Here is a 112,592-nt window from a genome sequence, read left to right on the forward strand (position 1 = left end):
CGGGCGGGCGGCCGGCGCTTTTCTCCAGAACTCCGCGGAGTCAGGGGAAAAGGCTGTACCGGGGACGGGAAATCTGCAAGTGTTCGGTTACCTTCTTGTCCTGTCCCGTCCGCTTCACCCAGCTGAAGGAACGAGATGAGCCGCACTCTCTCCCTCCACGACGCCGGCCTCGCCCTGGCCGATCCGAGCGCCTACGCCGACGAGGGGCGGCTGCACGCCGCCCTGTCGCTGCTGCGCCGGGAGGCGCCCGTGCACCGGGTCGAGGCGCCGGGGTACAACCCGTTCTGGGCGATCACCCGGCACGCCGACATCATGGAGATCGAGCGGGACAACAAGCTGTTCCTCAGCGCGCCGCGCACGCTGCTGTCCACGGCGGAGATGGACCTCCTCCAGGCGCAGCAGCGGGAGCAGGGCATGGAGCTGCGCACGCTCGTCCACATGGACGACCCGCAGCACCGGGTGGTCCGGGCCATCGGGGCCGACTGGTTCCGGCCCAAGGCGATGCGGGCGATGCAGGCGCGGATCGACGAGCTGGCCCGCCAGTACGTCGACCGGATGGCCGAGCTGGGCGGCGAGTGCGACTTCGTGCAGCAGATCGCCGTGCACTACCCGCTGTACGTCATCCTGTCGCTGCTCGGGCTGCCCGAGTCGGACTTCCCCCGCATGCTGCGGCTCACCCAGGAGCTGTTCGGCAGCCAGGACGAGGAGCTGCGCCGCGGCGAGAGCCCCCAGGAGCAGATGAACACGCTCTTCGAGTTCTTCGACTACTTCAACGCGCTGACCGCGGCCCGCCGTGCGAACCCGACCGACGACCTGGCCTCGGCCATAGCCAACGCCGTCGTCGACGGCGGGCCGCTGTCGGACGTCGACACCGCCTCCTACTACGTGATCGTCGCGACGGCCGGGCACGACACCACCAGCGCCACGATCTCCGGCGGCCTGCACGCGCTCATCGAGAACCCCGACCAGCTCTGGCGGCTGAAGGACGATCCGGCCCTGCTCCCCCTGGCCACCGACGAGATGATCCGCTGGGTCACCCCCGTCAAGGAGTTCATGCGCACGGCCGCCGCCGACACCGAGATCCGCGGCGTGCCCGTCGCGAAGGGCGAGTCGGTACTGCTGTCGTACCCGTCGGCCAACCGCGACGAGGAGGTCTTCGACGACCCGTTCCGCTTCGACGTGGGCCGCGATCCCAACCGCCACCTGGCCTTCGGCTTCGGCGTGCACTACTGCCTGGGCGCCGCGCTGGCCCGCATGGAGATCCAGGCCCTGTACCGCGAGCTCCTGCCCCGCCTGCGCTCGGTCGAGCTCGCGGGCGTCCCCCGGCGGACCGCCACGACGTTCGTCGGCGGCCTCAAGCACCTGCCCGTCCGCTACGTCCTGGAGTAGGGGCGACCCGGCCGCCGGGAAAAATCCCGGCAGGACGTCACCCCTCCCTGCGATCATGGGGAAATGGCCGCAAAAGCCAATAACCACCCCATGGTCTCGGCGGGAGACTTCGAGACCCACCTGACCGTCCGCTGCGGCGGGCCGGAGATCGAGGACCTGGCGCGGTGGGCCGCCGCCCGAGGCCTGAAGTTCGGCCACATCGTGCTCGCCCGGGGCCGCGTCGCCTCGCAGCCGATGCTGACGGTACGCGGCTCCGGCACCCTCTCCGGCGTGCTGGCGGACGCGGCCCGGACGGCCAAGGCCCTGGCGGCGGACGGCTTCGAGGTCACGCGGACGAAGGTGGAGGCCGCCCCCTGGAACGAAGGCGTCCCCGCCGACGACGGGGAGGCGCTGGCGTGGGGGCCCGGCCGTTACTTCGAACACCACCTGAAGCTGCTGCTGGAGCCCGCAGCCGACCTCGCCGAACTCACGGCGCTGGTCGTCCCGTACGCCGCACACCTGTCGCGCAACGCCCGTCGGCTGCGCGACGACGGCTTGGCCGAGCGGTTCGTGACGCAGCGCTGCCGTCTGGTGGGCGCCCCCGCGGCCGAACGGCGCCTCGCCGCGCTGACCGCGGTGCTGGAGGAGAACCGCTACCGGATCGCCGAGGTGGAACGGGAGTTCGTGGTCTTCGACGATGACGGGTCGCTGGACGACGGCTGGATCGAGGAAGGGGAGCCGGAAGCATGACGAACGAGTGGCGCAGATTCCGCTGGGGGCCGTGGCCCGCGGACAGCCGGGTCCCCGGGACGCCCCCGGACGAGGCGACCCGCGCCGAGATGGAGCTGCCCAGGACGTTGCGGCCGGTCCCCGGCGAGGACGTGCTGCAGCGTCCGGTGTTCGACCCGGCTCTGAAGCACTACGCCCGCGCGATGAAGGCGGGCGACCCGGCGTTCGCCCACCGCGACGCGGCCGTCCGCTGGTACGCGGCCCGCGACGCCGCCTTCGGCCACGTCCTCGAAGCGGTCGCGGAGTCCGAGTGGGCCGACCACCTGGTGCTGCGCGGCAGCGTCCTGCTGGCCTCCTGGTTCGGCGCCGGGGCACGCCCTCCGGGCGACCTGGACTTCGTGGTCGTGCCCCGCAACTGGAAGCTGGAGGACGAGCGCACCGACCGCATGCTCGCCGACCTGGCACGGCTCGCCGAGCGGGTCTCGCGGAGCGGTGCCGGGGACGTGCTGCTGTCGGCAGACGAAGCGGTCAGCGACGAGATCTGGACCTACGACCGGGTGCCGGGCAGACGGCTGGTCCTGCCCTGGCGGGCCGAAGGAGTGCCCGCGGGCTCCGTCCAGCTCGACTTCGTCTTCGGCGAGCGGCTCGCCGAACCGCCGTCCCCCACCCTCCTGCACCGGTCCGAAGGAGAGCCCCTGACGCTGCTGGCGGCGACTCCGGAGCAGTCCCTGGCCTGGAAGGTCCTCTGGCTGGTCGAGGACATGTATCCCAGGGCCAAGGACCTGTACGACGCGATGCTGCTGGCCGAGGCGGTCACGGTGGACGCCCGGCTGCTCCACCGGACGTTCACCGCCGCCGACGACCGCTACGCGACGCACCCTCCGAGTTTCCAGGACCTGCTGGAAGCCGTCCGGTACATCGACTGGGAGGAGTTCTCCGCCGAGTACCCCGAAGCTCCACCCGTCGCCGATCCCGGCGCGGAGCGGCTGCTCGACGCCCTGCTCCCGGCCTTCGCCGAACCCCTCGAACCGGCGGAGGCGCAGTACGAGCGTCGCATGTCGGTGCTCGAACGGTACGTCGAGAACGCTCGGCGGGTGCTGGCCGAGCAGGGGCGGGAGGCGTTCCACCGGGACCTGGCGGCCGGCAGGCTCCGGATCACCGATGCCGCGCTGGTCGCCAACGAGGTGCTGGAACGCCCCGTGCACGACCTCGAGACGACCGCCTGGGAACTGCTCGACAGTCCCGAGTGGCCCCGCCGCCAGGCCGACCTCTACCGGCGCCATCCCCGGTGGCTGGAGGCCGATCTGGCCCGCCTGAGCGGGGTCACAGGGCGGCCGGAGCGATCCTGATCTTGTCGAGGTGGGTCTGGAGGAAGGCCGGGTCGAAGGGGACGATCGCGGACTCGTATTGGCGGCCGAGGGTGCGCAGGAGCTCCATCCACTCCCAGCTGGCGGAGATCTCGGTGTCGATGGGGCGGACCTTGTCGCCCAGGGCGGGGCCCGCCTTGTGGCGGAGGACGAGGTTGCGCCACTGGCCGATGAAGCGGCGGAACTCCTCCAGCAGCGTCCCGGTCTCCGCGACGAGTCCGGCGACGCCGCGCAGGGCGGCGTTGACCCGCTGGACCTGCTCGGACATCTCCACGATGACGGCCTCGGCGGCGTCGCACAGCAGCGGCACCGCGCCGAGGGACTCCGGCGGCGCGTCGCCGTCGAAGACCTCGGCGGCGAACGCGGCGGCCATGTCGTTGTAGAGGCTCGCCAGCGAGATCTGGAACCGCAGGTGCGCGATGTCGGACTTCAGCCGGCCGAACTCCGTCTGCAGACGTTCCAGAGCGGTGACCGACCTGGTCATCGGCTTGGCCATGACGCGGGCGACGTTCGCCAGCACCGGCGCGGAGTCCTCGACGAGCTCCGACGCCTGCTGGGCGGCGGTCACCGAGGCGTGCAGCCGGTGCGCGATGTCGAGAACCCTGGTGGAGGTGGAGGCGAGCTCGTCGCCGAGCTTCTGGTAGCCCGCCAGGCGCCCGACGAGCTCGTCGAGCACCCCGTCCAGCGCGCCCGTCCCGGCCAGCACCTCCGCGATGGAGCCCCGGGCGCCCGGCCGGTCGTAGACCATGGACACCACCTGGCTCCTCGCGGCGACCTCCTCGGGCAGCGCGTGGAGCATGAACTCCCGGTAGGAGGAGTACCCCCGCTTCCACAGGGACGCCTCGATCTCGGCGGCGCCGAGCAGGGCGGCCTCGTGGCGGCTCATCCCGTTCTCGTGGATCGCGGCCCGCTCGACGCGCAGCGCGTGCGCGTACACCCGCTGGATGAGCTCGAACAGCGGGCTGTGCGGAGCCGTGCGGATCGAGACGTAACCGTCGTGCAGCGGGCCGATCGCGGCGAACACCCAGTAGGAGCCGCCGTCCTTGGTGCGGTTCTTGATGTAGGCGCCCACCGGTCGTCCGGCGTTGAGCCCGTCCCAGACCAGCCGGAACAGCCCGGCCGGCATCTCGGGGTGGCGCACCGTGTTGTGCGGCGCCCCGACCAGTTCCTCCAGCGGGTAGCCGGAGACCCTGACGAACACGGAGTTGCCCTGCCGGATCACACCGCGCCGGTCCGTGGTGGAGAAGAACATCTCCTCCGCGTTCATCGTCCTCAGGTCCCCCATGGCCTGTCCCTTTCCCCGAGGCCGCGAGCGCGGCGAGATCTTACTGAGTGCACCCTAAGCCAGGATCTTTCCATGACCTTTTCGGGGGCGAAGGGAGAACGGGTCAGCGGGCGGGAGAGGCCTGCATGTCGAAATTGATCTGGGAGCCGTCGACGGAGGTGACGGTGACCTGGACGTCCCGCTGGGTGAAGTCGTTGCCGGTCATGGTGCAGGTGATCGTGGCACCGACCTCGCCGGGCAGGTCGCCGGGGCAGCTGACGCCCAGCGCGCCGCCGACCATCTGGCCGCCGATCTTGTCGCTGATCTGCTGCTCGACGTCGGCGGCGGCCACGGAGGCGGAGCAGGCGGTGAGGGCGGCCAGCAGGGCGGCGCCCAGCAGGGCGAGGGCCGTCGGCTTGCGCATGGCGGTTCCTTCGGGTCCGTGAGTGATGCCTCGACGATCCCCGGGCGGTTGTCCCCCCGCCCAGTGGCCGCGGTCCTGTTCGGTAGGGGATGTCCGGTTACTGTGGCCGGGACAGCGCCGCGGCCTCGGCCGGGGCGAGGCGACCGCCGCGTTCCAGCTCCTCGGCGAAGGCGGTCTCGCCGAGGGCGGCGCGGCAGGCCGAGGTGACGCGTTCGAGGTCGTCCCGCTCGATGGGCGAGGGCGGCAGCGCGTCGGCCTTGCGCGCGCGGGACACCGCGCCCAGCACCGCCGCGGCGTCCCGGTGGCGTCCCGCCGCGGCCAGCGCGCAGGCCACGCCCTCCAGGGCGCCGGTCCTGTCGCGGACCGCGGCCAGGCGTTCGGCGTCGTCGAAGGCCGCCAGGTGCAGGGCCAGGGCCTGCTCGGGCCGGCCGCGCAGCTCGGCGACGAAACCCGACTCCAGGAGGAGCATCGGCCGCTGCGGGGGAGGGGTGCCGTCCGGGGCGGGCGTGGCACGGGACAGGAGCGCGTCCAGGTGCTCCTCGGCGGTGTCCAGGTCGCCGTCGCGGCGGGAGGCGTAGGCCAGGACGGTCCGGGCGAACGTGACGCCCGCGTCGGAGCCCTGCTCGCGGGCGAGCCGCAACGCCTCCGTCGCGTACTCCACAGCCTGTGGACGGTCGCCCGAGAGCACGGCGAGCCAGCCGAGCCAGGACAGCTGCCCGGCGACCTCCGGCCACAGGCCCAGCTCCTCGGCCAGGCGCAGCCCGTCGCGGTGCAGCCGCGCGGCGCGGGCCAGGTCGCCGGTCAGCTCGGCCAGCCCCGCCAGCCACTGCGTGGCGTTCAGCCGCCCCCAGCGGTCGCCGATCCGGTCGAACAGCGCGGCGCTGCGGGTGGCGTCGGCCTTCAGCGCGTCCTGGTCGCTCCGGAGATGGGCGATCTTGGCGCGGGCCATGAGGACGGCCGCCTCGCCCCACAGGTCGCCGTCCCTCCGGAAGCCCGCGAGCAGGCGCTCCAGCAGCTCCTCCGTCCCGGCGGGGTCGGTGTGGCCGAGGCAGGCGAACGCCTGGAACCAGCCGGCGCGGGAAGGGGCGTCCACCGGCTCGACGCTCTCGCCCAGGAGCCGGACGAAACCGTTCCGCCAGGCCGTCGCCTCGACGACCAGGGGCGAGTCGGCCTCGGCGGCGGCCAGGGCCGATTCCAGGGATCGCCGGGCCTCGCCGAGACGGCCGCGCAGGAACCAGTACCAGGCGAGGGCGCAGGCCAGACGGAGCCGCTCCGGTCCCGGCGCGCCCTCCAGGGCCGCCCGCAGGTTGGCGGCCTCGGCGTCGAGCAGGATCAGCCAGCGGCGCTGCTCGGGGCCGCACAGCTCGGCGCGTTCGACGAAGGCGAGGTAGTAGGCGCGGTGGCGCAACCGGATCGGCTCGGTCTCCCCCGCTTCCGCCAGCTTGTCCGCGCAGTAGGCGGCGACGGACTCCAGCAGGCCGTACCGGGGACCCTCGGACGTCTCGGACAGCACGACGAGCGAGCGGTCCACCAGGCGGGCGAGCAGCTCCGGCACGTCCAGACCGGGCTCGGCGCACACATCCTCGGCGGCCTCGGGCGTCCAGCCGTCGGCGGAGGCGGACAGGCGGCGCAGCACGGTCCGCTCGGGGGCGGTCAGCAGCTCCCAGCTCCAGTCGATCATGGCCAGGAGGGTGCGCTGCCGGGGAGGCGCGCCGCGGTAGCCGGTGGACAACAACCGGAACCTGTCGTCCAGCCGGGACACGACACCGCGCAGGCCGAGCGTGCGGACCCTGGTCGCGGCCAGCTCCAGCGCCAGCGGGATGCCGTCCAGCCGGCGGCACAGCAGCGCGACGGCCTCGGCGTTCTCCCCGTCGAGCGTGAAACCGGGAGAAGAGGCGGCCGCGCGGGCGGCGAACAGCCGGACGGCACCGGAACCGCGCACCTCCTCGGGAGCGGCGTCGCGCTGGGGGACCTCCAGGGGAGGGACGTTCCAGACGTGCTCGCCGTCCAGGGCCAGGGGCTCCCGGCTGGTCGCCAGGACGCGCAGGCCGGGGGCGCCGCGCAGGAGCTCGTCCACCAGGTCCGCGGCGGCCTCGACGACGTGCTCGCAGTTGTCCAGGACGAGCAGCAGCTCGCGCGGTCCCAGGAGGGAGACGGGGTCGGCCGGTTCGCTCTCCCGCACGTCCAGAGCGGCCAGCACGGTGTCGGCGACCGCCTCGGGGCCCGTCCCGGCCAGCTCGACGAGCCGCACGCCGTCCCGGAAACCGCCCATGACACGGGCGGCGGTCTCCAGGCCGAGCCGGGTCTTGCCGACGCCGCCCGGACCGGTGAGCGTCACCAGCCGTCCGGCGTCCAGGAGGGAGCACAGCTCGGCGACGGCCCCGTCCCGGCCGATCAGCTCCGTGCGCGCGGCGGGGAGGTTGGAGGCGCGGGGAGCGGGCGCGGCAAGGGACGGGTCCTGCCGCAGGACCGCCCGGTGCAGGTCCGTCAGGACCGTCCCGGGATCGAGGCCGAGCTCGTCGGCGAGGAGTTTGCGCGACTCCTCATAGGAGGCCAGGGCCTCGCTCTGCCTGCCCGAGGCGTACAGGGCGCGCATGTGCGCGGCGCGCAGGCGCTCGCGCAGCGGATGCGCCGCCAGCAGCGCGCCGAGCTCGCCGACCAGCGCGGTGTGCTCGCCCAGCGCCAGACGGGCCTCGGCGGCGTCCTCCCACGCGGTGAGGCGCTGTTCTTCCAGCCGTGCGGCCGCGGCCTGGGCGAACGGCTCGTCGGCGAAGTCGGCGAACGCGCGGCCGCGCCACAACGCCAGGGCGTCGGCCAGGAGGGCGGCCTTCTCCGCGGAGGTCCCGGCTTCCGCGGCCCCGGCCAGGAGGCGCTGGAAGCGCAGGACGTCCAGGGCGCCATCGTCCAGGGCCAGGCGGTAGCCGCCGGGCTGGAAGACGACGAGGCCGCGTGCGCCCGGCTCAGCGTCCTCCAGCGCCCGCCGCAGCTGCGAGACCTTCGCCGACAGCGCGCCGGCCGGGTTGCGGCGCGGCGGGTCGTCGCCCCACAGGTCGTCGATGAGCCGGTCGGCGGAGACGCTGCGGCCCTCGTGGAGCAGCAGCACGGCCAGCAGCGCCCGCACCTTGAGGCCGGGCACGGGGACGGGCCCGCCATCGGCGGTCCACACCGCGAGCGGACCGAGAACCCCGAAACGCATGCGCCACATCGTAGGGCGGAACCGGCCGTGAGGAAGCCGTCCGGACCGCGCCCACCGCGCCGCCCGGCGTGCGTGCGGCGCCCTGCCCGGCGCCCCGGTTCAGGGCCGCCCCGTCCCGCCCAGCCGGATGCCGTAGGAGAGCTCGCCGCCCCGGACGCCGGTGATCGTCACCTTCACGGGGTAGACGACGCCGTGCGGGGCCGTCACCTCGCACGACTGCGCGGTCCCGGCCTTTCCCGACAGGTCTCCGGCGCAGCTCACGCCGAGGACCTGCAGGCCTTCGCGGGTGTACTTGTCCTTGATCTCCTGCTCCAGCACGGCCTTCTCCACCGAGGGCGCCCCCGGGGAGGAGCATCCGGCGGCCAGGCCCGTGCCGAGCAGCGCTCGCAGCAGTCCGCGTATCCCCATTCCCCGAGGGTGGCGCCACGGCCGTCCCGTCACCCAGAGGCACAGGTCCCGGATAACGTCGAGGTATGCGGCTTCATGTGGGATGTGCGATGTGGACGCATACATCGTGGCAGGGGAGATTTCTGTCGTCGCGGCTTCCGGCAGGGGAGCGGCTGCGGTCGTATGCGAGCTGGTGCAACACGGTGGAGGGGAACACGACGTTCTACGCCACGCCGAGCAGGAGCACCGTGGAGTCGTGGGCGCGGCAGACGTACCCCGACTTCCGGTTCGTCCTGAAACTGCCCAAGCCGGTCACGCACGAGCGGCGGCTCACCGGCGTCGAGCAGGACCTCGACCCCTTCCTGGAGGTGATCGAGCCGCTCGGGCCGCGGGTCCACGCCCTGTGGGTGCAGCTGCCCGGCTCGTTCGGGCCGCTCGACCTGGCGCTGCTGTCGGGGTTCATGCGGAGGCTGCCGCGTTCCTACCGGTACGCCGTGGAGGTCCGGCACCGGGCGTTCTTCGAGGACGAGCGCTCCGCGCGGCTCCTGGAGAAGGTGCTCGCGGAGACGGGCGCCGAATGGGTGCCGTTCGACACCGCGTTCTTCTTCCGGAGCCCGCCCACCACGGACGCCGAACGCGAAGGCTGGGCGCGCAAGCCCCGCATGCCGCGCCGCGTCCGCGCCCTGACGGACCGCCCGATCGTCCGCTACCTGGGCCGGGACGACGCCGAGGCCACCGCCCGCAGCTGGCGTCCCTGGGTCGACACGGTCGCCGCCTGGCTCGAGGAGGGCCGCTCGCCCACCTTCTTCCTGCACACCCCCGACAACAGGGAGGCCCCCGCCCTGGCCCGGCGCTTCCACGACGACGTCCGAGCCCTCCTGCCGGAACTGGAACCCCTCCCCGAACCGATCGTCGACGACGAACCCCTCACCCTCTTCTGAACCCGAGCACACCGAGGCCGGACCGGGGCGCGTGGCGGCCGGGCGGGGCGGCGGCCCGGGTCAGAGGCCCGCTTCGCGGGCGCGGATGATGGCCTGGGCGCGGTCGGAGACACGGAGCTTGGCCAGGACGTTCGAGACGTGGTTGCGGACCGTCTTGGCGCTGAGACCGAGGCGGGCGGCGATCTGCGGGTTGCTCAGGTGGCGGGCGAGCAGGGACAGGACCTCCTTCTCCCGTTCGGTGAGCTCGGGGAAGGGGTCCGCGGGAACCCTGCCCATCCGGCCGAAGTAGTCGGCCAGGCGGGCGGCCACGACCGGACCGAAGATCGCCTCGCCCTCGGCGACCGCGTGGAGCGAACGCAGGATCTCGCCCCGCCGCGCGCCCTTGAGGACATAGCCGCGGGCGCCCGCGCGGATCGCGGCGAGCACCGAGTCGTCGTCGTCCGACATGCTCAGCACCAGCACCCGCACATGCGGATGCGTCCTGGCGATCCGGGCGGTGGCCTCGATGCCGCCCATCCCCGGCATGGCCAGGTCCATCAGGACGACGTCCGGCTGCGCGCCGGGAAGCAGCGCGAGCGCCTGCTCACCGCTGGCCGCCTCGTCCACGACCTCCACGTCGGCCGCCGACGCCAGCAGCGCCCGCAACCCGCTGCGGAACGACTCGTGGTCGTCGACGATCAGCACCCGCAACATCAGGCCCCCAACGGAAGAACCGCACGCACCGTGGTGCCCCGGCCCGGCACGGACTCCACTGTGAACACCCCGCCCAGCTCCACGGCACGCTCCCGCATCGACTCCAGCCCCACCCCGCCGGACGCGCTTCCGCCGAGGCCCGTCACGGCCTTCCCGGCGAACCCGGGCCCGGCGACCGGCTCCGCGCCACCGGTCACCGTCCCTCCGCGGTCCGGCCGGGCTCCCGTGGCGGACCCGCCGTCGAGGCCGACGGGCGGCTTCCGTACCGGCCGCGGCCCTTCGTCGCCGTCCCTGCCGGACGGGATTTCGGCGGAGTCCGTGAGCACGCCGGCGGGGGCGCCGCGGCCGTTGTCGGAGACCTGGACGGTGAGGGCGCCGGCGTCGGTGGACAGGACGAGGAGGCAGTCCTCGGCGTGGGCATGGCGCCATACGTTGGTGACGGCCTCGGTGGCGATGCGGTAGGCGGCGACCTCGGCGGCGGCGCCCAGCGGGGGCAGGGCGTCCGGGCGGGCCAGCCGGATGCGCGGGCCGCCGGGAGGGCGGCCGTCCACGAAGGCCTGGAGGGCGCCGCCCAGGCCGAGGGTGTCGAGGGCGGGCGGGCGCAGGCCGTCGACGAGCCGGCGGACCTCGCCGATCGCGGTCTCCGTTCCCGTCACGATCTCCTCCAGCAGCGTCCTGGCGCGTTCGGGGTCGCCGTCCAACAACTCCTGGACGGCTTCGGCGCGCATGGTGAGCGAGGCCAGCGTAGGGCCGAGCCCGTCGTGCAGCTCACGGCGGAGCCTGCGGCGCTCCTCCTCCCTGGCCGTGACCAGTTCCTCCCGGGACTGCTGGAGGTGCACGGCCACCGCGATCTGCCCGGCGAGATCCTGCAGCAGCCTGAGGTCGGCCGCGCCGAGCTCGCGCTCCCCCGGCCGGGGAGAGAGGAGCAGCCGGCCGACCGTCCTGCCGTTGTGCGCGAGGGGCAGCGAGACGGGATCCCCGCTCGGCTTCCCGTGCGCCACCACCACCCCCGTGGCGGAGACCTCCACCGCCACGTACGGCAGGCGCAGCGCCTCGGCCACCGCCCGTGCCGCACCGGCCGTGGCCTCCGGCCCCTCCAGATGCCTTCCCAACCTCGTGAGCACAGCGTACGGCTCGCCGCGCTGCCCGTACATCAGCCTGTGGACGACCTGCTGGACCCGCTCGCGGAGCGGAGCGAAGACCAGCGCGATGACCCCGGTGGCCAGCAGGGAGACGGGCAGCCCCGCCTCGAACAGCGCGCCGAGGCGGTTGACGACCAGCACGTACCCGCCGACGACGCACGCCGTCAGGGTGGCGTAGACGAGCGTCCGGCTGATCAGGAGGTCGATGTCGAACAACCCGTGGCGCAGGATCGCGATCGCGATCGCCACCGGGATCAGCAGCATGGCCGCCACACCGAGGACCTCGCCCGGCAGGCTCCCCACCGGCCACATGTCCGGCCGCCCGTCCGTCAGGCCGATCACCAGCCGCCCGACGACCCCGGCCGCGGACAGGCCCGCCGCGTAGGCGAGCCACTTGAACGGCCGTGCCGCCTCCCCCTCGGCCCGCCGCGCCCGGGCGACCACCACGGCCACCCCGGCGAAGAACAACACGCTGATCAGCAGGTCGAACGCGATCTCCACGGTCCCGGCGACGCCCGCGAAACCCGCCACTCCGTAAGGGTTGGGGACTCCGCCGGCGACCTGCCCGTTCACCCCGGGCCGCAAAGCCGAGACCGCGCCCGTCACGATCCCGGCCCCCACGGCCGCGACGACCACCGGCCGCCACCGCGGCCCCGGCAGCCGCCCGTCCGGGAAGTACAGCGGAAGCAGGATCAGCGCCAGGTTCGCCGGCACCCACAACCAGGTCTGCGGCCATCCCGCGGGCCCGGCCAGAGGCCCTTCCCCCCGGATGGCGTACCCTCCGCACGCGTCCATCGCCGCGAACGAGAACGCGCTCACCAGCAGCAGCCGCCCCACCGCGTTCCCCGGCCGCCGGTGGGAGATCAGCCCCCCGACCACCGCGCAGGCCGCCACGTGGATCAGATGCCCGAGTTCACGGACCTCCGTTCCGTTGGCCAGCCCCAGCCCCGCGGCCGCCCCGATCAGGACGACCGTGACCCCGCCCCACACCGGCCCCCAGAACGCCCTCAGCATCCCCATCCCTCCCAAGGCCGCCGCCACTCTAACCAGCCGTCCGTCCCGCCCGCCCGGGACGATGTCCCGGACCCGCGCGCCGCGGCACTTCGGCCGGGCGGCCGAAGTGCCGGTGGGCGCGGACGTGATCAGGCCGTCGGGCCGTCCTCCGGGGTGCGGCGGCGAGGGAGGAACAGGGCGGGGACGAGGGCGGCCGCCAGGAGGGCGGCGACCCAGAGGTAGGTGGCCTGGAAGGCGTCGGCGAGGACGGGGGCCGCCGAGGCGGGGAGGGAGAACGCCTGGTCGAGGTCGTGGACGCGGGGGAACCGGTCGGCGACGGCGTCGGTCAGGCGGGCCGAGATGAGCGCGGTCCCCGTCGCGACGGACACCTGCTGGACGATCATCAGGCCGGTGCTGGCGGCGGGCGCCTCGTCGTGGGAGAGGCCCCGGGTGCCCGCGGCCGTGGCGGGCATGAGCGCCATGCCGATCCCGACGCCCATGACGGCCATCGATGCCATGAGCCGCCAGTAGGGGGTGTCGGCGGTGGCCTGGAGCAGGAACAGCAGGACTCCGGCGGGCGCGATGAGGGTGCCGAGGGCGACGATCCGGCCGGGCGGGACCCGGTCGACGAGCCGGGTCGCCACCTGCATGGTGATGCCGGTGGCCAGGACCTGCGGGATGCCGAGCATGCCGGTCGTCGCGGCGTCCTCGCCGCGGACGATCTGGTAGTAGAGCGGGAGCACCGACATCGACCCGAAGTACGCGGCCGCGGCGAACGTCAGGGTGCCGGCCGAGGCGGCGAGGCGGGGGCGGCGGAACAGCCGGAGCTGGATGAGCGGCTCGTCGGCGGTGAGCGCCCGGACCACGAACGCCGCGCCCAGGACCGCGCCCAGGACGGTGAACACCGCGCCGCCGCCGGTCAGCCCGTAGATCAGCGAGGCGAGCGCGGGTGAGAGCAGCGCCAGGCCGAGCACGTCCAGGGGGCGGCGGGACCGGGCCGGGTCGGCGGGCAGCAGCCGGGCGGCCAGCAGCCCGCCGGCCAGCCCGACCGGGATGTTCACCAGGAAGATCCAGCGCCAGGACGCCTCGTCGACCAGGAAGCCGCCCAGGACCGGGCCGATCAGCGGGCCGATCAGCGGCGGGATGCCGAGCATGCTCATCAGGCGGCCGTTCGCGCCGCTCCCCGCGGCGCGCAGCACGATCGTCATGCCGACCGGCATCAGCAGGCCCCCGCCGAACCCCTGCAGCACCCGGAAGGCGACCAGCGACCACACGTCCCACGCCAGCCCGCACAGGACCGAGCCGAGCACGAACAGGCCGATCGCGGTGAGGTAGAGCCGCTTCGTCCCGAACCGGCCGACCGCCCACGCGGTGACCGGGATGATCGTCGCCAGGCCGAGCACGTATCCGGTGGTCACCCACTGGATCGTGGTCAGCGGAGAGCGGAACTCCTGGGCGAGCGAGCCGAGCGCGATGTGCACGATCGTCGTGTCGAGCACCACCATCAGCGAGTTCATCACGACGACGAGCGCGATGGTCGTTGGCCGTGGCGCGATGCGCGGCGCGGCCGGGGCTGCGGCGACGGCGGTCATGCCGGCACCCGCAACGACTTCAGCGCTCCCGCCCAGGCGACGACCTCGTCCAGCATCGTGGTCAGGGCCGGCTCCTGATGGGGGCCCGGGGTGAGGGTCCCCGGCTCGAGCGGGTCGGAGATGGCGAAGTCGTGGTGTATCGACAGCGCGACCTGGGTGCGGACGGTCGCGACCTTCAACTCCGCCAGCACCTGCCGCAGGTGCTCCGCCGCCCGGACCCCGCCGTTGATCCCGTAGGTCACGAAACCGGCGGCCTTGTCGTTCCATTCGGCGTACAGGAAGTCGATGGCGTTCTTCAGCGGCGCGGGGAAGGAGTGGTTGTACTCGGGGACCACGAAGACGAATCCGTCGTAGGCGCCGACCGCCTCGGCCCAGTGCAGGGTGTGCGCCCGCTCGTAGGCGCCGAAGATCGCGGGCGCCGTCTCGTCGAGGTGCGGCAGGGCGTGGTCGTGCAGGTCCAACACCTCGAACGTCACCTCGGGCCGGTGCCGCCCGGCGGCCTCGAGGACCCAGTCGGTCACGTTCCCGCCCCGTCGTCCGGGCCGGGTGCTACCGGTGATGATGGCAATGCGCGTCATGGTGCTCTCCTCGTATGGATCCGGTGGGCCGATACGAGTAAAGTACAACGTGTATTGCAATAACTGCAACGATGGTTGTACCTATGTGAGGTGGAACACATGACTCCGCGGACGGACAAGCGGCGGGCGATCCTGGACGGCGCGTTGGAGGTCTTCGCCAGGGACGGCTACACGCGCGCCAGCATCGACGTGATCGCCAGGGAGGCCGCCGTCTCCACCCGGACGATCTACAACCACTTCCAGGACAAGGCCGCCCTGTTCCAGGCGGTGATCTCCGAGAGCACCGACCAGGTCGCCGGGGCGCACATCGCCCTCATCGACTCCCACCTCCGCAAGGTCACCGACCTGGAGGACGACCTCACCGAACTGGGCCTGGCCCTGGTGCGGCTGGGCCCCGCGGGCTACGCCCGGCACTTCTCCCTGGTCCGCCACATCCAGGCCGACGCCGACCACGTCCCCGAGGCCGTCATCCGGGCCTGGCAGGAGGCCGGCCCCCTGCGCGTGCGCCGCCACTTCGCCGAGCGCCTCGCCGCCCTCCCGGACCTGCGCGTCGAGGACCCCATCCGCGCCGCCCACCACTTCATGGTCCTGATCGACCCCGGCTCGTCCTACGACGCCCCCGCCCCCGCCCCCGACGAGCCCTACGTCCGCGCGGGCGTCCGCGCCTTCCTGTACGGCTACCACGCCGCTGACCGCTGACCGCTGACCGCTGAGGGCTGAGGGCTGACGGCTGACGGCTGACGGCTGACCGGCGGGCGATGCCGCGCGCCCGGACTCCGGCATTCATGGCACATGGCGAGAGGGGCGAGACCTCCGGAGGGATCCGGAGACCGGGTTCCATCACTGGGTCTGCACTCCTCCAACGTGGTCGGGGTGCTGGAGGCCGTGCCCCGACGTGGGTGGGGTGTAGGAGTCTGCATCCCGGCGTGGTCGGGGTGCTGGAGGCCGTGCCCCGACGTGGGTGGGGTGCCGGAGATTGCACCTCGGTGTGCGCGGGGTGCCCGAGGCCGTACTCCGGCGTGGGGGTGCTCGATGCTGCATCCCGGTGTGGGAGGAGCGCCGGAGGCCGCATCCCGGTGTGGGCGGAGCGCCGGGGGTCGCATCCCGGTGTGGGCGGGGTGTCGGAGGTCGCCTCCGGTGTGGGTGGGGCGCAGGAGACTGCACTCCGGTCTGAGTGGGGTGTCGGAGGCCGTGCCCCGACGTGGGCGGGATGCTCGAAGCCGCACTCCGGTGTGGGTGGGGTGTCGGAAAAGCGGTTGCTTCGTGCGGTGGTCCCTGAGATGTTCTCAGTATGAGATTGAATCGAAGGAAGATCGCCGAGGAGACGGTGGCGATCCTCGAGGCCGGCCGCTACGAGGTGGGCGGGCGGACCGTGCGGGTCGGTGAGCGGATCGCGGCGGCCGTCGAAGGGGCGCGGTTGTACCTGCCGGACGGGTTCACCGAGCCGGTGGGGGCCGCGCGGCATGAGACGGTCGTGGAGCTGACCCGGGAGACGACCCTGGAGGCGGCGCGGAGGCTCGGGCGGGACGTCGTCGCGTTGAACTTCGCCTCCGCCAAGAACCCGGGAGGGGGGTTCCTACGCGGAGCGCATGCCCAGGAGGAGGCGCTGGCGCGGGCCTCGGGGCTGTACCCGACGCTGTGCCGGTTCCAGGAGGAGTACTACGACTTCCACCGGGCGGCCCGGGACCTGCGCTACTCGGACCGCATGATCTACTCGCCCGGCGTCCCCGTCTTCCGGGACGAGGCCGGAGCGCTGCTGGACGAGCCGTATGCCGTCTCGTTCATCACCTCCCCGGCGCCGAACCGCGGGGCGCTCCCGCCGGGAACCGACGTCTCCGAGGCGTTGCGGCGCAGGGCTTGGAAGGTCCTCGCCCTGGCCGCGGCCGAAGGACACGAACACCTCGTCCTCGGGGCGTGGGGGTGCGGGGTCTTTCGCAACGACCCCGCCGAGGTCGCGGCGGTCTGGTCAGACCTGCTGGCCGGCCCCTTCACGGGACGGTTCGCCCGCGTCGCCATGGCCGTCTGGGACCCGGACGGCACCACCCCGCAGTACCGGGCGTTCGCGCGCGTCTTCCCGGCGTGAGCGGCCGCGCAGGAAGGAGGGCGCCCACCAGTTCGCCGGGCCGGCCAGGCGCAGCAGGGCCGGGGCCAGGACGCCCCGGATGAGGGTGGCGTCGACGAGGACGGCCAGGGCCATGCCGATGCCGAGCTGCTTGAGGAAGACCACGCCGCCGGTGGCGTAGGCGGCGAAGGAGACGGCGAGGATCCCGGCCGCGGCGGTGACGAGCGGGGCGCTGCGGCCGATGCCCGCGGGGATCGCGGCCAGGGCGTCACCGGTGCGGTCGTACTCCTCCTTGATCCGGGACAGCAGCAGCACCTCGTAGTCCATCGACAGCCCGTAGGCGATGCAGAACATCAGGATCGGGATGCTCGGCTCGATCGACCCCGTCGGGGTGAAGCCGAGCAGGCCCGCGAGGTTGCCGTCCTGGAAGACGAAGACGAGCGCGCCGAACATCACGCTCAGGCTCAGCAGGTTCAGCACCGACGCCTTGAGCGGCGCGACGAGGCTGCGCGTCATCGCGAAGAGGATCACGAACGTGATGAGCACGATCAGCCCGGCGACCAGCGGCAGCCGTTCGGTGACGCCGTCCCGGTAGTCGGTGAGCTCGGCCGGGTAGCCGCCGACCCGCACGTCGAACGGCGCCGGCACGGCGCGGACCTCCCGGACCACCGCGGTGGCGTCGGCCTCGAGCCGCTCGCCGGAGACGATGACGTGCAGGAGCGTGCCGTCCCCGGCGGAGTCCACCCGGACGACGCCGTCGATCCCGGCGAGGCGCCGGGCGTAGGGGCCGGTCTGCGAGGGCGGCGCGCCGGGCTCGGCGACGACGTTGATCGCGTCGGCCTCCTCGACCGGGAAGCCCTCGCGGATCTGGTCGTACATCTGCCGGGCCGGCGCGGACGAGGGCAGCACCCGGTCGTCCGGCAGCCCGAACCGCACGTCGAGGAAGGGCGCCCCGAGCAGCAGGACGAGTGCGAGCGCCGCCCCGCCGAGCAGCAGCGGACGCCGCATGACGCGCTGGGCGACGCGGAACCAGAACCCCTCCTCGGCGGGGCGTGCCGGACGGTCCACGCGGCGCCCCAGCAGGACGAGCGCCGCGGGCAGCAGCACCACGGCCCCGAAGACGGCCGCGGCGACCACCGCGACGCTGGCGTAGGCGAAGGAGCTGAGGAACGGGAAGGGGAACACCAGCAGCACCGACAGGGACGCCGCGACGGTCGCCCCGCTGAACAGGACCGTCCGGCCCGCGCCGGAGACCGTCCGCGCCACCGCGTCCGCCACCTCCCCGCCGGCGCGCAGCTCCTCCCGGAACCGGAAGATGACGAAGAGCCCGTAGTCGACGCCGAGTCCGATGCCCATGACGAGGGCGATGTTGGAGGCGAAGGTGGAGAGCTCGGTGAACTGAAGGAAGCCCCGCATCAGCGCCAGCGAGCCGAGCACCGAGAACAACCCGACGCCGAGCGTCGCGAGCGCCGCCGACCAGCGCCGGTAGACGGCGAACAGCAGGAGCAGGACGAGCGGGACGACGAGGAGCTCGGCCCGGACGAAGTCCTGCCGCGCCTGCTCCATGACCTGGCGGAAGACCTCGTCCCCGCCGCCGACCTCCACTTTCAGCACCGCGTCGTCGCGGGTGTACTCCGGCACGAGCCGGGGCAGCAGGCCGCGCCGGACCTGGTCGGCGTCGCCCGGCGCCCAGGCGAGCACGAGCGCGCGGGCGCCGTCCTGGCTGCGGAGCGTCTCCGGCCGGCCCCGGCTCCAGTACGACCAGGCGTCGCCGACGCCCGGTTCGGCGGCGAGGCGCCGGGTGAGCAGCGCCGCGGCCTCGGCGACGGCCGGGTCGTCGACGTTCCCGCCCCGGGCGGTGACGAGGAGGGCGAGGTTGGGGCTGCCGGTGCCGAAACGTTCGGCCATGTCCGCCCTGGCCTGCAGGGATTCGGATCCGGGTGCCTCGAAGCGGTTGAGGGACAGGGCGTTGATCGTCCCCGCTCCGACGGCGCCGGCCAGGACGGTGAGCAGCAGGCCGAAGGCGAGGATCCACCGAGGTGCGCGCACGATGAGACGGCTGGGCATGGGCCCCCCTGATAGGATTTTACGAGAGGTCGCTCGTGTTTTCCCTTCCCGAGAATACGAGCAATCACTCGTACTTTCAACACGACGGGGAGGAGATCCGTGACGGAACGTCCGAGGCGCAGGCAGGCCCGGGGCGAGCAGCGCATGGCGGAGATCCTCACGGCCGCCGCCGAGGTCTTCGCCCGCTCCGGCTACGAGGCCGCCACCACCAACGCGATCGCCGCCGAGGCGGGCATCTCGCCCGGCTCGCTCTACCAGTTCTTCGCCAACAAGGAGGCGATCGCCCGCGCCCTGGCCGACCGCTTCGTCACCCGGATGCGCGCCGCCCACGAGGCGGCCTTCACCGGAAGCGATCCGGCGGACCTCTCCCTGCCCGAGCTCCTCGACCGCGTCATCGACCCGATCATCGAGTTCAACCTCGCCAACCCCGGCTTCAAGGCGCTCTTCGCCCGTCCCGACATGCCCGCCGGGCTGGCGGAGGCCGCGCGGCCCATCCAGGAGGCGCTCTTCGCCCGCGTCACGGCCATCGTCGCCGTCCGGGCCCCGGCGCTCAGCCCGGCCGAACGCGCCCTCACCGCCCGGGTCCTCATCCAGGTCTTCCAGGCGATGGTCCCCCTGATCATCGCCGCGCCGCCGGAGGAGCGCCCCCTCCTCACGACCGAGCTCAAACACCTCCTCGGCCGCTACCTCGCCCCTCTCACCTGAGCTCCGACCGGGCGGCGCGGAGGAGACGCGCTCCGTCCGCCGGACCGGCGTGGCCGGCCCGCCCCCAGGGCGCGCACCGGCTCGACCCGCCGCCCGGGGTCCTCACCTCGCAGGCGCACCCTGGACGGCTTCCGGCCTGGGCGCGGCCCGAGCCGGAGCGGTGGCGGGCCGCCCCGGCGGCGGCACGCCCCGGCCGGTTCGTACGGGCGGCGTTCCGCCCGCCCGGCCCGAGCCGGGGCAGCGGGCGGCCCACCTCGCGACGGCATGCCCCGGCCGGTTCGTACGGGGGTGAAAGCCCGGCCGATCAGGTGTTCTCGACGGGGGCGCGCAGGGCCGTGACGGCGGGGGCGAACATCGTCGACTTGATCGCGGCGAGGGTGGCGCGGTCCTTGCCGGCCAGGGGGCGCACCCGTTCGGCCGCGGCCGCGAGCAGGCCGTCCTCGGCGGCGACGGCGTCCACGAGGCCGAGCTCGCGGGCCTGGGGGCCGCCGAAGCGGCTGCCGGTGGTCATGGAGGCGACGGCGGCGGCGGGCGTCAGCTTGCCCTGGATGAGCGCGGCCATCCCCGGGGTGAAGGGGATGTCGATGTCGGCTTCGGGGAAGCAGAAGTAACCGCGGTCCTCGCGCATGACGCGGAAGTCGTGGGCCATTGCGAGCATCGCGCCCGCGCCGAACGCGTGGCCGTTGACCGCTGCGATCGTCGGGACGGGCAGGGTGAGGACGCGGGCGAACAACCCGTGGACCTGGGTGACGTAGGACGTCAGCTGGTCGGGGTGCCCGCCGAGCCACTCCAGGTCCAGGCCGTTGGAGAAGAACTTGCCCTGCCCGGTCGTGACGAGAGCGGCCGGACCCGGGTGGTCGACGATTTCGTCCAGCAGGGCGTGGGCCTGCTTCAGCCAGTCCGGGGAGAAGCGGTTCTCGTCGCCGCCCAGTTCCAGGACGAAGACGGGGTCCTCGCGGCGCAGCTCAGGCATGGTCGTTCCTTTCGGGACGGCCGTCGCCCCCGGCGGGCAACGGCACGGTGAGTACGGCGCGGACGGCGGCCTCCAGCCGTCGCCGCAGGTCCGCGGAGATCCGCACGGGTCCCAGGGCCGGTCCGGCCAGCACCCGGCCGAACAACGCGGTCGGCAGGTCCACCACGCAGGTGGTGACGACCCCGACCGCCGTCGCATCGGCCCGCCCCCACACCGCTTCGGCGAGCCGTACCAGCAGTGCCACCAGCCGCCGGTCCAGTCCCATCAGCGCCTCGGCGACGTCCTGCGGTAGTTGCGGTCCCAGCAGCCGATCACTCCGGACGCTCATCAGCATCCGAGCCCCCGCGGGACGTCGCAGGGCGAACTCCGCAGGCATGTCCGCGGCGACCGCCACGGCTTTGACGGGGTCTCCGCTCTGCAGAGCAGAGTCGACCAACGTGGTCTGCAGCTTCAGGAAGTCGTCTCCCGCGCGCAGCCACGTCCGTCCCAGCAGCGCCGGCACGGATCCGAACGCATGGTAGATCGCTCCGTTCGAGACTCCGGCGGCGGCGGAGAGCCTCCGCACGGTGAACCCTTCCAGCCCTTCCCGGGCCACGAGTTCCTCGGCCACGTCGAGAATCTGGTCAAGGTCGTGCATCCGCGGGCGAGCCATGCGTCAACCATAACAGAGCATATGCTCTAAAACTTCCCCACCCTCGGGCGTTCCGGGCATCGTGCCCGCCGGAGCGTATGCGCCTCCTCCGCGGAGCCGTCGTCCGCCGAAACCGGCAGGTCTTCGAGCAGGTGAGGTACTCCTCCCGTATCGGGGGATCGTTTTCACTTTTCTTCCCACCGGACCAATCCGCCGGGGCGGCCGCGGCGAATCAGAGGCGTGAGGACCGAGGGAACGAGCAGGGGCCAAGCGGCCGTGGGAGGCCTGGCGTCGGCATCGGCGGCCGCAGGCGTCGCCGAACTGCTGGCGGCACTGGCCGGTCCGCGTCCGGGTCCGCTCTTCGCGGTGGGTTCAGCGGTGATCGACCGCACCCCCGAATGGCTCAAGCGGTTCGCCATCCGCACCTTCGGCGAGAACGACAAGCAGATCCTGCTGGCGGGCATCGCGGTGGCCGTCGCGACGACGGCGGTACTGCTGGGACTCGCCGCCCGGCGCCGGCCGGCATGGGCCGCGGCGGGAATGTTCGCGGCCGGCCTGGCGGGAGCCGTCGCGGCCGTCACACGACCGGCCGCAGGCGTGCTCGACGCGGTGCCCTCCCTGGGCGGCGCCCTCGTCGGAGCCGCCCTGCTCTGGGTCCTGACGGGAGCACGGCCCGCCCTCGGCGCGACACGAGAAAGCCCCCTTTTCGGGCCCGCAGGTGCTGACATGCCGGAGCAACGGGCCGGGAGGAGGCTCTTTCTGCTCGGGTCCGCGGGCGCCGTGGTGGCGGCTGTAGGAGGACCGCCCCTCAGCCGGATGCTGCGGGAGGCGCGGAGCGTCGAGTCGGCCCGGCGCGCGGTGCGCTTGCCCCGGCCCGCACGGACCGCCGCGCCGCTTCCGGCGGGCACGGATCTGAGGCTTCCCGGGCTCGGCCCGTTCGTCACTCCGAACCGGGACTTCTACCGGGTGGACACGGCGCTCGTCCTGCCGCAGGTCGATCCGGCCGAGTGGACGCTGCGGATCCACGGGCTGGTGGAACGGCCGGTGGAGCTGAGTTTCGACGAGTTGTTGCGGCGGCCGCTCGTCGAACACGACATCACCCTGACGTGCGTGTCGAACGAGGTGGGCGGGCCCTACGTCGGCAACGCGCGCTGGCTCGGCCTCCCGCTGGCCGGGCTGCTGCGGGAGGCCGGGGTGCGGGCGGGCGCCGACCAGCTGCTCAGCCGCTCGGCCGACGGCTGGACCTGCGGGACGCCCCTGGAGAGCGTGCTCGACGGACGGCAGGCGCTGCTCGCCGTGGGCATGAACGGGGAACCGCTGCCGGTCGCGAACGGCTTCCCGGCCCGGCTCGTCGTGCCCGGCCTGTACGGGTACGCCTCGGCCACCAAGTGGGTGGTCGACCTCGAGATCACCTGCTTCACCGACAGCGAGGCCTACTGGGTGGCGCGCGGCTACGCCGAGGACGCCCCCATCAAGACCCTCACGCGCATCGACGTGCCGCGCCCGCTGCGGCGCCTTCCCTCCGGACGCACCATGGTCGCGGGCGTCTCCTGGGCGCAGCGCCGCGGCATCGCGGCCGTCGAGGTGCGCGTGGACGGCGGTCCTTGGCGGCAGGCGCACCTCGCGTCCGTCCCGGGCACCGACACCTGGCGGCAGTGGGTCCTGGAGTGGAACGCCGCTCCCGGAACCCACCGCATCGAGGCCAGAGCCACCGACACGACGGGGGCGACCCAGCCTCCGGCACGCGTCCCACCGTTTCCCGACGGCGCCACCGGATGGCATTCGGTCGTCGTCACCGTCATCTGAAACAAGGAGAAGCATCATGAAGCGTGCCGTCCTCACCGCGGGGATCATTCTGGCGCTCGGCCTCGGCACCGCCGCGTGCGGTGCCGACGAGGAGACCGAAGCCGCCTCCGGGAACCCCGCCACCACGTCGGCATCGCAGGCGCCCGCGGGTGAGAACTTCGGCCCGGGTTGCGCGGCGGTTCCCAAGGACGGCCCCGGCAGCTTCACCGGAATGGCCGCCGACCCCGTCGCCACCGCGGCCTCCAACAACCCCGTCCTGTCCACCCTCGTCACCGCGGTGAAGAAGGCGGGCTTGGTCGACACCCTCAACTCCGCCCAGGACATCACCGTCTTCGCCCCGGCAAACGACGCTTTCGCCAAGATCCCCGAAGCCGACCTGAACAAGGTCCTCGCCGACGAGAAGACGCTGACCGGCGTCCTCACCTACCACGTCGTCGAGGGCCGCAAGACGCCCGCCGACCTTGCCTCCGGATCCTTCAAGACCCTGCAGGGCGGCACCGTCACCGCTAAGGGAGGCGGCACCGACTACACCGTCAACGGGGCGAAGGTGGTCTGCGGAAACGTGCAGACCGGCAACGCCACCGTCTACATCATCGACACTGTCCTGATGCCTGCGAAGTGAAGCCCCTCACCGGAGCCGCCGGTCAGGAGGCGGCTCCGGTGAGACCCACGCGTCCCGCCAACGACCAGGGAGAGAGATGAGTGATCCGTTCGCCGAGGGCGCTCGGGACACCTCGCAGCAGACCGAAGACGACGCTCCTGAGGGACTGGCCGCACTGCTGCAGTACGTGGCCTGCGGTGACCGACGGGCGTTCGAACTCGTCTACGAGCAGGTGTCGGGGCCCGTCTACGGCACGATCCTGCGCGTCGTACGCGACCCTGCGCAGACCGAGGAGGTCGCGCAGGAGACACTGGTCCAGGTGTGGAGAGAGGCTTCGCGGTTCGACCCGCTCCGGGGGAGCCCGATGGCCTGGATCCTCACACTCGCCCACCGGCGGGCCGTCGATCGCGTTCGCAGCGTTCAAGCCGGTTCCGCTCGGGAGCAGCGGGCGGGATACGTGGAGCGGGAGCACGACCACGTGGTCGAAGAAGTCGAGACCCGGCTCGACCGCGAACGGGTACGCCGCTGCCTCGGTGGTCTCACCGGGTTGCAACGCGAGTCCCTCACGCTCGCCTACTACTCGGGGTACACCTATCCCGAGGTGGCCGGACTGCTGAATGTGCCGCTCGGCACCGTCAAGACCCGCATGCGCGACGCTCTCATCCGGATGCGCGACTGCCTGGGAGTGGACCGATGAACGCCCACGACATGCACAGCCTCCTGGCTCCCTACACGCTGCACGCGCTCACTGATGTCGAACGCCGCCGTTTCGAACACCACCTCACCGAGTGCGAGAGCTGCGCCGAGGAACTGCGAGGCTTGAACGAGACGGCTGCGATGCTCGGAGTCGCCCTCTCCCGACGTCCTCCGGCGGTGCTGCGCGAACGCGTCATGGAGGAGGTCTCCCGTACTCGGCAGCTTCCGCCGAGGGTCGGGAACCACCGCAGGTGGCGCTGGAACCTTCCGGGTACCCCGTTGCTGTTCCTTGCCGCCGCAGCTGTCATCACCGCCGTCCTCTTCACGGGCTTCACCGTTTTCTCGAGCTCTGACCAGGTGCGCCACCCCGACCCGCAGATCGACGCGGTGCTGTCCGCCTCGGACGCCCGTGACGTCGAATTCCGGCTGGCCGGAGGAGGCAGCGGAACCCTCGTCGTGTCCCGCTCTCTGAACAAGGCGTTCATCACGATGGACGGCCTGCCCGCCATCCCCGCCACCCGCGCCTACGAGCTGTGGCTCCTCGGCCCCGGAACTCCACGTCCAGCCGGCCTGATGCATGACACCCGCGGCTCGCGGCTGCTCACCGCCCTCGACGACGCGACCCAGGTGGGCGTCACCGTCGAGCGCGCCGAAGGGGTCTCCGCCCCCACCAGCGCGCCGATCTTCACCTTGCGCCTCCCCGGCTGACCCCGGTTTCCGGGAAGCCTGCAGAAAGGGGCAATTTCGGCCATGATTCCGCAATACCCCCTATGGGTATACGGTTAGTCATGTCGGACAGCGGTACAGAGGAGAGCGGGGTCGACTGGCCATGGACCACACCGAGCACCACCATGGACACTCCGGGCACCAAGGGCACGACCATGGGCACACGGCGGCGGGGGCCTCCTGGAGCACGGCGGTGAAAGCCACCCTGCACTGCTTGATGGGATGCGCCATCGGCGAGATCCTGGGCATGGTCATCGGCACCGCGTTGGGCTGGGGCAACGTCCAGACGATGACCCTGGCGATAACGCTGGCGTTCTTGTTCGGCTACTCGTTCACCTTGTTCGCCGTCCGGCGGGCCGGAGTGCGCCTCAGGCAGGCGGTCAGGGTGGCGCTGGCCGCGGACACCGTCTCCATCGCCGTCATGGAGCTCGTCGACAACGGCATCATCGCCCTCACCCCCGGCGCGATGGACGCCCACCTGACGGACGCCCTCTTCTGGTCGGCCCTCCTGGGCGGTTTCGTCGTCGCCTTCGTCATCACCACCCCCGTCAACAAGTGGCTGATCGGCCGAGGCAAGGGCCACGCCGTCGTCCACGCCTACCACTGACCGAACACCCGACGAGCGCCCCCGGCCAGGGGACGCTTCTCCTTCCACGCCACCGGCCGTACGCAACGACCCCTGCGGCTGCATGGAACGGCTCCGCCGGTCGTACGGAACGGCTTCTGGTGGCTGCGGGAGGTTCCGCCGGTTGTACGAGCGGCTCTCGGCGCTCGCAGGGACGGCTTCCCGCAGTTGTGCGGAACGGTTTCCGGCGGCTGCATGGAACGGCTCTCGGTGGGTGCGCACTTCCGGGAGGCCGGCCCTGGTGCGGGGGCATCGGGTGGAGGCGGTGCTCCAGGGCCGGTCCTCGGAGTCAGTCCTGGAGCGGGGGCTCCGGGGTGGAGGCGGCGCTCCAGCGGCCGTTGGCGCGAGTGATGGTGATGGGGTGGTCGAAGCAGGCGCTGATCAGGCCGGTGGTGAGGGTGGCGGGGGCCGGTCCGGCGGTCAGGACGGCGCCGCGGCGGAGGAGCAGGGCGTGGGTGGTGGTGGCGGGCAGCTCCTCCAGGTGGTGGGTGACCAGGACGGACGTGAGGGCGGGGTGGCGGCGGCGCAGGGCGTCCAGACGGGACAGCAGGCGTTCGCGGGCGACGAGGTCGAGGCCGGTGGCGGGCTCGTCCAGCAGGAGCAGGTCCGGTTCGGGCATGAGGGCGCGGGCGATCAGGGCGCGGCCGCGCTCCCCCTGGGAGAGCTCGGGCCAGCGGGCCGCGGCGCGGTCGGTGAGCCCCATCAGCTCGATGAGCTCGGCCGCGCGGCTTCGCTGCCCGTCGGTGGGCGTCCAGCGGGGCACCAGTTCGATGGTGCCGGTCACGCCGGTGAGGACGACCTCGAGCACGGTGCGCGCCGACTGCAGCGGGTGGCGCGGGTTGACGTGGCCGATCCGCATCCGCAGGTCCTGGACGTTGACGCGCCCCAACCGGTGGCCGAGGATCTCGGCGGTGCCGCGGGTCGGGTGCGTGTAGGCGCCGAGGACGGACAGCAGCGTGCTCTTGCCCGCGCCGTTGGGCCCCAGCAGCGCCCAGTGCTCACCGGCGCGCACCGTCATCGAGACCTCGTCCAGCAGAAGCTTGCCGTCCCGCACGAGATCCAGCTTCTGGATGTCCAGCACCACTTCGGACAGAACCGGAGACGGGACCACGGTCGGCAAGGCACTCTCCTCATCAGCGGGAACGAACCCCCGGCACAGGACCGGTGATCTCGCAAACTACCCGCACCCCACGAGCCCGTCAGCCGCACCCCGCCAGAGTCCCCTGCCTGCGCTCGCAGGAGCCCGCCTTCAGCTCCCTTGGAGGCCGTCCCTATTTCCCAAGGGCCGCGATGGCGGCGGCGGTTTCGGGGTGGCGGGCCAGGAGGGCGGTCACCTCCTCCGGGCCGCCTGCGGGGGACGGGGCAGGGGTCTGCCAGACGGGGTCGTGGCCCAGGAGGGCTGCGATGGCGTCGCAGGGGGCCGGGTGGGCGGACAGGAGGGCGGCGGCGGGGGTGGCAGGGGCTCGGGGTTCCCTGCGTGCGGGCCGCCGGCGCTCCCAGGGCGGGGTCCAGGCGTCGAGGGCGGGGAGGGCGGCGGGGAAGGTGCGGTCGGCCTCGCGGACGAGAGTGGGCAGAAGGCCGCCGGAACCGGCGCGCAGGGTGGTGATGAGCTTGGGGAGCCAGGGGAGGAGGACGGCGTCGGGGAGGCGGCCGAAGGCCTTGGACAGGAGTTCCACGACGAAGGGGGTGAGGGTGGGGACGGGGTCGAGGGCGTGGATGAAGCCGTTCAGGTAGTGGGGGAAGGCCTCGATGGAGAAGGGGTTGTCGAGCAGGCCGTCGCACAGGGCGCGCAGCTCGTCCTGGGGCAGCAGGCCCAGGCGGGAGCGTGCGGCCCACAGCAGGGCGACCTTGGCGGGGGACTCGGGGTGGGACTGGCGTACGGCCAGCTCCAGCTGGGTGTGGTCGCAGCCCAGGGACAGGGCGAGGCCCTCCATGCCGAACAGGAAGCCCAGCATGGCCGCGACCTGCCGGACACCGCCGGCGTCGTCGGTGAAGGCCGTCGGCAGCAGTGTGCAGTAGTGCGCGTAGCCGGTGGTGACGAACTCCTCGCACCAGCGGGGAAGGGCGGGTTCCGCCGCACGGTGGTGGGTGAGCAGGCGGCGGATGCGGCGCAGCACCTCGGGCGCGTCGTCGACGTCGCGTTCGGCGGCCAGGAGCTCCACGGCCCGCACGCCGAGCTCGTCGGGGAGCCGCCGCCCCGGCAGGAAGCGGATGGCGTCCTCCACGGCGGCCAGCGCGGTGGAGGCGGTGGCCTGGGGATGCCGGACGGCGCGGCGCAGCCGCTGCTCCAGCACCTGCTCGACGGTCACGCCCTCGTAGCCGAGTTCGACCAGGGCGCGCTGGTCGCGGCCGAGCGCCAGGTCCCAGCTCTCCTGGATGGAGCGTTCACCCAGCTCGCGGGAGCCCATGATGGGCCGGACGGTGCCCTTGGGCAGCAGCCGGTGCAGGATCCACAGCAGGTCCGAGCAGGGCGCCAGCTCGGGCCGGGTCTTCAGGTCCATCAGGGCCCGCTGGATCGTGCGCGCCTGCAGGTTCAGCCCGAGCGGCTCCAGCCTGTCGAGCACGTCCCGCGCCAGCGGCGGCAGCGACTCGTACCCGACCTGGCCGATCCGGTCGCCGCCGAGCAGGATCTCGCACAGCCGGGCGACGTCGCGCCGGCCCGGCACCGTGTCCTTCTCGATGCAGGTGACGGCCGCGTCCTGGAAGTCGTACGGCGTCGGCCGCCGCCGGTTCCGCATGTTCGCCAGCAGCACCGACGTCTCGAACACCGCGATCGCGTCCGCCGTGCTGGCCTGATATCCGTTCCGCCGGGCCAGCCGCACGATGTCCACACACCAGCCGAGCAACTCGCCCTCGTCGAGCACGTTCTGCGCCGGCGGCTCCGCCAGGAACCCCGACAACCGGTCGTCCACCGACTCCGGGAGGGCGCTCGGCCGCACCCGTTCGTCCGCTCCCACCTGCGCTTCGGTGCCTGGAGCCGCTCGGCCCGTCTTCACAGGACCTTCGTGCGGCCCGTTCGCCGGGGGAGCGGCGGCCGTCTGTCCGGCCTGCCGGTGCGTCTCCTCCGGGAGCGCGGGACCGCGGTGCTGCGGCGTGGAGACGGGCGGAACGGAGACGTCCAGGGCCTCCTGCCCGGCCCGGCCGCGGGCGCTCTTGTGGTTTTTGAGGCGGAAGGGCTTCACGCCGGTGTGCTTGAGGGCCTTGGACCAGGTGGCGGCGGCGATCGAGACGGAGCCGGGCGCGAGCCCGAACTGGGCTTCGATGGCCGAGTGGCTGGACGGGATGAGGCCGTACTGCCAGCGGGTCTTCGTACGGGGCTCGATCTCGTGGGAAGCCGTGGCCGCGAGACCGAACTGCTCGACGCGGCTGGCGGCGTGGAAGGCGCCGCAGACGTACAGGCAGTCGGACGGGTCGGTGCCGGACGCGGCGAGGTGTTCGCGCATGCGCGTCCACATGTGGCGTTCGCGCTCCTCGTCGCGGCCTTCGTCGCCGTCGCGGCGCAACCGCCGGAACAGGCTGCCGACCATGACCATGACCTGGCGGTAGGTGTCGTAATCGGCACCGGACAGCGGCTGCTCCACGTACTGGTCCCACCACTCCGACCAGTGGCGGACCTTGCCGTGGTGCAGCAGGTACCGCTCCAGCTCGGCGAAGCGGGGGCGCAGGTCGCCCAGCTCGACGCCCACCGAGTCGCCGTGCAGCGCGGCCTCCTCTTCGGACGTGGCGGACGCACCGGAGGCCCGGGGCGTGCCCGGCACGTCGGACTCGGGTGCTTCCTCTCCCCGGCGGCGCGGCTGCCACTGGAAGACGTGGTCGCTCGAACGGTCCACCGGCACCAGCTCGACGCCCGGCGTCTCCAGCGCGTAGGCGATGGCCTGGTACTCGGCGGACGCCTCCGTCACCGGCGCGATCACGCTCAGCGGCGCCCACTCGGCGGGGAAACCGTCGAGCTCGGTGGCGAACGCCTGCAGCGCGACGGGCAGGCGGCAGTTGCGCAGCTCCCCGAGCAGCGGCCCGAGGTCCTCGCACAACTCCAGGTAGACGACCTTCGGCCGCTTCTCCCGCAACCTCCGCGCCATGGCCAGCGCGGAGGACGGCGAGTGGTGGCATACCGGGAAGATCTCGAGTTCCTCGTGCAGTGCCCGGTCGACGTCGTCGACCATGCCGGCGAGGATCCCGGACAGCCCGTCCGGGCCCTCGGCGAAGGCTCCGGCGGCGTCGAGCAGCTGTTCGCGGAGCGCGGCGAACGGGTTCATCGGGTACGCGGCGTGCGGCCCCGCCCGCAGGACGGGCAGGGGGAACACCGCTCCCTCCCTTCACGGAGACGGAGAGTGGGCTTCGAGACGGGCGGAGGTCAGGACAGCTTCGCGATCGCCTCTCGACCGCCCTCCAGGAAGCCCTTCCACGGTCCGTCCTCGTCCTGCTTGGAGCGGGGCTCGACGACGCCGTGCCAGAACTTGTTGAGGATCGCCAGGTCCTCGGGGCTGCGCCGGGCCAGCGAGCCGACCATCGACCCGGCGAGCGTCTCGGCGCGCAGCGCGCGGTCGCCGAAGAACTGGCTGTGCAGGATCGCGTCCTCCAGCACGCCGATCTGCTCGGCGGTGGACAGCGACGACTCCAGCCGCTCGTCGTCGCTGCTCGCCGAGGCCGCGGCGGCCCGCAGGTCGGCGAAACTCTGCAGCAGCACGTCCAGCAGGGTGGGCGGCACGTCCAGCTCGATCTGGTGGCGGCGCAGCAGTTCGGTGGTGCGGAACCGGACGATCTCCGCCTCGCTGTTCTTGCTCGCCACCATGGGGATGCGCACGAAGTTGAACCGGCGCTTGAGCGCGGACGACAGGTCGTTCACGCCGCGGTCGCGGCTGTTGGCCGTGGCGATGACGGAGAACCCGGGCTTGGCGAAGACGATGTTGTCGCCGTTGCCGTCGCTCAGTTCGGGGATCGACACGTACTTCTCCGACAGGATGGAGATCAGCGCGTCCTGCACGTCGCTGGTGGAGCGGGTGAGCTCCTCGAACCGGCCGACGACGCCCCGCTCCATCGCCGTCATGATCGGCGAGGGGATCAACGACTCCCGCGACTGCCCCTTGGCGATCACCATGGAGACGTTCCACGAGTACTTGATGTGGTCCTCGGTGGTGCCGGCCGTGCCCTGCACCACCAGCGTGGAGTTGCGGCAGATCGCCGCCGACAGCAGTTCGGCCAGCCAGCTCTTGCCGGTGCCGGGGTCGCCGATGAGCAGCAGACCCCGGTCGGACGCGAGCGTCACGATGGCGCGCTCGACGATGCTCCGGTCGCCGAACCACTTCTGGGGGATCTCGCGCTCCAGCCCGTCGGACCGCTCCGAGCCGAGGACGAACGTGCGGATCATCCTGGGGCTGAGCCGCCACGAGAACGGCCTGTGCCCGTCGTCGGCGGACTCCAGCCAGTCGAGCTCCTCGGCGTACTTCACCTCGGCGGGGGCGCGCAGCAGGTCACTCATCGGTTCTCCTAGTCGAGGAAGTTCTTGAGCTCGAAGACGAGCTTGCGGATGTGACCCGAGATCACGGGGGTGCCCAGGTCCTTGAAGCGCTGGCGGAACCACGGGTTCACGCTCTGGTGGCCGGAGCTGTTGACCGAGCCGACCGGGATGAACCTCACCCCGGAGCGGTGCACCTCCTGGATGCCGTCGAACAGCGGCTGGGACCGGTCGAACTCGTAGAAGTCCGAGATCCACACCATCACGGTGTTCCGCGGGTCGGCGATCTTCGGGCGGGCCATGGCCATGGCGACGGGGCCGTCGTTGCCGCCGCCGAGCCTGGTGCGCAGCAGCACCTCGAACGGGTCGTCCACCCAGGGGGTGAGGTCGAGCGCGCGGGTGTCGTAGGCGATGAGGTGCACGTCGACCTTGGGCAGCCCGGCGAAGATCGACGCGAGGATGGTGCAGTTGACCATCGAGTCGACCATCGAGCCGGACTGGTCGACCACCACGATCAGGCGGGCGGGCGTGGTGCGCTTGGCGGTCTGCCTGAAGAACAGCCGGTCGACGTAGAGGCGCTCGTCCTCCGGGCTCCAGTTGGTGAGGTTCTTCCAGATCGTCCGGTCGAGGTCGAGGTTGCGGAACACCCGCTTGGGCGGCACCGAGCGGTCGATCTTCCCGGTGCTGGTCTGCTGCACCTGGGTGCGCAGCACCTCGGCGACCTCGTCGACGTACCGGCGGATCAACGCCTTGGCGTTGGCCAGCGCCACGCCCGAGAGGTTGGCCTTGTCGCGCAGCAGCTGCTCGATGAGCGACATGCTCGGCTTGAGCTGCCGGGCGAGCGCGGGGTCGGCCAGCACCTCGCGCAGCCGCATCCGGCTGACGAGGTCGCCTTCGAGCTCGCCCAGCACGCCGCCGAGCTCGGCGGCGCCCGCCTCGCCCGCGGCGCGTTCCAGCCAGTGCCGGTCGCGCTGCCAGTCGGCCAGCGCCGAGGCCGTCACCTGGCCCGAGCCGGTGGCGAACACGTTGAGCAGCAGCTTGGAGAAGAGCGCGGCCCGCCGTACCCGCTCGCCCGGGGCCTCGTCCAGGTCCGTGGTCTCGGACAGCTCCTGGAATCCGGCCTCCAGTTCGGGAAAGCGCTGCACCAGGTTGTCGACCGAGACGCCCGGGTCGAGCAGCGCCGGGGGCAGCCCGAGGTCGTCGACGACGGCGACGCTCGCCGCCTCCAGCGACGGCTGCTCCTCGGGGTCGAACAGGCGGGCCAGGAGCCTCCAGTAGAGGACCTGCCGCCGGTGCGCTTCGGCTTCGCTCATCTGCGCAGCAACCTTCCCGCCCGTTCACGAAGGACGGCCACGGAGTCACCGGACCTGGCCTCGGCCTTGACGACCTTCGGGTCGGTGGGGCCCAGCGCCCAGTCGCCGGTGTGCGCCTCGAACGGCTTGCGTTTGGCCGTCCCCTGGACGGCGAGCGGCTGGGCCTTCCACCGTCCGGCGTCCCAGCGGACCAGCCCGACGCACGCGGAGGAGGCCTTGACGAGCTCGGACGTGAGGGGACCGCAGGACGGCAGCCGGTCGAAGTCGACATCGAGGACGCGGTCGCCCAGCCGGAACCCGTCGCCGTCGACGGTGTACCCCTCGAGCAGCACGGGCTCGGCGATGCGCACCGGGTGGCGTTCCAGCGGAGGCACCGCGGGAGCGAGGGCCCCGGTGAGCATGACCCGGGCGGTGGTGAAGGGGTCGGCCGGCTCGCCTGCCGCGGCCTGCCCGTCCTGCCAGACCAGGTCGCCTCCCGCCAGGAGCGGCATTCCGGAGATCTCCAGGACACGGCGTTCGGCCAGCGCGCCCAGCAGCACGGGATGGTCGGACAGCAGCCGCCACACCGCGGGCCCGGCGATGGTGTCGACCTTCGCCGCGGCGGCGCTCGCCCGGACCAGCCGGGTCCGGGCGCCGCCGGACGGCTCCAGAACGGCGTGCACCTGGATCTGCACGGCGGTGTCGTGCTCGTGCACGTCCACGCCGAGCACGAGCAGCCGCCCCGACACCTCTTCAGCGGGTTCGGCCGCGCACGCGCGGCCCCCGGCCTGGGCGAGCAGCAGCGCCCGCGACCACAGGTCGGCCCAGCGCCGGACGGGCAGCCGCTCAGCCGTCCCGACCGGGCTGAACGCCCGCAGTTCGGACGCGAGCCCGTCGAGCAGCACCGCGGGCCTGCGCAGCGCGGGCACCGCGAACAGCGCCTCGATCACCCGATCGGCGGAGGACACCAGGTCGTACCCCACCCCGCGCCAGCCGGTGATGGCCAGTTCGTGCAGCCAGGCCCGGCATCCGCCGAGCAGGTCGTCGGACACCGGCGGGGCGGGCGGCCGCGTCCACTCGTCACGGTCGCGGCCGAGCGCGGCGTCCAGCGAGTGGAGCAGCGCGTCGTGCACGGCGCCGAGCAGCGCGGCCCTGCCACCGGCCAGTACCGCGAGGTGCTCCTCGGTGACGGAGCCCGCGGTGAGCTTTTCGACGGCCTCGGCCACCGCTTCGCCGATCGGCGAGACGGCCAGGGCCGCGGCCAGCGCCTCCAGGGCCTCCAGCCGTTCCGGGTCGAGCCGGGCGAACCCGTGGACGAGCGCGTCGTCGAACCCCGCGACCAGGCCGAGCGCCTCCTCGACGCCCTCGGGAGACGCGCCGAGCAGTTCGGAGAGCTGGATCTCGAGCATCAGCGCACCGCCCCGGCCGCCGGGAACCAGTGCAGCTCCGGGACGGGCACCGTGGTGCCCGGCAGCTCCAGGTAGGACAGGTGCCGCAGGAAACGGCTGAACACGACCGCCGCGTCCGAGGGCTCCGGCGAACCGCCGAGGGCGCTCACCAGGTCGCCGCTCTCGTCGACGTCGACCTTCAGGTACCGCGCGACGCGCTCCAGCCCGTACTGCAGCACCGCCTCGTCGGCGAGGGCCCGCAGGTGCTTGCAGGGCAGCCCGCGCAGCCCGCCGCACGGCCGGTTGTTGTTCGTCCGGCAGTTGTAGGCGTGGCTGCCCGCGCTGATCGATGAGACGTACACGCGGCTGATGTCCGAGCCGCTCGACACGACCCCCTGCAACCGCCCGTCCGCCAGTTCCACGAAGGGAACCTTCGCCAGCTTGCGCGGCCGCGCCGGCGGGACTATTCGCACCGCGCTCCGCCGCTCCCAGCCGGCCTCGTCCACGTCCAAGCCCATGCCTCCCGTCACCGACCGGTCTCTGACGACCTCGATCATGGGCGGCAAGCTACTTCGGGCCTCCGACAAAATCATGCGGCCCGCGCACAGGCGTGGCCGTCCGCCGATCAGGGAAGCGCGGAGGCCGGGGCGCTGAGCGGGGAGCCGATGCCCTGGGCGTAGCGGAGGACGCCGCCGGGGTCGCAGTGTTCCTTCACTTTCAGGAGACGGTCGTAGTTGGGGCCGTAGTAGGCGTCGTGCCAGCCGACGAGGTCGGGGTCGGGGAAGTTGACGTAGGCGGCCGTGGTGCGCAGGTCGTGGCACAGCAGCCGGTACACGGTGTCGAGTCGGCGGAGCATGCGGTCCACCGATTCGGCGGAGGCCTTCGAAGCCCAGGAGGCGCCGATGTCGATCACAAAGGTGGCCTGGCGGTGGGGAAAGGCCGTCTCGGCAGAGGAGACGGACGCGGTGGCGCCTCCCATCGCGAACAGCGTGACATGGCCGGAGGCACCGGGCACGTCCGGCTTCCAGTAGCGGATCCAATCCGTGACGGCCGCGACGGCCTGCGACGTCGGCCACCGATCGGGTACCAGGGATTTGGAGGCCATCGCCTCCGGGCGCTCCTCCATCGCCAGGTGCTTCTGCGCCGCCCAGAAGCCGCGCTGCTCGATGAGCCGCTTGTCCGGGCCCAGGGACAACATCGGGGCCATGAGCCTCCTCAGCCGGTCCTCGTCGCCGAGGCACTGGCCGAGTAGCGCGATCGAGGGCAGTCCCCGCCCAGGGTGAGAGAAACCGACGCGGACGTCGAGGTCGCCCGTGTGGTCGCGCTGGAGCAGTTCCCGGAGCATCTCCATCAGCGTGACCCCGTGGTGCGGGGCGAAAGAGAAGTCGAACACCGTGGAGACCTGCCGGTCGACTCTGACGGCGTCGAAGACGAAGGCCGTGTTGATGCCGAAGTTGCCTCCGGCCCCGCCGCGGCAGGCCCAGAACAGGTCGGCGTTCTCCTTTTCGCTCGCGCGCACCAGGGTCCCGTCGGCCAGGACCAGCCGGGTCTCCACCAGCCGGTCGCAGCTCAGCCCCCATTTGCGGTCGTTGAATCCCAGCCCGCCGCCGAGCGTCAACCCGGCGACGCCCACTCCGGGGCAGCGCCCTCCGGGGAAGTACAGTCCGGTGCCTCCGACTCCGGCCCGGTAGACGTCGGAGTTGGTCGCGCCACCTCCCACCGCGAGGCGGTCGCCGTGCGGAAACACCTCGCTGATGCGCCGGAGGTCGATCAGCAGGCCGGGTGTGGTGGAGTGCCCGGCGTAGTTGTGGCCGCCCGAGCGCGGCGTCAGCGGCATACCGTGCTCGACGGCCCACCGGAGGGCCGCCTGGACGTCGCGCTCGGTGGCGCAGGAGACGATGCCGGCCGGCCGGAGGTCCGCGTAACGCAGGTTCTGCGGCAGGGCGAGCTTGGCGTATCCGGTGTCGTCGGGGCGGTGGAGGCGTGCCGCGGGGCTGAGCGCCCGGCGGAGGCTCCGCCAGGCCGACCGGTCGGGAACGGCTCGTCGGAGGGCCGCCGCGGGAGCGGGTCCGAGCAGACCGGCGGCCATCCCGCCGGCGGCGATCCGTGCTCCCGCTCGCAGAACATCACGTCGATTGCGCATGACTTCCCCCCTGGGACGTGCGGAGTGGGTACTCGCGCCGGTGCCTCCGGCGACACGGCCGCCCTACCGATGATCACCCCGGGTGATCGTCCGAAATCTCCCGTCAGGAGAAAGTTCTGGTCACGGGGCGAGGCCCGCGCCGTACCGCGCGGGGACCGGGCAGGGGGGCGTGGCCCCGCGGGTCAGCGGAGGCGGTGGTGCAGGGGGGCGGCCAGGTCGGTGGTGGTCAGGAGGAGGGCCACGGTGTAGTCGACGAGGTGGTCGCGGGTGATGCCGAGCTCGCCGCGCAGCCAGGCGGCGATCAGGTCCCACAGGCCCGAGGTGAGGGTCAGGCCGGTCAGCTCCAGGTCGGTGTCCGACAGGGGGTGCGGGTCGAGCAGCTCGCGGGTCTGGGCCGTGAAGATCGTGGTGAGGGACTGGATGATCTGGCGCCTGCGCTCCTGGAGCAGGGGGTGGGCGGGGAACTCGTGCGCCAGGATGCGGGAGAGGCGCGGGTCGGCGGTGAGGAAGTCGACGGTGGCGTCCACGGAGGCGCGGACCCGCTCCTGCAGGTCGCGGGGGGAGCTGCGGGCGGCGTCGAGGATCGCGGCGGTGCCCCGGGCCGCCTGCTCGTCGACGATCGCCAGCAGCAGGGCGTCCCGGTCGGCGAAGCTCTCGTAGAAGTACCGGTCGTTGAGGCCGGCCTGGGTGCACACGCCCCGGACGGTCGTGGCGGCCCAGCCCCGGGTGCCCAGCAGCTCCAGGCCCGCTTCGAGCAGCGCGGCGCGGCGCAGGGCCCGGCGCTGCTCGGCGGGCACTCCGCGGTAGGGGCGGGTGCGTGGGGATGTCACAGCACCCGATTGTGCCGCACCTCTTGACGCCGTCCCGAATTTTGGTGATCGTTGACACCGGATATTTCTGGTGTTCTCGTACACCAGAAATGGATCACGGCTGAGGCGGGAAAGGCGGTCACCGGTGACCACGGACTACTCCACAGGACCCTCGGGATTCACCCTCGAGGACGTCAACCTGGGCGACCTGCGCTTCTGGGAACGGCCGCTGGACGAGCGGGCGCAGGGGTTCGCCGTACTGCGCGCCCAGCCCGGTCCGCAGTTCTTCACCCTCCCCAAGATGCCCTTCGTCGGACAGCAGCCCGGCTCCTGGGCGCTCGTCCGCCACGCCGACGTGGCCGAGGCCAGCCGCAACCCCGAGGTGTTCAGCAGCGAGCCCACCGCCACCCAGCCGATCGACGCGCCGGGCATCGTCGACAGGTACTTCCGCTCGATGATCGACATGGACGACCCGCGGCACGCCAAGATCCGCCGGATCGTCTCCCGCGCGTTCAGCCCCCGGATGCTGGCCAAGGCCGAGGACGACATCGCGGCACGCGCCAAGCGCATCGTGGACGAGCTGATCGAGGCGGGCCCCGGCGTGGACTTCGTCGCCAACGCGGCGGTGCGGCTGCCCGTCGAGGTCATCTGCGACATGCTCGGCATCCCGGCCGAGCAGCACGCGAAGGTGGTGAAGCTGAGCAACATCAGCACCGGCTACACCGACCCCGAGTACGTGGGCGCCACCATGGACTACAGCACCGGTGTCGGCAAGATGAGCCACCTCGGGATGGCACGGTCGATGGGCACGATCGCCTCGGCGGGCTGGCAGCTGCACCGGCTGGCGACCAAGCTCGGCAAGGAGCGGATCGCCAAGCCCACCGACGACCTCACCTCCGCGCTGGTGAACGCCAACATCGACGGCGAGCAGCTGACCCCCCAGGAGTTCGGCGCGTTCTTCCTGCTGCTGGTCGTCGCCGGCAACGAGACCACCCGCAACGCCCTCGCGCACACCCTGAAGCTGCTCACCGACCACCCCGACCAGCGCGCGCTGCTGATGGAGGACTTCGACGGCCGCATCGCCGGAGCCATCGAGGAGGTCATCCGCTACGCCAGCCCGGTCATCTTCATGCGCCGCAACGTCACCCGCGACCACGAGATGAACGGCCACCAGTACCGCAAGGGCGACAAGGTGATGCTGTACTACTGGGCCGCCAACCGCGACGAAGCGGTCTTCACCGACCCCGAGAAGTTCGACATCACCCGCTCGCCGAACCCGCACATCGGCTTCGGCGGCCCCGGCCCGCACTTCTGCCTGGGCGCCAACCTGGCCCGGCGAGAGCTCACCGTGATGCTGCGGGAGCTGTACACCCGCCTGCCCGACATCCGCTCCGAAGGCGAGCCGGACCGGCTGTTGTCCGGATTCATCAACGGATACAAGCGGCTGAACTGCACCTTCACCCCGCCGACGTCCGTTCCGGCCGGTCGTTCCGCGAGCGAAGGCTCCTGATCGGTGACAGGCGCCGACCGGCCTGAAGCCAAGGCGTGGGAGACGTTCGTCGACGCCTTGCAGACGGCCGGACGGCGCCTGGCCGCAGACACGGAGGACCTGGACGAGCTGGAACGCGCCGACGCCTACCGGGCGTTGCTCCGCGGGCTGCACAACCAGCTCGCCCGCTTCGAGGTCGACCGGGAGCGTCCGGAACTGGTGCCGTTCAACGGGTGGCGGCAGAAGTTCTTCATGGACAACCCGGACTTCCGATACCGGGTGGCCGACATCCGTCCCGGCTGCTGCTACCGCGTCACGGGGAACCCGGGGGCCGCCGCCTACACGTCGATCACGGTGTACGCAGGGTCGGGGAGGGCGGGAGCCGAGGCCGTCGCCCGGCTCGACAGCGACGATCTGCGGTTCGACGAGGCGGGGAACTTCACCGTCACGCTCGGCGGTAACCGGCCTGAGGAAGGCGACTGGCTGCCGCTCCCCGAGAAGAGCAACGCGTTGTGGGTGCGCTACTTCCACGATGACGCCGGTGACGAGACGGGTTGGTGCACCCTGGAACGGGTCGGCCCCGTCGAATCCGTGCCGCCTCCCATAGACCCGGCGCGCTTCACCCACCACCTCAACCGCCTCGCCGGGACCATGGGCTTCCTTCCCGCGGCTTTCAAGATGGCCGCGGACGCCGACCTTGCGCAGCCCAACGAGATCCGCCACTGGTCGGAGATGGCGGGTGGTGCCGTCTACACCGAACCCGGCATTCACTACCTTCGCGGAGGCTGGGAACTCGGGCCGGGCGAGGCGCTGGTGATCGAAGGCGATGTGGTGCCCTGCCGGTACTGGAACGTCCTGCTCTACAGCCGCTTCCTCAACTCGCTCGACCACCGGTACCGCTCCGTGTCCCGTACCGGGGCGACCGCGAGCGTGAAAGACGGACGGTACCGCTTCGTACTCGCCGCCGAAGACCCCGGTTCGGCCGCCGGTGACTGGTTGGACACCGAAGGCCGTCCGTTCGGGATCGTCGTTCTGCGCTGGCTGCGACCCGAACGGGCTCCCGAACTGCCGTCCGTCCGCCGCTGTCGCCTTGAAGAGTTGCGGAGCGAGACATGACGATGTGGAAGCCGATGCCGCGAACGGCGGAGGCCACCGCCGTATACGACGCGGCGGAAGCCGATCGCAGCGCTCGGCCCGAGCGTTACCGCCTGGGAAAAGCCTCCGTGGACGCGGTCGTCTCCCGAGCGGCCAAAGGCGTTGACGGTACTTTCCTGGGTGACCCTTCGGAGTGGCGAGAAGGGCTTGAACGGTACCTGGAGTCGGCAGAGGAGGACGGCCGTCTGAACGCCATCGGCGTGAAGGTGGCGTTCGGGACAGCGGTGGCGAGACTGCGCGCCCGACTCTTGATGAACCGACACCTCGCAGCCTGTCCGGAGATCAGCGAACGTCCCCTCACCCCGCCGATCGTCATCGTCGGCGGCTGGCGCACCGGCACGACCTTCCTGTTCCGCCTCCTCGCCACGGATCCCAGATTCCGTGCCCCTCTCTCCGCGGAGCTGAGCACCCCGTGGCGCTTCGACGGCGCGACGGAGAGCAGACGCGAAGAACTCCTCGACGCGCCGGCCGGTTCCCAGGACCACCTTCACTTCCTCAATCCCGCCCTGGCCACCGTCCATGACTTCGGCTCCCGCCTCCCAGAAGAGTGCGTACTGGCCATGGGCGGCGACTTCCGCAACTGGGGCTTCAGTTCCACCATGCGGCTGGACTCCTACAGCGCTTGGCTGGCCGACCAAGATCTCACCGCCTCCTACGCTCGCTACCGCGAAATCCTGCAGACCCTCGACGCGGAAGACGGCCGCCGCTGGGTCCTCAAAGCCCCCGCCCACCTCCCGGAACTCCCTCGCCTGGCGGCCGCCTTCCCCGGCGCGTGCATCGTCCACCTGCACCGCGACATCGTCGAGACCATCGCCTCCGGTGCCAGCCTGTTCTCGGTCTTCCGCTCCACCTACAGCGACGACGTGGACCCCTGCGACGTGGCCCGCTTCCAGACGGACCAGACCGAACTGTGGCTCCGCCGCGCCTCCGCCTTCCGCGACTCGGCCGCCGCATCGTCCGTCGAGATCGTGGACGTGCGCTACCGGGACCTCGTCTCCACCACCGCGTCGGTGCTGAAGCGGATCTACACCGCGGCCGGAATCGAGCCGCCCGGCGATCCGGAGGGCATGATCGCCGACTACCACGCCACCCGGCCCCGCCACGGCAGGGGCGTCCACCGCTACACGCCCGCGCAGTTCGGCCTGGACGAGAATGAACTGCGCCGTAGGTGGGCCTTTTCCGGTTTTTGAGTGACTGCCAGAAAATGTGGCGGTTCGATGGCATCGATCAGCCTGCGGGCGGGAATCGAGACAGTCAGGTCGTCACCGGCCGGAGGGCGGGCGGCCCGCCGTCCGGGCGCAGGACCGGCCGCGATCTTCGGGCGGAGGCGCGGAACGGAGGGCCCCGCGATCACGGGTCGCGGAAATGTCGGTGGCGAGTGACAGCATGGTCGCAGCAGGTGACGCCGCCGGGCACGAGGCCCGGGGCGGCTTCTACCGGAGGTGCCAGATGTCCGAAGTCACGGGTCCCCTCGCTCCGGGGACGCCCTGCTGGATCGATCTGATGGTCCCCGACCAGCGGGCGGCCCTCGACTTCTACCGCGAGCTGTTCGGCTGGGAGGGCGAGATCGGCCCGTCCGAGTCCGGCGGGTACGCGGTCTGCACGCTGAACGGAAGCCCCGTCGCGGGGATCATGGCGAGGCTGCCCACCGAGGGCGGCGTGCCCGCGCCGCCGAACGTCTGGACGGTCTACCTGGCCACCGCCGACGCCGACGGCACCGAGAAAGTGATCACCGATGCGGGCGGGTCCGTCCTGCTGCCCGCGATGGACGTCATGGGCCTGGGCCGCATGGCGGTCGCGGCCGACCCGCAGGGCGCGGCGTTCGGGCTCTGGGAGGCCCGGGACTTCGCGGGCTTCCAGATCTCCGGAGAGGCGGACTCCGTCGTCTGGGTCGAGCTCAACACCTTCGACGTCGCCGCCGCGGGCGACTTCTACCGCACCGCGCTCGCCCTGGAGACGGCCCCCATGCAGGGCGCCGAAGGCTACTACTCCCTGAACGCCGGCGGAGAGGTGGTCGGCGGCATGGGCGTCCCGGACGACGCGCCCTCCGGCACCCCGCCGCACTGGCTCGTCTACTTCGCCGTCGACGACCCCGACGCCACCGTCGAGAAGCTCACCCGTGCCGGCGGGACCGTCCTCCGTCCCCCCTTCGACATGATCGCCGGCCGCATGGCCGTCGTGCAGGACCCCCAGGGCGCGATGTTCGCCCTGCTCAAGCCCGAGCCCATGAACCCCACCTGACCGCCGGGCGACCCGCGCCTCGGAACGGGACCGCCCGGGTCCGTTTCGACGGCCGGGCCGGGTTGAACGCGGAGCAGGACCGCCCGAGACCGGCTTGACGGATGGGCAGGGCCGGAACTGACGGGGATCTGGGTCCTGGGGCGCTGCCGGTCGAGCGGGCGGGGCTCGGGCCGGGGTGCCGCATGGGGGCCGTGCAGGGGCTCGGGGCGGGGTGCCGCTCGGGTCGTGTGCGGGGCTCAGGCCGGGGTGCCGCGCGGGTGGCGTGCGGGGGAGGGGAGGACGGGAGCCCCCGGGGAGCGGATGAGGAGGAGGGCGAGGGTCAGGAGGGCGGTGGCCACGACGGCGTCGAGCCAGTAGTGGTTGGCGGTGGCGACGACGACGAAGAGGGTGAGGGCGGGGTGGGCCAGCCAGAGCCAGCGCCAGGGGGTGCGGGTGACGGCGATGAGGCCGATCGCGACGACCAGGGCCCAGCCGATGTGCAGGGAGGGCATGGCGGCGAACTGGTTGGCCAGGCCCTCGGTGTCGACCTCGCCGTAGGGGGAGGGGCCGACGAGGCGGCCGGTGTCGATGAGGCCGAAGCCCGGGACCATGCGGGGCGGGGCCAGAGGGAAGGCCAGGTGCAGCAGGAGGGCCGTGCCGGTGAGCACGGTCAGGGTGCGGCGCACCCAGACGTAGTGCGCGGGGTGGCGGCTGAACATCCAGACGAGGAACACGATCGTCGCGGGGAAGTGGACGGTGGTGTAGAAGACGTTGGCGGCCTTCTGCAGGACCTCGCCGTGCAGGATCAGCGCCTGGACGGACGCCTCGTGGGGCAGGTGGGCCGCGCGTTCCCAGCTCCAGACCCGGGTGGCGTTGGCGAAGGCGTCGCTCAGGTTGCCGTCGGCCAGCAGCCGCCCCAGCCGGTACACGCCGTACAGGACGGTGATGAGGGCGAGTTCGGCGAGGACCCTCGGACGGGAGGCGGGGGGCGCCTGCTGCACGGCACTTTCCTTTCTGGACCGACCGCCCGAAGCCGGAACCGGCGCTCGCCGGTGGCGGGCGTGGGAAGGCGGGTCCCGCCGTGGGGGTGGCGGGACCCGCCGGGGGCGGGGCTTAGCGGGGGGCTCCGGCGGGTTCGGGAAGGCGGGGTTCGGGGGCGTCGAGGGCGCGGCGGAGTTTCTCGCCCTCGATGTCGAGGTCGGGCAGGGCGCGGTCCAGGGGGCGGGGGAGCCACCAGGCGGCCTTGCCCAGGAGCGCCATCACCGCGGGGACCAGGGTCATGCGGACGATGAAGGCGTCGATGAAGACGCCGACGGCCAGGGCGAAGCCGATGGACTTGATGATGGGGTCGGGGGTGAGCACGAAGCCGGCGAACACCGCGATCATGATGAGGGCGGCGGCGGTGACGACGCGGGCGTTGTGGCCCAGGCCGTTGACGGTGGCCTGGCGGGGGGAGTCGCCGTGGACGAAGTCCTCGCGCATCCGGGAGACGAGGAACACCTCGTAGTCCATGGCCAGCCCGAACAGGATGCCGATCAGGATGATGGGCAGGAAGCTGACCAGGGGGCCGGGGGTGTCCACGCCGACCAGCCCGGCGAGGTGGCCCTGCTGGAAGACCAGGACGGTGAGGCCGAAGGTGGAGCCGACGGTCAGCAGGAACCCGGCCGCCGCCTTGACGGGCACCAGCACCGAGCGGAAGACCAGCATCAGCAGCAGGACCGACAGGCCCACCACCAGCAGCAGGTAGACCGGCAGGGCGTCGGCGAGCTTGGCGGAGATGTCGATGCCGATCGCGGTGACGCCGGTCAGCGCGACCTCGGCGCCTCGCACGTCGGCGACCCGGTCGCGGATGGCGTGGACGGTGTCCTCGGTCGCGGTGTCGGTGGGGCCGGTGGCCGGGATGACGGCGACCAGCGCCGTGGTCCCCGCCTCGTTGAACTGGGCGGGCGCGACGGCCTGCACGCCCTTGACGCCGCCGATGAGAGCGGTGGTCCGTTCGGCGGCCGCGCGGGTGGCGGCGGCGTCGCCGCCGGAGACCACGGCGACCAGCCGCCCGTTGAAGCCCTCGCCGAACCCTTCGCTGGTCAGGTCGTAGGCCTTGCGCTGGGGGGTGTCCTCGGCCGCGGTGCCGGCGTCGGGCAGGGCCAGGTGCATGTCGGTCACCGGGAGGGCCAGCGCGCCCAGCGCCAGCACTCCGGCCAGCAGGACGGGCACGCGCACCCGGATGACGAAACGCCCCCACCGGTAGCCGAAGGGCTCCTTGCCGTGCGCGGCCGCGGCGGCCCCGGCGCCGGTGCGCCGCTTGCGGGGGAGGATCCTGGCCCCGGCGAAGGCGAGCACCGCGGGCAGCAGGGTCAGCGCCACCAGCACGGCCACCGTGACGGTGGCGGCCGCGGCCAGGCCCATGGCGGTCAGGAACGGGATGCCGACGACGGCCAGGCCCGCCAGGGCGATGACCACGGTGGCGCCGGCGAACACGACGGCCGACCCGGCGGTGCCGATCGCCCGTCCGGCGGCGTCCCGCGCCTCCAGCCCCTCCAGCAGGTTCTGCCGGTAGCGGGAGGTGATGAACAGCGAGTAGTCGATGCCGACGGCCAGTCCCAGCATCAGCGCGAGCACCGGGCTGGCGTCGTTGAGCTCCACCACGCCGGTCAGCGCGTACAACCCGGCCATGCCGACGCCGACGCCGACCAGGGCGTTGAGCAGCGTCATCCCGGCGGCCACCAGCGAACCGAAGGTGATGACCAGGACGACGGCGGCGACGAGCACGCCGATCGCCTCGGCCGCCCCGCCGAAGTGGGTCTCCTGGACGATCTCGCCGCCGACCTCCACCCGCAGCCCCTGGCCGTCGCGGGCGATGTCCTTGTAGGCGGTGCGCTGCTCGGCGGTGATGTCGGCGACCTTGCCGGCGAACTGCACCTGGACCAGGGCGTACCGGCCGTCGGGCGACACGGAGCGGGCCTGGAAGGGGTCGACGGCGGCGGTCACGCCGGGGATCGCGGCGGCCTTCCGGACGATGGGCGCGACCTGGTCGGGGGTCAGCTTCCGGTCCTGCGGGGCGGCGATGACGATCGTCCCGGTGGTGCCCGTGGCCTGCGGGAACTGCGTCCCCAGCGCGTCCATGGCCCGTTGGGACTCGGTGCCGGGCATGCGGAACTCGGCGGTGGTCGCGCCGCTGAAGGCGGCCGCCGCCCCGCCCATCAGCCCGAGCAGCAGCAGCCAGATCGCCACGACGAGGCCGCGGTGCCCGAAGCACCATCGGCCCAGCCGGTACAGCAGGGTCGCCATGAGGGAACGCGCCTTTCCTTCGTTGATCGTTGAGGGGTGCGGTGGGGGTCAGCCGCGGGTGCGGTCCAGCGTGCGCAGCGCGCCGGTGGTCAGCGCCTCGCGCAGGCTCTCGTCGTCGCAGGGCGGGTCGATCGCGCAGGCCAGGAAGACTCCGCTCAGGGCCATGACCGCGAAGACCCGCTCCCTGGGGTCGTCCGAGCGGCTCGCCATCGCGTCGACCAGCCGGTGCTTGACGCCTTCGATGTCCTCGAGGCCGAGGTCGGGGGGCAGGTCGCCCGGGTTGTCGAACAGCAGCTTGATCTCACGCCGGAACCGCAGGGTGAGGTCGACGAACCCGGTGACCGCGCCGACGGCGGCCTCCCGGCTGTCCAGGGCGTCCAACCGGACGCTCAGCGCCATCGCCTCCCGGCCGACCGGCAGCAGCAGTTCGGCCAGGATCGCCTCCTTGTTGCTGAAGTGGTACAGCAGCGACGCCTTCGAGCAGTCGGCGTCGGCGGCGATGTCCGCCAGCGACGTCCCGCGGAAGCCGTGCCGGCCGAACAGGCGCAACGCCGAGGCGAGGAGCCGGTCCCGCAGGCCTGAGGAGGAGCGAGCCATGAGATCACGATAACTGTCCGAACGGTCAGTCCTGACCGTTCGGACAGGAAAGCGCTGTGGCCTCCATCACCGCCGCTCAGCCGCCCCGCCCGCGCAGGGCGAGGGCCAGGGCCAGCTGGGGCAGGGCGGCGAGGGCGAACAGCAGCCAGGAGGGCGACCACAGGGAGCCGAGCCCGTAGGCGGCGAAGACCAGCACGGCGACGACCTCCATGCCGAAGCCCGCCAGGGAGGTGACGGTCGCCCGCGAACGGTCGGCGAGCCGGTGCTGCAGCCGCGCCTCCGTGCCGGCCATCGTCCACTGGACGAGCCCGAAGGCGACCCCGATCGGCACGAACCCGAGCGGATGGCGCACCGCCGCCCCGACGGCCAGGCAGACCGCCGCGAAGGCCAGTGCGACGGACGGCCGCAGACCGCCGCGCCCCGCGCACCAGCCGCCCACCGCGTCCCCCGCCGCGGGCAGCAGCACCAGCAGGGGCACCAGGGAGGACACGCCCCCCGACGCCTCGCCGGCCAGCAACGGCAGGTATTCGTCCATCGACGAAAGCCCCGACATCAGCACGACGGCCCACAACAGCCGCCGGACCGCCGGGGCGCCCCGCACCTGCGCCAGCCCGTCCCGCAACACCACCCGAAACCCCGGCTCACCGTCCTCGTCCCCACCGCCGCCAAGTCCGAGCCCACACCCCTCACCGCCGCCGCCACGGTCATCGCCGCTGCCGCTGCCGTTGCCGTTGTTGTTGCTGCCGTCGCCGTCGCTGCTGCTGTTGCCGCAGCTGTCGCAGCCGCTGTTGCCGTGGCTGCCACTGCCGCTGTCACCGTCGCGCCCGCCGTCGTGTTCGCCGCGCCTCTCGGTGCCGTCGCGGGTCTCCTCGGTGGCTCCGGAGCGTTCGCCGGTCGTGCCGGTTGCGGTGCTGTGGCGGCGGTCGTCGTGCCGGTGTTCGGGGAGGGAGCGGGCGACCGCGGCGGTGAGCAGCGGGACGAGCACGCTGGCGATGCCGAGGGAGAGGAAGCCGCCCGCGGCCAGGACGGGGGCGGCGACGGCGGAGGCGGCCATGGCGGCGGTGGTGCCGAGGGCGCGGGCGCGGCCGAAGACGCGGGGGTAGGAGGCGGCGGCCCCCAGCCGGGCGAGTTCCTCGTAGAGGAGCGCCTCGTGGGCTCCGGAGGCCAGCGCGCCGCCCGCGCCCCACAGGACGAAGCCGGCCGCGAACGCCGGGTAGGACGGGAAGAACGTCCACAGGGCGTAGCCCAGGCCGGTGACCAGCGGGGCGAGGATCAGGAGCCTGCGGCGGGAGAAGACGTCGGCGAGGAGGCCGGACGGGATCTCCAGCAGGAACGAGACCGCCGACCAGAGGATGAACAGCGTCGAGATCTGCGCGGCCGACAGCCCGGTCTCGGCGAACAGCAGCGCGTAGACCGGGTACAGCAGGATGAGGTCCGTGAGGAACGCGTAGGCGTAGACCTTACGGACGAGACGGGACTCAGGTGAAGATCAATGTCGTCGGTTCACACACCCACCCTAGCCGGAGGGGGCCGTCCGGTCCCGTCCTTTTCCGGGCGGACGGCCCGGTCGGCCGGTTCCGCGGGTCCCGGGGTCAGGAGCCCATCTGGTCGGCGGCCGAGAGGTGCTCGACCGTGATCCCGGTGTCGGTGAACGTCCGGGTCACCGTGCCCGAGGTGTAGACCCACAGGATCCGCAGCGGCGTCCGCCCGACGTTGCGGAACAGGTGCGGTACGGGGGAGGGGATGTAGGTGGTGTCGAACCGGCGCAACCGGGTGACGGAGCCCTCCACCATGACCTCGGCCTCGCCTTCCAGGATGGTGACGTGTTCGTCGCAGTTGTGGGAGTGCATCGGCGCACCGCTGCCCACGGGGTAGACGCTCATCCCGCTGGTGATCCTGTTCTCGCCGCGGGCGGAGGGCGTCGTGATCAGCGGGGTGGTGCGGATGGAGCCGCCGCGGTCCAGCAGCGGGACCTCGGCGGCCTTGATGATCACGGTCATGTTCTCTCCTCCTGGGCGGGGTTCCGCAGGGTTCGAGGTTAAAACGGACACGAAGCATCTACCGCCCCAAGACGTTCAGGTTTACCTTGCACTGAGCGGTATGTGATCCAGGTCGCCTCCCGGGTACGGTCGAGCGCTATCGTCCCTCCCGAGTGCTCGGGATCACACAGGCAGAAGGTTCCAGCAGGTCATGAGACTTCCGATCATCCAGCCCGAGGACATGAACGAACGGCAGAAGGAGGTCGGCGCCCGTATCGCCGGCCGCCGGGGCGCGGTCCGCGGGCCCTTCCAGGTCTGGCTCCGGAGTCCGGAGCTGTGCGACCGGGTGGAGGCCCTGGGGGCGTTCGTCCGGTTCGAGTCGAGCCTGCCGTTGCGGTTGCGCGAGTTGTCGCTGCTGATGGCGGCACGGCACTGGGACGCCCAGTACTCCTGGAACGCCCATGTGGACAAGGCGGTCGAGGCGGGCATCCCCGCGGCGGCCGTCCAGGCGATCGCCGAGCGCCGCGAGCCGGTCTTCGACCGGGAGGAGGACGAGGCCTTCTACCGGTTCTGCCACGAGCTCCTCGAGGAGCACTTCGTCCAAGAGGAGACCTTCCGCCGGGCGGAGGGCCACTTCGGGGCGCAGGGCCTGGTGGACGCGGTCGGCTCGCTGGGCAACTTCAGCATGCTCGGCATGTGCCTCAACGCCTTCCAGGTGGACCTTCAGCCCGACCGCGTTCCCCCCTTCCCCGACATCCGCGGCTACGAGCGGGTGGCCGAGGAGGGGATCGGGAGCTGACGCTCGCGGGCGTCCCGGCGCCCGCCTCACCCCGCAGAATCCGAAAGGAGGCATCCCCCATGCCTTCTGCTCGTCTCCGTCCCCTCGGCGTGCTGGCCGCCGTGGCGGGCTGCCTGGTCCTCGGCGCCTGCGGCTCGGCCGGAGCCGGCGACGGGCCGGTCAGGCTCGGTTTCGTCAACGGCGCCAACGCCGAGTTCCACTCCTGCCTGCTGAAGTCCGTCACCAGGGAGGCGAAGGCGGCCGGAGCCGCGCTGTTCACCGCCAACTCCCATCAGGACCCGGGGGCGGAACTGGCCAACATCCAGGACATGCTCTCTCGGAAGGTGGACGCGCTGATCGTGCAGACGGTCGACGTGGACCGCCTGAAGGACGGCATCGCCAGGGCGAAGGGCGCGGGAGTCCCGGTCTTCCTGACGTCCGTGGCCCCGGCCGATCCCGGCGACGTCCTGGGGGCGGCCGTCGTGGACCTGAGGCGGGTCGGCGGGCTCGACGCGGAGTGGGTCGCCGGGGACGCCCGGGGGCGGAAGGCCGAAGCGGGGGTGATCGCCGGAGCCCCGGGCGCGGCCTCCGACCTGCTGGTGTCGGGCTTCCGGGAGGCGCTGCCCGGCAATGTGCGGCTGGCCGCCGAACAGCCCGGCATGTTCAACCGGGTGAAGGCGCGGGAGGCCGCCGAGAAGATGATCAAGGATCATCCCGGTCTCGACTACGTGTTCGCCGCCAACGAGGAGATGGCCTTCGGCGCGCTGGACGCGTTCCGGGCGGCGAAGGCGAAGGTCGAGATCGTCACGGTCAACGGCACCGCGGAAGGCCTCGCGGCGGTGAAGGACGGGCGCTTCGCCGCCACCGTCGCCAACTCGCCCACCACCACCGGGCAGCTGGCGGTGCGCAACACGCTCGCGTTGTTGCGGGGCGGGCCCGCGGACCGGATCGCCCAGGTGCCGGTGCGCCTGATCACCTCCGAAAACCTGGCCGAAGCGCCTCAGTACTGCCTGGACTAGCGGAAAGTCGGATAAATCATGGATCGTCTGCTCGTCATGCGCAGCTTCGTCACCGTCGCGAAGGTCGGCAGCTTCAGCGGGGCCGCCAAGATACTGGGCACCTCGGGGTCGCTCATCTCCCGCCACGTGGCGGACCTGGAGAAGCAGGTCGGGGTCCGGCTGGTCAACCGCACCGCGCGGTCGGTCAGCCTGACCGAGCCCGGCGTGCGCTACAGCCGGTTCGCCCAGCGGATCCTCGAGGAGATCGACGACGAGGACGCCGGCATCGCCGAGATGCACGACCGCCCCGAGGGCTCGTTGTCGATCATCTGTCCCAAGTGGATCGGCGGCCTCGACCTGGGGGATGCCATCGCGGCGTTCTCGGTGGCGCATCCCAAGATCACGGTGCGGTTCGAGCTCGGCGGGATGTCCGACCGCACGTACGACTTCCTGGACAGCGGGTTCGACGTCGCGTTCCACACGCGCGACCTGCGGGACTCCAGCGTGCGGTTGAAGAAGATCGCCTCGCTGCCGTTCGTGTTGTGCGCGGCGGAGTCCTACATCGGCAGGCACGGGCTGCTGACCGACCCCAACGACCTGGCGCACCACGACTGCCTCGTGCACGTCAACGACCCGGTGTGGCGGATCGGCCACGGGCACGCCAGCACGCTGCACAAGATCCGCAACATCGCGTTCCTGTCGAACTCCTACATCGCCCTGCAGAAGGCCGCCGTGCACGGGCGGGGCATCGCGCTGGTCCCGCACCGCCCGGCCTACGACGACCTCATGAGCGGCGCCCTGCGGCCGCTGCTGCCGGAGCTGCCCGTTCCGGCCCGGTCGCTGTACGCCATCTTCGGGCCGGCGCAGCAGGCGCCGAAGAAGGTCGAGGTCTTCCTGGACTTCCTGACGCGCTGGTTTTCGGACAACCCGATTCCCTCGTTTCAGATGTAGCGGAGAGTGACGGCGATCCGCCCCGTGCAAGTAAGGTTTGCGACTTTCGCGGTGCTTGAGGTGTTGGTTATGGCTTGTCAGCTTCCTAGGATCGACATGTGCCGGTGACGGAGGTCACGCTCCGGTACTGACGAGGAGGGTGACGGCAGTGGGTATCCAGCGCATCGAATCGGTCATCTACCGTGTCGACGACCTCGCGGAGTGTGTGCGCTTCTTCGAGGACTTCGGACTCGACCCGGTCGAGCGCGACGAGACCCGTGCCGTCTTCGCCACCCTCGCCGGGCAGACCTTCCACCTCGACACCTCGCCCCGCGACGACCTCCCGCCGCCCCTGGAGCCCGGCCCCACGATCCGCGAGGTGGTCTGGGGCGTCGACACCGCCGCGGAACTCGACGCCCTCGTCGCCGCGGTGGGGGCCGACCGCGAGGTGCGGCTCGGCGACGACGGCGTCCACCACACCGTGGACGAGACGGGCTTCGGCCTCGGGCTCACCCTGGCCGGTGAGAACGGGCACGAGCCGGCCGTGCCGCGCGCGGTCAACACGACGGGGCACGTCACCCGCTGGAACACCGGGCTGTCCTCCGTCGGGAAGGTCCGGCCCCTGCGCATGTGCCATGTCGCGCTCAACATCCCCAAGGAGGGCCGGGAGGAGGCCGTCGGCTTCTACACCGAGCGGCTGGGGTTCATCCCCACCGACGTGGTCAAGCCGATGGGCGTGTTCATGCGGTGCGAGGGCGACGCCGACCAGCACAACTTCCTGCTGTGCCACCGGCCGGACCGGGCCGGCGCCAATCACGTCTCGTTCGAGGTGCCCGGCTTCGACGACGTCATCGAGGGCGGCAACCACATGATCGCCCAGGGCTGGCAGGAGGCGCGGAGGCTGGGCCGGCACACGATCGGTTCGAACGTCTTCAGGTTCATCCACGCACCCTGCGGAGGCCGCGTGGAGTACGCGGCCGACATGGACCGCGTCGATGACGCCTACGGCACGCGCGTCCACGAGACGGCACCGCCCCACCACATCTGGACGCTGCGCACCTCCCGAGAGAAGAACAATGACAACTGACGCATATCCCCCCGTACAGCTGTTCATCGGCGGTGAGTGGGGCCCGGGGGAGACCGGGCGGACCGCGCCGGTGCTCGACCCCGCCACCGAAGAGGTGATCGGCCGGGTCCCGCTGGCCACGACCGGCGATCTCGACCGCGCCCTCGCGGCCGCCGCCGAGGGCTTCGCCGTCTGGCGTGCGGTGCCGATCGCGCAGCGGGCCGGCATCCTGCGCGACGCCGCCGACCGCCTGACGGCCCGCGCCGACCGGGTCGCCCGGATCATGACCCTGGAGCAGGGCAAGCCGTTCGGCGAGGCACGCGGCGAGGCGCTGCGCGTGGCCGACGCCCTGCGCTGGGACGCCGAGGACGCACGCCGCGCCTACGGCCGGGTCATCCCCTCGGCCTCCGACACCCTCCTGACGGTCCGCCGCGAGCCGATCGGGCCCGTCGCCGCCTTCACCCCGTGGAACTTCCCCGCGGGTTCCCCGATGCGCAAGATCGCCGCCGCGCTCTCGGCCGGCTGCTCGATCGTCATCAAGGCCTCGGAGGAGACGCCCGGCACGGTCTGCCAGATCGTGCGCTGCTTCGAGGAGGCCGGGGTCCCGGCCGGCGTGCTCAACCTGGTCTTCGGCGATCCCGCCGAGGTCTCCGCGCATCTGATCGCCTCGCCCGTCACCCGGCTGGTCGCCTTCACCGGCTCCGTTCCGGTCGGCAGGCTGCTGGCCGCCCAGGCCGGTGCGGCGATGAAGCCCTCCCTCATGGAACTGGGCGGGCACGCCCCGGTGATCGTCTGCGAGGACGCCGACCCGGTGACCGCGGCCCGCCGCGCCGCCGCCGCGAAGTTCGTCAACGCAGGCCAGGTGTGCACCTCGCCGAGCCGCTTCCTGGTACACGAGAGCGTCTACGAGCGGTTCGTCGAGGAGTTCGTCCAGGCGGCCGAGTCCGTGACCGTGGGCGGCGGCCTCGAAGAGGGCGTGAAGATGGGGCCGCTGGCCAACGAGCGCCGGCTGAAGGCCATGGCGGATCTCGTGGCCGACGCGGTGGACCGCGGGGCCAAGGTCCTGTGCGGCGGCGCGCGACTGGACCGCCGCGGCTACTTCTTCCCGCCGACCGTGCTCACGGACGTCCCGGCGGACGCCCGGATCATGGTGGAGGAGCCGTTCGGTCCGGTCGTGCCGATCGTGTCCTTCAGCGACCTGGACGAGGCGCTGAAGACGGCGAACCGCCTGCCCTACGGACTGGCGGCCTACGGGTTCACCCGCTCCTCGGCCACCGCGGAGAGGCTCGTCCAGGGCTTCGAGGCGGGAATCCTGTCGATCAACCACTGCGGAGGCTCGGTCCACGAGGCGCCGTCCGGCGGCTTCAAGGACAGCGGCTACGGACGGGAGGGCGGCCCCGAGGGGCTGGACGCCTACCTCGTCACCAAGCGCGTCTCCCACCTGCTCAAGGACTGACGCGCCGATGAGATTCTGCCGCATCGCCCTCGACGGGGGGCCGCGCTGGGGCCGGGTGGACGGCGACGCCGTCCACCTCCTGGACGGCTCGCCCATCGAGGGCGGACAGAGCGAGACGGGCAGGGCCGTGCCGCTGGACTCGGCGGTGTTCCTGCCACCCGTCATCCCGCCGGTCTTCTACGCCGTCGGACTCAACTACAAGAGCCACGTGGAGCACGCCCGAGCCCGCGGCCACCAGGGCGCGAAGCTCCCCGAACGGCCCGAGGTCGGCTACCGGGCCAACAACGCCCTCACCGGCCACGGCTCGCCGATCGTCAGGCCCGCCGGAGTCGAGGGGCGGTTCGAGGCCGAAGGCGAGGTCGTCGCGGTCATCGGGCGCACCCTGCGCAACGCCTCCTACGCCGAGGCGCGCGAGGGGGTCTTCGGCTGGACGATCGGCAACGACGTCAGCGCCCGCGCCTGGCAGCACGCGGACCGCTCGTTCTGGCGCAGCAAGAACAGCGACACCTTCAAGCCCATGGGCCCGTGGATCGAGACCGACGTCGATCCGCTCGCCCAGACCACGACGATGCGCGTCAACGGCGAGGTGGGACGGGCCTTCCCCACCGGCGCGATGATCTTCGACCCGTACGAGTACATCGTCGAGACGACCAGGTACATCACGATGCACCCGGGCGACGTCCTGTGGATGGGCGCGGACGGCACCTGCCAGATGGAGCCGGGCGACACCGTCGAGATCGAGATAAGCGGGATCGGCGTTCTGTCCAATCCCGTGCACGCCGCAACAGCATGACCGCACGAAAGGCACGGCGATGAGCAACGCACCCAACGCACCCAAGTACATCCACCACGTGAACTTCCCGACGACCGACGTCGAGCGGACCAAGGAGTGGTACGCCAAGGTCTTCGGCCTCAAGCCGATCACCCCCAAGAGCAACACCAAGGTGCTGCTGATGACCCGCGGCAACTTCGACCTGCACTTCACGCCGGTCGAGGAGATGGACCGCATGGCCCCCTACCACTTCGCCATCGAGGTGGAGGACTGGGACGGCTTCCTGGCCCATCTCAAGGAGCTCGGCATCCGGCACACCCGGCCGATCGAGCGGCCGGAGAACCAGTCGAAGTTCTGCTACATCCACGACCCCGACCACACGATGATCGAACTCGTGTACCACGGCCGCCGTCCGGCCTGACCCCGTCCACGCAAGGAGGACAACCCATGGGCGTCGCACTCTCCGACGGCACCGTCAGGATCTACTACGAGGTGCACGGCTCGGGCCCGGCGATCGCGCTGATCCACGGCTCCGGCGGCCACCACGCCGCCTGGTGGCAGCAGGTCGCGGCCCTGCGCGACCGCTACACGCTCATCACCATCGACCTGCGCGGCTTCGGCAACTCCGACTCCTCGATGCCGGAGTTCGACGGCCAGGACTTCCCCGGCGACGTCCTGGCCGTCCTGGACGCCGAGGACCTCACCGACGTGCTCGTCTTCGGGCAGTCCATCGGCGCGGTCGCGGCGCTGCGGGCCGGCCTGGCCCGTCCCGAGCGGATCAGCGGTGTGGCGCTCGGCCACTCCCTCGGCGGCATCAGCGACCCCGAGCTGTCGGAGCTGGTGGCGGCCGACCGCGCCGAGGCCGTCAGGCTGCCGGTCATCGACCGCCTGCTGAGCAGGGACTTCCAGCAGAACCGGAAGGACATGACCTTCCTGTTCCAGCAGCAGGGCACCTTCAACGTCGCCAAGATGGCCGACCTGCGCAACCTGACCGTCGGCGGCCCGTCGATCGAGGAGGTCGCCGCGTCCGGTCTGGACGTCACCTTCCTCGCCGGCGAGAAGGACGCGGTCATCAGCCCCGCGACCGTCAGGAAGGCGCACGAGCTCGTCAAGGGCTCGCACCTGGAGCTCATCCCGGACGCCCCGCACTCCATGTACTGGGAGCGCCCCGACCTGTTCAACGCCGCGCTCGTCCGCATCCGCGAGCGCCTCTCCGCCAAGAAGGCATGACCGTGAAACTCACCCTGGCAGAAGCAGAGGACATCATCGACGCCGCGCTGCGCAGCGGCAGGAGCGTCGGCAAGGCGTTCAGCATCGCGGTGGTGGACGCCGGCGGCTTCCTGCTGTCGGTCAAGCGCGTGGACGGCGCCCGTCCGCTCACCCCGAACATCGCCATCTCCAAGGCCTACACCTCCGCCGTCATGGAGCGGCCCAGCAACATGCTGAAGGGCTGGGCGAACAGCAATCCCGGCTTCTTCGCCCAGCTCTCCACGATGGGATCCCAGCCCATCGTGGCGACCGACGGCGGCGTCACGATCAAGCGCGGCGGAGAGATCCTCGGCGGGCTCGGCGTCTCGGGCGGCACCCCCGAGGAGGACCAGAAGGCGTGCGAAGAGGCACTCGGCTCCCTCGGTTACGAGCTGGAGTTCCCGGCCTGGGGCGTTCCCGGCAAGCAGCAGGAGAAGTAGACATGGCCGACACATACAAGTTCCGGATCGACCACCACGGCAGCCTGGTCCGCCCCGTCGAGGTCCTGAACGCCCGCACCCGGCACGCCGCGGGCGAACTCGACGACGGCGGCCTGCGCGCCGCCGAGGACGAGGCGATCGCCGAGGTCGTCAAGTACCAGCGCAAGCTCCGCCTCTCGGTCGTCACCGACGGCGACTTCCGCGGTGAGGACTTCCGCAGCACGGTCCTGAACGCCGTCAGCGGCTTCCGTCGCACCGACGGCACCGACGACCACGACCGCCCCCGGTGGGTAGCCGACGGCGAGCTGAAGGCCGGGAAGCCGCTCGTCGCGATCGACCCCGCCGTGGCCGCAGAACTGACCAAGACGGCGGCCCCCAAGGCGTCCCTCCCATCCCCGGCGTTCCTGGCCGCCACCTGCTTCGACCCCGGCGGCGCCTACCGGAGCCCGGTCGAGCTCGGCGAGGTCCTGGCCCGGATCGTCCGCGACGAGATCCAGCAGCTCATCTCCCGCGGCGTCCGCCTCGTCCAGCTGAACAACTTCCGCTACGCCTCCTACCTGTTCTCCCGAGGCGGCCAGCCCCTGACCCTGGAAGAGGCCGTCGCGATCGACTCCCTCGCGGTGGACCTGGAAGACAGGCCAGAGAACGTCCGGATCGGCCTCTGCCCCACCCACAAGGCCGCGGAGACCGCGGACGGCGAGGCCGCCGCCCGCCTGTTCGCGGACCTGCCGGTCGACCGATGGGTCCTGCCCTACGCCCACGGCACCGAGGCCGAGGCGGCTCTGCTCCGCGCCGTCCCCGCCGACCGCGACGCCGCCCTGGGCATCGTCGACGCGTCCGTCGCCGAACTCGAGGACGTCGAGACGATCATGCAGCGCATGGACGCCGCAGCCGAGCTGAAGGACATCGAGGACATCGCGGTCACCCCGAACGCCGGCTTCTCCGACGTGGCGGGCCGCCCCGCGATCCCCGCCGACGCCCAGCGCCGCAAACTGGTCCACGTGGAGACCATCGCCCGCATGTGCTGGGGCAACGAACTGTAGGAACCCTCACCGAAGCGCCCGGATCGACTCCGACCCGGGCGCTTCACCGTGCGGAACGAGGCCGCGATCCCCGGCCGCGGCGGGAACCCCAAGCCGATGGCGAAGGCGCTCATCCCGCCCAGAGGACACTCGCGATCACGACGCGCCGGTCGGGGTCCTGCAGGTGTTCGATGATGACGTAGTGGGCCATGCCGCAGCCGCTGGCGAACGCCATGACACGGGAATTGTCCGCTTTCGGGTTGTCGGGACGGTACGGGTCGCCTGTCCAGGGGTCGAGTTCGAGGGCGGCTCTCATTTCCAGGTAGGAGATCACCGCGTCCGAGGGGAGAGCGATCAGGACGCCGAGGGCGTCGTCGGTCTCTTCTACGCGGTAGGTCACCGGCCTTCCGCCAGGCGCCGGCGGAGGATCTCGCCCGCGTCCACGGTCGGGACGTGCTCGCCTCGGTTCAGTTCGTCGATCGTGCTCAGCGTTCTGCGGTGCCTGTCCTGGTCCATGGAGAAGACCGCGATCCGCCACCAGGTCTCGATGAATTCGTGTACCGGTACGAGGTCGCCGTCTCTGATCGCGGTGGTCATGACTTCTTCGTACAGGCGGTCGAAGTCCGCCCGTTCTTCAGGGATCAGGAAGGCCCGAAAGTCCTTGGGGTTCTTTTCGGGCCACTTCCGCGAAGGCCCGGGAACGGGTTCGATCGGCTGTGCGGTCATAACACGATGGTAGTTCGCCCGCGCCGCGGCATCGGGTCGATCCCGGATCAGAGGACGTCGAGGAACGTGACGGTGCGGTCCGTCAGTTTGGGGAAGATCGTTCCGAGGACGTGCTCGGTGAAGTGCGGGGTCTGCTTGTGGGCCTCGAAACCGGCCTGGTCGGTGTACTGCTCGTAGAGCGTGAAGACGTTCTCCTCCGCGGGGTCCACGTGCACGATGTAGGCGAGGTTCGCGGGTTCCTCCAGGGTGCGCTCGCGCATCTCCAGCAGGGTCCGGCGGACGAGTCCGGCGTCGTGGGGAGCGACCCGGTAACGGGCGATCACGGCGTAGGGCATGGGTTTCCTCTCGGGGCGTATCCGCAGGTGACGGGTTGATTCCACCATGCGGGACCGGGTCCGCAGGGTGCGGAGGACGCAAGCAATGCATGCCGCAGGGGCCGTGGTCGGCGCCGTTCGCCGCTCCCTATCGTGGGCATCTCTCATCCTGTATCGAAGGAGAACTCCATGCCCGTGCAGCAGACGGAGACCCTTACGGGAGGACGCTGGGCGGGGGCCGAGACGTGGGTGGACGTGTTCGACCCCACCGACGTCCGCGAGCCCGTCGCCCGTGTGCCCGCCCTGAGCGCAGAGGCCGTCCGGGACGCCTACGGCGCCGCCGCGGAAGGCTTCGCCGTCTGGCGCGGTATGTCGCCGTTCGAGCGCGCCGGGATTCTCTTCGCGGCCGCGGCGCTGCTGCGTGAGCGTGCCGAGGCCGTCGCCGCGGACGTGAGCGCGGAGAACGGCAAGACCCTGGCGGAGGCCACCGGCGAGGCGCTCAAGGCCGCCGACTTCCTCGAGTACTACGCGGGCACCGCCCGTGAGGGTTACGGAGCCCTCCTGCACGACGTGCGGCCCGGCACCAAGGCCGGCTTCCAGCGCGAGCCCCTCGGCGTCGTCCTGGCGATCACGCCTTGGAATGATCCACTGCTGACCCCGGCGCGCAAGCTCGCCCCGGCCCTGGCCGCCGGCAACTCCGCGGTGCTCAAGCCGGCGACGGAGACACCGCTGTCGGCGCTGCACCTCGCGCGCGCCCTGCACGACGCCGGGCTGCCCGCCGGGGTCCTGAACGTCATCACCGGGCGGACCTCGGAGATCTCCGAGGCGCTGCTGTCCGACCCGCGGATCGCCGCGGTGACCTTCACCGGCGGCAACGCCGTCGGCGAGCGACTGCGGGTCCGGTTCGCCGAACGCAACGTGCGCTTCCAGGGCGAGCTGGGCGGCAAGAACGCCACGGTCGTTCTCGCCGACGCCGACCTGGAGGCCGCCGCGGCGGCCGTCGTCGCCGCCTCGTTCGGGCAGGCCGGGCAGCGCTGCACCGCCACCAGCCGGGTCCTCGTCGAGCGCTCCGTGCACGACGCGTTCGTCGGGCTGCTGTGCGAGAAGGCCGCCGCGCTGCCCGTCGGATCCGGCCGCGACGCCGCGACCAGGGTCGGGCCGCTGGTCAGCCCGTCCCACCGCAAGAGCGTCCTGAAGGACATCGACACCGCCGTGGCGCAGGGAGCCGAGGTCGTGCTCGGCGGCGGCGCCCCCGAAGGCGACGCCTACGCCCACGGCTGCTACGTCGCCCCGACGATCCTCACCGGGGTCGCCCCCGAGATGGACGTCTGGCGCGTGGAGGTCTTCGGGCCGGTCCTGGCCGTCCGGCCCGTCGACGGGTTCGACCAGGCCGTCGCCGAGGTCAACGACTCCGTCTACGGCCTGGCCGCCGCGGTCTTCACCGGGGACCTCGGCGCCGCCCACCGGTTCATCGACGCCGTCGAGGCCGGGCAGGTCGCGGTCAACACCACCACCTCCGGCTGGGACGTGCACCACCCGTTCGGCGGGTTCCGCGACTCCGGCTCGCCCTTCAAGGAGCAGGGCTCGGAGGCGCTGCGCTTCTACACCCGGGTCAAGACGTTCGCGATCCACCATGGCTGAGGAGACCGTCGGCATCATCGGCGCCGGAATCGTCGGGCTCGCGATCGGCAGGGAGATCACCCTGCGGCGGCCCGGAACCCGCGTCGTCGTCTTCGAGAAGGAGGACCGGGTCGCGGTCCACCAGACCGGCCACAACTCCGGTGTCGTCCACGCGGGCATCTACTACACGCCCGGCAGCCTCAAGGCCGAGCTGTGCACGCGCGGCGCGGCGATGATCCGCGAGTACTGCCGGGAACGGGAGCTGCCGTTCGACGAGTGCGGCAAGCTCGTCGTCGCCGTCACCCCGCAGGACGTCGAGCGGATGGACGCCCTGGCCGCCCGTGCGGGCGACAACCACGTCCCGGGGCTGCGGCGCGTCGGCCCCGAGGAGATCCGCGAGATCGAGCCGCACTGCACCGGCCTGGCGGCCCTGCACTCGCCGCGCACCGCGATCACCGACTACGTGCGGATCACCGAGTCGTTCGGCGACGACGTCGTCGGGGCCGGAGGCGAGATCAGGCTGTCGTTCCCGGTCACCCGGATCACCGAGGTGACGGGCGGGATCGAGGTCGCCTCCGGGGACGAGGCGGTCAGGGTCGACCGGCTGATCATCTGCGCGGGCATCCAGTCGGACCTCGTCGCCGGCCTGGCGGGCGATGACCCCGGCCCCCGGATCGTCCCGTTCCGCGGCGAGTACATGTTGATCCGTCCGGAGAAGGCCGATCTGATCCGCGGCCTCATCTACCCGGTCCCCGACCCCCGCTACCCGTTCCTCGGCGTGCACTTCACCCGCCGGGTGGACGGCACCGTGGACGTCGGCCCCAACGCGGTGCTCGCGTTCGCGCGCGAGGGGTACCGCCTCTCCGACGTCTCCGTAAGCGACCTGGTCCAGATGGCGCGCTGGACCGGCACCTGGAAGATGGCGGCGCGGCATTGGCGGACCGGCGTCAAGGAAATGCGCGGCTCCCTTTCCAAAAAGGCTTTCATGAAGTCCGCACGGAATTATGTCGCCGAGATCGGACCGGAGGACGTCCACCCGGGCGGCGCGGGCGTGCGCGCCCAGGCGCTCGACCGCGACGGCACTCTCGTCGAGGACTTCCGCATCCACCGGCTCGGCCGGATCACGGCCGTGCGGAACGCCCCCTCACCTGCGGCGACGTCCTCCATGGCGATCGCCGAGTACGTGCTGGACACCATCGACGGCAAACGGGGCGGCTGACCGTCAAGTGTCGCCGCGTGCAACAAGCGATTGCGCGCTGAGGGCTCCTTAAGGCCACTTCCGGCCTATAGCGTACGTCGCATCCGATAAGGCGAAAATCAAAAGAAAGGACGCCCGAAATGTTTGTCGTCGATTCCCAGGTCCATGTCTGGAAGGAAGAGACCCCCGACCGTCCCTGGGTTCCGGGCGCCCGCGAGCGGATCCGGTTGAACGGCCACCGCGAGGACCCGTTCAGCTACGAGGAGTGCCTGGCCCTGATGGACGAGGCCGGCGTCAACCGCGCGCTGATCCTGCCGCCCTCCTGGGAGGGCAACCGCATCGACTACTCCCTCGAGGCGTGCGAGGCGCACCCGGACCGCTTCGGCATCATGGCCCGCGTCCCGCAGGACGACCCGGTCGAGGGCACGGCCATGCTGCGGGACTTCGCCCAGAACCCCTACGTCAAGGGCACCCGGCTGACCTTCCACCGGCCGCAGGACCGCAACTGGATGATCGACGGCACCAACGACTGGTACTGGCCGGTCGCCGAGGAGCTCGGCATCCCCACCATGGTGCACGCCCCGATCTGGAAGCGGGAGCTCGGCGAGATCGCCGCCCGGCACCCGAACCTGAAGATCATCATCGACCACATGGGCATCATGGCCCGCTGCGTCGACGACGCGATCGGCTACTGGGTGCAGGAGACCGCCGACCTGCACGAGCACCCCAACGTCTACGTCAAGGTCTCGGCGATCCCCGGCTACTCCACGCACCCGTTCCCCAACCTCAACATCGAGAAGTACGTGCGCGAGATGGTCGACCGGATGGGGCCCGAGCGCTGCTTCTGGGGCACCGACCTGACCCGCCTCATGGGGCACGGCCTGACCTACACCGACACGATCGAGCAGTTCACCAAGCACTTCGACCTCAGCGCCGAGGAACTGGAGTGGATCATGGGCCGGGGCATCTGCGAGGTGCTCGACTGGCCGGTAGAGGGCTGAGAAGGGCGCCATGACACACCGCACCGACGGCGGAGACGCCGTCATCGCCGCGTTCAACGCGATCGGGTCCGACTACGTCTTCTCCTCGCCGGGCTCGGAATGGGCGCCGGTCTGGGAGTCGCTGGCCAGGCGCCACCGCGACGGGCTGCCCTGCCCGAAGTACCTCGACCTGACGCACGAGACCGTGGCCGTCGGCATGGCCACCGGCTACGGGCTCCTCACCCGCCGGGCCCAGGGCGTGCTGCTGCACGCGGGCCCCGGTCTCCTGCAGGGCGCGTGCGCGGTCCACGGCGCGCTCCTGGCGGGAGTGCCGATGGTCGTCTCCTCGTCGGAGTCCGTCACCTACGGCGACGGACCCGGGCCCGACCCGGGCGGTCAGTGGTACCGCAACCTGTCGGTCGTGGGCGGCCCGCACCAGATGGCGCAGCCCTTCGTGAAGTGGGCCAACCAGGTCGGCAGCGTCTCGACCCTCACCGGCATGGTGACCCGCTCGGCCGAACTCGCCGAGCGGGCTCCGGCCGGACCCGCCTACCTCAACATCCCGCTCGAGATCCTGCTCGAACCCTGGGCGGAGCACGAGCTCAAGCCGGTCGCGCGCAGGGGCTCGACGGTCAGCGCGCCCGACGAGATCGCGGCGGTGCTCGACCTGCTGTCCCGGGCGGCGAACCCGGTGATCGTCACCGAGACGACCGGCCGCGAGGCCGGTGGCATGGAGGCGCTGGTCGCCTTCGCCGAGGCGGCGCGGATCCCGGTCGTCGAGCCCAACTCGGCGGTGTGCGCGAACTTCCCCCGCACGCACGAGCTGCACGCGGGCAGCGACATCGGCCCGTTCGTCGAGGGAGCGGACGCGGCGGACCTCATCCTGCTGGTCAACTGCCGTGCGCCGTTCTACCCGCCCAGCCGGAGGCCGGCGAAGGCGAAGATCGTCGTCATCGACGAGGTGCCGCAGCGCCCGCACATCGCCTACCAGGTGCTCTTCGCCGACCACTACCTGGAAGGCGGCGTCGCGGCCACCCTCCGGGAGATGGCCCGGCTGACCCGCGAGGCGGCGCCGGACGAGGCGCTGCTGGAGCGGCGGAGCCGGGCGCAGCTGACCCGCCGCCGGGCCGAGACCCGGGCGATCGAGGCGGCCGAGGAGCGCGCGGCGAACGCCGACGGGCTCGACCCGGTCACGGTGGCCGCCGCGCTGCGCGAGGTGATCGAGGGCGAGGACGCGATCGTGGTCGACGAGACGATCACCCACAGCAGGGTCGTCCAGCGCCACCTGAAGAACGACGAGCCCGACTCGTACTTCTACGTGCAGGGCGGCCTCGGCCAGGGCATCGCGGTCGCGCTGGGCGTCAAGCTCGCCGCTCCCGAGCGGCCCGTCGTCCTGACGGTCGGCGACGGGGCGTTCCTCTACAACCCCGTCATCCCGTCGCTCGACGCCGCGAAAACCAACGGGCTCCCGCTGCTGATCGTGGTCTTCAACAACCGCAAGTACCTCTCCATGAAGCTGAACCACCTGCGCTTCTACCCCGAGGGCGCGGCGGTCGACACCGGGGAGTTCCTCGGCGTGGACCTCGGCGGCCAGCCCGAGCTGGCGCGCTTCGCCGAGCCGTTCGGCATGCACGGCGAGGCCGTGGAGAAGGCCGCCGAGCTGGCGCCCGCGCTGGAGCGCGCGCTGCGGGCGGTCCAGGGCGGCACGACCGCGATCGTCAACATCTCCGTTTCCCGCTGAGCACAGACCGGAGCCACCCATGCCACCGACGAAAGTCGTGATCCCCGCCGCCGAGCTGAAGAGCTTCGTGGCCGAGCTCTTCACCCGGGCGGGCACCGGCGCCGAGCACGCCGAGACCATCAGTGACGTGCTGATCTGGGCGAGCCTGCGCGGCGTCGACTCCCACGGCGTCGCCCGCGTCCCCCGCTACCTGGAGCTGCTGGAGTCCGGCGAGGCCAACCCCGCGCCCGACGTCAGGCTCGCCTCCACTGTGCCGGGCGTCGCGCTCCTGGACGCCGACCGGGCCCCCGGTCCCGTCGCCCTCACCGCGGCCGCGCACGAGGCGATCGCGCGGGCACGCGCCAACGGCATCGGCGCGGTCGGCGTGCGCCGCACCGTGCACACCGGCGCCATCGGCTACTACACCACCCTCATCGCGGAGGCGGGCCTCACCGGCATCGCGTTCGTGGCGGGCATGCCCAACATGGGTTACACCGGCGTCAAGGGCGCGGCGGTGGCGACGAGCCCGCTCGCGATCGCCGTCCCCGCGCCGGGCCGTCCGCCGGTGCTGCTCGACATGGCCACCGCGACGATCGCGCTGGGCAAGATCGCCCAGTACCGGAACGCCGGCAGGGAGCTGCCGGAGGGCGCCGCGGCCACCGCCGACGGCACCCCCACCACCGACCCGGATCTCGCCGAGATGCCGCTGCCGATGGCGGGCGCCAAGGGCGCGGGCATGTCCCTGGTCTTCGAGCTGCTCACCAGCGTCATGGTCGGCGCGCCGATCCTCTCCTCGTTCCACGGCGACGACCCGCAGGGCAGGGTCCACCGGCAGAACGCCCTGATCATCGCGGTCGACCCCGCCGCGTTCGGGGCCGGCGAGGCGTTCGCCGACTCGGTCGCCGCCACCGTCGACACGCTCAAGGGCCTGCCCCGGGCGGACGAGGACACCGAGGTCCGCTACCCCGGCGAGGGCGGCTCCGCGATCGCGGCCACCCGGGCGGCCGAGGGCGTCCCGGTGGGTCCGAAGGTGTGGAAGGGGCTCGTCGAGGCCGCCGGGAAGCTGGGCGTGAAGGTCCCCGGCGAGGCCTGATCCAAAAGCGTCCAGGCCCAGGAAGGGACCACAGATGACAGAAGCTCCAGACCGTCCGGGACGGCAGGGCCGTCCGGGAGGGCGTCCGGGCGGCGGGCAGGGGAGAGGGCGCCGGGTCACCCGGTCGGAGGTCCAGCGGGTCGAACGACTCACTCCGCGCCTGCTCCGCATCGTGCTGGGCGGTCCGGGCCTGGCGGACTTCAGCGCGGGCGAGTACACCGACCACTACATCAAACTGCTGCTCCCCGTCCCGGGCGTGATCTATCCGGAGCCCTTCGACCTGCAGCGCATCCGTGCCGACCTCCCTCGGGAGGAGTGGCCCGCCATGCGCACCTACACCGTGCGCCGGTGGGACGCCGGGAGGCGCGAGCTGACCGTCGATCTCGTCCACCACGGTGACGAAGGACCGGCCGGGCCCTGGGCCGCCGGGCTGCAGCCGGGCGACGTGGTCCGTTTCGCCGGACCGGGGGGAGGCTACGCTCCCGGCGCGGACGCCGACTGGCATCTGCTGGCGGGCGACGAGAGCGCCCTCCCCGCCATCGCGGCGACGCTGGAGCGGCTGCCGCGAGGCGCCCGGGCCCTGGCCTTCATCGAGGTGGCGGGGCCGGAGGAGGAGCTGGAACTGGAGTCCTCCGGAGACGCGGTGATCACCTGGGTGCACCGCGGCGACGCTCCCGTGGGCGAGGCCCTCGTCCGGGCGGTCCGCGGGCTGGACTTCCCCGCGGGCGAGCCGCAGGCGTTCGTCCACGGGGAGGCGGGCTTCGTCAGGGAGCTGCGCCGGCTGCTGCTCATCGAGCGCGGCCTCCCGCGGGACCGCGTCTCCATCTCGGGCTACTGGCGGCTCGGCCAGAACGAGGACGGCTGGCAGGCCGCCAAGCGCGAGTGGAACCGCCGGGTCGAGGAGGAGCAGGGGGGAGCCTGATCCGAGCGGTTCCGGCGGGACACGGGATCTCCACCGAACCGGCGGGCCCCGGCCGTCTCGCCCTCGAGACCGCCGGGGCCTGCCGCTTTAATGGAGGACGGGCGTGGACGAGTCAGGAGAGAGCCATGGGTGCGGTCGAGGACAGGGACGAGGGGCGCCTTTCCGTCAGCGCGCCCAAGGAGTGGGCGGCCGGGGTGCCGGGGGTGGCGCACGCCCTGGGGTACGCGCTGGGGCAGACGTCGGTGCGGCGGGCGGCGCTGACGCTGCTGAACGTCAACCAGGACGAGGGGCTGGACTGCCCGGGCTGCGCCTGGCCGGAGCCGGGCAGGCGGCACCTGAACGAGTACTGCGAGAACGGCGCCAAGCACGTCGCGGACGAGGCGACGACGCGGCGGGTGACCCCCGACTTCTTCCGGAGCCACGCGGTCTCGGAGCTGGACGGGAAGTCCGACCAGTGGCTCAACCGGCAGGGGCGGCTGACCGAGCCGATGGTCAAGCGGCCCGGTTCGGACCATTACGAGCCGATCGGGTGGGACGAGGCGCTCGGGCTGGTGGCCGGGGAACTGCGCCGTCTGGACGGCCCGGACGAGGCGCTGTTCTACACCTCGGGACGCCTGGGCAACGAGGCGGCCTTTCTGCTGCAGCTGTTCGCGCGGGCGTTCGGGACCAACAACCTGCCGGACTGCTCGAACATGTGCCACGAGTCCAGCGGTTCGGCGCTGAACCAGACGCTGGGCACGGGCAAGGGCAGCGTGAGCCTGGACGACCTCCACGAAGCCGATCTGGTCTTCGTGGTGGGCCAGAATCCGGGCACCAACCACCCGCGGATGCTCTCGGCGCTGGAGGAGACCAAGCGCCGCGGCGGCCGGGTCGTCGCGGTCAACCCGCTGCCCGAGGCGGGGCTGATGCGGTTCAAGCACCCGCAGAAGGTGCGGGGCGTGCTGGGGAAGGGCACCCAGATCGCGGACGTGTTCCTGCAGATCCGTCCCGGCGGCGACCTCGCCCTGTTCCAGGCGCTGAACCTGCTGCTGCTCCAGGCCGAGGACGCCGCTCCCGGCACCGTCCTGGACCGGGAGTTCATCACCGCCCACACCACCGGGTTCGCCGAGTTCGCCGAGCACGCCCGCCTCACGACGTGGCCGGACGTGCTGGAGGCCACCGGGCTGACCCGCGAGCAGATCGAGGACGTGCACGCCCGGGTCCTGGCGAGCAAGAAGATCATCGTGTGCTGGGCGATGGGGTTGACCCAGCACAAGCACGGCGTTCCGACGATCCGGGAGATCGTGAACTTCCTGCTGATGCGCGGCGGCCTCGGCCGCCCCGGCGCGGGGGTGTGCCCGGTGCGCGGCCACAGCAACGTCCAGGGCGACCGGACGATGGGCATCTGGGAGAAGCCTCCCGCGTGGTTCCTGAAAGCCCTGGAGAAGGAGTTCGGTTTCACCCCGCCGGCCGGGCACGGCATGGACACCGTGGAGGCGATCAGGGCGATGCGCGACGGGAGGGCGAAGGTCTTCCTGGGGGTGGGCGGCAACTTCGTGCGCGCCACGCCCGACAGCGAGGTCACCGAGGCGGCGCTGCGCTCCTGCCGGCTGACCGTGCAGATCTCGACCAAGCTCAACCGCTCCCACACCGTCTGCGGCGACACGGCACTGATCCTGCCGACGCTGGGCCGCAGCGACCGGGACGTCCGCGACGGCGTCGAGCGGTTCGTGACGGTCGAGGACTCCATGAGCCAGGTCCACACGTCCCGGGGCAAGCTGCCGCCCGCGTCGGAGCACCTGCTGAGCGAGGTGTCGATCATCGCCCGCCTCGCCCGGCTGACCCTGGCGGACGGGCCCGAGCTGCCGTGGGAGGAGTTCGAGGCCGACTACGACGCCGTCCGCGACCGGATCTCCCGCGTCGTCCCGGGTTTCGAGGACTTCAACGCCCGGGTCCGCGAGCCCGGCGGTTTCCGGCTGCCCAACCCCGTGAACGACCACGTCTTCAACACCCCGCAGGGCAAGGCCGTCTTCACCCGCAACGCCTTCACGATGCTGAAGGCGCCCCGGGGGCACCTGATCCTGCAGACCCTGCGCTCGCACGACCAGTGGAACACCGTCCCCTACACGGAGAACGACCGCTACCGGGGCATCAAGGGCTCGCGCCGCGTGGTGATGGTCAACCCGCTGGACCTGGCGGACCTGGGCATCGCCGACGGCGGCCGGGTCGACCTGGTCGGCGTCTGGGAGGACGGGGTCGAGCGGCGTGCCCCCGGCTTCACCGTGGTCTCCTACCCGACGACGCCGGGCTCGGCCGCCGCCTACTACCCCGAGACCAACGTCCTGGTGCCCCTCGACAGCGTCGCCGACGTCAGCAACACCCCGACGTCCAAGGCCGTCGTGGTCCGGCTGGAAGCGGCGTCCTGATGGGGAGGGTGACCGCCCGCCGCCCGGTCCTGCGCGTCCGCGACGGGCAGGTGACCCACCGCTCCGACACCCTGACGGTGGAGGAGCCCATGGAGCTGCGGGTCGGCGGCAGGGCGCTGACGGTGACCATGCGCACCCCCGGCGACGACTTCGACCTCGCCGCCGGGTTCCTGGTGGGCGAGGGCGTCGTGCGCACCGCGGCGGACATCGCGGGCATCCGCTACTGCGCGGGCGCGGCCGACGACGGCTCCAACACCTACAACATCGTGGACGTCGTCCTGGCCGACGGCGTCCCGCCGCCCGACGCCTCGCTGGAGCGCAACTTCTACACGACGTCCTCGTGCGGCCTGTGCGGGAAGTCCAGCCTGGAGGCCATCGCCACCACCGCCCCCTGGAACCTCGCCGAAGACCCGCTGCGCGTCGCCCCCGAAACGCTGGCCGTGCTGCCCGACCGGCTGCGTGAGGCGCAGCGCGTCTTCGACCGTACCGGCGGCCTGCACGCCGCCGGGCTCTTCACCCCCGAAGGCGAGCTGGTCTGCGTCCGTGAGGACGTCGGCCGCCACAACGCCGTGGACAAGGCCGTCGGCCACGCCCTGCGCTCCGGCCGCCTTCCGCTGCGGGAGACGATCCTCATGGTCAGCGGCAGGGCCTCCTTCGAACTCGTCCAGAAGGCCGTCATGGCGGGCATCCCCCTGCTCGCCGCGGTCTCGGCCCCGTCCTCCCTGGCCGTCGACCTGGCCGCCGACCAGGGCCTGACCCTGGTCGGCTTCCTTCGGGGCTCCTCCATGAACGTCTACACCGGTTCGGCCGTCACCGTCTGACCGGCGGCGGCCGTTCCGGTGCCGTCCCGCGTCAGTGGGCGACGGGGCAGCCGCCGCTGCCGCCCTGGACGGGGGTGAAGCGGGCGGGCATGCTCTGGATCGCCGCGACGAACGCGGAGGGGTTGCGCTTGGGGAGGGCGTCGGGGTCGGAGACCTCGATGTCGGGGAGGCGGCGGAAGAGCTCCTCGAAGACGACCTTGATCTCCATCCGGGCCAGGTTGGCGCCCATGCAGTAGTGGGTGCCGATGCCGAAGCCGACGTGGGGGTTGGGGCTGCGGTCGATGCGGAACTCGTCCGGCTTGTCGAAGGCCTCCTCGTCGCGGTTGGCCGACTGGTACAGGAGCAGGACGCGGTCTCCGGGCTTGAGGTCGACGCCGCTGAGGGTGATGGGGGCGGTGACCGTCCGGAGGAAGTTGAGGACCGGGCTGGTCCAGCGGACGATCTCGTCCACGGCGCTGTCGATGAGCTCCGGGTTGGTGCGCAGGAGCTCCCGCTGCTCGGGGAAGAGGGTGAAGGCGCGCAGACCGCCCGCGATCGCGTTACGGGTCGTCTCGTTCCCGGCGACCATGAGGAGGACGCAGAACATCAGGAGCTCCTGGTCGGACAGCTCCTCCATGCCGGTCGTCTCGTTGAGCTGCGTCCGCAGCTCCTCGCTGTGGTCGAGCTTGCCCTCGTCGAACGCCGCGGTCAGCAGCGACAGCAGGTCCGTGCCCGGCTCCGTCTGCTGCCTGCGCTGCTGGACGGCCTCGCTGACGACCGTCGTGTACTCCACGAAGGCCTCGGTGGCCCGCAGGAGCACCGGGCTCTCGAAGTCGCTCTGGCCTTCTCCGGACATCATCGCGTCGGACCACTCGTAGAGCTTGTCGCACAGGTCGCGGTCGAGCCCGAGCAGCTCGGCGATGACGATGAGCGGCACGTGCCGGGCGAGGTCGGCGACGAAGTCGATCTCGCCGGAGGTCTCGACCTTGTCGATCACGTCGTTGGTCAGCTCGCGCACGTGGTCGGTGAGCTGCCTGACCTGCCGGGGGGTGAACCCGCGGGAGAGCAGGCGGCGCTGGCGCGAGTGCTCGGGATCGTCCATGGCCACGATCGACAGGGGGACCATGTTGATCGGCCGTACGCCCTGCGCGGCGCTGAAGTGCTCGTTGTCCCGCGACGCCGTCACCACGTCGGCATGCCGCGAGAGCACGTAGAGGTCGTTGTCCTTGTCGTACCGGACGGGCTGCTCGCGCCTGAGCCAGGCGTAGAAGTCCCAAGGGTCGTCATACAGCGCCGGGTCTGTCACCGACTGAGTCTCATACGAAGCCACGTCATGCACCATACAAATTTTGGATGATGTATGACAAGGGTGGAGATGCCACACTGGGCCCATGGCCGGCAGAGGATGGAAAGGCAGTCCGCCGCACACCGAGGCGGAGGCGAGGCAGCGCATTCTGGAGGCGGCGAACCGCTGCCTGGAGCGCTACGGGCCCGTCAAGACGAGCCTGTCCGACGTGGCCGCGGAACTGGGCGTGACCCGGCAGACGGTCTACCGCCACTTCCCCAGCACCACCGACCTGCTGCTGGCGAGCGCGGAGTCGGCGGCCGAACCCTTCATCGAGCGCCTCGCCGAGCACTGCTCCACCCGCGAGGACCCGGGCGAGATCGTGGTCGCGGCGATCGTCTACGTCCTGGAGCACCTGCCACAGGACCCCCGCCTGTCCCTCCTGCTGGCCCCGGAACGCGCCGACCTCCTGGCCGTCGGCATCACCTCCCCGACCGCGATCGGGTTCGGGCGGACCATGCTGCGCCGCTTCCCCGTCGACTGGGAGGCCTTGGGCTACGGCGACGAGGACCTGGCCGAGCTCGCCGAGCACCTGCTCCGCGTCATCCAGTCCCTGGTGACTGCCCCGGGCGTCCCGCCCCGCTCACCGGAGGAGCTCACCCGCTACCTCACCCGCTGGGTCGCCCCCGCGGTCCCGGTACCGGTGAACGGCTGAGCGCGCACGCCTCACGCCGCGAAGCACGACGGTCCCGGTGGGATGGGAACGCCTGGGTAGGTTGTTGATCACGGCACAGACAGGTCCCAGGAAGGATGACCCATGGAGCTTTCCGGCGTCGGCGTGTGGAGCCAGCAGCTGCGTTACGGAGACAAGGGCCAGGCCGCGGAGGCGGCCGCGGAGCTCGAGGAGCTGGGCTACAGCGCGTTGTGGATACCGGACGTCGGAGGCCCCGTCTTCGACGCGGTCGGCAACCTGCTGGGGGCGACCCGGCGGGCGGTCGTCGCGACCGGCATCCTCAACCTGTGGATGCACACCCCGGAGGAGGCCGCGGACGCCCACGCGTCGCTGACCGCCGAGCACGGCGACCGCTTCCTGATGGGCATCGGCGTGAGCCACGCCCCGCTGGTCGACCAGAAGGAGGCGGGCCGCTACCGCAAGCCGCTGGCGGCGATGACGGCCTTCCTCGACGGCCTCGACCGGGCGGAGCGCCCCGTTCCCGCCGGGAGCCGCGTCCTGGCCGCCCTCGGCCCCAAGATGCTCGCCCTCGCCGCCGAGCGCTCCGGGGGCGTCCACCCCTACCTCGTCACCCCCGACCACACCAGGACGGCCCGCGAGACCCTCGGCGAGGGGCCGCTCGTCCTCCCCGAGCAGACGGTGGTCCTGTGCTCGACCCGGGAGGAGGCGCGGGAGGTCGGCGTCGGCTGGCTGCGCAACTACCTGGCCCTGCCCAACTACGCCAACAACCTGCTCCGCCTCGGCTTCTCCGCCGAGGACCTGGAGTCGGTGAGCGACCCCCTCTTCGACGCCCTGATCGCCTGGGGCGACGAGGAGGCGATCCGGCGCAGGGTGGACGAGCACCGGGCGGCCGGCGCCGACCACGTCTGCCTCCAGGTCCTCACCGCGGACTCCAACGCCTTCCCGCGGGAGGAATGGCGCCGCATCGCCGCCGCGCTTCCGTAGCGGGCGGGGCCGCCGGTCCCCCTCCTACAGGGAGTTGAGGAACTTCGCGGCGATGGGGGCGGCGGCCTCGGCTCCGGCGCCGCCGTCCTCGACGATGACGGAGAAGGCCATGTCGCCCTTGTAGCCGATGAACCAGGAGTGGGCGGGCGGCTCCTCGCCGGAGCCGAACTCGGCGGTGCCGGTCTTGCCCGCGGTCCCGGCGGGGAAGTCGACGGCGTGGGCGGTGCCCTCGGAGACGACGGCGGGCATCAGGACGCGCAGCGCCTTGCGGACGGCGGGGTCGAGCGGGTGGTCGGGCTCGGGCTTCTTTCCGCCCGCGTCGAGCGCCTGGCCCGCCAGCCCCCGGGAGACCAGCCTGGGAGAGCGCCAGGTGCCGTCGGCGGCGGCCGCGGCGACCGAGGCCATGTTGAGCGGGCTGGTGAGCACCTCGCCCTGGCCGAACGCGGCGGAGGCCAGCGCGGTGTCGTCCTTGACGGCGGGGAACGCCGCCCGCACCGCCGGGAGGCCCGCGATGATCGGCACGTTGAAGCCGAACTGGGAGGTGACCGCCGCCAGCTTCTTCTCGCCCAGCCTGTCGACGGCAAGATCGGCGAACGTGGTGTTGCAGGAGTGGGCGAACGCCTCCCGGAACGGGATGCTGCCGAACTTCTCGTACCCGGCGTTCTTGAAGGTGCGGCCGTTGATCGTCGTCGTGGCGGGGCAGTCCACCTTGCTGGCGACGCCGAGCCCGCCCGCGACCAGCGCCGCCGCCGTCACGACCTTGAAGGTGGAGCCGGGCGGGTACTGGCCCATGAGCGCGCGGTTGTAGCCGCCGGGCTTGTTGACGACGGCGAGGATCTCGCCGGTCGAGGGCCGGACGACGACCATCGAGGCGTTCTTCTTCGCGGTCGAGAGCGCCGTTCCGGCGGCCTGCTGGACGCGCGGTTCGATGGTGGTCTTCAGCGGCTCGCCCTCCCGGCCGCCGAAACGCTGGAGCGTCTTGACCGGCTCGTCCTTCGCGTCGACGATCCGCACGACCGTGGCGGGCGTGCCGGCCAGCCGCTTCTCGTACTGGCGGTTGAGCCCGTCGAGGCCGACCGGGTCGTCCTTGCGGTAGGGGGCGCCGAACTCGGCGGCGGCCTTGTCGGTGGCGGGGCCGACCGGCCCGAGCAGCTGCTGCACCGATCCGGAGGAGCTGCCGCGCAGGTCGGAGCCGTTGGCGGCGGTGATCGCCGCGCGGTCGGGGAAGGCGCGGGCGGAGCTGAGCCGCTGGCCGTCCCGCAGGTCGGGGTGGAGCACGGACGGGGTCCAGCGGACCCGCCACCCGGCGTCGTTCTTGACGAACGAGAACATGCCGTCGTACTTCCACTTCTGACCCTGCCCGAGGGTGAGCTCGGCCCGGTAGAGGGCCTTGGCGTCCTCGCCCTCGCCGACGCCGGCCAGGCTGAGGCGCTGGTCGACGACGCCCAGGTCGGTCCACGTGCGGGTGAGCAGGGCCGGGAGGTCGGCGGGGCCGCCCGCGGTGAGCGCCGCCATCGCGGCGGCGTCGCGGCGCTGCCAGGCGTCGAGGAACCGCTCGGTGACCGGCTTGGGCCCCTCGTCCCTGTTCACCGCCCAGAAGACCCCGGCGCCCACGGCCAGGACCGTCGGTACGGCCACCGCTGCCACTACGGTTCGGCGCATCCGCGTCTCTCCTTCCCCCTGAGGAGCCACCAGAACAGCAGAAGATTCGCGATATGTCCAAGATGGGTATCACTCACGGATTGATATCCGACTGGATATACTCCCTGGCCATGAACCTGGTGGGGCATCTCGAGTGCTTCGTCGTGGTCGCCGAAGAACTGCACTTCGGCCGGGCCGCGGAGCGGCTCGGCATGGCCCAGCCGCCGCTCAGCCAGCGTATCCAGCGGCTGGAGAAGGAGCTCGACACCCGCCTGTTCGACCGTTCCAGCCGCCGCGTCGCGCTCACCGCGTCCGGCCGGCTGCTGCTGGAGGAGGCCCGCGACCTCCTCGTGCGGGTCGACCGGATCCGCGCGGTCGCCGAACGGGCCGGAGAACGCGACGTGCTGCGCGTCGGCGTCCCCGAGGACCTCGACGGCGCCGTGATCGCCGCCCTCCTCGGCACGTTCCGCGACGTCCGGCCCGACCTGCCCCTGGACCTGCGTCCCGCCCCGACCGAGGAGCACCTGCGCGCGCTGGCCGACGGCACGCTCGACGCCGGGGTGCTCCGCCACCCGTGCGACACCGCGGGCCTGTCCCTCGGCCCGATGCTCGGCCAGCCCCTGGGCGTCCTGCTGCCCGACGGCTCCCCGCCGGCCGCCGCGCCCGAGCTGCGCCTGGCCGACCTGGAGGGCCACGACCTCGTGGTGTCCCGCCGCGAGATGCCCCCCGCCGCGCTGGAGGACCTGCTGGCCTCCTGCGCCCGGCACGGGTTCGTCCCGGGCGCCGTCCACGAGTCCCCGCACCCCCAGTTCACCCTGGGCCTCGTGCTCGCGGGCACCGCCGTGGCCCTCGTCCCGCGCGCGCCCGCCGCCCCCGGCACGGTGTGGCGGCCCCTGCTGGGCGACCCGCTCCTGCAGCGGACGTCCTGCGCCTGGCGTTCCGGAGCCCCGCCCGAGGGGCCCCTCGCCGACCTCATCGAGGTGACCACCCGAGTCCTGCGTACAGAGGCCGCCATGACCCCCGTCCACCAGCGCGTCGTCCTCCGCCCGTCGTCGGGGTTCCTCGCATGAGCCCTCGCCCTCCCCTCCGCGTCGCGGTAGCCTCGACCGTGCCCGCAGCCCGACCTCCGTCCCGCAGCGGGGGTGCGGCGTGACGGCGGTGATCGAGGGCGCGTTCCGCGAGGCCGGAGTCGTCGGCTGGCTGCACGCGGTCGACCTGGACTCCGGCCGCGAGATCGGCGTGCGCCCCGACGAGAGCGTGGTGCTCGCCTCGGTCTTCAAGGTCCCGCTCCTGGTCGCGTTCTTCCGCCGCGCGGCGGCGGGCGAACTCGACCCGGTGGAGCAGGTGGCGCTTCCCCCCGGCGCCAGGGTGGCCGGCGGGACCGGGACGTCGGTGCTGCTCGACGAGATCCGCATGTCGCTGCGCGACCTGGCCTGCATGATGATCACGGTCAGCGACAACACGGCGGCCGACACCGTCCTGGAACGCGTCGGCCTCGACCACGTCAACCGGACCCTCACCGACCTGGGCCTGGTCCGGACCCGCGTGACGGGGAGCGCGGGCGACCTGCACGCCTCCCTGATGGCCGACGCCGGGGTCACCGACCCGGCGGACCTGTGGACGCGGCTCACCGACCCCGGGGTGGCCGGACGCCTGTCCGCGCTCGACCCCGCCGTCTCCAGCCGCGGCACCCCCCGCGAACTGACCCGTCTCCTGGCCGCGATCTGGCGCGACGAGGCAGCCCCCGCCCCCGAGTGCGCCCAGATGCGCCGCATGCTGGGCCTCCAGATCTGGCCGCACCGCCTCGCCTCCGGCTTCCCCTACGACGACGTCCTCGTCAGCGGCAAGACCGGCACCCTGCTGACCCTGCGCAACGAGATAGGCGTGGTCGAGTACCCCGACGGCGGCCGCTACGCCCTGGCCGTCTTCACCCGCGCCCGCAGCACCGCCGCCACCCATCCCCGCGCCGACGCCGCCATCGGCACCGCCGCCCGCCTCGCCGTCCAGGAACTCCGCGGCTGGGCGTCCTGACCCGCCGTGCCCGCGCCGGCGGACGTTGAAGTTCTCGTGGCAGACGGGTGAACGATGCGTGCGAGGTCTTTTTCGGAACGATTCCCTGGTTCAAGATCGGTGACGGCAGGACTCGTTATCCACTCGAGATGAGAGGGAATAATGAAGAAACTGGTCAAGGCCGCCGTGGTGGGAATCGGCGCCGCCGCGATGACTTTCACCCTCGCCCAGCCGGCGTCGGCCAATTCGTTCTCGGCCTCGGTCGGGGACGGCACCGTCAGCTACAACGACGGGACCGACAGCTTCTGCGCGCAGGCCTACAACACCGAGGGCGCCCGCTGGGTGCAGGTGACGCTGGTCCCGATCAGCCGGTCCGGCCCCAGCCCCTCCTGGCGGGACAACAACAACTACTACGGCCACTCCGGCAGCACCTGCCGGAGCCTGGCCACGGCCTACGAGGACACCCACTACCGCGCCGACATCAAGTCCTACTGGGGTGAGCGGGGCACCGTGGTGACCCATTCCTCGCGCTACTTCTACAGCTGATCCCTTATCTCGTACGCGCCGTGTCCCCCGGGTCCGCCATAAAGGCCGCCGGGGGATACGGCCGTTTCACGGTAAACTTTTCCCCGCCGCCGGACCTGCGATTCAGGACGGATTTCCGTACGCCTCGGGCCGCCCTTTCGCGATGTACTGGCGGCATTCTCCGGTGAAGACGGCGGCGAGTTCGGCGTCGATGATCGACGCAGTGAGGGCGGTCGCGGGGATTTTGTTCACGCCCGAGGGATCGCGGTAGACCTGCATCGCCAGACCCTCCGCGACGGCGGCGAGGCGGACGGCCGCGGGCCACGGGTCGAGGTCCGGCGCGACCTCCCCGCACTCCTTCCCGTTGTGGACCGCCTGGGCGAGGTCGTCGCGCAGCGCCCGCGCGGTCTCGGCGTCGACGTCGGCGAGCTCGGGGACGTCCAGGGCGCGTCCGGCGAACGCCCTGGCGACGCGGAACTCGGTGCGGCGCGTCTCGTCCAGGGGGACGAGTTCGGCCATCGCCTCGGCCAGGACCCGGGAGATGGGCTGGTGGTGCCGGATCCCGGCGCTTATCCGTTCTTCGATCCGGCCCCGGATGCGCGCGCTGGCGTACCTGAACGCGTGCAGGAGCATCGCGTCCTTGGTGCGGAAGTAGTGCTGCACCAGGCCGACCGAGATCCCCGCGGATCCGGCCGTGCGGGCGACGGTGACGGCGTCGAGCCCGCCTTCGGAGATGAGTTCGCAGACCGCCACGGCGATCTGCCGCCGGCGTTCCTCGTGATCGGCTGTCCTCGGCACTTGATGACCATACCGCGATACGGTAAAAACCGTATGAGCATATGGTTATTCGAGTCGCCACGAGGAGTCATCTTGCGAGACCGCCTGCGGCACGCCGCCGCGAGCGTGGCAGCCCTCCTGTTCTGCCTGCTGTTCTGCGTCCCCGTCGCGTCGGCGTCCACCGGCTCCGACCGGTACGCCGCCATCGACGCTTACGTCCGGGACCGGATGGAGGCCACGCACGTACCCGGGCTCTCCTACGCCGTGGTCGGTCCCGACGGCCCGCTCCACCAGCGCTCCTGGGGCACCGACGGGCGCGGCGGGCCCGTCACGGCCGGCACCCCGTTCCTGTGGGGGTCGGTCGCCAAGCCCGTCGCGGCGACCGGCGTCATGGCCCTCGTCCAGGACGGGCGGCTCGGCCTGGACGACAGGGTCGTCGACCACCTGCCCGGCTTCCGCTTCGGCGGCACCGCGCACGCCGCCGAGGTCACGGTCCGCCACCTGCTCGACCAGACCGCGGGCCTCCCCGCGTCGGCCACCTTCGCGGTCGCCGACTGCCTGAGCGCGGACTGCCCCCGCCCGGCCGAGCGCATCGGCGCCCTGGACGACGTGCGGCCGCTCGGCCCGCCCGGCACCGCGTACGCCTACACGAGCGCCAACTACCTGGTGCTGGCCGCCGTGGTCGAGGCGGTCACCGGACTGCCCTTCGCCGAACACCTCCGCCGCGCCGTCCTCGACCCCGCGGGCATGGACGGCGCCATCGCGGACGCGGCGTCGGCGCGGAAGCGGGACCTGCCGCCGGGGCACCAGCTCCTGTGGGGCCTCCCGTCCGCGATCGCGGACGGGTACGACGACCACGGCGCGAGCTACGGCTACCTGGGCGGCGACCTGAACGACCTGGCCGCCTTCGCGTCGTTGCAGCTCCGGTCGGGCAGGACCGCCGACGGGGGAACCGTCCTGACCCCGCAGTCCGTACGGCTCATGCGCCGAGAGGGCGAGCTCCGCCCCACCGGCGCAGGCACCGGCTACGGGCTGGGCTGGCGGGTCGGCGGCCTGGACGCGCCGCTCGACGGCGCCGTCTGGCACACGGGGGCGACCTTCGGCTACTCGGCGATGATCTTCCTGCTGCCGGAGCAGGGCACCGCGCTCGTCCTCCACCAGAACCTGCACGGCCTCTTGCACGACGGAGCGGTCATGCAGGCCGGCTTCGGAGCCGCCAGGCTCCTGGCGGGCGGCGACCCGCCCGCCGCGCCGTCCGCGTCCCCCTACCACCTGGCCGTCTGGGGGACCACCGTCCTGGCCCTGGCGTTGACCGCGGCGGCCGTCCGCTCGGCCTTCCTCCTCCGCCGTCCCTCCCTCGCCTCTCCGCCGCGCCGCGCCGCCGTGGCCGCGGCCTGGATCCTGGCGGGCGCGCTCCCCTGGATCGTCGCGGTGCCCCTCGTCGTCCAGATGGGCCCCGGTCACCTGTGGAACTGGTTCCCCGACATCTCCACGGCCCTGTGCGCCGGAGCCGTCGCGGGCGCCGCCACCGCGGCCCTGCGCCTGGTCCGTGCCGTCCGCGGTGCTTCTGGTCGGCAGGCGTTCCGAACGACAGGGGGTGATGGCGCGTCATAAGAGCTGCCGGATGCCCATCCGAGCTGCTCCCCGGCGGTTCGCCGGGGAGGACTTACTCGAGGAGATGACGATGAGACGTGGACTCGCCGCGGTGCTGACGGGCGCGCTGGTGCTCTCGCCGATCGTTGCGGTCCCGGCGGCGGCCGCCGGGCCGAAGCTGGGCCCGCTCGGATACGGCAAGCTCAAGATCGGCCAGACCAAGAAGCAGGCGCGCCGGACCGGCACGATCGTCCTGGAGCGCAGCGACGGAGGGTGCACCGGCTTCGACCTGAAGGCCTACCGCACCCCCGATGACGAGGTCGGGGGCTACATCTCCAAGAAGCACGGCGTGGTCGCGATCTTCGCGGCCAAGGGGATGCGCACACCGCGGGGCATCGGCATCGGCGCGACCATGGCGCAGGTGAAGAAGAAGTACCCGGGCATGCGCGAGGAGATCAACCACTGGTGGGCCCCGGCCTCCGGGGGCAAGAAGAAGACCCAGTACTGGTTCATGTTCGACCAGCGGAACAAGCTGTCCCAGCTGGGTCTGGTCTCTCCGAAGCAGGACTGCTTCAACTGACCCCGGGCGGGCGCTTAGGCGTCCACCTTGACCGGGGTGTCGAGCTGCCGGGGGGCCGGCCGGTCCGGGCCCCCGGCGGCCCGCCCGTGGGTGGCGTAGAGCGTGAGGCCCACGAAGGTCAGGCCGCCGACCAGGTTGCCCAGGACGGTCGGGATCTCGTTCCACACGAGGTAGTCCATGACGGAGAAGTCGCCGCCGAGCATCAGGCCGGACGGGAACAGGTACATGTTCACGATCGAGTGCTCGAAGCCCATGTAGAAGAAGAGCAGGATGGGCATCCACATGGCGATCACCTTGCCCGAGACGGACGTCGACATCATCGCGGCGACGACGCCGGTGGAGACCATCCAGTTGCACAGGACCGCGCGCACGAACAGGGTCAGCATCCCGGCGGCACCGTGCTCGGCGTAACCGACCGTCCGGCCCTCCCCGATCGTGCCGATCTGCCGGCCGACCTCGTTGGGGTCCATGGAGAAGCCGACCGTGAAGATCACCGCCATCATGACCGCGACGGTGATCGCGCCGGCGAAGTTGCCGGCGAAGACCAGCCCCCAGTTGCGCAGGACCGAACGCACCGTGACGCCCGGCCGCCTGTCGATCAGCGCGAGGGGCGTCAACGTGAAGACCCCGGTCAGCAGGTCGAATCCCATCAGGTACAGCAGGCAGAAGCCGATCGGGAAGAGCACCGCGCCGAGCAGCGCCTCACCCGTCTGCACGGTGACCGTGACCGCGAACGCCGCCGACAGCGCCAGGACGGCACCCGCCATGTAGGCGCGGATCAGCGTATCTCGGGTGGACATGAAGGCCTTGGCCTCGCCTGAGTCGATCATCTTCTTCACGAAGTCGGGCGGGTTCACATAGGACACGGGGCACTCCTTCGCCGGGGGTGGGAGGCCCGCGGACTCCGCGGGCGCTCACTGGCACTCCGGAGTCTGTGCAGCGAAGATTTCCGTTGTGTGACACGGCTGGGAGCATCAAGTCACGTCGGTTTCACGCCCCCGCCGCCCCCCTGTTAGGGACGGGGCCCGCGTGCCTCGTCGCGGTCCTCGCCGTGACCGGCGGCCTGCGGGGCCAGGAGCGCTCCGGCAGCGGCCGGTTCTCCACCGCGAACTGCCCGTACTCCCCGCTCCTCGCCCCGGGCATCCCGTGACCGGCCGGAGACCGGGGCTCAGGTGAGGGCGTCGATCGCGGCGGGGGTGTCGAAGTCCAGGTAGGCGGCGGCGTAGCGCTGCACGAGGGCCAGGCAGACCTCGTCGCGTTGCCAGGCGTCGTGGCTGAACGTGGCGAGCCAGACCGCCAGGCCGTGGGCGGCGGAGGCGCGGTAGCGCAGCCAGGCGTCGTCGCGGGTGGGGCGTTCGCCGGACGGGACGTCGAGGGCGTTGCGGTACTCCTCCAGGAGGTCGGCTTCGCTCGCGCGGCGGTCTTCGACGGTGAGGGCGCCCTGGAGGAAGTAGCCGACGTCGAGGGACCAGTTTCCCCGGCGCAGGACCTGCCGGTCGAGGAAGCCGACGCCGCCGCCGGGCAGCACGTAGGTGTTGCCGATGTGCGGGTCGCCGTGCAGGAGGGTCCGCGGGCCGTGGGCGAGGGTGCCGATGTAGCGGGTCCACAGGTCTTCGACGAGCTTCTCCCGGGTGAGGGCCCGCACCTCGGGAGCGATCGTGTCGCCCGCCTTGCGGAGCGCGCGCGGGATGCCGTGGCCCATGTTCTGCCAGGCGACGAACGGCTGCACCCAGCCGAGGCCCGGGTGGTCGTCGAACCTGCCGCCCCAGAACGCGCTGCGCAGGCGCGCGAGTCCTCGCAGGCCGCTCGCCGCCTGGTCGGCCGTCAGCGGTCTGGTGGAGTCGCGGGGGTCGCAGCCCCGGGCGGCCAGATCCTCCATCACCATGATGAAGTCGAGGTTCGGCTCGTCGATGACGGCGGCGTAGACCTCGGGGTGCGCGACGGGCAGGGGGAGGCGCCTCGGCGCCTCCCCCTGCTCCACCGGGGCGTCTACTCGCCCAGCAGCTTCTTCATCTGGTCGATCTCGGTGGACTGGCCGGTGATGATGGCGGCGGCGAGGTCCTTGGCGGGAGCGTAGGCGCCCTGCTCCTTCTCGGTGGTGGCCATGGTGACGGCGCCCTGGTGGTGGGCGATCATCATCTCCAGGAACCGGGTGTCGAACGCGGCGCCCGACAGCCCCGCCAGCTCGGTCATGTCGGCCTCGCTCATCATGCCGGGCATGCCGCCGTGCTCGCCCGCGCCGTGGTCGGCGCCGTGGTCCATGCCCGGCATGTCCTCGGCGGGGACCTCCTCGCCCCAGGCGGTGAGCCATCCGGACATCGTGGTGATCTCCGGGTCCTGGGCCTTCTTGATCTGCACGGCGAGGTCCTTGACGGCCTGGGACCCGGCGCGTCCGGGTGCGAGGTCGGCCATGGTCACGGCCTGCCGGTGGTGGGGGATCATGCCCTGGGCGAAGGCCACGTCCTGGTCGTTGTGCTGTCCGGCGGCGGCCGGGGACGACGCCGGCGGGGTCGCGGGGTGCCCGCTGGCGGAGGCCGCGGGGTGGTGGTCGGCGGTGCCGTCGCCGCCGCAGGCGGCGGTCCCGAGCACGAGGACGGCGGGAAGGACGGCCACGGCGGCGGCACGGCGAACGGGGAAGCGCTTGATGATCATGTGAGTGCGGCTCCTGGGTCTGCATGGAGAAGAGGAAGGCGTGCCGCCGGAGCGGCACCGGTTCCCGAAGCGGTCGGGTACCGGGGCCTCTAGATCCGCAGGAGTTGTAGACGCGCCAGGTCGGGAGGCGCCCGTTCCGCCGAGGTGCGCTGCAGGGCCGTCACCGCGGTGGCCGCGGGAGCATGGGGGCGGAAGGGCGGAGCGGGGGGCAGGTGGGCGGTGCCGACGCCGGTGGCGGCGCAGTCGGCGACGGAATGACCGGCGTGGTCTCCGGAGGAGTGGTGCGAGCAGGGCGAATCGGCCGCCGCCCTCTCCTCGGGCGCGGCGAGCCGGCCGCCGTCCGGCCGCTGAGCCGTCGCGGCGTGGGCCGAGTGGCTCGCCTGCCGCATGCCGTCCGCGGCCGCCGCGGGCGCGGCGGCGGGAAGGGCCGACGCCGTCAGGCCGTGCATGCCGACCAGACCGGCCGTCACCAGCAGGGCCAGCAGGACGAACACGCCTCCCGTGGGGAGCGTGTTCACCTGCCGCCGGTTTCCGGTCACCGCCACAGCCTATTCACCGTGCCGGGGAGTCCGTCAGGGGAGAGGGGGGAAGACCGGGCCGCCGCCGAACATCTTCCGGGGGGAGACGGGCGTTCCGCCGTCGGGTTCGGAGAGGCCGTATTCCACCGCGGCCTCCGCGCTGATGACCACCTGCCCGGTGCGGAGGTGGACGCCGGGGTCGGCGGCCAGGGCGGCTATCACCCTTCCCTGGAGCTCGGGCGTCTCGGTGTCCTTGATGGAGACGCCGAAGACCCTCTCCCTGCCGCTGGCCAGCAGCCGCTCGGTGCGGATCAGGCCGGGCCACAGGGACACCACCGTGACCCCGTGGTCGCGCAGCTCCAGAGCGGTGTCGTGGGTCATCTTGTCCAGGCCGGCCTTGGAGATGCCGTACAGGGCGGAGTGCAGGTAGGCGCGGGTGCCCACCGACGAGATGTTGACGATCATCCCGGCTCCCCGCGCGACCATCGCCGGGGCGGCGGCGCGGCTCGCCACGTAGTGGGCGCGCAACCCGATCCCGATGAGCGGGTCCCAGTCCGACACGGGGCGCTCCCAGAAGGGTTCGGGCCGTTCGTGGTCCATGTCCGCGGGGGCGGCCCAGGCGTTGTTCACCAGCAGGTCCAGCCGCCCGTGCTCCTCCTCGACGCCCCGGACCAGCGCTTCGACCCGGGCGTCGTCGGCGTGGTCGCACACGACCGCCCGCCCGCGCCCGCCGGCCTCCCGCACCCGTTCGACCGTCCGGGCCAGCCGCTTCTCGTTCCGGCCGGAGACGACCACCGTCCACCCGGCCTCGCCCAGGCCGACGGCGATGCCCTCCCCGACGCCGCGGCTCCCGCCGGTGACCAGCGCGATCCGTCCTTCACCCGAGGTGCTCACGCGTGACTCCCTTGGAAAGAGGTTCCTTCGGGCAGCGGACGGACCATCTCCCACAACACCGTCACACGGGACGACCGGATCCTCCACCGCCCGTCTTCCAGCTCGTAGCGGTCGTCGTACTCGATGGCGCTGACCTTCTCGGTCCGCGCGACCCGGTCGACCTGCCGGAACCGCAGGCTCCATGCGCCCTCGGCGCGCCCCTCGCCGAGCAGCTCGATCACCGGGTTCGCCGCGTGGTGCATGTCGAGGACGATGTACCGCCCGTCCCCGTCCCGCCCCAGCGCGATCCTCTTGAAGACCTCGGTGAGCGCGGCGGCCCCTTCGAAGGCCCCGAGCGGCCCGTAGTCGAGGACCGCCCCTTCGGCGACGAAGCACGCCCGGAACGCCTCCGCGTCCTTGCGGTCGCACGCCCGCAGGTACCGGTGCTTGACCGTCTTGATCCGCTCGATCGCCTCGAGCGCCGCGACGCGCTCCTCCACACTGCGGGCCGCCTCGCCCGAGATCGACTCCATGCCCCCAGACGCTAGGGCTCCTCGGCCCCTGCCGCCACCCCTCCTCTCGCCCAGCGGAACCGCCCCTCGCGTCCCCACCGCGTCTTCCCGCCCGGCTTGAAGACGGACAGTGCCACCGCCGTCCACAGCAGGGCGACGAAGCACGCCATGCAGACCACCAGGGCGAGGCCGACGCCGCCCGGGTCGGCGGCGGGGTCCTCGGTCCTGAGCTTCAGCTGCTCGATCCATCCGCTCTCGACCGTGGCGGCGACCGGGAGGCTCAACGCGATGAGGAGCTTGAGCAGCACCCACCAGTGCCTGACCAGCCCCCAGGGCGTGCCGAGGGAGACCACGACGCCGGTGATGAGGGCCGCGAACACGCTCGGGATGACGATGGCCAGGTCGAACAGGTGCATGATCTCGTACGCGCCGTGCCGGATCACGGGGTCGTCGGTGGTGGCGCCGGCGACGGCCAAGGTCAACATCCCCAGGGAAAGGCCGAGCCAGCCGACGCTGATGCCGACGTGCAGGGCCAGCCAGACCTTGCGGGAACGGCGCTTCAATCGGGGGAAACGCGGCTTCAGCCTCACGGCGATCAGCGTGGAGAGGGCCATTCCGGCGAACGGCACCTTGTGGGCGAGGAGAAAGAGGAACTGGGCCGGGATGAAGAGCAGGTGGAAGACGATCAGAATCCGCCTGGCGCGTGCGGCCGCCCGCGGTATGCCGAGTGCCCGGCCGCAGCCGGTCGAAAGGACCGCGGCCAGCGCGTAACCGACCACGCCGGCCGTCTGGAAGAGCGCGTGCGGGGCGTCCTCCCTGAGCAGGATCAGCGTCCCGGCGACGACGGAGAACACAGCGAAGGCGAAATGTGTGATCTGTTGCGCGCGTACGCCCGGAGCCACCTGGCCGGGCCGTGTCTTGAGGTGCATTCACCCAGGTTCGCCAGACGGGAACGGGCGGGGCATCGACCGATACACGCTTTCGGATCGGTAGAAGGGCGACGGTTTCCGGTGCCCGCGTACGACTTTCTACCGATGCCGGAAAATCGTTGCGCGGTTAGTGTGAACGTTCATGGGACTGCGGTCGCGGCTCACGTCGTACGGGCGCCCGGCGATCGAGGCGGCGCTGCCGCTCGCCATCGCCGTGAGCACGGCGTCCAGTGACATCGACGCGGCCCGGGCGGGCGGCTACAACCTGGCGTACTTCGACTGGGACCCGTCGCCCGGCATCGCGATCCCGTTCGGCCTGCTGGTCGGCGCCGCCGTCTGGGGCAGAAGGCGCCGACCGGTGCTGTTCGTGGTGCTGGCGCTGGCCGCCTGGGTCGTCCTCTCCGCGTTCGTCGCCCTCATGCTCGCGCAGTACACCCTGGCGGAGCGGACCGCCTCACGGCCGAAGATCGCCGTCAGCACGTTCGTCGGCGCCGTCGTCGTGGCCATCCCGCTCTGGCGGGTGGGCGGCCCCGACGCCGCCGTCCCGCCCGCCGCGGCGATCTGCCTCGCCCCGGCGCTGCTCGGCCTGTACGTCGGCACCCGGCGCGAGCTGATCGCCAGGGTCCGCGAGCGCGCCGAACGGGCCGAACGCGAGCAGCACCGGCGCGTCCTGCAGGCGCGCAGCGACGAACGCGCCCAGATCGCCCGGGACATGCACGACGTCGTCACGCACCGGGTGGCGTTGATGGTGCTGCACGCCACGGCCCTGGAGGCGGCGCAGGGCCGGGACGCCGTCGAGATCGGCGCGCGGATCGGCGCCATCGGACGCGAGGCGCTGGGCGAGCTCCGCTCCCTGGTGGAGGTCCTGCGCACCGGTGACGTCGCGCTCGTCCCGCAACCGGGCCTGGCCGATCTGGAGGACCTGGTCGCGGCGTCCCGCCGCACCGGAACGCCGGTGGAGTTCGAGATGGTCGACGCCTCCCGCGGCGAGCGCGTTCCCGTCCTGGTCGAGCACGCCGTCTACCGGGTCGTCCAGGAGGCGCTGAGCAACGCGCACAAGCACGCCGCCGGCGCGAGGACGCGGGTCCGGGTCGAACGGGTCCCCGGCGCCCTCCGGCTCTCGGTGACCAACGGCCGGGGCCGCTCCGGCGCCCCCGGCCTGCCGGGCGGCGGGCACGGGCTGCTCGGCATCGCCGAGCGGATCAGGCTCATCGGCGGCGAGCTGACCGCGCGCCCCGTGCCGGGCGGGGGCTTCGAGATCAGAGCCGAGGTGCCGCTGGGATGATCCGCGTCCTGATCGCCGACGACGAGTGGATGGTCCGCGCCATGTTGCGCACCATCATGGAGACCGAGCCCGACATCACCGTGGTCGGTGAGGCGACCGACGGCGAGGCGGCGCTGCGCGAGGCCCGGTCCCGGAACCCGGACGTGATCCTGATGGACATCCGCATGCCGCGGACCGACGGGCTGACCGCCACCGAACGCCTCGCCCGCCTTCCCGAGGCGCCGCGCGTCGTCGTGCTCACCACGTTCGATCTGGACGAGTACGTCCGGGCCGCGCTGTGCCACGGAGCGGCGGGCTTCCTGCTGAAGGACGCCTCGGCCCAGGAGATGATCACCGCGGTGCGCAGCGCGGCGCGCGGCGACGCGGTGCTCTCGCCCAGGGTGACCCGTCGCCTGCTGAGCCGCGTCACCCGCGAGGACGCGGTGCGCGCCGAGGCCGAGCGGCGCCTCGCCGTGCTCACCGCCAAGGAACGCGAGGTCCTGGTCGCCGTCGGCGGGGGGCTGACCAACGCCGACATCGCCGCCGCGCTCCACATGAGCGAGGCCACGGTGAAGACCCATGTCGGCCGCATCCTCGCCAAGCTCTCCCTCGCCAACCGGGTCCAGGCCGCCATCCTGGCCCACCAGGCCGGACTGCTCTGCCCCTGAGCCGCCCGGCCGGGCGCGGGGCGGCTCAGAGGTTCGCCAAGTCCGCGGCCCGGAAGCCCGCGGGGGTGCGGATGCTCTCGGGGGGAAGGGTGTTGGGGGCCAGGAGGAGGCCGCCGATGGCGTCGAGGACGAAGCGGCTCAGGCTCTCCCAGGTGGCGTGGGCGTTGCGGCCTTCGGACAGTTCGAGTTCGAATCCGGCGCTGATCCGAAAGAGCAGCGGGCGCACCAGGCGCCAGCGCATCCACATGATCTCCGGGGGGATGTCCGCCGCCGTCCGCGCCACGGCCCGGACCGCCGGGCCGGTGTGCGGGCCGGCGAGTTCGGGGAGGACCTGCTCCTCCAGCGCGGGATCGGCCAATGCCTGGGTGACGAAGCGCGAGTAGTAGGTGGGCGGGCCCAGGCGGTCCAGGTGGATGAGGGTGGGCAGCAGCACGCAGGCGAGGTGCTCGCGCGGGTCGGACGAGCCGGCGGCCTCCTGCGCCATCGCGCGGCCGATCTCGTCGGTGTGCCTGCGGTGCTCCCGGATGATCTCCAGGACGAGGCCGAGCTTCGTGCCGAAGTGGTAGGCGACGGCCGAGTGGTTGGCCGCGCCCGCCTCCTCGGCGATCCGGCGGGCGGAGACCCCGGGGCCGTGCAGGGCGATCAGGCGCTCGCCCGTCGCCAGCAGCTGCTCGCGGGTGGATGCCTTCTCCGTCATGGCCGCCATCCTCCCATCTGTGAGAACCGTCTCTCCGGCGCGGCTGCGGCCCGAGTGTTAAGTCAGATGGCTTAATCTTATACCCATATTTAAGTCGATTGACTTAAGCGACGTCCGTGACGCGAGGGAGACCGATCTGATGCAGGCGACGGACACCGTCCCCGCCGAGGGGGAGCAGGAGGCGGGCCCGGCGGGGCGGCGCCAGCCCCCCAAAGCGGTCATGTACTTCTTCATCGGGCTCATCCCGTTCATCCTGGTGATGATGCTCGTCACCGTTTACACCTCGGCGATGCACCAGCCCACGCCCCGCGACCTGCCCGTCGCGGTGATCGGCACCGGGCAGCAGGCGACCGGGCTCGCCGGTCAGCTCAACGCCGCCGAGGGATCGCCGGTCGAGGTCCGCACCGTCGGCAGCGTGTCCGAGGCGCGGAGCCTCCTGGAGAGCCGGGAGATCGGCGCGGCCTTCCAACTGCCGTCCACGCCCGAAGGCGCCGCCACGCTCTACACCGCGCAGGCCGCCGGCATGGGCCAGGCGTCGATGGCACAGGCGGTCTTCACCGGGATCGCCGCCCGGCAGAACCTGCCGGTGGACCACCGCGAGATCGCGCCGCTGCCGCCCGAGGACGGCATGGGCGTCTCCGCCATGATGATCGTCACCGGCTGGATCCTGGCCGGGTACATGATCGTCACCATGGTCGTCCAGGGCGCCCCCGAGCTGTTCACCCTGCGGCGGATGCCGGTGTACCTCGGGGCCTGGGCCGCGCTGATGAGTTTCATGGTGTGGCTGATCGCCGACCCGGTCGTCGGGGCGGTGGGCGGTCACGCCTGGGAGATGCTCGCGCTCGGCTGGGCGACGATCTTCGCGGTCGGGCTGGCGCAGAGCTTCATCGCCCGCCTGGTCGGCGGGCTCGGCTCCGTCCTCGGCGTGTTCGTCCTCATGTACCTGGGTGTCCCGGCCTCCAACCTGGGCCTGCCGGTGAAGGCGATGCCCGCCTTCTTCGAGTGGCTGCACGGCGTCCTGCCGACGCCCGCCGCCGGAGAGGCGCTGCGCGCCGTCCTGTACTTCGGCGGCGACGGGGTGAGCGGGCACCTGCTGGTCCTCGCGCTGTGGGGCGCGGTCTCCGTCGCGGGCTCCGTGGCCCTGGACTCGGCGCGCAACCGGCGCAAGCCCGCACCCGGTCCGGGCGAAGGCGACAAGGCGGTCGCGGACGAGCCCGCCGCTCCGGCCATGCCCGTCCCGGCCTGACCCGCACCCGTATACCCCGTACCGAGCTTCCCCGTCTTCTTCCCCAGAGGTTTCGCATGTCCTCCACCAGCGGCCAGCATGCCGCCGTCTCCCGGAAGGGCGCATCGCCCGCCGCCAGGTATGTCCTGGTCGGGCTGTTCCCGTTCCTCATGGTCGTGATGATGGTCGGCGTCATGCTGACGGCCATGCACCAGCCCGAACCCCACCGGATGCCGCTCGCCGTCGTCGCCTCGACCGCCGCCGAGGCCGAGCTCACCACCTCCCGGCTGGCCGAAGCGACCGGCGAGGCCTTCGACCTGCGCACCGTCGGCACCGAGGCCGAGGCCAGGGACCTGGTCCTGGAACGCGAGGTGGCCGGCGCCTACGCGGGGCCGTCCGTGCGCGGCAGGGGCCAGGCCGTCGTCTACGTCGCGGGCGCTGCGGGCGCGAGCCAGTCGCAGACCATCACCGGCGTCCTCACCGGCTTCACCGCCCCGCAGGGCGTCACGCTCCGCACCGAGGACATCGCCCCGCTGCCCCCCGCCGACGGCGCCGGCATCTCCACGCTCTACCTGACCCTCGGCTGGATCCTCTCCGGCGCGATCTTCGTCCTGGTCATCGGGGCCGCGGCGCCCCAGCTGATGCGGCCGCGCACCTTCGCGGCGGTCGCCGCGGGCTGGGCGGTGTTCATGGGCTTCGCCGTCTGGCTGGCGGTCGGGCCGGTCATCGGCGCGATCGACGGGCACGCCGAGCTCATCGGCGTCGGCGCCCTGGCCTCCTTCACCGGCGCCCTGGTCACGGCCTTCTTCGCCCGCCTGCTCGCCCCGCTCGCGGTGAACCCGGCACTCGCCCAGATCGCGGGCGTCCCGGCGATCGGCCTCCTGGTCATCCTGGGCGTCCCGTCCAGCGGCGGCGCGGTCTCGATCTGGATGGAGCCCTCGTTCTTCCAGTGGCTGCACGGCGTCCTGCCGATGCCCGCCGTCCTGGAGACCGCCCGCTCCATCCTCTACTTCGACGCCCGCACCCTGGGCGGCCACATGACCGTCCTGCTGGTCTGGCTCGTCGCGGCCCTGATCCTCAACTTCGTCCCCCTCAGCGGAAAGACCCCCGCCGAGCCCTCATCGGAAGGGGAGGGACTCCCGTCCCGGCCCGCCCCCGTCCCCGCCTGACGGCGGCCGCACCACGGGGCTACGGGTGGGAGACGCAGGTGGTGCCGTTCGCCCGGACGTCGGGCTCGGCGGGATGGCGCCAGCGGCATACGGCCGTGAGGTCGGTCGTCTTCGAACCGTTGCCCCGGCAGGTGAGAGTCCCGTTGTAGTAGAAGTACAGGGAGTAACCCTGGGACGTGCAGTACCGGGCCATGTCCGGCCCGGTGACGGTGCCGAGCGTCCTCGGATCCGACGGAGGGGGCTGGCTCGACGGGGAGGGCGGCCTCGGGGGGCTCGGCTTCTCGGTGGCCGGCGGCCTCGTGCCGCTGGGCCTGGGCGCGTCGTCCGGATCCCGGGGGCTGTTCCGGTTCTTCGGGGTCCTGGACGTACGGGGGGTCTGCGTGGGGGAGGGCATCGCGACGGCCTGCTGCCCCTCGGAGACGGTGGGATCCGGCGGCGGGAGGACCTTGCCGGAGAGGTCCCGCGGCGTCTCGGCGGGCTTCTCCGTTCGAAGGGCCGGGACGGCGGAGAAGACGGCTGCGACGAGCGCCAGCACGCCCAGTGCGGCGGCTCCGAGCCGGAGACGCCGCCCGCACTTCTCCGGGGACGCGGGTTCTGGCCCGTCGGGCCGCTCCGGCCCGTCGTCGCGGGTTTCGGGAGGCGGGCCGCCACCGGTGTGCCAGACGGGCGCCGGGAGGGCGCGAAGGCGGTCGCCGACCTCGACGGCGGTGGGGCGCAGGGCGGGGTCCTTCTCCAGGCAGGCGCGGATGATCGACTCCAGCCGGCCGTCCATGCCGTCCAGGTCCGGTTCGCCGTGGAGGATCGTGTACATGACGGCGGAGACCGACGCGCCGCCGAAGGCGTTCCTGCCCGTGGCGGCGTAGGCCATGGTCGCGCCCCAGGCGAACAGGTCGGCCTCCGGGCCGGACCCGTCCCCCCGGAGGTGCTCGGGCGCCGTGTAGCCGGGCGTCCCCACGGCCTGGCTGCCGGTGAGCGACTGGCTGAGATCCAGGGCACGGGCGATCCCGAAGTCGATCACCACCGGGCCGTCCGGGCCGAGTATCACGTTGCCCGGCTTGAAGTCGCGGTGGACCACACCGGCCCGGTGGATCGCGGCCAGCGCCGTCACGGTGTTGAGGGCCAGCCGTTCGAGTGCCGCCCCGCCGCGGACGCCGGTGTCGCGCACCGAGGCCAGCAGGGACGGGCCGTCGACGAATTCGCTGACGATGTAGGGCTGCTCGTTCAGGACGCCGCTGCCGAGCACCTGGGCCGTGCAGAACGGCGCCACCCGCTTGGCGAGCTCCACCTCGTCCAGGAAGCGGGCGCGGGCGCCGTCGTCGGTGATCAGGTGCGCGTGCAGGAGCTTGACCGCCGCGCGCCGGCCGCTCTCGTCGGCGCCGAGGTAGACGGTGCCCTGGCCGCCGGCCCCGAGCCGGCCTTCGATCAGGTAGGGGCCCACGCTCGCCGGGTCCGTCGGCAGGAGCGGTGACGGTTCGCCCACGCGCCCTCCAGAGGTTCTGAGCGCAATGATCCTATCCGCAGCCCGTGTCGTCGCGGCGCCTCATCCCCGCCCCGCCGGCGTCGTGGAAACGTCCCAGAAACCGGCGTAGCGGCCGCCGCGGCGCAGCAGCTCGTCGTGGCCGCCCTCCTCCACGATCCGGCCGCCGTCCAGGAAGACGATGCGGTCGGCACGCCGGACGGTCCGCAGCCGGTGCGCGACCATCACCACCGTGCGGCCCGCCATCAGGCGCTCGACACCCTCCTGTACGGCCGCCTCGTTCACCGGGTCCAGCGCGGAGGTCACCTCGTCCAGCAGCACGACGGGCGCGTTCTTCAGCAGCGCCCGCGCGATCGAGACGCGCTGGCGCTCGCCGCCCGACAGCAGCGCGCCACCCTCACCGACGTGCGCCGCCCAGCCGCCGGGCAGCCGTTCGACCACCTCGTCCAGCCGTGCCGCGGCCGCCGCCGCCCTTACCTCGGCCTCGTCGGCGTCGGGGCGGCCCAGGCGCACGTTCTCCTCGATCGTGCCGTCGAAGAGGTAGACGTCCTGGAAGACGATCGCGATCCGCGACATCAGCGCCTCGGTGCTGATGTCGCGCACGTCCACGCCGCCCACGCGGACCGCGCCCCCGTCCACGTCGTGGAACCGCGCGAGCAGCTGCAGCAGGGTGCTCTTGCCCGCGCCCGACGGTCCGACGACGGCGAGCCGCTGCCCCTCCGGAACGGACAGCGACAGGTCGTCGATCACCGTGCGGCCGCTCTGCCGGAAGGTGACGGACGCGAACTCCACACCGTGGCCCTGCGGCCGGACCGGCTCGGAAGGCTCCGGCAGCGGCTCGGTGCGCAGCAGGGCGTCGAGCCTCATCAGCTCGGAACGGGCACCGCGGAGCCGGCCACCGAGGTCCGAGAGCGACAGCATCGGGTCGGCGCAGCGGGCGGCGAGCACCAGGATCGCCAGGAGCTCGGCCACTCCGATGTTCCCGCCGAGCGCCAGATGGGCGCCCAGGGCCAGCATCGCGGTGAACGTCGCCTGCACGGTGAGGGCCAGGCCCAGCACGCCGGGCAGCGCCGCCAGCGTGGAGCGGCGGGACGCGCGCCGCAGTTCGCGCAGCGAGTCGTCGAGCGTCTGGAACCGTTCGGCGGTGCGGCCTCCGGCCCGCAGCACCGGCTGGGCCTGGAGGTACTCGATGACACGCCCGGTCGCCTCGTGCCCGCGTTCGTGGCGCTCCGCGTCGGTGGCCTCCATCGCGCGCCCCGCCCTGGCCTGGACCACCGCCACGAGCGGCACGGCGACCAGCGCGGCCAGCCCCATCCGCCAGTCGAAGGCGAGCAGCACGCCGACGATCACCAGAGGCGTCACACAGGCGGAGATGAACGGCGCCAGGAGATGCGCGATCACGCCCATCGCCTGCAGGACGCCACCGGAGGCCAGGGCGGACACCTCCCCGACCCTCCCGCCGCCGTACCAGCCGAGAGGCAACCGGGCCAGGTGGTCGCCGAGGCGGTGGTACATGCCGTGCAGCAGTGTGGTCCCGGCGTGGAAACCGGACCGGTCGCTGACGTAGCGCAGCACCGCGTAGCCCGCGACCACCGCGCCGAACGCGGCCAGCCACGGCCAGGCGTCCGCGGGCGTGCTCCCGAACAGCTCCCGCAGCACGGGAAAGAGCAGCGCGCAGGACAGGCCCTCGACCACCGCGGTGACCGTCATCAGGGCCACGGTGCGCCGCACCGGCGGGGCGTACTCGTGTCCCAGCACGCGCAGCAGCATGCGGATCATCGGTGTTCCTCTCCTCGCGTTTCGGTACCGTCGGCGGCCGCCGCCCGGTGGACGTGCCAGAGCTCGGCGAACTTTCCGTTCCGTGCCAGCAGCTCGGCGGGCGCGCCGCGTTCGACGATCGCCCCGTTCTCCAGCACCACGACGGTGTCGGCGTCGGCGATCGTCTCCAGGCGGTGGGCGATGACCAGGACCGTCCGGCCGTCCGCCCGTGCCGCCAGGGACCGGCGGACCGCCTGCTCGGTCCGCGGGTCGGCGAAGGCCGTCGCCTCGTCGAGCACGAGGACGGGCGTGTCGGCGAGCAGCGCGCGGGCGATGGAGATCCGCTGCGCCTCGCCGCCCGACAACCGCACCTCTTCGTCGAGCACCGTCTCGTAACCGTGCGGCAGTTCGAGGATCCGGTCGTGGACGTTCGCGAGCCGGGCGGCGCGCTCGACGTCCGCGCGGTCGGCGTGCGGCGCCGCCAGCGCGATGTTCTCCGCGACCGACGCGCGCAGCAGGCGGACGTCCTGGAAGACGAACGAGACCGCCCGGTACAGCTCCCGGCTCCCGATCTCGCGCAGATCGGCGCCGCCCAGGAGCACCGAGCCCTCGGCCGGGTCGAAGAACCGCGGCAGCAGCTGGACCAGGGTGGACTTCCCGCTCCCCGACGGCCCGACGACCGCGGTGACCGTCCCCGGTTCGAGCACCAGGTCGATCCCGCGCAGCACCTCGTGACCGGCTTCGTAACCGAACCGGACACCGCGCAGCTCCACCCGGTGCCCGCGCGGCGCGACCGGGTGGGCGGGCTCCGGCAGCGGCTCCACCGCGAGCACGTCCCGGATCCGGCCGACCGCACGTCGTGCGGCCTGCATGTCGTCGAAGCCGTGGCCGAGAGCCGCCACCGGGGCGGTCAGCCCCAGCCCCAGCAGAAGGAAGGGCAGCAGATCGGCGGCGGGCATGCCGCCGCCCGTGATGAGCGCCGCGCCTCCGGTCAGCACGACCAGCAGCACGAACGGCGGCGAAATGACCACCTGCATCCCCGCGGCGATCCCGGAGAGCCCGCGCACCATCCGGTAGAAGGAGTCGACGAACTCGTCCACGGCCGTGCGGAACGCGCGGTGGGCGCGCTCGGTCCCGCCGAAGGCCTTGACCACCGCGATGCCCTGGACGAACTCGACGACGGAGTTCGAGATCCGCCCCATGCCCGCGTCGAACTCCTCCTGCTCGCGCAGCCGGGCGGGAGTCATCATCAGGGGCACCAGCGCCACCGCCAGCACCACCGGGATCAGCGTGATCAGGGTCATGCGCCAGTCGACGGTGAACAGGTAGGCCAGCGACACCAGCGGCACCACGAACGCGGACACGAGCTCGCCGGGCGTGTGGGCGATGAACGGGTGCACGGCGCTCACGTCCGCGCCGACGACCTTCGCCAGCTCACCGGTCCGGCGCCGGGAGAACCACCCGATCGGCACGAGCCCCAGCCGTTCGGCCAGCAGCCGCCGGAACGACAGCTGCACCCGGTCGTCGAGAAGATGCCCGATCCCGGACGAGGCCGCCGTGAACACCAGCCGTGCGAACAGGCCCGCCGCCCCCGCGACCACGACGAGCCGCACATGACCGTGATCGAGCGGCCCGGGCGCCAGCAGCGCACGCCCCAGCTCGACGACCGCCAGCAGCGGCGCCAGCCCCGCGATGGCACCGATGACCTGAAAGACCACCAGGGCCGCGAAGCCCCGGACGTGCGGACGCAGCAGCCCCGCCGCGCCCCGCCCCTTCACGGCGGCGTTCATCGTCCATCCGCCTTCGGCGACCCCGTCGCAGGGTGCAGGCGGCCGCGCAGAAAGGCGAGGATCTCGCGACGTGCGGGCTTGGCGGCCGGGATCAGTCCGGGCACGCTGAGAAAGGCGTGGACGGCTTTCGGACAGCGGACCAGCCGGGCGTCGGTGCCGTCGGCGCGGAGCCGCTCGGCATACCGGGCTCCCTGATCCTCAAGGAGATCCAGCGCGCCGGTGACGACGAGCGCCGGAGGCAGGCCGGAGAGGTCCTCGGACCACAGGGGTGACACGCTGCGCGCGTCGAGGCCCTCCGGCAGGCTCAGCCTGCGGGCCGCGAGCAGCTTGGGCAGCGAGATCCCGGGATTGCCGGCGTTCGCGGTGATCGAGGGGTAGTCGGCCAGGGCGTCGGTCCAGTCCGTGACCGGGCAGGTCAGCGCCTGCGCGTGGATCGGCGGGCCGTCCTTGCGGGCGCGCAGCGTGATGAGCGCGGCGATCGTGCCGCCGGCGCTCTCGCCGAGGACCGCGACGGCCGCCGGATCGACGCCCCAGCCGCCGGGGTCCTCGAGGATCCGGACGAGCGTGTCGTAGCCGTCGTCGAACGGCTCCGGCAGCCGGTGCCGGGGGGCGAGGCGGTAGTCCACCGACACGACGACCGCCGGGCAGCGGGCCGCGAGGCGGCTGTTGAGCCAGTCGTTCTGCTCGGGGGTTCCCGCGATGAAGCCACCGCCGTGGAACGAGAGGATCAGCGGCAGCCTCGCGGCGGCGCTCACCGGACGGTGCACGCGCAGCCTCAGGCGGCGGCCGGGAAGGTCGATCGTGCGTTCCTCGATACGGGCGCGGCGGTCGGGCGGACCGGTGAGGATCCTTGCCGTACGCGACGACTGCAGGCGGGCGGCCTTCTCGCGGAGGGCGATCGCCTGCTCGCCGGTGAGAGCCGTCCAGTCCTGGTCGTCCTTGAGGATGAGGCGGGCGCGCAGCGGAGCCTTTTCTCGCATGATGTCCTTCGGGTTCGAGGGGTGCCGGGGTCAGTCCGCGTGCCGCTTCTCCAGGCGGCCGCCTGTCCGGTGCAGGACGGTGAGGGCGATGAGGGCGGCGGAGGCCAGGAGCGCGGCGCCGAGGGTCAGGCCGAGCGCGTAGCCGTCATTGAGGGTCTGGGGCGTGGCGGCCGGGCCGGTGCGGTGGTGGGCCGCGGTGCCGAGGGCGGCGAGCCCGAGGGAGGCGCCGATCTGGCGTGAGCTGTTGAGCAGGGCCGAGGCGGTGCCGGTCTCGTGGGAGGCGACGCCCAGGGTGGCGATGGAGGCCAGGGGGCTGAGGCAGAGCCCGAACCCGACGCCGGCGGTGATCGAGGGGCCGAGCACGTCGGCGGCGAAGGAGCCGTCCGGGCTGATCATGCCGAACCAGGCGAACCCGGCCGCGGTCAGGAGGGCGCCCGCGGTCAGGAGGGTGCGGGGCGCGAAGCGGTAGCCGAGCCTGACGGCGAGCACGGAGCCGGCGACCACGCCGAGGGCGAACGGCAGGAACATGAGCCCGGTCGGTGCGGGCCCGTTCCCGAGCACCTGCTGCAGGTAGAGGGACAGGAAGTAGAAGGAGGAGGCCATGGCCGCGCCGACCAGGAGGACGGCGGCGTTCGCGCCGGCGACCGAGCGGTTGGCGAACAGGCCGAGCCGGACGAGCGGCTCCCGGGTGGTGGTCCGCTCGACGAGGAGGAAGGCGGCCAGCAGCGCGGCGGCGGCGGCCAGGGTCGTCAGGGTGACCGGTGAGGTCCACGCGTACCGGTCGGTGCGCACGACGCCGAACACCAGCAGGGTCATGCCCGCGGTGGCCAGGACGGCGCCGAGCACGTCCGGGCGGCCGCGGCGGGCCGGAGCCGGGTCGGCGGCGACGCCCCGCCAGGCCAGGGCCAGCGCGCACGCGGCCATCGGCACGTTCACGAACATCACCCAGCGCCAGCCGGCGTACTGGGTGAGCACACCGCCGATCAGGACTCCGAGGGCGCCTCCGGCGGCGTTCGTCGCGCTCCACACGCCGAAGGCGCGGATGCGGGCCCTGCCCTCGGGGAAGGTTGCGGCCAGCAGCGCCAGCGCGGCCGGGGCCAGGGCGGCGGCTCCGACGCCCTGCGCGGCGCGGGCGGCCACCAGGTGGCCGGGTTCCTGGGCGAGGCCGCCGACGAGGGAGGCGAGGCCGAACAGGCCGAGCCCCAGCAGCAGGACCCGTTTGCGGCCGTACCGGTCGGCGGCGTTGCCTCCCAGGAGGAGCAGCCCGCCGAAGGTGAGCGCGTAGGCGTGGATCACCCAGGTCAGGCCCGCCGTGCCGAAGCCCAGACCGGCGGCGATCTGCGGGAGCCCGACGTTCACGACCGACAGGTCCAGCGACACCATGAACTGCACGACGGCCACCGCGGCGAGCGTGGCTCCCGGCCGGACACCCGGGCTCGGCGAGCGTGTTCCGTCCTTGTCTTGGATCGTGTGCATGCTGGACAAGGTGACATTCGGGCAGGTCGCGGGGCATCGTGCGGCGGGCGGCTTCTCCGCCTGCCACCCGGGAGGCAGGAACGAAACACCTACATCGTGGGGAGTAGTGGCATATTCCACCTTCGATGGAGGGTTTCCGACATGCGGCGTTCTAACCTGAGGCGATGAGCTTCATGGGATGGCGTCCGCTCGCCCAGGACGGGCTGCTCGCCGCGGCGATGGCCGTCCTGGTGGCGGTCGTCGTGTGCACCACGCCGCACGCGGGCGCACTGGAACTCGCGGCGGCCCTCGCCGGTTCCGCCGCGCTCGTCGCCTGGCGGCGGGCGCCCCTCGTGGCGCTGGCCGCCGGCACGGCCTGCATGCTCGTGGTCACGACCCGCGTCCAGGCGGGCCCGGCGGCCGCCTTCCCCGTGATGGTGGCGGTCTTCGCCGCGACCCGGTCCGGGCGCGGCCCCGCCGCCGCCCTGGCGGTCGCGGTCTTCCTCGGCGCCGACCTGGCGAAGAACCCGCCCGGCATCGACGGGATCCTCCAGCACCTTCCGAACGCCGTCCTGATGCTCGGCTGGTTCCTGGCGGCCGGCGTGGCGGCGATGGTGGCCCGGCACCGGCAGGCGTACCTGGAGGAGGCCGAACGCCGGGCCGCCGAAGCCGAACGCACCCGCGAGGAGACGGCCCTGCGCCGCGCGAGCGAGGAGCGGCTGCGCATCGCCCGGGAGCTGCACGACTCGCTCACCCACAGCATCTCGGTCATCAAGGTCCAGGCCGGAGTGGCCGTCCACCTGGCACGCAGCCGCGGCGAGGACGCGCCTCCCGCCCTCCTGGCCATCCAGGAGGCGAGCGGCGACGCCATGCGCGAGCTGCGCGCCACCCTGGAGGTGCTGCGCGACTCTTCCGACGGCGAGACCGCGGCCAGCGGCCTCGACCGTCTCGACGACCTGGTGGAACGGGCGCGCTCCACCGGGCTGGCGACCACGGTGATGGTCTCCGGCCCGCGGCGGGAACTGCCGTCCGAGGTGGACCGGGCCGCGTACCGGATCGTCCAGGAGGCGCTCACCAATGCCTCCCGGCATGCCGGGGAGGCGGTCGTGGCGGTACGCGTCGAGTACGCGGACGACGCGCTGACCGTGCAGGTCGACGACGACGGTGAAGCCGACCCGGCCAGGCCCCCCGTGCCCGGCACGGGGATGCTCGGCATGCGCGAACGCGTCACGGCGCTCGGCGGACGGCTGCGGGCGGGACCCCGCCCCGAAGGCGGCTTCACCGTCCGCGCCGAGCTCCCCCTGGGCGGGCCGTCGTGATCCGCGTGCTGCTCGTGGACGACCAGGCGCTCATCCGCGGCGGGTTCCGCGCCCTGCTGGAGAACGAGGCGGACATCGAGGTGGTGGCCGAGGCGGCGAACGGCGAGCAGGGCGTCGCGCTGGCCCGCGAACACCTCCCCGACGTCGCGCTCGTCGACGTCCAGATGCCGGTGATGGACGGCATCGAGGCGACGCGGCTGATCGCCGCCGACGAGCGGCTGGCCGGCGTCCACGTGGTGATCCTCACCAACTACGGCCTCGACGAGTACGTCTTCAACGCCCTGCGCGCCGGCGCCTGCGGCTTCATGGTCAAGGACACCGAGCCCGCCGACCTGCTGCAGGGCGTCCGCGTCGCCGCCCGCGGCGACGCCCTGCTGTCCCCCGCGATCACCCGCCGCCTCATCGGCGAGTACGTCGCACGCCGCCCCGGACCCGTCCCCGAGGCCCTGGACATCCTGACCAACCGCGAACGCGAGGTCACCGCCCTGGTGGCCCGCGGCCTGTCCAACGACGAGATCGCCGCCCACATGGTGATCAGCCCGGCCACCGCGAAGACCCACGTCAGCAGGGCGATGACCAAGCTGGGCGCCAGGGACCGCGCCCAGCTCGTGGTCTTCGCCTACGAGTCGGGCCTCGTCACCCCGCGGCGCGGCTGACCCGTGCGGGCGGCCCGGCCGCCTCCGGCGCGGCCTTATCGCGTATCGTTCGCAAGAGCGCATTGATGTCGACTACGGTGCCGGAGACCGCGGCGCCTCGGGTCATGGGGGCGCGGTGAAGACTCGGGGGGAACCGCCGGTGCGGCCGGTGGTGGTCGAGGTGGTGGTCCTGCGCGCCGTGCCGGAGGGCGGGCTGGCGTACCGGTCGGCGCGGGGCGGCCTCCTGCCGGACGAGGACCCGGTGCGGGCGGCGCGGCGGCTGGCCGGAGCCGGCGAATGGGTGCACTCGACGAGCTGGCGGTACACCGACGAGGGGCATGTGGTGCTGACGTTCGCGGTGGCGCCCGAACCGGAGGAGTGGCGGCCGGCGAAGCCCCTGGCCGAGACGGGGATCGCGCGGGGTCCCCTGCCGGGGCGTCCGGCGCCCGACGCCGTCTCCGTCGAACAGGTCGCGGCCCACGCCGTCCGGCACCTGGCGTTCCTCGCGGCGCACGATCCCGTGGCGGGCGGCTTCCTCGCCGGACACCCGCTGCTGGCGCGGGCCCTGGAGGCCTGGCCGGGCGGGGTGGCCGGACAGTTGACCGGCTGACCCCCCGGACACTGGTCAACCGGCGTGTCCGGTGATGTCGTCTTCTCATGGGACACGCACCGGATTCCGGCTCCGCGCCTCGGCGCGTCATCGCCGTGCTCGGATCGGGCGAGACCAGCCCGACGATGGTCACCCTGCACCGTGAGCTCGTCGCCCGGTTCGGAGACGAGCCACCCGCCGCCGTCCTGCTGGAGACGCCCTACGGCTTCCAGGAGAACGTCGCCGACATCAGCGCCCGCGCCCGCTCCTACTTCGCGCGCAGCGTCGGGCTCACCGTGGAGGTCGCCACCGGGCTGCGCGGCGTACAGGACGCCGGTTCCGGAGCCGGGCTCGCCGCGCTGCGCGCCGCCGACTGGGTGTTCTCCGGGCCGGGCAGCCCCACCTACGCCCTCGCGCACTGGCGCGGCTCGCCCGTCGCCGACACCCTGCGTGACCACGTCCGGCTGGGGCGGGCCATGCTCGTCTTCGCGTCCGCGGCCGCGTGCACGCTGGGGTCCCGCGCCCTGCCGGTCTACGAGATCTACAAGGCCGGAAGCCCGCCCCACTGGATTGCCGGCCTCGACCTGCTGGCGCCCCTCGGTCTCGACGTCGCGGTGATCCCGCACTACGACAACGCCGAGGGCGGCACCCACGACACCCGCTACTCCTACCTGGGCGAACGGCGCCTGCGCGTCCTGGAGGCCGAACTCCCCGAGGACGCGGCCGTCCTGGGCGTCGACGAGCACACCGCCGTCGTCATCGACCGCGACGCCGGCACCGTCGACGTCCGGGGACGCGGCGGTCTCACGATCCGCAAGCAGGGCCACAGCACGGTCATCCCCGCAGGGCGGCGCGTCTCCCTGACCGAACTCCGGGATCTCGCCAAGGACGGGGAGTCCGTCCGGCTCCACCGCGCCGAACCCGCGCCGACGGCGCCTTCCCCACTGCCTTCGTCTCTCCCCGACCTCGTACGGGCGGCGGAAGAGCGCTTCGACGCCGCCGCCGCCCGTCATGACGCGCCGGCGATGGTCGAGGCGGTCCTCGCACTCGACAGGACCATCGCCGAATGGGCCGACGACACCGAGGAGGACGAAGGCGCGGACTGGGCCCGCACCGTCAACCACAGTCTCATCGTCCGGCTGGGCAAGGCCGCCGAACGTCCCGGCGGCGACCTGGACGAGGCCGTGAGGCTCCTTCTCGCCGCCCGCGCGGAACTCCGCGACTCCGGCCGGTTCGCCGCCGCGGACCTGATCCGCGCCGCGCTCGCCGCCGTAAACGTCACGGTGGAGGACACTCCCGACGGAACGCGCTGGCACCGCTGAGGAGCGGGCGCGTCGAGGTCTCCGGCTCCGGGGGAACGGCCGTCCGCACCGGCGGGACCGACGAGGCCGAGGGCACCGCCTTCGAGGAGCGCTCGGCCGATCGGAGAGACTTACCGTGTACGGACAGAGTGCGCCGGAGAGGATGATCATGACCCCGTGGACCGACGCGGAGGAGACCGGCGAGCAGCCCCGCATCCCGCTGAGCCGGAGGCGGGTGCTGCGCGCCGCCGTGGCGATCGCCGACCGCGACGGCCTCCCTTCGCTCACGATGCGCCGCCTCGCCCAGGAGCTCGGGGTCGAGGCGATGTCGCTGTACCACCACGTCGCCAACAAGGAGGCGGTCCTCGACGGCGTCATCGAGGTGGTCCTCGGTGAGATCCTCGAAGCGGTGGACAAGGTCGAGGCGCCGTCACCCGAGGAGGACTGGCGAGCGGCGCTGCGCGCGCGGATCCTCGCGGCCCGCGAGGTCTTCCTGCGCCACCGATGGGCTCCACGGGTACTGGAGGCGCGCACCACCACGAGCCCGGCGGTCATCGGCTACTACGACGGAGTGGTGGGGATCCTCCGGGCGGGCGGGTTCTCCTTCGACCTGGCGCACCGCGCGCTGCACGTCCTGGGCAGCCGCGCCCTCGGCTTCACCCAGGAACTGTTCGACCCCGACGGCGCCGAGACCGCGGACTCCGCCGCGACGATGGAGCAGATGGCCGACCGGTTCCCGCACATCGTGGGGATGATGGCGGACGCCGTCCACGACGATCCGGACGGGACCCTGGGCTTCTGCGACGACCAGTTCGAGTTCGAGTTCGGGCTCGACCTGATCCTCGAGGGACTGGAACGGCGCCGGACGGCCGCATGAGGCCGTCCGGGCACGCCTGAACCCGCCGGACGTGTCGTTACTTTTCGTCATTCGACGAGTCGATTTCCGTGACGCCCCTTGACTGACTTACGCCGTACTATAACCTTACTGCGTATGAGCGACTTACGTTGTATGGAAACCTTACGCCGTACGACGGAGAGTCGGACCTCCGAGGGAAGGAAATCCCCCCATGAAAGCCTGGACCTGGGAGCGTTACGGCCCGCCCGACGTCCTGACCCTCCGGGACGTCGACGAGCCCGGCATCGCCCGCGACGAGGTGCTGGTGCGCGTGCGAGCGGCCTCCGTCAACCCCTACGACTGGCGCCACCTGCGGGCCGACCCGCACCTGGTGCGGCTGAGCATCGGCCTGCGGCGGCCGAAGGCCGGCCTGGTCCTCGGTGCCGACCTGGCCGGCGTCGTGGAACGGGTGGGCGAAGAGGTGACCGGGCTCCGTCCCGGAGACGAGGTCTTCGGAGAGGTGCCGCTGGGCGCGTTCGCCGAGGCCGTCGCCGTCTCGCCGAGAACGCTGGCCGTCAAACCCGCCGGCCTCTCCTTCGAACGGGCGGCCGCCGTGTCGATGGCCGCGCACACCGCGTTGCAGGGGCTGCGGGACGAGGGGAGGATCGCACCGGGACAGCGCGTCCTCATCAACGGGGCCTCCGGCGGAATCGGCACGTTCGCCGTCCAACTCGCCAAGGTGCTCGGCGCCGAGGTCACCGGCGTCTGCAGCACCCGCAACCTCGAACTGGTCAGGTCCCTGGGCGCCGACGACGTCGTGGACTACACCGGCGAGGACTTCACAGAACGGGATGAGCGGTACGACCTGCTCATGGACATCGTGGGCGACCGGTCGCTGGCGGGGCTCCGGCGCGTCCTGACCCCGCGGGGAACGCTCGTGATCGTCGGCGGCATCGCCTCCACCAGCCGGCTGCTCGGCCCCGCGGCGCAGATGCTCCGCGGGGCCCTCGCCTCCCGCTTCGTCGGCCACCGCATCGCCTCCGTCGCCTGGAAGCCCAACGCCGGAGACCTGCGGTTCCTGGCGGAACTCATGGAGGAGGGGCGGATCACGCCCGTCATCGACCGGACCTACCCCTTCACCGAGCTCCCCGAGGCGCTGCGCCACCTCGAACGGCGACACGCACGCGGCAAGATCGCCATCACCTTCTGACCGACTCCGCACGGGCGTCCTGCGCCGCCCGGAGGCGTCGTTTACCCGCCGATGGCGTTGTGCCGGAACGATGCCGGAAATCGGCAGGGAGACGCACTGATCGTCGGATCGTTTCGAGGAGATGCCGTGGGTGTCATGCCGTCGCCGGGGGACCGGACCGATTTCGAGAACGCGGACAAGGGGTTCGTGGGGACCACGTCCCAGGAGGCGATCACGGACGCGGAGGGACGGGTGGTCTGGGATTTCGGGGCTTACGCCTTCCTGGACGGGCCGTGTCCCGAGACGGCGAACCCGAGCCTGTGGCGGCAGTCCCAGCTCACCGCCAGGCACGGCCTCTACCAGGTGGCCGCGGGGGTCTACCAGGTGCGCGGGTTCGACCTGTCGAACGTCTCCTTCATCGAGGGCGAGCAGGGCGTCATCGTCATCGACCCGCTCCTGTCCACCGAGTGCGCGGCGGCCGCGGTCGCGCTCTACCGGGAGCATCGCGGAGACCGCCCGGTGAGCGCGGTGGTCTACACCCACTCCCATGCCGACCATTTCGGCGGGGTCCGGGGGGTGGTCCCCGAAGGAGCGGACATCCCGGTCATCGCCCCCGCCGGGTTCCTGGAGCACGCGGTCTCGGAGAACGTGTACGCCGGTACCGCCATGAACCGGCGGTCTCTTTACATGTACGGCGCCGCGCTGCCCAAGAGCGCCGTCGGCCAGATCGGCGCGGGCCTCGGCCAGACCACCTCCACGGGGACGATCTCGCTGATCGAGCCCACCCTGTCGATCACCGAGACCGGCCAGGAGGAGGTCGTCGACGGCGTGCGCATCGTCTTCCAGCTCACCCCGGGCACCGAGGCGCCGGCCGAGATGAACTTCCACCTGCCCGAGCATCGCGTGCTGTGCATGGCGGAGAACGCCACCCACAACCTGCACAACGTGCTGACGCTGCGCGGCGCGCTGGTGCGCGACCCGCGGGTGTGGGCGCGCTACCTCACCGAGGCGATCGAGATGTTCACCGCCGACTCCGACGTCCTGTTCGCCTCGCACCACTGGCCGACCTGGGGCACGCGGGAGCTCACCGCCTTCCTGTCCCAGCAGCGCGACCTGTACGCCTACCTGCACGACCAGACGCTGCGGCTGCTCAACCGCGGCTGCACCGGCACCGAGATCGCCGAGATGATCGAGCTCCCGCCGGAGCTGGAGCGCGCCTGGCACGCCCGCGGCTACTACGGGTCGGTGTCCCACAACGTCAAGGCGATCTACCAGCGGTACATGGGCTGGTTCGACGGCAACCCCGCCCACCTGTGGGAGCTGCCCCCCGAGGAGTCGGCGCGCAGGCACGTGGAGCTGATGGGCGGCGCGCAGGCCGTCCTGTCCAAGGCCGAGGAGGCCTTCGAGGCGGGGGAGTGGCGGTGGGCCGCCCAGATCCTCAACTACGCCGTGTTCGCCGATCCGTCCCACACCGCGGCCAGGGAGCTGCTGGCGAAGGTCTACGACAGGCTCGGCCAGGGCAGCGAGAACGGCACATGGCGGAACTTCTACCTGCAGGGCGCCGCCGAGCTGCGCGGGAACAAGCCGCAGAACACCCTCGACACCACCAGCCCGGACGTCGTCCGCGCCCTGAGCGTCGAGCAGGTCTTCGACTCCCTGGCCGTCCGCGTCGACGGCCCCCGCGCCTGGGGGACCCGCCTGAGCATCGACTGGAACCTCACCGACCTCAAGGAGGAGATCAGGACCAGCCTGGCCAACGGCGTCCTCACCCAGAGCGGGACGCACGACGGTACCCCGGCGGACCTCACGGTGACCCTGACCAAGCCGCAACTGCTCGGACTGCTCGCCACCGGCGGCCTGGACGGCGCCCAGACCTCCGGGGACCCCCAGGCGCTTACCACGCTGATGGGACTCCTCGATGCGGGCGACCGCGATTTCGACATCGTCACCCCGTGACGGTGCTCCCGTGGAGCCCGGCCCGTGTCCTGCGGCCTCCGCCGGGAAACGGTGATGCTGGCCGAGCTGCGTGACCGGCTGGTGCCGGCGGCGCAGCGGCGGACGCTCGAGGAGCTCACCGAGGACCTCGACCTGCGCGCCGGCGACCGCGCGTCCCGGTACTCGGCCTTCTGGACGCTGCTGGTCCTGTCGGCGGTGATCGCGGCGACGGGGGTGATGTCGGACTCCACGGCGACCGTCATCGGCGCCATGATCATCGCTCCGCTGTCGACGCCGATCATGGGGATGGCGCTCGGCCTGGTGAAGCGCTCGAGCACCGGCGCCGGCTGGTTCGTCCTGGGCGGCGTGGCCGCGGTGGTCGCCGTGGGCCTGGTGGCCTCGCTGGCGATCCCCGGCTCCTACGAGCTGCTGTCCAACGGCCAGATCGCCGGACGCACCTCACCCGGCCTGGCCGACCTCATCGCCGCGATGGCCACCGGCCTGGCCGGAGCCATCGCCCTGGCGCGCCGCGACGTCGCCGCGATCCTGCCCGGCGTCGCGATCGCGATCTCCCTGGTGCCGCCGCTGGTCGTGGCCGGGGTGTGCCTGGGAGGCGGGGCGCCCGTGCTGGCGTCGGGCGCCCTGGTGCTGTTCCTGTCCAACATGCTCTCGCTCGTGCTGGCCGGAACGTTCGTGTTCGCCGCCCTGGGCTACACCGGCCTGCCGCGGGGCGGCGCCTCCCGCTCCCGCGCCGTGCTGGCGCTGTGCGGCCTCGGCGCCGTCATCGCCGCCGTGCTGGTCGCGAGCACGGTCGCCACCTACCTGTTCGCCTCCTGGGAGAGCGAGGTGAAACAGGCGGCGGCCCGGTGGCTCGCAGGCGATCCGGGCGCCGAGGTCATCGATGTCCAGCGCCACGCGGTGACCTTCCACATCACCGTCCGCACTCCCGGCGAGCCGCCTCCCGTCTCCGACCTGCTCGCCCGGTTGCACGGAGTCGTCCCCGACGGCGTGCCGATCGTGGTCGAGACGGTGCGGGGACGCGTGATCACCGTCGGCCGTGTCGGCTCCTAGCCGGCTGGCCGGTGCTCCTGCCCCCGCCGTCGCGCGGCTCTCCCGCAAGGCGCTGGACACCCCGGCAAATCTCGGCAAAAACACCGCAAATGGTCGCCGGTGACAGGCCGGACAGGCACGGCGGGGTAGGGAACAGGGCAACGGCGGATCCGCCGCCGCTGCCGTTCGGCACGACACGCACCACCGCTGAGGAGGCGCGAGACATTCCCTGAGGGCGACCCGCTCCGCCTTCATCCGCACACCGACGACGTCCCTTCCCGGCAAGGAGATCCGCTGATGCGTGGAGCAGTTCTGTACGGCCCCGGCGACGTCCGCGTCGAGGACCGCCCCGACCCGCGGATCATCGAGCCGACCGACGCAGTCATCCGCCTGCCGGCCACCTGCATCTGCGGTTCGGACCTGTGGCCGTACCGGGGCGTGGAGAAGATCGACGGGCCGGTGCCGATGGGGCACGAGTACGTCGGGATCGTGGAGGAGGTCGGCGACGGCGTCCGCGCCCTCGAGCCGGGCCAGTTCGTGGTCGGCTCGTTCTGGGCCTCGGACGACACCTGCGAGATCTGCCGCGCGGGCTACCAGAGCTCGTGCGTCCACCGCGTGCTCATGGGCACCATCGGCACCCAGGCCCAGTTCGCCCGCATCCCGCTGGCCGACGGCACCCTGGTCGCCACGCCCGAGCCGCCGCCGGCCGACCTGGTGCCGAGCCTGCTGGCCGCCTCCGACGTGCTGGGCACCGGCTGGTTCGGCGCCGTGGCCGCCGACGCCGGCCCCGGCAGGACCGTCGCGGTCGTCGGCGACGGCGCGGTCGGCCTGTGCGGCGTGCTGGCCGCCGCACGGCTCGGCGCCGAGCGGATCATCGCGATGAGCCGCCACGCCGACCGCCAGAACCTCGCCCTGGCCTTCGGCGCCACCGACATCGTCACCGAACGCGGCGAGGAGGGCGTCGCCCGGATCAAGGACATGACGCACGGCCTGGGCGCCCACAGCGTTATTGAGGCCGTCGGCACCGCCGAATCCCTGGCGCAGGCCATCGGCTCCACCCGCCCCGGCGGCCACGTCGGCTTCGTCGGCGTCGCCCACGGCGTCCGACTGCCCGTGGAGGACCTCTTCTTCTCCCAGGTCCACCTGCACGGCGGCCCCGCACCGGTACGCCGGTTCCTGCCCGAACTGATCGAGCTGATCTGCGCCCGCGTCATCGACCCCGGCAAGGTCTTCGACCTCACCCTCCCCCTGGAACAGGCCGCCGAAGGCTACCGAGCCATGGACGAACGCCGCGCCATCAAGGTCCTGCTGACCCCCTGACCCGACCACCCTTCCTCGCCCGGATCCCGCGTGCCCTGCCCGCGACGGTCATGGCGGTGCCTCGGCTCGTCGTCCTGTCTGTACAGAGGGCGGGAAGCGTAGAGAGGTTTCCGCCAGAGGCGGGGCGGTCTTTCGTGCGTTCGCATCATGAATGCGGATGATCGGCTGTCGATAGTGGGTCGTATGAGGAAATGGAGCATTCTCGCGGCCGGGATGGCGGCCGTGGTCGTGGCATTGCCGTCGGCTGCCCACGCGGCGCCCGGGGACGACTGGCGATCGCTGAGCTTTCTGCCGATTCAGGGGATCCACGACTTCGAGGCGGCGGGGCCCGCGGAGGTCTGGCACGTCGCGAAGGACTACAAGGCCTTCAAGGGCGCCGTTCCCGCGATCTTCCAGTGGACCGGCGGCTCATCCTGGAAGAGGCACTCCCCGCCCGGTATCTCCGACAGCGGTGGGCTCAACGACGTGATGGTGCGGGACGCCGACGAGGTGTGGGTCGCCGGATCCGCCTCCGGCGGCGCCTTCACCCCCACCTATCTGGCCCGGTACGACGGGCGGGAGTGGAGCCAGGTGCCGCCGCCGCAGCCGGCGGACGACTTCGGCTCCCGCGTGCTGGAGTCCGACGGTGCCGGCGCCTGGCTCGCGGAGGGCGCCCGTGTCTCCCGGTGGGACGGGACGTCCTGGACGGTCGTGGCGACGCTCGACTCGTACGTCCACCGGATCCAGGCGTTCGGACCGGACAACGCCTGGATCGGTACCAGGGACAACGTCCTCTGGCACTGGGACGGCTCGTCCTGGCAGCAGGTCCCGAAGCCCGCCGAGGTCTATGGGGCGGGGGTCCGCTTCGAGGCCGGCGGCGCATGGGCGGCCACCCCGCGCGGCATGCAGTCCTGGGACGGCTCGTCCTGGCGGCTGACCCCCTATCCCGCGCCGTTCGACGGCGCGGCCTCCTTGAACGCCGAGGGCCTCGCCGGCTCCGACGGCCGCTGGGTCAGGCTGTACACCGGTGGCGACGAGAGAGGCCTGCTGCGCTGGGACGGCTCCGGCTGGACCGTCCACCCGATGATGCCCGACGGTATCCCGCAGCAGGTGGTCGTCGACGACGCGGGCCGCACCTGGGGCGTCACCCGCATCTTCCGCTCCGTCGGCCTCCCACCCCGCACCGAGTTCCAGTACAAGGGCCGGCTCCTCCGCTTCAAGGACGGCGCCTGGGAGAACGTCTCCGCCCCCGAGGCCGACTACAGGCTCATCCACCTCCCCGGCGGCGACAGCCTCTACGGCGCCGGCGGGAACAGCTGGAACGACACCAACCGCGTCATCACCAACCACTGACTCCGACCCGCCGGTCCTCCTCGAGTCCTCCGTGCCGATGACCACCGGCCGCAGCCGACGAGCGCTTTCCTGGCGAAGAGGCGGCCAGGGGATGCCGCCATGCTCGCCCCGGCACCGGCGCGGCTGACCGCGGCCGCCGCCCACCGCGTTCGTATCGGGGTTCAGTGGTGTGACCGATGCCCGCCGGGGAGGGACGGCGGCGGCTTGGCGCTCTGACCAGGGGCGAGGACGAGGAACTGGCCCATCATTCCCTGGTCCTCGTGGTACAGCATGTGGCAGTGGAACATGTAGGGCCGGTGGGGGTCGGCGTAGTCGGCGAAGCGCATGATGAGGCGCATCCGGGTCCCCGGCGGAAGCAGGACGGTGTCCTTCCAGCCCGACAGTTCCGGAGGCGGCTCGCGGTCGTCGACCGACAGGACCTGGAACTGCACGTCGTGCACGTGGAAGGAGTGCAGGGTGCCGTCGCCGCTGCGCACCTCCCAGATCTCGGTGGTGTCCTTGCCGACGTGCGCGTCGATCCGGCGGAGGTCCATCTTCCTGCCGTTGATGTGGTGTTCGGCGAGTTCGAAGGTCCGGGTGCGGACGGCCGTGCGCGCCGACAGCGGCGGTATGGCGGCCAGGCGCTCGGGTGGTTCGGGCGAGTCGGCCAGAGTCGGAGCCGCGCGCAACTCCAGGACGTCGAAGCGGTCGTCGCCGCCGTCGCGTTGGACGAGACCCGCCCCGCTGGCCGGAGAGGTGCTGCGGAGCACGATCCGCTCTCCCGGAGTGAGGGCGACCACGATCTCGGCACGCTCCCCTGGGGCGAGCTGGACGTGGCGGGTGCGGTGCGGGGCGCTCAGCAGCCCTCCGTCGGAGGCGATCTGGGCGAACGGTCGTCCGTCGGCGAAGGCGAAGTCGTAGACGCGTGCGTTGGAGCCGTTGAGCAGCCGCAACCGGATCCTCGCCGTGGTGACCTCCAGGTAGGGGCCGAGGACCCCGTTGACGAGCAGGCGGTCGCCGAGGAAACCGGTGGTGCCGGACATCGGCTCGTCCGGATCCAGCATTCCCCCGTCCAGTCGCCGGTCCTGCACGATGAGCGGGACGTCGTCGATCCCGTACCGGTGCGGGAGGCCGGGAACGGGGTCGTCGTCGATCAGGAACATGCCCGCCAGCCCCCGGTAGAGATGGCGGGCGGACCGCCCGTGGGGGTGCGGGTGGTACCACAGGGACGCGGCGGGCTGGTCGATCGTCCAGGAGGGGGACCAGACCGCGCCGGGTTCGATCGGCTGGTAGGGGCCGCCGTCCATCTCCGGCGGCAGGTGCATGCCGTGCCAGTGCAGGGTGGTCGTCTCGTCCACCCCGTTGGCGACGTTGACGAGCACGCGTTCACCGCGCCGTGCCCGCAGTGTGGGGCCGAGGTAGTCGCCGTTGACGCCCCAGGTGGGTGACGGACTGCCCGGCACGAACTCGCGCCGTCCGGCGCGGATGCCCAGGTCGAACACCCGGTTTCCGGCGGAGTCGATCCGCGACGGGGCGAGCGGCGGAGCCTGGAGCCGGTTGGTGAACGCGACACGGCCGACGGTGTCGACCCGCTCGCGCGCGGCGGCCACCAGCAGCCCCGCGGTCGGCACCGCCACGGCGGACGCCCCGAGCAGCCGAAGCACATGCCTGCGGGTGAGGTTCATGACACGGCTCCGACGTCGTGACGCGTGGGTTTCGCGGATCTGACCTGTGTCAGCAGCAGGACGCTCGCGGCGAACATCAGGACGCCGACGGGTACGTGCAGCTCTCGCACATGCGCGTAGCCGAGGGCGGCCTGCACCAGGGCGAACACGAGCATGGGCAGGCTCTTGAAGACGAGCCGTGGAGAGCCGCCGCCCGGCCGCCAGGCCAGGACGGCGGCGAGGACGTTGAGCAGCACGACGAGGACGACGGCTCCGGCCATGACGCCGTGCGCCGTCCGGCCTGCGGGCACAGAGGCCAGCAGGAGTCCGGCCGTCACCGCCTGCACGAAGAGGACGGCCGATTGGAGGAGAGCGGTGACGCGCATCGGCCGCAGCGGATCGCGGGTGTGCCATTCGGGCATGGAAATCACTCCAAGACGGGTGCGAGGTGGTCAGCGGGACTGCCTGACGCCGCGCCGCCAGACGTCGGTGATGGAGGTGATGGCGGTGATGTCCCGGGTGGGGTCGCCTTCGACCAGCAGCAGGTCCGCGCGGAGACCGGGGGCGATCCGGCCGCGGTCGGACAGACCGAAGTGGTGTGCGGGGAGGCTGGTGGCCGCGGTGAGCGCTTCTCGCGGGCTGAGTCCGGCCTCGGTGAGGAGGTGGAGTTCGCGGTGCATGCCGGTGCCGTGGGCCGGGGCGAAGGGGGTGGCGTCGGTTCCGGCGAGCAGGGGCACACCGACGCGCCGCAGGGCCCGCAGCGCGCCGACGGCGTTGGCGGAGCTGCCGGGACGGGCGCAGTCGGCGGTCTGGACGCCCTGCACGGTGATCGCCTCGAAGTAGGCGAGCGTGGTGACCACGAAGACGCCCTGGGCGCGGACCCGCTCGGCCAGCCGCTGCGAGGCCGGGTCGTCCGGGGCGAGGTCGGTCCACACGTGGGCCAGGCCGTCGACACCGGCGTCGAGTGCGATCTCCGCCTCGGACGCGGTGATCGCATGGGCGATGACCCGCAGTCCCGCCTCGTGCGCCGCCGTGGCGAGGGCGGTGGCGGTCTCCGGTGCCAGCACGGGAAGGTCGGCGCCGTGCACCGCGCCGTCGTCGATGACGATCTTGAGGTAGTCGGCTCCCTCGGCCAGCCTGGCCGCCACGAAGGCCGGTGCCTGCGCCGGGTCGGTGACGAAGTCGATCGCCGCCGCGTCGATGCCGTCCAGGACGGTGCCGGCCAGAGCGGCCAGCAGCTGGGTCGGGTGCCCGCCGGGCGCGGTGGCCAGGGTGCCCGCACTGCGGAGGTCGGCCACGTCGTCGTTCTCGGCGGCCAGCCGCCGCTGCCGCGGCAGCATCTGCGGCAGGCAGAACATGTCGAGCTCGGTGGTCACCCCGTAGCGCAGGGCCTCGGCCAGACTGCCGTCGAAGACGTGCGTGTGCGCGTCGATCAGCCCCGGGAGGAGCGTCCTTCCGGCACCCTCGACGACGACATCGACGTCGGTCCGGAGACCGGCGCCGACCGCGGCGATCCGATCGTCCTCCAGCACCACGTCGGCCGCCGCGATGGTGCGCTCGCCGTCGAACACCCTGGCATCGCGGATCAAAGTACGCATCGAACATCTCCTGCGAATCGGAAACCTTGGATGCCACCACAGAGAGATGTCGGCCGCCGAGTGTGACATCACCGCAGAGATTCGTGCCTTGGATCACATTTCGGGCATTCGTGTCACACTCGCGGGGTCGGGGAGCTCTTCGGTCGCGAGAGATGAGGAGGGAACGCCATGACACCGGCTCCATCACACGCGACCGGCGACATCGTCACCGAGCAGTTCCTCGGCCATCGCGAACTGCTGTTCTCGGTGATCTACAACATGCTCGGCAGCCTCGCCGACACCGAGGACGCGCTGCAGGAGGTCTGGCTGGCCTGGTCGGCCCGGCACCGGACACCGGACGCCGCGCCGGTCGAGAACCCGCGCGCCTATCTGCTGCGGACGGCGGTGAACCAGGCGCTCGCCCGCCGCGCGGAAGTCACCCGCCGCCAGGAGACCTACGTCGGCCCCTGGCTGCCCGAGCCGTTGGTAGCCGCCGAGGACGACGTCGCCGGCGCCGCCGAACGCGCCGAATCGTTGTCCATGGCGATGCTGGTGGTGCTGGAGACGTTGTCACCGCTGGAACGGGCGGTGTTCGTGCTGCACGAGGTCTTCGGGTTCGGCCATCCGGAGATCGCCGGCATCCTCGGCCGCTCCCCGGCGGCCGTCCGCCAGCTCGCGGCCCGCGCGCGCCGCCATGTCCAGGCGCGCCGCCCCCGCCACAGGCCCGCTCCCGACGTGCACACCCAGGTCACCGAGCGGTTCGCCGCGGCCGCCCTCGGCGGCGACCTGCGCGCCCTGCTGGAGCTGCTCGCCCCGGACGTGACCCTGTGGACCGACGGCGGCGGCAAGGGACCCGCCACCAGCCTGCGCCCCGTGCACGGCCGCGACCGGGTGGCCTCGCTGTTCATGTCGGTCGCCGCGGCACTGCCCGCCGGCGCACTGGACATCCACTACCGGCGCGTCGCCGGCGACCCGTGCGCACTGGTCTTCTCCGCGGACGGCCCGATCGCCGTGGTCATCGTCGACCTCGCCCCCGACGGCGACCGGATCGCCGGCATCTACTCGATCACCAACCCTGACAAACTCCCCCGAGCCCAGTGCTGAATACGGTTTCTACGGGAGGCGGCGGCAGGCGTCGCGGCGGTTGCCGACCGCCAGAACCCATACGGTCAGCCGGCTGTCTTCGACGGTGCACACGACGCGGTGGTCACCGACTCTGAGCCGTCGGCGAGCGTTGTGGCCCTGGAGTGCCTTGATGTCGAACGCCGAGGTGTCTCCCGCGTCCATCGCCTTCTGAAGTCCGGTGAGGCGGTGCAGGATCCGCCCGGCGTCCTGGCGCGGGATCTTGAGCATGTCCCGCTGGGTGTGGCTTCGGGAAGAAAAGAGCAGGCCGAGTTCTCCAGGGTGAGGGTGTTCCCGTTGACGGGGGCGGCTCGGGGGCGGGTTCGCCCGGAAAACCGCCCCCGATGGAGCGAGTCAAGGTGAGGTGGGGCAGCCGGTAAAGGCACTTTCGTGGAAGACGATCGTGGGGGATTCTGGTGCTGGGCTGCCAATACTGACGGGGAGTGTTGTTGACCGAGATTGTCAGGGCATGTGACGGCAGGGCACTCGCAGTGGAGGAGTTCGGAAGACCGGACGGGAGTCCGGTCTTCGTGCTGCACGGAATGCCGGGGAGCAGGCTCGGCCCTTTCCCAAAGCCCAGCCTGCTGTACCAGCTGGGCGTCCGGCTGATCGCCTACGACCGTCCCGGATACGGGGAGTCCGACCGCCACCCGGGACGGAACGTCGCCGACGCGGCTCAGGACGTCGCCCGGATCGCCGACGCACTGGGCATTGAACGGTTCGCGGTGCTCGGCAGGTCGGGCGGCGGGCCGCACGCGCTGGCCTGCGCGGCGCTCCTGCCGGGCCGGGTGACCCGGGTGGCCGTCCTGGTCGGGCTCGC

104 protein-coding genes (1 of these 104 running past the window's edge) are annotated in these 112,592 nt (G+C 72.2%); 57 read left to right on the top strand and 47 right to left on the bottom strand.

The window, feature by feature from the left end; all coding sequences use genetic code 11:
- Window positions 1-135 precede the first annotated feature (135 nt).
- From C2865_RS04715 to C2865_RS04725, 3 genes are all read left to right on the top strand, one after another.
- The gene (locus C2865_RS04715) at window positions 136-1,389 is read left to right on the top strand and encodes a cytochrome P450 (protein ID WP_106397006.1); all 1,254 of its coding nucleotides are present in this window, start codon (window positions 136-138) and stop codon (window positions 1,387-1,389) included.
- 63 nt (window positions 1,390-1,452) lie between these two features.
- Window positions 1,453-2,118, top strand: coding sequence for a hypothetical protein (locus C2865_RS04720; protein WP_232835356.1), 666 nt, complete (start codon window positions 1,453-1,455; stop codon window positions 2,116-2,118).
- The gene (locus C2865_RS04725; RefSeq protein ID WP_106397008.1) at window positions 2,115-3,446 is read left to right on the top strand and encodes a nucleotidyl transferase AbiEii/AbiGii toxin family protein; all 1,332 of its coding nucleotides are present in this window, start codon (window positions 2,115-2,117) and stop codon (window positions 3,444-3,446) included. Before C2865_RS04720 ends, C2865_RS04725 begins: the two co-directional genes overlap by 4 nt.
- Here the strand turns inward: C2865_RS04725 and C2865_RS04730 are convergent.
- From C2865_RS04730 to C2865_RS04745, 4 genes are all read right to left on the bottom strand, one after another.
- Window positions 3,421-4,749, bottom strand: coding sequence for a PAS domain-containing protein (locus tag C2865_RS04730; RefSeq protein WP_106397009.1), 1,329 nt, complete (start codon window positions 4,747-4,749; stop codon window positions 3,421-3,423). The two genes, C2865_RS04725 and C2865_RS04730, sit on opposite strands and share 26 nt — an antisense overlap.
- Before the next feature lie 103 nt (window positions 4,750-4,852).
- Window positions 4,853-5,152 carry a DUF4333 domain-containing protein gene (locus C2865_RS04735; RefSeq protein ID WP_106397010.1) on the bottom strand — a complete coding sequence of 100 codons (300 nt, stop codon included), beginning with the start codon at window positions 5,150-5,152 and terminating at the stop codon, window positions 4,853-4,855.
- A 97-nt stretch (window positions 5,153-5,249) separates the two neighbouring features.
- A complete protein-coding gene (locus C2865_RS04740; protein WP_106397011.1) occupies window positions 5,250-8,348 on the bottom strand; it encodes an AfsR/SARP family transcriptional regulator in 3,099 nt (1,032 codons plus the stop codon).
- A gap of 99 nt (window positions 8,349-8,447) precedes the next feature.
- Complete coding sequence (locus C2865_RS04745) at window positions 8,448-8,756, bottom strand: DUF4333 domain-containing protein (protein ID WP_157963563.1); 309 nt, start codon at window positions 8,754-8,756, stop codon at window positions 8,448-8,450.
- An 89-nt stretch (window positions 8,757-8,845) separates the two neighbouring features.
- Here C2865_RS04745 and C2865_RS04750 point away from each other — a divergent pair, with 89 nt between their 5' ends.
- Window positions 8,846-9,676 carry a DUF72 domain-containing protein gene (locus C2865_RS04750; protein WP_198652909.1) on the top strand — a complete coding sequence of 277 codons (831 nt, stop codon included), beginning with the start codon at window positions 8,846-8,848 and terminating at the stop codon, window positions 9,674-9,676.
- Window positions 9,677-9,736: 60 nt separating this feature from the next.
- Here the strand turns inward: C2865_RS04750 and C2865_RS04755 are convergent, their stop codons facing one another.
- The 4 genes from C2865_RS04755 to C2865_RS04770 all read right to left on the bottom strand — a co-directional run bounded on the left by C2865_RS04755 (window position 9,737) and on the right by C2865_RS04770 (window position 14,674).
- A complete protein-coding gene (locus tag C2865_RS04755) occupies window positions 9,737-10,369 on the bottom strand; it encodes a response regulator transcription factor (protein WP_106397014.1) in 633 nt (210 codons plus the stop codon).
- Window positions 10,369-12,525 (bottom strand): GAF domain-containing sensor histidine kinase, encoded by a 2,157-nt coding sequence (locus C2865_RS04760; protein ID WP_157963564.1) that lies wholly within the window; start codon window positions 12,523-12,525, stop codon window positions 10,369-10,371. Before C2865_RS04760 ends, C2865_RS04755 begins: the two co-directional genes overlap by 1 nt.
- Before the next feature lie 128 nt (window positions 12,526-12,653).
- The gene (locus C2865_RS04765) at window positions 12,654-14,096 is read right to left on the bottom strand and encodes a DHA2 family efflux MFS transporter permease subunit (protein ID WP_106397016.1); all 1,443 of its coding nucleotides are present in this window, start codon (window positions 14,094-14,096) and stop codon (window positions 12,654-12,656) included.
- On the bottom strand, window positions 14,093-14,674 hold the full coding sequence (locus C2865_RS04770; protein WP_106397017.1) for an NADPH-dependent FMN reductase: 582 nt from the start codon (window positions 14,672-14,674) through the stop codon (window positions 14,093-14,095). Before C2865_RS04770 ends, C2865_RS04765 begins: the two co-directional genes overlap by 4 nt.
- A gap of 99 nt (window positions 14,675-14,773) precedes the next feature.
- Between C2865_RS04770 and C2865_RS04775 the strand changes: the two genes are divergently transcribed.
- Window positions 14,774-15,373 carry a TetR/AcrR family transcriptional regulator gene (locus C2865_RS04775; protein WP_106397018.1) on the top strand — a complete coding sequence of 200 codons (600 nt, stop codon included), beginning with the start codon at window positions 14,774-14,776 and terminating at the stop codon, window positions 15,371-15,373.
- Between the two features lie 592 nt (window positions 15,374-15,965).
- Window positions 15,966-16,757: a TIGR02452 family protein gene (locus C2865_RS04780; protein ID WP_106397019.1), complete on the top strand. Its 792-nt coding sequence runs from the start codon at window positions 15,966-15,968 to the stop codon at window positions 16,755-16,757.
- Here the strand turns inward: C2865_RS04780 and C2865_RS04785 are convergent.
- A complete protein-coding gene (locus C2865_RS04785) occupies window positions 16,641-18,803 on the bottom strand; it encodes an MMPL family transporter (RefSeq protein ID WP_198652911.1) in 2,163 nt (720 codons plus the stop codon). The genes C2865_RS04780 and C2865_RS04785 overlap by 117 nt on opposite strands.
- 99 nt (window positions 18,804-18,902) lie before the next feature.
- Here C2865_RS04785 and C2865_RS04790 point away from each other — a divergent pair, with 99 nt between their 5' ends.
- Window positions 18,903-19,508 (top strand): TetR/AcrR family transcriptional regulator, encoded by a 606-nt coding sequence (locus tag C2865_RS04790; RefSeq protein WP_198652913.1) that lies wholly within the window; start codon window positions 18,903-18,905, stop codon window positions 19,506-19,508.
- A gap of 304 nt (window positions 19,509-19,812) precedes the next feature.
- Here C2865_RS04790 and C2865_RS04795 read toward each other — a convergent pair whose 3' ends face one another.
- Together C2865_RS04795 and C2865_RS04800 are read right to left on the bottom strand one after the other, a co-directional pair.
- A complete protein-coding gene (locus tag C2865_RS04795; RefSeq protein ID WP_106397020.1) occupies window positions 19,813-20,481 on the bottom strand; it encodes an enoyl-CoA hydratase/isomerase family protein in 669 nt (222 codons plus the stop codon).
- Entirely contained in the window at window positions 20,474-21,133 is a 660-nt protein-coding gene (locus C2865_RS04800) for a TetR/AcrR family transcriptional regulator (protein WP_106397021.1), read from the bottom strand. The genes C2865_RS04795 and C2865_RS04800 overlap by 8 nt, the downstream gene beginning before the upstream one ends.
- A gap of 219 nt (window positions 21,134-21,352) precedes the next feature.
- Between C2865_RS04800 and C2865_RS04805 the strand changes: the two genes are divergently transcribed.
- The 5 genes from C2865_RS04805 (at window position 21,353) to C2865_RS04825 (ending at window position 25,548) form a co-directional block, all read left to right on the top strand.
- The gene (locus tag C2865_RS04805; protein WP_106397022.1) at window positions 21,353-22,918 is read left to right on the top strand and encodes a molybdopterin-dependent oxidoreductase; all 1,566 of its coding nucleotides are present in this window, start codon (window positions 21,353-21,355) and stop codon (window positions 22,916-22,918) included.
- Between the two features lie 16 nt (window positions 22,919-22,934).
- Window positions 22,935-23,540 carry a fasciclin domain-containing protein gene (locus C2865_RS04810; RefSeq protein WP_106397023.1) on the top strand — a complete coding sequence of 202 codons (606 nt, stop codon included), beginning with the start codon at window positions 22,935-22,937 and terminating at the stop codon, window positions 23,538-23,540.
- A 76-nt stretch (window positions 23,541-23,616) separates the two neighbouring features.
- Window positions 23,617-24,216 (top strand): ECF RNA polymerase sigma factor SigK, encoded by a 600-nt coding sequence (sigK, locus tag C2865_RS04815; RefSeq protein WP_106397024.1) that lies wholly within the window; start codon window positions 23,617-23,619, stop codon window positions 24,214-24,216.
- Window positions 24,213-24,923, top strand: coding sequence for an anti-sigma factor (locus C2865_RS04820; RefSeq protein ID WP_106397489.1), 711 nt, complete (start codon window positions 24,213-24,215; stop codon window positions 24,921-24,923). Before sigK ends, C2865_RS04820 begins: the two co-directional genes overlap by 4 nt.
- A 121-nt stretch (window positions 24,924-25,044) precedes the next feature.
- Window positions 25,045-25,548, top strand: coding sequence for a DUF4396 domain-containing protein (locus C2865_RS04825; RefSeq protein ID WP_106397025.1), 504 nt, complete (start codon window positions 25,045-25,047; stop codon window positions 25,546-25,548).
- Between the two features lie 307 nt (window positions 25,549-25,855).
- On the opposite strand, the gene C2865_RS04830 is transcribed toward C2865_RS04825, so the two are convergent.
- From C2865_RS04830 to C2865_RS04870, 8 genes are all read right to left on the bottom strand, one after another.
- Window positions 25,856-26,677, bottom strand: coding sequence for an ABC transporter ATP-binding protein (locus C2865_RS04830; protein WP_456297944.1), 822 nt, complete (start codon window positions 26,675-26,677; stop codon window positions 25,856-25,858).
- A 160-nt stretch (window positions 26,678-26,837) separates the two neighbouring features.
- Window positions 26,838-29,822: a DUF5682 family protein gene (locus tag C2865_RS40530; RefSeq protein ID WP_232835423.1), complete on the bottom strand. Its 2,985-nt coding sequence runs from the start codon at window positions 29,820-29,822 to the stop codon at window positions 26,838-26,840.
- Window positions 29,823-29,920: 98 nt separating this feature from the next.
- Window positions 29,921-31,045 (bottom strand): ATP-binding protein, encoded by a 1,125-nt coding sequence (locus C2865_RS04845; protein ID WP_106397026.1) that lies wholly within the window; start codon window positions 31,043-31,045, stop codon window positions 29,921-29,923.
- Between the two features lie 8 nt (window positions 31,046-31,053).
- Window positions 31,054-32,334 carry a vWA domain-containing protein gene (locus C2865_RS04850; RefSeq protein ID WP_106397027.1) on the bottom strand — a complete coding sequence of 427 codons (1,281 nt, stop codon included), beginning with the start codon at window positions 32,332-32,334 and terminating at the stop codon, window positions 31,054-31,056.
- Window positions 32,331-33,722, bottom strand: a complete 1,392-nt coding sequence (locus tag C2865_RS04855; protein ID WP_106397028.1) for a hypothetical protein — start codon at window positions 33,720-33,722, stop codon at window positions 32,331-32,333. Before C2865_RS04855 ends, C2865_RS04850 begins: the two co-directional genes overlap by 4 nt.
- The gene (locus C2865_RS04860) at window positions 33,722-34,258 is read right to left on the bottom strand and encodes a hypothetical protein (protein ID WP_232835360.1); all 537 of its coding nucleotides are present in this window, start codon (window positions 34,256-34,258) and stop codon (window positions 33,722-33,724) included. Before C2865_RS04860 ends, C2865_RS04855 begins: the two co-directional genes overlap by 1 nt.
- A gap of 68 nt (window positions 34,259-34,326) precedes the next feature.
- Entirely contained in the window at window positions 34,327-35,844 is a 1,518-nt protein-coding gene (locus tag C2865_RS04865) for an FAD-binding oxidoreductase (protein ID WP_106397029.1), read from the bottom strand.
- A gap of 182 nt (window positions 35,845-36,026) precedes the next feature.
- Complete coding sequence (locus tag C2865_RS04870; protein ID WP_198652914.1) at window positions 36,027-36,674, bottom strand: TetR/AcrR family transcriptional regulator; 648 nt, start codon at window positions 36,672-36,674, stop codon at window positions 36,027-36,029.
- 124 nt (window positions 36,675-36,798) lie between these two features.
- Between C2865_RS04870 and C2865_RS04875 the strand changes: the two genes are divergently transcribed.
- The 4 genes from C2865_RS04875 to C2865_RS04890 all read left to right on the top strand — a co-directional run bounded on the left by C2865_RS04875 (window position 36,799) and on the right by C2865_RS04890 (window position 41,538).
- Window positions 36,799-38,163 (top strand): cytochrome P450, encoded by a 1,365-nt coding sequence (locus C2865_RS04875; RefSeq protein WP_106397031.1) that lies wholly within the window; start codon window positions 36,799-36,801, stop codon window positions 38,161-38,163.
- Window positions 38,164-38,166: 3 nt separating this feature from the next.
- Window positions 38,167-39,258, top strand: coding sequence for a DUF1214 domain-containing protein (locus tag C2865_RS04880; protein WP_106397032.1), 1,092 nt, complete (start codon window positions 38,167-38,169; stop codon window positions 39,256-39,258).
- Window positions 39,259-39,548: 290 nt separating this feature from the next.
- The gene (locus tag C2865_RS04885) at window positions 39,549-40,487 is read left to right on the top strand and encodes a sulfotransferase family protein (RefSeq protein ID WP_198652916.1); all 939 of its coding nucleotides are present in this window, start codon (window positions 39,549-39,551) and stop codon (window positions 40,485-40,487) included.
- A 259-nt stretch (window positions 40,488-40,746) separates the two neighbouring features.
- Entirely contained in the window at window positions 40,747-41,538 is a 792-nt protein-coding gene (locus tag C2865_RS04890) for a VOC family protein (protein WP_106397492.1), read from the top strand.
- Between the two features lie 236 nt (window positions 41,539-41,774).
- Here C2865_RS04890 and C2865_RS04895 read toward each other — a convergent pair whose 3' ends face one another.
- From C2865_RS04895 to C2865_RS04915, 5 genes are all read right to left on the bottom strand, one after another.
- Complete coding sequence (locus C2865_RS04895) at window positions 41,775-42,518, bottom strand: phosphatase PAP2 family protein (protein WP_106397034.1); 744 nt, start codon at window positions 42,516-42,518, stop codon at window positions 41,775-41,777.
- A 112-nt stretch (window positions 42,519-42,630) separates the two neighbouring features.
- Window positions 42,631-44,805: an MMPL family transporter gene (locus C2865_RS04900; RefSeq protein ID WP_106397035.1), complete on the bottom strand. Its 2,175-nt coding sequence runs from the start codon at window positions 44,803-44,805 to the stop codon at window positions 42,631-42,633.
- Window positions 44,806-44,853: 48 nt separating this feature from the next.
- The gene (locus tag C2865_RS04905) at window positions 44,854-45,402 is read right to left on the bottom strand and encodes a TetR/AcrR family transcriptional regulator (protein WP_106397036.1); all 549 of its coding nucleotides are present in this window, start codon (window positions 45,400-45,402) and stop codon (window positions 44,854-44,856) included.
- Window positions 45,403-45,478: 76 nt separating this feature from the next.
- Window positions 45,479-46,831 (bottom strand): MFS transporter, encoded by a 1,353-nt coding sequence (locus tag C2865_RS04910; RefSeq protein WP_106397037.1) that lies wholly within the window; start codon window positions 46,829-46,831, stop codon window positions 45,479-45,481.
- Between the two features lie 163 nt (window positions 46,832-46,994).
- Complete coding sequence (locus C2865_RS04915; protein WP_106397038.1) at window positions 46,995-47,402, bottom strand: cupin domain-containing protein; 408 nt, start codon at window positions 47,400-47,402, stop codon at window positions 46,995-46,997.
- A gap of 190 nt (window positions 47,403-47,592) precedes the next feature.
- Between C2865_RS04915 and C2865_RS04920 the strand changes: the two genes are divergently transcribed.
- The 10 genes from C2865_RS04920 to C2865_RS04965 all read left to right on the top strand — a co-directional run bounded on the left by C2865_RS04920 (window position 47,593) and on the right by C2865_RS04965 (window position 56,112).
- Window positions 47,593-48,180, top strand: coding sequence for a carboxymuconolactone decarboxylase family protein (locus tag C2865_RS04920; protein ID WP_106397039.1), 588 nt, complete (start codon window positions 47,593-47,595; stop codon window positions 48,178-48,180).
- A 59-nt stretch (window positions 48,181-48,239) separates the two neighbouring features.
- Window positions 48,240-49,178 carry a sugar ABC transporter substrate-binding protein gene (locus C2865_RS04925; protein ID WP_106397040.1) on the top strand — a complete coding sequence of 313 codons (939 nt, stop codon included), beginning with the start codon at window positions 48,240-48,242 and terminating at the stop codon, window positions 49,176-49,178.
- A gap of 18 nt (window positions 49,179-49,196) precedes the next feature.
- On the top strand, window positions 49,197-50,108 hold the full coding sequence (locus C2865_RS04930) for a LysR family transcriptional regulator (RefSeq protein ID WP_106397041.1): 912 nt from the start codon (window positions 49,197-49,199) through the stop codon (window positions 50,106-50,108).
- Between the two features lie 139 nt (window positions 50,109-50,247).
- A complete protein-coding gene (locus C2865_RS04935; protein WP_198652918.1) occupies window positions 50,248-51,174 on the top strand; it encodes a VOC family protein in 927 nt (308 codons plus the stop codon).
- A complete protein-coding gene (locus C2865_RS04940; RefSeq protein WP_106397043.1) occupies window positions 51,164-52,609 on the top strand; it encodes an NAD-dependent succinate-semialdehyde dehydrogenase in 1,446 nt (481 codons plus the stop codon). The genes C2865_RS04935 and C2865_RS04940 overlap by 11 nt, the downstream gene beginning before the upstream one ends.
- 7 nt (window positions 52,610-52,616) lie before the next feature.
- Window positions 52,617-53,402, top strand: coding sequence for a fumarylacetoacetate hydrolase family protein (locus C2865_RS04945; RefSeq protein ID WP_106397044.1), 786 nt, complete (start codon window positions 52,617-52,619; stop codon window positions 53,400-53,402).
- A 19-nt stretch (window positions 53,403-53,421) separates the two neighbouring features.
- A complete protein-coding gene (locus C2865_RS04950) occupies window positions 53,422-53,802 on the top strand; it encodes a VOC family protein (protein WP_106397045.1) in 381 nt (126 codons plus the stop codon).
- 26 nt (window positions 53,803-53,828) lie between these two features.
- A complete protein-coding gene (locus tag C2865_RS04955; protein WP_106397046.1) occupies window positions 53,829-54,611 on the top strand; it encodes an alpha/beta fold hydrolase in 783 nt (260 codons plus the stop codon).
- On the top strand, window positions 54,608-55,069 hold the full coding sequence (locus C2865_RS04960; protein WP_106397047.1) for a GlcG/HbpS family heme-binding protein: 462 nt from the start codon (window positions 54,608-54,610) through the stop codon (window positions 55,067-55,069). The genes C2865_RS04955 and C2865_RS04960 overlap by 4 nt, the downstream gene beginning before the upstream one ends.
- Window positions 55,070-55,071: 2 nt before the next feature.
- Complete coding sequence (locus C2865_RS04965; protein WP_106397048.1) at window positions 55,072-56,112, top strand: uroporphyrinogen decarboxylase/cobalamine-independent methonine synthase family protein; 1,041 nt, start codon at window positions 55,072-55,074, stop codon at window positions 56,110-56,112.
- A gap of 109 nt (window positions 56,113-56,221) precedes the next feature.
- Here C2865_RS04965 and C2865_RS04970 read toward each other — a convergent pair whose 3' ends face one another.
- The 3 genes from C2865_RS04970 to C2865_RS04980 are packed head-to-tail and all read right to left on the bottom strand — an operon-like array spanning window position 56,222 to window position 57,152.
- Window positions 56,222-56,491 carry a hypothetical protein gene (locus C2865_RS04970; RefSeq protein WP_106397049.1) on the bottom strand — a complete coding sequence of 90 codons (270 nt, stop codon included), beginning with the start codon at window positions 56,489-56,491 and terminating at the stop codon, window positions 56,222-56,224.
- The gene (locus tag C2865_RS04975; protein WP_106397050.1) at window positions 56,488-56,817 is read right to left on the bottom strand and encodes a DUF6247 family protein; all 330 of its coding nucleotides are present in this window, start codon (window positions 56,815-56,817) and stop codon (window positions 56,488-56,490) included. The genes C2865_RS04970 and C2865_RS04975 overlap by 4 nt, the downstream gene beginning before the upstream one ends.
- 47 nt (window positions 56,818-56,864) lie before the next feature.
- Complete coding sequence (locus C2865_RS04980) at window positions 56,865-57,152, bottom strand: putative quinol monooxygenase (protein ID WP_106397051.1); 288 nt, start codon at window positions 57,150-57,152, stop codon at window positions 56,865-56,867.
- A gap of 168 nt (window positions 57,153-57,320) precedes the next feature.
- On the opposite strand from C2865_RS04980, the gene C2865_RS04985 reads away from it, so the two are divergent.
- The 8 genes from C2865_RS04985 to fdhD all read left to right on the top strand — a co-directional run bounded on the left by C2865_RS04985 (window position 57,321) and on the right by fdhD (window position 67,890).
- Window positions 57,321-58,772 carry an aldehyde dehydrogenase family protein gene (locus tag C2865_RS04985; RefSeq protein WP_106397052.1) on the top strand — a complete coding sequence of 484 codons (1,452 nt, stop codon included), beginning with the start codon at window positions 57,321-57,323 and terminating at the stop codon, window positions 58,770-58,772.
- Window positions 58,765-59,970 carry an L-2-hydroxyglutarate oxidase gene (gene lhgO, locus C2865_RS04990; protein WP_106397053.1) on the top strand — a complete coding sequence of 402 codons (1,206 nt, stop codon included), beginning with the start codon at window positions 58,765-58,767 and terminating at the stop codon, window positions 59,968-59,970. The genes C2865_RS04985 and lhgO overlap by 8 nt, the downstream gene beginning before the upstream one ends.
- A 119-nt stretch (window positions 59,971-60,089) precedes the next feature.
- A complete protein-coding gene (locus tag C2865_RS04995) occupies window positions 60,090-60,950 on the top strand; it encodes an amidohydrolase family protein (protein ID WP_106397054.1) in 861 nt (286 codons plus the stop codon).
- 10 nt (window positions 60,951-60,960) lie between these two features.
- Window positions 60,961-62,670, top strand: a complete 1,710-nt coding sequence (locus C2865_RS05000) for a thiamine pyrophosphate-dependent enzyme (RefSeq protein ID WP_106397055.1) — start codon at window positions 60,961-60,963, stop codon at window positions 62,668-62,670.
- 19 nt (window positions 62,671-62,689) lie between these two features.
- Window positions 62,690-63,742: an Ldh family oxidoreductase gene (locus C2865_RS05005; protein ID WP_106397056.1), complete on the top strand. Its 1,053-nt coding sequence runs from the start codon at window positions 62,690-62,692 to the stop codon at window positions 63,740-63,742.
- Window positions 63,743-63,776: 34 nt separating this feature from the next.
- Window positions 63,777-64,664, top strand: a complete 888-nt coding sequence (locus C2865_RS05010; RefSeq protein WP_106397057.1) for a siderophore-interacting protein — start codon at window positions 63,777-63,779, stop codon at window positions 64,662-64,664.
- A gap of 125 nt (window positions 64,665-64,789) precedes the next feature.
- Window positions 64,790-67,069 (top strand): FdhF/YdeP family oxidoreductase, encoded by a 2,280-nt coding sequence (locus tag C2865_RS05015; RefSeq protein WP_106397058.1) that lies wholly within the window; start codon window positions 64,790-64,792, stop codon window positions 67,067-67,069.
- A complete protein-coding gene (fdhD, locus tag C2865_RS05020) occupies window positions 67,069-67,890 on the top strand; it encodes a formate dehydrogenase accessory sulfurtransferase FdhD (RefSeq protein ID WP_106397059.1) in 822 nt (273 codons plus the stop codon). The genes C2865_RS05015 and fdhD overlap by 1 nt, the downstream gene beginning before the upstream one ends.
- A 31-nt stretch (window positions 67,891-67,921) precedes the next feature.
- Here the strand turns inward: fdhD and C2865_RS05025 are convergent, their stop codons facing one another.
- On the bottom strand, window positions 67,922-69,175 hold the full coding sequence (locus tag C2865_RS05025; protein WP_157963565.1) for a cytochrome P450: 1,254 nt from the start codon (window positions 69,173-69,175) through the stop codon (window positions 67,922-67,924).
- A gap of 85 nt (window positions 69,176-69,260) precedes the next feature.
- On the opposite strand from C2865_RS05025, the gene C2865_RS05030 reads away from it, so the two are divergent.
- Both C2865_RS05030 and C2865_RS05035 read left to right on the top strand, forming a co-directional pair.
- Entirely contained in the window at window positions 69,261-69,869 is a 609-nt protein-coding gene (locus tag C2865_RS05030; protein WP_106397493.1) for a TetR/AcrR family transcriptional regulator, read from the top strand.
- Between the two features lie 102 nt (window positions 69,870-69,971).
- Window positions 69,972-70,832: an LLM class F420-dependent oxidoreductase gene (locus C2865_RS05035; protein ID WP_106397061.1), complete on the top strand. Its 861-nt coding sequence runs from the start codon at window positions 69,972-69,974 to the stop codon at window positions 70,830-70,832.
- A 24-nt stretch (window positions 70,833-70,856) separates the two neighbouring features.
- Here C2865_RS05035 and C2865_RS05040 read toward each other — a convergent pair whose 3' ends face one another.
- Window positions 70,857-72,494 carry a penicillin-binding transpeptidase domain-containing protein gene (locus tag C2865_RS05040; protein ID WP_106397062.1) on the bottom strand — a complete coding sequence of 546 codons (1,638 nt, stop codon included), beginning with the start codon at window positions 72,492-72,494 and terminating at the stop codon, window positions 70,857-70,859.
- A gap of 110 nt (window positions 72,495-72,604) precedes the next feature.
- On the opposite strand from C2865_RS05040, the gene C2865_RS05045 reads away from it, so the two are divergent.
- The 3 genes from C2865_RS05045 (at window position 72,605) to C2865_RS05055 (ending at window position 75,029) form a co-directional block, all read left to right on the top strand.
- Complete coding sequence (locus tag C2865_RS05045; protein WP_106397063.1) at window positions 72,605-73,543, top strand: LysR family transcriptional regulator; 939 nt, start codon at window positions 72,605-72,607, stop codon at window positions 73,541-73,543.
- Between the two features lie 79 nt (window positions 73,544-73,622).
- Window positions 73,623-74,504: a serine hydrolase gene (locus tag C2865_RS05050; protein WP_232835361.1), complete on the top strand. Its 882-nt coding sequence runs from the start codon at window positions 73,623-73,625 to the stop codon at window positions 74,502-74,504.
- A gap of 141 nt (window positions 74,505-74,645) precedes the next feature.
- The gene (locus C2865_RS05055; RefSeq protein WP_106397064.1) at window positions 74,646-75,029 is read left to right on the top strand and encodes a hypothetical protein; all 384 of its coding nucleotides are present in this window, start codon (window positions 74,646-74,648) and stop codon (window positions 75,027-75,029) included.
- A 102-nt stretch (window positions 75,030-75,131) separates the two neighbouring features.
- On the opposite strand, the gene C2865_RS05060 is transcribed toward C2865_RS05055, so the two are convergent.
- Entirely contained in the window at window positions 75,132-75,806 is a 675-nt protein-coding gene (locus C2865_RS05060; protein WP_106397065.1) for a TetR/AcrR family transcriptional regulator, read from the bottom strand.
- A 72-nt stretch (window positions 75,807-75,878) separates the two neighbouring features.
- On the opposite strand from C2865_RS05060, the gene C2865_RS05065 reads away from it, so the two are divergent.
- Together C2865_RS05065 and C2865_RS05070 are read left to right on the top strand one after the other, a co-directional pair.
- A complete protein-coding gene (locus C2865_RS05065; RefSeq protein WP_106397066.1) occupies window positions 75,879-77,399 on the top strand; it encodes a serine hydrolase domain-containing protein in 1,521 nt (506 codons plus the stop codon).
- 70 nt (window positions 77,400-77,469) lie between these two features.
- A complete protein-coding gene (locus C2865_RS05070; protein WP_157963566.1) occupies window positions 77,470-77,958 on the top strand; it encodes a hypothetical protein in 489 nt (162 codons plus the stop codon).
- A gap of 14 nt (window positions 77,959-77,972) precedes the next feature.
- Here C2865_RS05070 and C2865_RS05075 read toward each other — a convergent pair whose 3' ends face one another.
- The 7 genes from C2865_RS05075 to C2865_RS05105 form a co-directional block, all read right to left on the bottom strand.
- Window positions 77,973-78,824 (bottom strand): formate/nitrite transporter family protein, encoded by an 852-nt coding sequence (locus tag C2865_RS05075; protein ID WP_106397068.1) that lies wholly within the window; start codon window positions 78,822-78,824, stop codon window positions 77,973-77,975.
- 302 nt (window positions 78,825-79,126) lie between these two features.
- On the bottom strand, window positions 79,127-79,939 hold the full coding sequence (locus tag C2865_RS05080) for a phosphotransferase (RefSeq protein WP_106397069.1): 813 nt from the start codon (window positions 79,937-79,939) through the stop codon (window positions 79,127-79,129).
- An 8-nt stretch (window positions 79,940-79,947) separates the two neighbouring features.
- Window positions 79,948-80,610, bottom strand: coding sequence for a DUF305 domain-containing protein (locus C2865_RS05085; RefSeq protein ID WP_106397070.1), 663 nt, complete (start codon window positions 80,608-80,610; stop codon window positions 79,948-79,950).
- 89 nt (window positions 80,611-80,699) lie between these two features.
- The gene (locus C2865_RS05090) at window positions 80,700-81,149 is read right to left on the bottom strand and encodes a DUF6153 family protein (protein ID WP_198652920.1); all 450 of its coding nucleotides are present in this window, start codon (window positions 81,147-81,149) and stop codon (window positions 80,700-80,702) included.
- A gap of 33 nt (window positions 81,150-81,182) precedes the next feature.
- Window positions 81,183-82,022, bottom strand: a complete 840-nt coding sequence (locus C2865_RS05095) for an SDR family NAD(P)-dependent oxidoreductase (RefSeq protein ID WP_106397071.1) — start codon at window positions 82,020-82,022, stop codon at window positions 81,183-81,185.
- Window positions 82,019-82,534, bottom strand: a complete 516-nt coding sequence (locus tag C2865_RS40535; RefSeq protein ID WP_106397072.1) for a nuclear transport factor 2 family protein — start codon at window positions 82,532-82,534, stop codon at window positions 82,019-82,021. The genes C2865_RS05095 and C2865_RS40535 overlap by 4 nt, the downstream gene beginning before the upstream one ends.
- An 11-nt stretch (window positions 82,535-82,545) precedes the next feature.
- On the bottom strand, window positions 82,546-83,442 hold the full coding sequence (locus C2865_RS05105) for a hypothetical protein (protein ID WP_106397073.1): 897 nt from the start codon (window positions 83,440-83,442) through the stop codon (window positions 82,546-82,548).
- 142 nt (window positions 83,443-83,584) lie between these two features.
- Here C2865_RS05105 and C2865_RS05110 point away from each other — a divergent pair, with 142 nt between their 5' ends.
- Window positions 83,585-84,727 (top strand): sensor histidine kinase, encoded by a 1,143-nt coding sequence (locus tag C2865_RS05110; RefSeq protein WP_106397074.1) that lies wholly within the window; start codon window positions 83,585-83,587, stop codon window positions 84,725-84,727.
- Window positions 84,724-85,374 (top strand): response regulator, encoded by a 651-nt coding sequence (locus C2865_RS05115; protein ID WP_106397075.1) that lies wholly within the window; start codon window positions 84,724-84,726, stop codon window positions 85,372-85,374. The genes C2865_RS05110 and C2865_RS05115 overlap by 4 nt, the downstream gene beginning before the upstream one ends.
- Window positions 85,375-85,399: 25 nt before the next feature.
- On the opposite strand, the gene C2865_RS05120 is transcribed toward C2865_RS05115, so the two are convergent.
- Window positions 85,400-86,071, bottom strand: coding sequence for a TetR/AcrR family transcriptional regulator (locus tag C2865_RS05120; protein ID WP_198652930.1), 672 nt, complete (start codon window positions 86,069-86,071; stop codon window positions 85,400-85,402).
- 139 nt (window positions 86,072-86,210) lie between these two features.
- On the opposite strand from C2865_RS05120, the gene C2865_RS05125 reads away from it, so the two are divergent.
- Together C2865_RS05125 and C2865_RS05130 are read left to right on the top strand one after the other, a co-directional pair.
- Window positions 86,211-87,317, top strand: coding sequence for an ABC transporter permease (locus C2865_RS05125; RefSeq protein ID WP_106397077.1), 1,107 nt, complete (start codon window positions 86,211-86,213; stop codon window positions 87,315-87,317).
- Window positions 87,318-87,373: 56 nt separating this feature from the next.
- Window positions 87,374-88,465, top strand: a complete 1,092-nt coding sequence (locus C2865_RS05130; protein ID WP_106397078.1) for an ABC-2 transporter permease — start codon at window positions 87,374-87,376, stop codon at window positions 88,463-88,465.
- A gap of 19 nt (window positions 88,466-88,484) precedes the next feature.
- Here the strand turns inward: C2865_RS05130 and C2865_RS05135 are convergent, their stop codons facing one another.
- From C2865_RS05135 to C2865_RS05155, 5 genes are read right to left on the bottom strand one after another with little or no spacing between them, the layout of a single operon-like run.
- Window positions 88,485-89,945, bottom strand: coding sequence for a serine/threonine protein kinase (locus tag C2865_RS05135; RefSeq protein ID WP_232835362.1), 1,461 nt, complete (start codon window positions 89,943-89,945; stop codon window positions 88,485-88,487).
- A gap of 60 nt (window positions 89,946-90,005) precedes the next feature.
- Window positions 90,006-91,721: an ABC transporter ATP-binding protein gene (locus tag C2865_RS05140; RefSeq protein ID WP_106397079.1), complete on the bottom strand. Its 1,716-nt coding sequence runs from the start codon at window positions 91,719-91,721 to the stop codon at window positions 90,006-90,008.
- Window positions 91,718-93,490, bottom strand: coding sequence for an ABC transporter ATP-binding protein (locus tag C2865_RS05145; protein ID WP_106397080.1), 1,773 nt, complete (start codon window positions 93,488-93,490; stop codon window positions 91,718-91,720). The genes C2865_RS05140 and C2865_RS05145 overlap by 4 nt, the downstream gene beginning before the upstream one ends.
- Window positions 93,487-94,470 carry an alpha/beta hydrolase gene (locus C2865_RS05150; protein WP_106397081.1) on the bottom strand — a complete coding sequence of 328 codons (984 nt, stop codon included), beginning with the start codon at window positions 94,468-94,470 and terminating at the stop codon, window positions 93,487-93,489. Before C2865_RS05150 ends, C2865_RS05145 begins: the two co-directional genes overlap by 4 nt.
- A 30-nt stretch (window positions 94,471-94,500) precedes the next feature.
- On the bottom strand, window positions 94,501-95,946 hold the full coding sequence (locus tag C2865_RS05155) for an MFS transporter (RefSeq protein WP_106397082.1): 1,446 nt from the start codon (window positions 95,944-95,946) through the stop codon (window positions 94,501-94,503).
- A gap of 164 nt (window positions 95,947-96,110) precedes the next feature.
- Here C2865_RS05155 and C2865_RS05160 point away from each other — a divergent pair, with 164 nt between their 5' ends.
- The 10 genes from C2865_RS05160 to C2865_RS05205 all read left to right on the top strand — a co-directional run bounded on the left by C2865_RS05160 (window position 96,111) and on the right by C2865_RS05205 (window position 107,430).
- Window positions 96,111-97,244, top strand: coding sequence for a sensor histidine kinase (locus C2865_RS05160; protein ID WP_232835363.1), 1,134 nt, complete (start codon window positions 96,111-96,113; stop codon window positions 97,242-97,244).
- Window positions 97,241-97,900, top strand: coding sequence for a response regulator (locus C2865_RS05165; RefSeq protein WP_106397083.1), 660 nt, complete (start codon window positions 97,241-97,243; stop codon window positions 97,898-97,900). Before C2865_RS05160 ends, C2865_RS05165 begins: the two co-directional genes overlap by 4 nt.
- A gap of 115 nt (window positions 97,901-98,015) precedes the next feature.
- Window positions 98,016-98,489 carry a hypothetical protein gene (locus tag C2865_RS05170; RefSeq protein ID WP_157963567.1) on the top strand — a complete coding sequence of 158 codons (474 nt, stop codon included), beginning with the start codon at window positions 98,016-98,018 and terminating at the stop codon, window positions 98,487-98,489.
- A gap of 47 nt (window positions 98,490-98,536) precedes the next feature.
- Window positions 98,537-99,790: a CysS/YqeB C-terminal domain-containing protein gene (locus C2865_RS05175; protein ID WP_157963568.1), complete on the top strand. Its 1,254-nt coding sequence runs from the start codon at window positions 98,537-98,539 to the stop codon at window positions 99,788-99,790.
- A 148-nt stretch (window positions 99,791-99,938) separates the two neighbouring features.
- Window positions 99,939-100,646 carry a TetR/AcrR family transcriptional regulator C-terminal domain-containing protein gene (locus C2865_RS05180; RefSeq protein ID WP_106397498.1) on the top strand — a complete coding sequence of 236 codons (708 nt, stop codon included), beginning with the start codon at window positions 99,939-99,941 and terminating at the stop codon, window positions 100,644-100,646.
- Between the two features lie 190 nt (window positions 100,647-100,836).
- Entirely contained in the window at window positions 100,837-101,814 is a 978-nt protein-coding gene (locus C2865_RS05185; protein ID WP_106397086.1) for an NAD(P)-dependent alcohol dehydrogenase, read from the top strand.
- A gap of 135 nt (window positions 101,815-101,949) precedes the next feature.
- Entirely contained in the window at window positions 101,950-103,749 is a 1,800-nt protein-coding gene (locus C2865_RS05190) for an alkyl/aryl-sulfatase (RefSeq protein ID WP_106397499.1), read from the top strand.
- A gap of 24 nt (window positions 103,750-103,773) precedes the next feature.
- On the top strand, window positions 103,774-104,799 hold the full coding sequence (locus C2865_RS05195; RefSeq protein WP_232835364.1) for a DUF389 domain-containing protein: 1,026 nt from the start codon (window positions 103,774-103,776) through the stop codon (window positions 104,797-104,799).
- Between the two features lie 276 nt (window positions 104,800-105,075).
- Window positions 105,076-106,098: a zinc-dependent alcohol dehydrogenase family protein gene (locus tag C2865_RS05200; protein ID WP_106397088.1), complete on the top strand. Its 1,023-nt coding sequence runs from the start codon at window positions 105,076-105,078 to the stop codon at window positions 106,096-106,098.
- Window positions 106,099-106,281: 183 nt separating this feature from the next.
- Window positions 106,282-107,430 carry a ligand-binding sensor domain-containing protein gene (locus C2865_RS05205; protein ID WP_157963569.1) on the top strand — a complete coding sequence of 383 codons (1,149 nt, stop codon included), beginning with the start codon at window positions 106,282-106,284 and terminating at the stop codon, window positions 107,428-107,430.
- 161 nt (window positions 107,431-107,591) lie between these two features.
- Here C2865_RS05205 and C2865_RS05210 read toward each other — a convergent pair whose 3' ends face one another.
- From C2865_RS05210 to C2865_RS05220, 3 genes are read right to left on the bottom strand one after another with little or no spacing between them, the layout of a single operon-like run.
- A complete protein-coding gene (locus C2865_RS05210; RefSeq protein WP_106397090.1) occupies window positions 107,592-109,094 on the bottom strand; it encodes a multicopper oxidase family protein in 1,503 nt (500 codons plus the stop codon).
- Window positions 109,091-109,495 carry a hypothetical protein gene (locus C2865_RS05215; RefSeq protein ID WP_106397091.1) on the bottom strand — a complete coding sequence of 135 codons (405 nt, stop codon included), beginning with the start codon at window positions 109,493-109,495 and terminating at the stop codon, window positions 109,091-109,093. Before C2865_RS05215 ends, C2865_RS05210 begins: the two co-directional genes overlap by 4 nt.
- A gap of 30 nt (window positions 109,496-109,525) precedes the next feature.
- Entirely contained in the window at window positions 109,526-110,671 is a 1,146-nt protein-coding gene (locus tag C2865_RS05220) for an amidohydrolase family protein (protein WP_106397092.1), read from the bottom strand.
- 168 nt (window positions 110,672-110,839) lie between these two features.
- Here C2865_RS05220 and sigJ point away from each other — a divergent pair, with 168 nt between their 5' ends.
- Window positions 110,840-111,754 carry an RNA polymerase sigma factor SigJ gene (gene sigJ / locus C2865_RS05225; protein WP_106397093.1) on the top strand — a complete coding sequence of 305 codons (915 nt, stop codon included), beginning with the start codon at window positions 110,840-110,842 and terminating at the stop codon, window positions 111,752-111,754.
- Window positions 111,755-111,763: 9 nt separating this feature from the next.
- Here the strand turns inward: sigJ and C2865_RS05230 are convergent, their stop codons facing one another.
- On the bottom strand, window positions 111,764-112,003 hold the full coding sequence (locus C2865_RS05230) for a type II toxin-antitoxin system RelE family toxin (protein ID WP_106397094.1): 240 nt from the start codon (window positions 112,001-112,003) through the stop codon (window positions 111,764-111,766).
- A gap of 218 nt (window positions 112,004-112,221) precedes the next feature.
- Between C2865_RS05230 and C2865_RS05235 the strand changes: the two genes are divergently transcribed.
- On the top strand, window positions 112,222-112,592 hold the 5' portion of the coding sequence (locus tag C2865_RS05235; protein ID WP_106397095.1) for an alpha/beta fold hydrolase. The gene runs 541 nt beyond the window's last position; the window shows 371 of its 912 coding nt (coding positions 1-371); the start codon lies at window positions 112,222-112,224; its stop codon lies beyond the right edge, outside the window.

Origin of the sequence: Actinocorallia populi (genome assembly GCF_002995495.1) — a bacterium.
Lineage (GTDB): Bacteria > Actinomycetota > Actinomycetes > Streptosporangiales > Streptosporangiaceae > Actinocorallia > Actinocorallia populi.

What these genes read in the sequence shown, in the direction of transcription:
- C2865_RS04715 (WP_106397006.1), top strand. Translation starts at nt 136, where the DNA reads ATGAGCCGCACTCTCTCCCTCCACGACGCCGGCCTCGCCCTGGCCGAT.
- C2865_RS04720 (WP_232835356.1), top strand. Translation starts at nt 1,453, where the DNA reads ATGGCCGCAAAAGCCAATAACCACCCCATGGTCTCGGCGGGAGACTTC.
- C2865_RS04725 (WP_106397008.1), top strand. Translation starts at nt 2,115, where the DNA reads ATGACGAACGAGTGGCGCAGATTCCGCTGGGGGCCGTGGCCCGCGGAC.
- C2865_RS04730 (WP_106397009.1), bottom strand. Translation starts at nt 4,749, where the DNA reads ATGGGGGACCTGAGGACGATGAACGCGGAGGAGATGTTCTTCTCCACC.
- C2865_RS04735 (WP_106397010.1), bottom strand. Translation starts at nt 5,152, where the DNA reads ATGCGCAAGCCGACGGCCCTCGCCCTGCTGGGCGCCGCCCTGCTGGCC.
- C2865_RS04740 (WP_106397011.1), bottom strand. Translation starts at nt 8,348, where the DNA reads ATGCGTTTCGGGGTTCTCGGTCCGCTCGCGGTGTGGACCGCCGATGGC.
- C2865_RS04745 (WP_157963563.1), bottom strand. Translation starts at nt 8,756, where the DNA reads ATGGGGATACGCGGACTGCTGCGAGCGCTGCTCGGCACGGGCCTGGCC.
- C2865_RS04750 (WP_198652909.1), top strand. Translation starts at nt 8,846, where the DNA reads ATGTGGACGCATACATCGTGGCAGGGGAGATTTCTGTCGTCGCGGCTT.
- C2865_RS04755 (WP_106397014.1), bottom strand. Translation starts at nt 10,369, where the DNA reads ATGTTGCGGGTGCTGATCGTCGACGACCACGAGTCGTTCCGCAGCGGG.
- C2865_RS04760 (WP_157963564.1), bottom strand. Translation starts at nt 12,525, where the DNA reads ATGCTGAGGGCGTTCTGGGGGCCGGTGTGGGGCGGGGTCACGGTCGTC.
- C2865_RS04765 (WP_106397016.1), bottom strand. Translation starts at nt 14,096, where the DNA reads ATGACCGCCGTCGCCGCAGCCCCGGCCGCGCCGCGCATCGCGCCACGG.
- C2865_RS04770 (WP_106397017.1), bottom strand. Translation starts at nt 14,674, where the DNA reads ATGACGCGCATTGCCATCATCACCGGTAGCACCCGGCCCGGACGACGG.
- C2865_RS04775 (WP_106397018.1), top strand. Translation starts at nt 14,774, where the DNA reads ATGACTCCGCGGACGGACAAGCGGCGGGCGATCCTGGACGGCGCGTTG.
- C2865_RS04780 (WP_106397019.1), top strand. Translation starts at nt 15,966, where the DNA reads ATGAGATTGAATCGAAGGAAGATCGCCGAGGAGACGGTGGCGATCCTC.
- C2865_RS04785 (WP_198652911.1), bottom strand. Translation starts at nt 18,803, where the DNA reads ATGCCCAGCCGTCTCATCGTGCGCGCACCTCGGTGGATCCTCGCCTTC.
- C2865_RS04795 (WP_106397020.1), bottom strand. Translation starts at nt 20,481, where the DNA reads ATGCCTGAGCTGCGCCGCGAGGACCCCGTCTTCGTCCTGGAACTGGGC.
- C2865_RS04800 (WP_106397021.1), bottom strand. Translation starts at nt 21,133, where the DNA reads ATGGCTCGCCCGCGGATGCACGACCTTGACCAGATTCTCGACGTGGCC.
- C2865_RS04810 (WP_106397023.1), top strand. Translation starts at nt 22,935, where the DNA reads ATGAAGCGTGCCGTCCTCACCGCGGGGATCATTCTGGCGCTCGGCCTC.
- sigK (WP_106397024.1), top strand. Translation starts at nt 23,617, where the DNA reads ATGAGTGATCCGTTCGCCGAGGGCGCTCGGGACACCTCGCAGCAGACC.
- C2865_RS04820 (WP_106397489.1), top strand. Translation starts at nt 24,213, where the DNA reads ATGAACGCCCACGACATGCACAGCCTCCTGGCTCCCTACACGCTGCAC.
- C2865_RS04825 (WP_106397025.1), top strand. Translation starts at nt 25,045, where the DNA reads ATGGACCACACCGAGCACCACCATGGACACTCCGGGCACCAAGGGCAC.
- C2865_RS40530 (WP_232835423.1), bottom strand. Translation starts at nt 29,822, where the DNA reads ATGAACCCGTTCGCCGCGCTCCGCGAACAGCTGCTCGACGCCGCCGGA.
- C2865_RS04845 (WP_106397026.1), bottom strand. Translation starts at nt 31,045, where the DNA reads ATGAGTGACCTGCTGCGCGCCCCCGCCGAGGTGAAGTACGCCGAGGAG.
- C2865_RS04850 (WP_106397027.1), bottom strand. Translation starts at nt 32,334, where the DNA reads ATGAGCGAAGCCGAAGCGCACCGGCGGCAGGTCCTCTACTGGAGGCTC.
- C2865_RS04855 (WP_106397028.1), bottom strand. Translation starts at nt 33,722, where the DNA reads ATGCTCGAGATCCAGCTCTCCGAACTGCTCGGCGCGTCTCCCGAGGGC.
- C2865_RS04860 (WP_232835360.1), bottom strand. Translation starts at nt 34,258, where the DNA reads ATGATCGAGGTCGTCAGAGACCGGTCGGTGACGGGAGGCATGGGCTTG.
- C2865_RS04865 (WP_106397029.1), bottom strand. Translation starts at nt 35,844, where the DNA reads ATGCGCAATCGACGTGATGTTCTGCGAGCGGGAGCACGGATCGCCGCC.
- C2865_RS04885 (WP_198652916.1), top strand. Translation starts at nt 39,549, where the DNA reads ATGAACCGACACCTCGCAGCCTGTCCGGAGATCAGCGAACGTCCCCTC.
- C2865_RS04890 (WP_106397492.1), top strand. Translation starts at nt 40,747, where the DNA reads ATGTCCGAAGTCACGGGTCCCCTCGCTCCGGGGACGCCCTGCTGGATC.
- C2865_RS04900 (WP_106397035.1), bottom strand. Translation starts at nt 44,805, where the DNA reads ATGGCGACCCTGCTGTACCGGCTGGGCCGATGGTGCTTCGGGCACCGC.
- C2865_RS04905 (WP_106397036.1), bottom strand. Translation starts at nt 45,402, where the DNA reads ATGGCTCGCTCCTCCTCAGGCCTGCGGGACCGGCTCCTCGCCTCGGCG.
- C2865_RS04915 (WP_106397038.1), bottom strand. Translation starts at nt 47,402, where the DNA reads ATGACCGTGATCATCAAGGCCGCCGAGGTCCCGCTGCTGGACCGCGGC.
- C2865_RS04920 (WP_106397039.1), top strand. Translation starts at nt 47,593, where the DNA reads ATGAGACTTCCGATCATCCAGCCCGAGGACATGAACGAACGGCAGAAG.
- C2865_RS04925 (WP_106397040.1), top strand. Translation starts at nt 48,240, where the DNA reads ATGCCTTCTGCTCGTCTCCGTCCCCTCGGCGTGCTGGCCGCCGTGGCG.
- C2865_RS04930 (WP_106397041.1), top strand. Translation starts at nt 49,197, where the DNA reads ATGGATCGTCTGCTCGTCATGCGCAGCTTCGTCACCGTCGCGAAGGTC.
- C2865_RS04940 (WP_106397043.1), top strand. Translation starts at nt 51,164, where the DNA reads ATGACAACTGACGCATATCCCCCCGTACAGCTGTTCATCGGCGGTGAG.
- C2865_RS04945 (WP_106397044.1), top strand. Translation starts at nt 52,617, where the DNA reads ATGAGATTCTGCCGCATCGCCCTCGACGGGGGGCCGCGCTGGGGCCGG.
- C2865_RS04950 (WP_106397045.1), top strand. Translation starts at nt 53,422, where the DNA reads ATGAGCAACGCACCCAACGCACCCAAGTACATCCACCACGTGAACTTC.
- C2865_RS04955 (WP_106397046.1), top strand. Translation starts at nt 53,829, where the DNA reads ATGGGCGTCGCACTCTCCGACGGCACCGTCAGGATCTACTACGAGGTG.
- C2865_RS04960 (WP_106397047.1), top strand. Translation starts at nt 54,608, where the DNA reads ATGACCGTGAAACTCACCCTGGCAGAAGCAGAGGACATCATCGACGCC.
- C2865_RS04965 (WP_106397048.1), top strand. Translation starts at nt 55,072, where the DNA reads ATGGCCGACACATACAAGTTCCGGATCGACCACCACGGCAGCCTGGTC.
- C2865_RS04975 (WP_106397050.1), bottom strand. Translation starts at nt 56,817, where the DNA reads ATGACCGCACAGCCGATCGAACCCGTTCCCGGGCCTTCGCGGAAGTGG.
- C2865_RS04980 (WP_106397051.1), bottom strand. Translation starts at nt 57,152, where the DNA reads ATGCCCTACGCCGTGATCGCCCGTTACCGGGTCGCTCCCCACGACGCC.
- C2865_RS04985 (WP_106397052.1), top strand. Translation starts at nt 57,321, where the DNA reads ATGCCCGTGCAGCAGACGGAGACCCTTACGGGAGGACGCTGGGCGGGG.
- lhgO (WP_106397053.1), top strand. Translation starts at nt 58,765, where the DNA reads ATGGCTGAGGAGACCGTCGGCATCATCGGCGCCGGAATCGTCGGGCTC.
- C2865_RS04995 (WP_106397054.1), top strand. Translation starts at nt 60,090, where the DNA reads ATGTTTGTCGTCGATTCCCAGGTCCATGTCTGGAAGGAAGAGACCCCC.
- C2865_RS05000 (WP_106397055.1), top strand. Translation starts at nt 60,961, where the DNA reads ATGACACACCGCACCGACGGCGGAGACGCCGTCATCGCCGCGTTCAAC.
- C2865_RS05005 (WP_106397056.1), top strand. Translation starts at nt 62,690, where the DNA reads ATGCCACCGACGAAAGTCGTGATCCCCGCCGCCGAGCTGAAGAGCTTC.
- C2865_RS05010 (WP_106397057.1), top strand. Translation starts at nt 63,777, where the DNA reads ATGACAGAAGCTCCAGACCGTCCGGGACGGCAGGGCCGTCCGGGAGGG.
- C2865_RS05015 (WP_106397058.1), top strand. Translation starts at nt 64,790, where the DNA reads ATGGGTGCGGTCGAGGACAGGGACGAGGGGCGCCTTTCCGTCAGCGCG.
- fdhD (WP_106397059.1), top strand. Translation starts at nt 67,069, where the DNA reads ATGGGGAGGGTGACCGCCCGCCGCCCGGTCCTGCGCGTCCGCGACGGG.
- C2865_RS05030 (WP_106397493.1), top strand. Translation starts at nt 69,261, where the DNA reads ATGGCCGGCAGAGGATGGAAAGGCAGTCCGCCGCACACCGAGGCGGAG.
- C2865_RS05035 (WP_106397061.1), top strand. Translation starts at nt 69,972, where the DNA reads ATGGAGCTTTCCGGCGTCGGCGTGTGGAGCCAGCAGCTGCGTTACGGA.
- C2865_RS05040 (WP_106397062.1), bottom strand. Translation starts at nt 72,494, where the DNA reads ATGCGCCGAACCGTAGTGGCAGCGGTGGCCGTACCGACGGTCCTGGCC.
- C2865_RS05045 (WP_106397063.1), top strand. Translation starts at nt 72,605, where the DNA reads ATGAACCTGGTGGGGCATCTCGAGTGCTTCGTCGTGGTCGCCGAAGAA.
- C2865_RS05055 (WP_106397064.1), top strand. Translation starts at nt 74,646, where the DNA reads ATGAAGAAACTGGTCAAGGCCGCCGTGGTGGGAATCGGCGCCGCCGCG.
- C2865_RS05070 (WP_157963566.1), top strand. Translation starts at nt 77,470, where the DNA reads ATGAGACGTGGACTCGCCGCGGTGCTGACGGGCGCGCTGGTGCTCTCG.
- C2865_RS05085 (WP_106397070.1), bottom strand. Translation starts at nt 80,610, where the DNA reads ATGATCATCAAGCGCTTCCCCGTTCGCCGTGCCGCCGCCGTGGCCGTC.
- C2865_RS40535 (WP_106397072.1), bottom strand. Translation starts at nt 82,534, where the DNA reads ATGGAGTCGATCTCGGGCGAGGCGGCCCGCAGTGTGGAGGAGCGCGTC.
- C2865_RS05105 (WP_106397073.1), bottom strand. Translation starts at nt 83,442, where the DNA reads ATGCACCTCAAGACACGGCCCGGCCAGGTGGCTCCGGGCGTACGCGCG.
- C2865_RS05110 (WP_106397074.1), top strand. Translation starts at nt 83,585, where the DNA reads ATGGGACTGCGGTCGCGGCTCACGTCGTACGGGCGCCCGGCGATCGAG.
- C2865_RS05115 (WP_106397075.1), top strand. Translation starts at nt 84,724, where the DNA reads ATGATCCGCGTCCTGATCGCCGACGACGAGTGGATGGTCCGCGCCATG.
- C2865_RS05120 (WP_198652930.1), bottom strand. Translation starts at nt 86,071, where the DNA reads ATGACGGAGAAGGCATCCACCCGCGAGCAGCTGCTGGCGACGGGCGAG.
- C2865_RS05125 (WP_106397077.1), top strand. Translation starts at nt 86,211, where the DNA reads ATGCAGGCGACGGACACCGTCCCCGCCGAGGGGGAGCAGGAGGCGGGC.
- C2865_RS05130 (WP_106397078.1), top strand. Translation starts at nt 87,374, where the DNA reads ATGTCCTCCACCAGCGGCCAGCATGCCGCCGTCTCCCGGAAGGGCGCA.
- C2865_RS05140 (WP_106397079.1), bottom strand. Translation starts at nt 91,721, where the DNA reads ATGATCCGCATGCTGCTGCGCGTGCTGGGACACGAGTACGCCCCGCCG.
- C2865_RS05145 (WP_106397080.1), bottom strand. Translation starts at nt 93,490, where the DNA reads ATGAACGCCGCCGTGAAGGGGCGGGGCGCGGCGGGGCTGCTGCGTCCG.
- C2865_RS05150 (WP_106397081.1), bottom strand. Translation starts at nt 94,470, where the DNA reads ATGCGAGAAAAGGCTCCGCTGCGCGCCCGCCTCATCCTCAAGGACGAC.
- C2865_RS05155 (WP_106397082.1), bottom strand. Translation starts at nt 95,946, where the DNA reads ATGCACACGATCCAAGACAAGGACGGAACACGCTCGCCGAGCCCGGGT.
- C2865_RS05160 (WP_232835363.1), top strand. Translation starts at nt 96,111, where the DNA reads ATGAGCTTCATGGGATGGCGTCCGCTCGCCCAGGACGGGCTGCTCGCC.
- C2865_RS05175 (WP_157963568.1), top strand. Translation starts at nt 98,537, where the DNA reads ATGGGACACGCACCGGATTCCGGCTCCGCGCCTCGGCGCGTCATCGCC.
- C2865_RS05180 (WP_106397498.1), top strand. Translation starts at nt 99,939, where the DNA reads ATGACCCCGTGGACCGACGCGGAGGAGACCGGCGAGCAGCCCCGCATC.
- C2865_RS05185 (WP_106397086.1), top strand. Translation starts at nt 100,837, where the DNA reads ATGAAAGCCTGGACCTGGGAGCGTTACGGCCCGCCCGACGTCCTGACC.
- C2865_RS05190 (WP_106397499.1), top strand. Translation starts at nt 101,950, where the DNA reads ATGCCGTCGCCGGGGGACCGGACCGATTTCGAGAACGCGGACAAGGGG.
- C2865_RS05200 (WP_106397088.1), top strand. Translation starts at nt 105,076, where the DNA reads ATGCGTGGAGCAGTTCTGTACGGCCCCGGCGACGTCCGCGTCGAGGAC.
- C2865_RS05205 (WP_157963569.1), top strand. Translation starts at nt 106,282, where the DNA reads ATGAGGAAATGGAGCATTCTCGCGGCCGGGATGGCGGCCGTGGTCGTG.
- C2865_RS05210 (WP_106397090.1), bottom strand. Translation starts at nt 109,094, where the DNA reads ATGAACCTCACCCGCAGGCATGTGCTTCGGCTGCTCGGGGCGTCCGCC.
- C2865_RS05215 (WP_106397091.1), bottom strand. Translation starts at nt 109,495, where the DNA reads ATGCCCGAATGGCACACCCGCGATCCGCTGCGGCCGATGCGCGTCACC.
- C2865_RS05220 (WP_106397092.1), bottom strand. Translation starts at nt 110,671, where the DNA reads ATGCGTACTTTGATCCGCGATGCCAGGGTGTTCGACGGCGAGCGCACC.
- sigJ (WP_106397093.1), top strand. Translation starts at nt 110,840, where the DNA reads ATGACACCGGCTCCATCACACGCGACCGGCGACATCGTCACCGAGCAG.
- C2865_RS05230 (WP_106397094.1), bottom strand. Translation starts at nt 112,003, where the DNA reads ATGCTCAAGATCCCGCGCCAGGACGCCGGGCGGATCCTGCACCGCCTC.